The 115,343-nt window shown below is 60.6% G+C and carries 97 protein-coding genes, 1 tRNA gene and 1 pseudogene (1 of these 99 running past the window's edge); 73 read left to right on the top strand and 26 right to left on the bottom strand.

Annotated features, from left to right (window positions below; all coding sequences use genetic code 11):
• From GVK95_RS20520 to cysG, 13 genes are all read left to right on the top strand, one after another.
• Positions 1-824, top strand: partial view of an ABC transporter permease gene (locus GVK95_RS20520; protein ID WP_159952552.1) — the 3' portion only. It extends 169 nt beyond the left edge of the window; the window shows 824 of its 993 coding nt (coding positions 170-993); its start codon lies off the left edge, out of view; the stop codon is at positions 822-824.
• The gene (locus tag GVK95_RS20515) at positions 821-1,834 is read left to right on the top strand and encodes an ABC transporter permease (protein ID WP_159952551.1); all 1,014 of its coding nucleotides are present in this window, start codon (positions 821-823) and stop codon (positions 1,832-1,834) included. The genes GVK95_RS20520 and GVK95_RS20515 overlap by 4 nt, the downstream gene beginning before the upstream one ends.
• Entirely contained in the window at positions 1,834-2,157 is a 324-nt protein-coding gene (rhaM, locus tag GVK95_RS20510; protein WP_159952550.1) for an L-rhamnose mutarotase, read from the top strand. The genes GVK95_RS20515 and rhaM overlap by 1 nt, the downstream gene beginning before the upstream one ends.
• Entirely contained in the window at positions 2,154-3,554 is a 1,401-nt protein-coding gene (locus tag GVK95_RS20505; RefSeq protein WP_159952549.1) for an FGGY-family carbohydrate kinase, read from the top strand. Before rhaM ends, GVK95_RS20505 begins: the two co-directional genes overlap by 4 nt.
• A gap of 80 nt (positions 3,555-3,634) precedes the next feature.
• Positions 3,635-4,222, top strand: a complete 588-nt coding sequence (locus GVK95_RS20500) for an ANTAR domain-containing response regulator (protein WP_159952548.1) — start codon at positions 3,635-3,637, stop codon at positions 4,220-4,222.
• Between the two features lie 42 nt (positions 4,223-4,264).
• The gene (locus GVK95_RS20495) at positions 4,265-5,539 is read left to right on the top strand and encodes a CmpA/NrtA family ABC transporter substrate-binding protein (protein ID WP_159952547.1); all 1,275 of its coding nucleotides are present in this window, start codon (positions 4,265-4,267) and stop codon (positions 5,537-5,539) included.
• 351 nt (positions 5,540-5,890) lie between these two features.
• Positions 5,891-7,189: a CmpA/NrtA family ABC transporter substrate-binding protein gene (locus GVK95_RS20490; RefSeq protein WP_159952546.1), complete on the top strand. Its 1,299-nt coding sequence runs from the start codon at positions 5,891-5,893 to the stop codon at positions 7,187-7,189.
• 78 nt (positions 7,190-7,267) lie between these two features.
• Positions 7,268-8,179, top strand: coding sequence for a nitrate ABC transporter permease (gene ntrB / locus GVK95_RS20485; protein ID WP_159952545.1), 912 nt, complete (start codon positions 7,268-7,270; stop codon positions 8,177-8,179).
• A gap of 13 nt (positions 8,180-8,192) precedes the next feature.
• Positions 8,193-8,990, top strand: coding sequence for an ABC transporter ATP-binding protein (locus GVK95_RS20480; protein WP_159952544.1), 798 nt, complete (start codon positions 8,193-8,195; stop codon positions 8,988-8,990).
• Positions 8,991-8,995: 5 nt separating this feature from the next.
• A complete protein-coding gene (gene nirB / locus GVK95_RS20475; protein WP_159952543.1) occupies positions 8,996-11,443 on the top strand; it encodes a nitrite reductase large subunit NirB in 2,448 nt (815 codons plus the stop codon).
• Between the two features lie 4 nt (positions 11,444-11,447).
• The gene (gene nirD, locus GVK95_RS20470; protein WP_159952542.1) at positions 11,448-11,783 is read left to right on the top strand and encodes a nitrite reductase small subunit NirD; all 336 of its coding nucleotides are present in this window, start codon (positions 11,448-11,450) and stop codon (positions 11,781-11,783) included.
• A 59-nt stretch (positions 11,784-11,842) separates the two neighbouring features.
• Complete coding sequence (locus GVK95_RS20465; RefSeq protein ID WP_159952541.1) at positions 11,843-14,500, top strand: nitrate reductase; 2,658 nt, start codon at positions 11,843-11,845, stop codon at positions 14,498-14,500.
• The gene (cysG, locus tag GVK95_RS20460) at positions 14,472-15,974 is read left to right on the top strand and encodes a siroheme synthase CysG (RefSeq protein ID WP_159952540.1); all 1,503 of its coding nucleotides are present in this window, start codon (positions 14,472-14,474) and stop codon (positions 15,972-15,974) included. Before GVK95_RS20465 ends, cysG begins: the two co-directional genes overlap by 29 nt.
• Here cysG and GVK95_RS20455 read toward each other — a convergent pair.
• Positions 15,971-16,651, bottom strand: a complete 681-nt coding sequence (locus GVK95_RS20455; protein ID WP_159952539.1) for a GntR family transcriptional regulator — start codon at positions 16,649-16,651, stop codon at positions 15,971-15,973. The genes cysG and GVK95_RS20455 overlap by 4 nt on opposite strands.
• Before the next feature lie 273 nt (positions 16,652-16,924).
• Between GVK95_RS20455 and GVK95_RS20450 the strand changes: the two genes are divergently transcribed.
• The 9 genes from GVK95_RS20450 to GVK95_RS20410 all read left to right on the top strand — a co-directional run bounded on the left by GVK95_RS20450 (position 16,925) and on the right by GVK95_RS20410 (position 25,510).
• Entirely contained in the window at positions 16,925-18,049 is a 1,125-nt protein-coding gene (locus GVK95_RS20450; protein ID WP_159952538.1) for a BMP family ABC transporter substrate-binding protein, read from the top strand.
• Between the two features lie 19 nt (positions 18,050-18,068).
• Positions 18,069-19,217 (top strand): ABC transporter permease, encoded by a 1,149-nt coding sequence (locus GVK95_RS20445; RefSeq protein ID WP_159952537.1) that lies wholly within the window; start codon positions 18,069-18,071, stop codon positions 19,215-19,217.
• A complete protein-coding gene (locus GVK95_RS20440; protein WP_159952536.1) occupies positions 19,217-20,143 on the top strand; it encodes an ABC transporter permease in 927 nt (308 codons plus the stop codon). Before GVK95_RS20445 ends, GVK95_RS20440 begins: the two co-directional genes overlap by 1 nt.
• A gap of 22 nt (positions 20,144-20,165) precedes the next feature.
• Positions 20,166-21,182, top strand: coding sequence for a formamidase (locus GVK95_RS20435; protein WP_159952535.1), 1,017 nt, complete (start codon positions 20,166-20,168; stop codon positions 21,180-21,182).
• A gap of 10 nt (positions 21,183-21,192) precedes the next feature.
• Entirely contained in the window at positions 21,193-21,894 is a 702-nt protein-coding gene (locus GVK95_RS20430; protein WP_159952534.1) for an isochorismatase family cysteine hydrolase, read from the top strand.
• On the top strand, positions 21,894-22,949 hold the full coding sequence (locus tag GVK95_RS20425) for a ring-opening amidohydrolase (protein ID WP_159952533.1): 1,056 nt from the start codon (positions 21,894-21,896) through the stop codon (positions 22,947-22,949). The genes GVK95_RS20430 and GVK95_RS20425 overlap by 1 nt, the downstream gene beginning before the upstream one ends.
• A 68-nt stretch (positions 22,950-23,017) precedes the next feature.
• Positions 23,018-24,502 carry an ABC transporter ATP-binding protein gene (locus tag GVK95_RS20420; RefSeq protein ID WP_244618843.1) on the top strand — a complete coding sequence of 495 codons (1,485 nt, stop codon included), beginning with the start codon at positions 23,018-23,020 and terminating at the stop codon, positions 24,500-24,502.
• Positions 24,502-25,170 carry an isochorismatase family cysteine hydrolase gene (locus GVK95_RS20415; protein ID WP_159952531.1) on the top strand — a complete coding sequence of 223 codons (669 nt, stop codon included), beginning with the start codon at positions 24,502-24,504 and terminating at the stop codon, positions 25,168-25,170. The genes GVK95_RS20420 and GVK95_RS20415 overlap by 1 nt, the downstream gene beginning before the upstream one ends.
• Positions 25,163-25,510 carry a cupin domain-containing protein gene (locus tag GVK95_RS20410; RefSeq protein WP_159952530.1) on the top strand — a complete coding sequence of 116 codons (348 nt, stop codon included), beginning with the start codon at positions 25,163-25,165 and terminating at the stop codon, positions 25,508-25,510. Before GVK95_RS20415 ends, GVK95_RS20410 begins: the two co-directional genes overlap by 8 nt.
• On the opposite strand, the gene GVK95_RS20405 is transcribed toward GVK95_RS20410, so the two are convergent.
• The 3 genes from GVK95_RS20405 to GVK95_RS20395 form a co-directional block, all read right to left on the bottom strand.
• The gene (locus GVK95_RS20405; protein WP_159952529.1) at positions 25,511-26,734 is read right to left on the bottom strand and encodes a Xaa-Pro peptidase family protein; all 1,224 of its coding nucleotides are present in this window, start codon (positions 26,732-26,734) and stop codon (positions 25,511-25,513) included. It abuts the gene before it with no gap.
• A gap of 115 nt (positions 26,735-26,849) precedes the next feature.
• The gene (locus tag GVK95_RS20400; protein WP_159952528.1) at positions 26,850-27,509 is read right to left on the bottom strand and encodes a peroxiredoxin; all 660 of its coding nucleotides are present in this window, start codon (positions 27,507-27,509) and stop codon (positions 26,850-26,852) included.
• Between the two features lie 793 nt (positions 27,510-28,302).
• Positions 28,303-29,292 (bottom strand): GlxA family transcriptional regulator, encoded by a 990-nt coding sequence (locus GVK95_RS20395; protein WP_159952527.1) that lies wholly within the window; start codon positions 29,290-29,292, stop codon positions 28,303-28,305.
• A gap of 104 nt (positions 29,293-29,396) precedes the next feature.
• Between GVK95_RS20395 and GVK95_RS20390 the strand changes: the two genes are divergently transcribed.
• The 9 genes from GVK95_RS20390 to GVK95_RS20350 all read left to right on the top strand — a co-directional run bounded on the left by GVK95_RS20390 (position 29,397) and on the right by GVK95_RS20350 (position 41,055).
• A complete protein-coding gene (locus tag GVK95_RS20390) occupies positions 29,397-30,299 on the top strand; it encodes a 3-keto-5-aminohexanoate cleavage protein (RefSeq protein WP_159952526.1) in 903 nt (300 codons plus the stop codon).
• Between the two features lie 7 nt (positions 30,300-30,306).
• Positions 30,307-31,794: a carnitine 3-dehydrogenase gene (locus tag GVK95_RS20385; RefSeq protein ID WP_159952525.1), complete on the top strand. Its 1,488-nt coding sequence runs from the start codon at positions 30,307-30,309 to the stop codon at positions 31,792-31,794.
• Positions 31,791-32,951 (top strand): acyl-CoA dehydrogenase family protein, encoded by a 1,161-nt coding sequence (locus GVK95_RS20380; protein WP_159952524.1) that lies wholly within the window; start codon positions 31,791-31,793, stop codon positions 32,949-32,951. The genes GVK95_RS20385 and GVK95_RS20380 overlap by 4 nt, the downstream gene beginning before the upstream one ends.
• A gap of 3 nt (positions 32,952-32,954) precedes the next feature.
• A complete protein-coding gene (locus tag GVK95_RS20375; protein ID WP_159952523.1) occupies positions 32,955-35,012 on the top strand; it encodes an acetate--CoA ligase family protein in 2,058 nt (685 codons plus the stop codon).
• Positions 35,013-35,018: 6 nt separating this feature from the next.
• Positions 35,019-35,801, top strand: coding sequence for a carnitinyl-CoA dehydratase (locus tag GVK95_RS20370; protein ID WP_159952522.1), 783 nt, complete (start codon positions 35,019-35,021; stop codon positions 35,799-35,801).
• Between the two features lie 122 nt (positions 35,802-35,923).
• The gene (locus tag GVK95_RS20365) at positions 35,924-37,501 is read left to right on the top strand and encodes an ABC transporter substrate-binding protein (protein WP_159952521.1); all 1,578 of its coding nucleotides are present in this window, start codon (positions 35,924-35,926) and stop codon (positions 37,499-37,501) included.
• On the top strand, positions 37,486-38,607 hold the full coding sequence (locus GVK95_RS20360) for an ABC transporter permease (RefSeq protein ID WP_159952612.1): 1,122 nt from the start codon (positions 37,486-37,488) through the stop codon (positions 38,605-38,607). The genes GVK95_RS20365 and GVK95_RS20360 overlap by 16 nt, the downstream gene beginning before the upstream one ends.
• A complete protein-coding gene (locus GVK95_RS20355) occupies positions 38,604-39,431 on the top strand; it encodes an ABC transporter permease (RefSeq protein WP_159952520.1) in 828 nt (275 codons plus the stop codon). The genes GVK95_RS20360 and GVK95_RS20355 overlap by 4 nt, the downstream gene beginning before the upstream one ends.
• Positions 39,424-41,055, top strand: coding sequence for an ABC transporter ATP-binding protein (locus GVK95_RS20350; protein WP_159952519.1), 1,632 nt, complete (start codon positions 39,424-39,426; stop codon positions 41,053-41,055). The genes GVK95_RS20355 and GVK95_RS20350 overlap by 8 nt, the downstream gene beginning before the upstream one ends.
• Positions 41,056-41,059: 4 nt before the next feature.
• Here GVK95_RS20350 and GVK95_RS20345 read toward each other — a convergent pair whose 3' ends face one another.
• Positions 41,060-41,854, bottom strand: coding sequence for a helix-turn-helix transcriptional regulator (locus GVK95_RS20345; protein WP_159952518.1), 795 nt, complete (start codon positions 41,852-41,854; stop codon positions 41,060-41,062).
• A 127-nt stretch (positions 41,855-41,981) separates the two neighbouring features.
• On the opposite strand from GVK95_RS20345, the gene GVK95_RS20340 reads away from it, so the two are divergent.
• Together GVK95_RS20340 and GVK95_RS20335 are read left to right on the top strand one after the other, a co-directional pair.
• Positions 41,982-43,568, top strand: coding sequence for an ABC transporter substrate-binding protein (locus GVK95_RS20340; RefSeq protein ID WP_159952517.1), 1,587 nt, complete (start codon positions 41,982-41,984; stop codon positions 43,566-43,568).
• Between the two features lie 24 nt (positions 43,569-43,592).
• Positions 43,593-45,596 (top strand): CocE/NonD family hydrolase, encoded by a 2,004-nt coding sequence (locus tag GVK95_RS20335; RefSeq protein ID WP_159952516.1) that lies wholly within the window; start codon positions 43,593-43,595, stop codon positions 45,594-45,596.
• On the opposite strand, the gene GVK95_RS20330 is transcribed toward GVK95_RS20335, so the two are convergent.
• Both GVK95_RS20330 and GVK95_RS20325 read right to left on the bottom strand, forming a co-directional pair.
• The gene (locus GVK95_RS20330; protein ID WP_159952515.1) at positions 45,589-45,999 is read right to left on the bottom strand and encodes an ACT domain-containing protein; all 411 of its coding nucleotides are present in this window, start codon (positions 45,997-45,999) and stop codon (positions 45,589-45,591) included. The two genes, GVK95_RS20335 and GVK95_RS20330, sit on opposite strands and share 8 nt — an antisense overlap.
• Complete coding sequence (locus GVK95_RS20325) at positions 45,996-46,928, bottom strand: alpha/beta hydrolase (protein WP_159952514.1); 933 nt, start codon at positions 46,926-46,928, stop codon at positions 45,996-45,998. Before GVK95_RS20325 ends, GVK95_RS20330 begins: the two co-directional genes overlap by 4 nt.
• 172 nt (positions 46,929-47,100) lie before the next feature.
• Between GVK95_RS20325 and GVK95_RS20320 the strand changes: the two genes are divergently transcribed.
• Positions 47,101-47,502, top strand: coding sequence for a cupin domain-containing protein (locus GVK95_RS20320; RefSeq protein ID WP_159952513.1), 402 nt, complete (start codon positions 47,101-47,103; stop codon positions 47,500-47,502).
• Between the two features lie 43 nt (positions 47,503-47,545).
• Here the strand turns inward: GVK95_RS20320 and recQ are convergent, their stop codons facing one another.
• Positions 47,546-49,405 (bottom strand): DNA helicase RecQ, encoded by a 1,860-nt coding sequence (gene recQ / locus GVK95_RS20315; RefSeq protein ID WP_159952512.1) that lies wholly within the window; start codon positions 49,403-49,405, stop codon positions 47,546-47,548.
• A 289-nt stretch (positions 49,406-49,694) separates the two neighbouring features.
• On the opposite strand from recQ, the gene GVK95_RS20310 reads away from it, so the two are divergent.
• Positions 49,695-50,255 (top strand): hypothetical protein, encoded by a 561-nt coding sequence (locus tag GVK95_RS20310; protein ID WP_159952511.1) that lies wholly within the window; start codon positions 49,695-49,697, stop codon positions 50,253-50,255.
• Between the two features lie 29 nt (positions 50,256-50,284).
• Here the strand turns inward: GVK95_RS20310 and GVK95_RS20305 are convergent, their stop codons facing one another.
• On the bottom strand, positions 50,285-51,247 hold the full coding sequence (locus GVK95_RS20305; RefSeq protein WP_159952510.1) for a glycosyltransferase: 963 nt from the start codon (positions 51,245-51,247) through the stop codon (positions 50,285-50,287).
• Between the two features lie 204 nt (positions 51,248-51,451).
• Here GVK95_RS20305 and GVK95_RS20300 point away from each other — a divergent pair, with 204 nt between their 5' ends.
• The 9 genes from GVK95_RS20300 (at position 51,452) to GVK95_RS20260 (ending at position 64,382) form a co-directional block, all read left to right on the top strand.
• Positions 51,452-53,353: an ABC transporter ATP-binding protein gene (locus tag GVK95_RS20300; RefSeq protein ID WP_200844346.1), complete on the top strand. Its 1,902-nt coding sequence runs from the start codon at positions 51,452-51,454 to the stop codon at positions 53,351-53,353.
• Positions 53,350-55,251 carry an ABC transporter substrate-binding protein gene (locus GVK95_RS20295; protein ID WP_159952508.1) on the top strand — a complete coding sequence of 634 codons (1,902 nt, stop codon included), beginning with the start codon at positions 53,350-53,352 and terminating at the stop codon, positions 55,249-55,251. The genes GVK95_RS20300 and GVK95_RS20295 overlap by 4 nt, the downstream gene beginning before the upstream one ends.
• Positions 55,252-55,253: 2 nt before the next feature.
• Positions 55,254-56,252 carry an ABC transporter permease gene (locus tag GVK95_RS20290; RefSeq protein WP_159952507.1) on the top strand — a complete coding sequence of 333 codons (999 nt, stop codon included), beginning with the start codon at positions 55,254-55,256 and terminating at the stop codon, positions 56,250-56,252.
• A complete protein-coding gene (locus GVK95_RS20285; RefSeq protein ID WP_159952506.1) occupies positions 56,249-57,424 on the top strand; it encodes an ABC transporter permease in 1,176 nt (391 codons plus the stop codon). The genes GVK95_RS20290 and GVK95_RS20285 overlap by 4 nt, the downstream gene beginning before the upstream one ends.
• 71 nt (positions 57,425-57,495) lie before the next feature.
• Positions 57,496-58,707, top strand: coding sequence for a glycosyltransferase family protein (locus GVK95_RS20280; protein WP_159952505.1), 1,212 nt, complete (start codon positions 57,496-57,498; stop codon positions 58,705-58,707).
• 2 nt (positions 58,708-58,709) lie between these two features.
• Positions 58,710-59,960, top strand: coding sequence for a glycosyltransferase family 4 protein (locus GVK95_RS20275; RefSeq protein ID WP_159952504.1), 1,251 nt, complete (start codon positions 58,710-58,712; stop codon positions 59,958-59,960).
• Complete coding sequence (locus GVK95_RS20270) at positions 59,957-61,135, top strand: glycosyltransferase (protein WP_159952503.1); 1,179 nt, start codon at positions 59,957-59,959, stop codon at positions 61,133-61,135. Before GVK95_RS20275 ends, GVK95_RS20270 begins: the two co-directional genes overlap by 4 nt.
• Before the next feature lie 64 nt (positions 61,136-61,199).
• Positions 61,200-63,914, top strand: a complete 2,715-nt coding sequence (locus tag GVK95_RS20265) for an ABC transporter transmembrane domain-containing protein (protein ID WP_159952502.1) — start codon at positions 61,200-61,202, stop codon at positions 63,912-63,914.
• A 48-nt stretch (positions 63,915-63,962) separates the two neighbouring features.
• The gene (locus GVK95_RS20260; protein ID WP_007607443.1) at positions 63,963-64,382 is read left to right on the top strand and encodes a cyclic nucleotide-binding domain-containing protein; all 420 of its coding nucleotides are present in this window, start codon (positions 63,963-63,965) and stop codon (positions 64,380-64,382) included.
• 37 nt (positions 64,383-64,419) lie between these two features.
• On the opposite strand, the gene GVK95_RS20255 is transcribed toward GVK95_RS20260, so the two are convergent.
• Together GVK95_RS20255 and GVK95_RS20250 are read right to left on the bottom strand one after the other, a co-directional pair.
• Positions 64,420-65,163 (bottom strand): polysaccharide deacetylase family protein, encoded by a 744-nt coding sequence (locus GVK95_RS20255; RefSeq protein WP_159952501.1) that lies wholly within the window; start codon positions 65,161-65,163, stop codon positions 64,420-64,422.
• Positions 65,160-66,257 carry a glycosyltransferase family 4 protein gene (locus GVK95_RS20250; RefSeq protein WP_159952500.1) on the bottom strand — a complete coding sequence of 366 codons (1,098 nt, stop codon included), beginning with the start codon at positions 66,255-66,257 and terminating at the stop codon, positions 65,160-65,162. The genes GVK95_RS20255 and GVK95_RS20250 overlap by 4 nt, the downstream gene beginning before the upstream one ends.
• Positions 66,258-66,436: 179 nt before the next feature.
• On the opposite strand from GVK95_RS20250, the gene GVK95_RS20245 reads away from it, so the two are divergent.
• The 9 genes from GVK95_RS20245 to GVK95_RS20205 all read left to right on the top strand — a co-directional run bounded on the left by GVK95_RS20245 (position 66,437) and on the right by GVK95_RS20205 (position 79,034).
• Positions 66,437-67,780 carry a nucleotide sugar dehydrogenase gene (locus tag GVK95_RS20245; protein ID WP_159952499.1) on the top strand — a complete coding sequence of 448 codons (1,344 nt, stop codon included), beginning with the start codon at positions 66,437-66,439 and terminating at the stop codon, positions 67,778-67,780.
• Between the two features lie 36 nt (positions 67,781-67,816).
• Positions 67,817-68,302: a class I SAM-dependent methyltransferase gene (locus GVK95_RS20240; RefSeq protein WP_159952498.1), complete on the top strand. Its 486-nt coding sequence runs from the start codon at positions 67,817-67,819 to the stop codon at positions 68,300-68,302.
• Between the two features lie 6 nt (positions 68,303-68,308).
• Complete coding sequence (locus GVK95_RS20235) at positions 68,309-70,069, top strand: metallophosphoesterase (protein WP_159952497.1); 1,761 nt, start codon at positions 68,309-68,311, stop codon at positions 70,067-70,069.
• Between the two features lie 201 nt (positions 70,070-70,270).
• Positions 70,271-71,101 carry an MBL fold metallo-hydrolase gene (locus GVK95_RS20230; protein ID WP_159952496.1) on the top strand — a complete coding sequence of 277 codons (831 nt, stop codon included), beginning with the start codon at positions 70,271-70,273 and terminating at the stop codon, positions 71,099-71,101.
• A gap of 180 nt (positions 71,102-71,281) precedes the next feature.
• Complete coding sequence (locus tag GVK95_RS20225) at positions 71,282-72,964, top strand: adenylate/guanylate cyclase domain-containing protein (protein WP_159952495.1); 1,683 nt, start codon at positions 71,282-71,284, stop codon at positions 72,962-72,964.
• A 63-nt stretch (positions 72,965-73,027) separates the two neighbouring features.
• Positions 73,028-74,230 carry a DUF3095 domain-containing protein gene (locus GVK95_RS20220; RefSeq protein ID WP_159952494.1) on the top strand — a complete coding sequence of 401 codons (1,203 nt, stop codon included), beginning with the start codon at positions 73,028-73,030 and terminating at the stop codon, positions 74,228-74,230.
• Positions 74,231-74,260: 30 nt separating this feature from the next.
• Entirely contained in the window at positions 74,261-75,607 is a 1,347-nt protein-coding gene (locus GVK95_RS20215; protein WP_159952493.1) for an adenylate/guanylate cyclase domain-containing protein, read from the top strand.
• A 208-nt stretch (positions 75,608-75,815) separates the two neighbouring features.
• Positions 75,816-78,530, top strand: coding sequence for an ABC transporter transmembrane domain-containing protein (locus GVK95_RS20210; protein WP_159952492.1), 2,715 nt, complete (start codon positions 75,816-75,818; stop codon positions 78,528-78,530).
• Positions 78,531-78,566: 36 nt separating this feature from the next.
• Positions 78,567-79,034 (top strand): cyclic nucleotide-binding domain-containing protein, encoded by a 468-nt coding sequence (locus GVK95_RS20205; RefSeq protein WP_007607684.1) that lies wholly within the window; start codon positions 78,567-78,569, stop codon positions 79,032-79,034.
• On the opposite strand, the gene GVK95_RS20200 is transcribed toward GVK95_RS20205, so the two are convergent.
• From GVK95_RS20200 to GVK95_RS20170, 7 genes are all read right to left on the bottom strand, one after another.
• Positions 79,024-79,716, bottom strand: a complete 693-nt coding sequence (locus tag GVK95_RS20200) for an alpha/beta fold hydrolase (protein ID WP_244618841.1) — start codon at positions 79,714-79,716, stop codon at positions 79,024-79,026. The two genes, GVK95_RS20205 and GVK95_RS20200, sit on opposite strands and share 11 nt — an antisense overlap.
• A 26-nt stretch (positions 79,717-79,742) precedes the next feature.
• The gene (locus GVK95_RS20195; RefSeq protein ID WP_159952491.1) at positions 79,743-80,849 is read right to left on the bottom strand and encodes an AI-2E family transporter; all 1,107 of its coding nucleotides are present in this window, start codon (positions 80,847-80,849) and stop codon (positions 79,743-79,745) included.
• Positions 80,850-80,984: 135 nt separating this feature from the next.
• Complete coding sequence (locus tag GVK95_RS20190; RefSeq protein WP_159952490.1) at positions 80,985-82,037, bottom strand: patatin-like phospholipase family protein; 1,053 nt, start codon at positions 82,035-82,037, stop codon at positions 80,985-80,987.
• A gap of 51 nt (positions 82,038-82,088) precedes the next feature.
• Positions 82,089-83,768, bottom strand: a complete 1,680-nt coding sequence (locus tag GVK95_RS20185) for an alpha/beta-hydrolase family protein (RefSeq protein ID WP_159952610.1) — start codon at positions 83,766-83,768, stop codon at positions 82,089-82,091.
• A 42-nt stretch (positions 83,769-83,810) separates the two neighbouring features.
• A complete protein-coding gene (locus GVK95_RS20180; RefSeq protein WP_159952489.1) occupies positions 83,811-84,398 on the bottom strand; it encodes an HdeD family acid-resistance protein in 588 nt (195 codons plus the stop codon).
• Between the two features lie 28 nt (positions 84,399-84,426).
• Positions 84,427-85,146, bottom strand: coding sequence for an META domain-containing protein (locus tag GVK95_RS20175; protein WP_159952488.1), 720 nt, complete (start codon positions 85,144-85,146; stop codon positions 84,427-84,429).
• A 79-nt stretch (positions 85,147-85,225) separates the two neighbouring features.
• Positions 85,226-86,824 carry an amidohydrolase gene (locus tag GVK95_RS20170; RefSeq protein ID WP_159952487.1) on the bottom strand — a complete coding sequence of 533 codons (1,599 nt, stop codon included), beginning with the start codon at positions 86,822-86,824 and terminating at the stop codon, positions 85,226-85,228.
• A gap of 903 nt (positions 86,825-87,727) precedes the next feature.
• Here GVK95_RS20170 and GVK95_RS20165 point away from each other — a divergent pair.
• The 3 genes from GVK95_RS20165 (at position 87,728) to gltS (ending at position 90,921) form a co-directional block, all read left to right on the top strand.
• On the top strand, positions 87,728-88,225 hold the full coding sequence (locus GVK95_RS20165; protein ID WP_159952486.1) for a DUF1269 domain-containing protein: 498 nt from the start codon (positions 87,728-87,730) through the stop codon (positions 88,223-88,225).
• A gap of 550 nt (positions 88,226-88,775) precedes the next feature.
• The gene (locus tag GVK95_RS20160) at positions 88,776-89,591 is read left to right on the top strand and encodes an AraC family transcriptional regulator (protein ID WP_348532456.1); all 816 of its coding nucleotides are present in this window, start codon (positions 88,776-88,778) and stop codon (positions 89,589-89,591) included.
• Between the two features lie 124 nt (positions 89,592-89,715).
• On the top strand, positions 89,716-90,921 hold the full coding sequence (gltS, locus tag GVK95_RS20155) for a sodium/glutamate symporter (RefSeq protein WP_159952484.1): 1,206 nt from the start codon (positions 89,716-89,718) through the stop codon (positions 90,919-90,921).
• 31 nt (positions 90,922-90,952) lie between these two features.
• Here the strand turns inward: gltS and GVK95_RS20150 are convergent, their stop codons facing one another.
• A complete protein-coding gene (locus GVK95_RS20150; RefSeq protein ID WP_159952483.1) occupies positions 90,953-91,249 on the bottom strand; it encodes a hypothetical protein in 297 nt (98 codons plus the stop codon).
• Positions 91,250-91,638: 389 nt separating this feature from the next.
• Between GVK95_RS20150 and GVK95_RS20145 the strand changes: the two genes are divergently transcribed.
• The 7 genes from GVK95_RS20145 to GVK95_RS20115 all read left to right on the top strand — a co-directional run bounded on the left by GVK95_RS20145 (position 91,639) and on the right by GVK95_RS20115 (position 99,513).
• On the top strand, positions 91,639-92,775 hold the full coding sequence (locus GVK95_RS20145; protein WP_159952482.1) for a transporter substrate-binding protein: 1,137 nt from the start codon (positions 91,639-91,641) through the stop codon (positions 92,773-92,775).
• The gene (locus tag GVK95_RS20140; protein WP_159952609.1) at positions 92,775-93,368 is read left to right on the top strand and encodes an ANTAR domain-containing protein; all 594 of its coding nucleotides are present in this window, start codon (positions 92,775-92,777) and stop codon (positions 93,366-93,368) included. Before GVK95_RS20145 ends, GVK95_RS20140 begins: the two co-directional genes overlap by 1 nt.
• Positions 93,356-94,204, top strand: coding sequence for an ABC transporter permease (locus tag GVK95_RS20135; protein ID WP_007607644.1), 849 nt, complete (start codon positions 93,356-93,358; stop codon positions 94,202-94,204). Before GVK95_RS20140 ends, GVK95_RS20135 begins: the two co-directional genes overlap by 13 nt.
• Positions 94,204-95,124, top strand: coding sequence for an ABC transporter permease (locus GVK95_RS20130; protein ID WP_159952481.1), 921 nt, complete (start codon positions 94,204-94,206; stop codon positions 95,122-95,124). The genes GVK95_RS20135 and GVK95_RS20130 overlap by 1 nt, the downstream gene beginning before the upstream one ends.
• A 26-nt stretch (positions 95,125-95,150) precedes the next feature.
• Positions 95,151-96,758, top strand: a complete 1,608-nt coding sequence (locus GVK95_RS20125) for an ABC transporter substrate-binding protein (RefSeq protein WP_159952480.1) — start codon at positions 95,151-95,153, stop codon at positions 96,756-96,758.
• A 104-nt stretch (positions 96,759-96,862) separates the two neighbouring features.
• Positions 96,863-97,807 (top strand): acetamidase/formamidase family protein, encoded by a 945-nt coding sequence (locus GVK95_RS20120; protein WP_007607640.1) that lies wholly within the window; start codon positions 96,863-96,865, stop codon positions 97,805-97,807.
• 17 nt (positions 97,808-97,824) lie between these two features.
• Positions 97,825-99,513 carry an ABC transporter ATP-binding protein gene (locus GVK95_RS20115; protein WP_159952608.1) on the top strand — a complete coding sequence of 563 codons (1,689 nt, stop codon included), beginning with the start codon at positions 97,825-97,827 and terminating at the stop codon, positions 99,511-99,513.
• 192 nt (positions 99,514-99,705) lie between these two features.
• Here GVK95_RS20115 and GVK95_RS20110 read toward each other — a convergent pair whose 3' ends face one another.
• The 4 genes from GVK95_RS20110 to GVK95_RS20095 are packed head-to-tail and all read right to left on the bottom strand — an operon-like array spanning position 99,706 to position 103,149.
• Positions 99,706-100,764 (bottom strand): 4-oxalomesaconate tautomerase, encoded by a 1,059-nt coding sequence (locus GVK95_RS20110; protein ID WP_159952479.1) that lies wholly within the window; start codon positions 100,762-100,764, stop codon positions 99,706-99,708.
• Positions 100,757-101,428, bottom strand: a complete 672-nt coding sequence (locus GVK95_RS20105) for a 4-carboxy-4-hydroxy-2-oxoadipate aldolase/oxaloacetate decarboxylase (RefSeq protein WP_159952478.1) — start codon at positions 101,426-101,428, stop codon at positions 100,757-100,759. Before GVK95_RS20105 ends, GVK95_RS20110 begins: the two co-directional genes overlap by 8 nt.
• Before the next feature lie 3 nt (positions 101,429-101,431).
• A complete protein-coding gene (locus tag GVK95_RS20100) occupies positions 101,432-102,394 on the bottom strand; it encodes a VOC family protein (RefSeq protein WP_159952477.1) in 963 nt (320 codons plus the stop codon).
• Positions 102,395-102,414: 20 nt separating this feature from the next.
• The gene (locus GVK95_RS20095; RefSeq protein WP_159952476.1) at positions 102,415-103,149 is read right to left on the bottom strand and encodes a PIG-L deacetylase family protein; all 735 of its coding nucleotides are present in this window, start codon (positions 103,147-103,149) and stop codon (positions 102,415-102,417) included.
• A 165-nt stretch (positions 103,150-103,314) separates the two neighbouring features.
• On the opposite strand from GVK95_RS20095, the gene GVK95_RS20090 reads away from it, so the two are divergent.
• From GVK95_RS20090 to GVK95_RS20045, 10 genes and pseudogenes are all read left to right on the top strand, one after another.
• Positions 103,315-104,223 (top strand): DUF1932 domain-containing protein, encoded by a 909-nt coding sequence (locus GVK95_RS20090; RefSeq protein WP_159952475.1) that lies wholly within the window; start codon positions 103,315-103,317, stop codon positions 104,221-104,223.
• Positions 104,220-105,404 (top strand): LysR family transcriptional regulator, encoded by a 1,185-nt coding sequence (locus GVK95_RS20085; protein WP_159952474.1) that lies wholly within the window; start codon positions 104,220-104,222, stop codon positions 105,402-105,404. Before GVK95_RS20090 ends, GVK95_RS20085 begins: the two co-directional genes overlap by 4 nt.
• A gap of 117 nt (positions 105,405-105,521) precedes the next feature.
• Complete coding sequence (locus tag GVK95_RS20080) at positions 105,522-106,517, top strand: sugar ABC transporter substrate-binding protein (RefSeq protein ID WP_159952473.1); 996 nt, start codon at positions 105,522-105,524, stop codon at positions 106,515-106,517.
• Positions 106,517-108,031: a sugar ABC transporter ATP-binding protein gene (locus GVK95_RS20075; protein ID WP_159952472.1), complete on the top strand. Its 1,515-nt coding sequence runs from the start codon at positions 106,517-106,519 to the stop codon at positions 108,029-108,031. Before GVK95_RS20080 ends, GVK95_RS20075 begins: the two co-directional genes overlap by 1 nt.
• A complete protein-coding gene (locus tag GVK95_RS20070; protein WP_159952471.1) occupies positions 108,028-109,023 on the top strand; it encodes an ABC transporter permease in 996 nt (331 codons plus the stop codon). The genes GVK95_RS20075 and GVK95_RS20070 overlap by 4 nt, the downstream gene beginning before the upstream one ends.
• A gap of 10 nt (positions 109,024-109,033) precedes the next feature.
• Positions 109,034-109,942, top strand: coding sequence for an alpha/beta hydrolase (locus GVK95_RS20065; protein ID WP_159952470.1), 909 nt, complete (start codon positions 109,034-109,036; stop codon positions 109,940-109,942).
• Positions 109,943-110,144: 202 nt separating this feature from the next.
• Positions 110,145-111,125, top strand: a complete 981-nt coding sequence (locus GVK95_RS20060) for a TRAP transporter substrate-binding protein (protein WP_159952469.1) — start codon at positions 110,145-110,147, stop codon at positions 111,123-111,125.
• Between the two features lie 6 nt (positions 111,126-111,131).
• Positions 111,132-111,635, top strand: a complete 504-nt coding sequence (locus GVK95_RS20055) for a TRAP transporter small permease (RefSeq protein ID WP_159952468.1) — start codon at positions 111,132-111,134, stop codon at positions 111,633-111,635.
• Positions 111,632-112,936 carry a TRAP transporter large permease gene (locus GVK95_RS20050; protein WP_159952467.1) on the top strand — a complete coding sequence of 435 codons (1,305 nt, stop codon included), beginning with the start codon at positions 111,632-111,634 and terminating at the stop codon, positions 112,934-112,936. The genes GVK95_RS20055 and GVK95_RS20050 overlap by 4 nt, the downstream gene beginning before the upstream one ends.
• Positions 112,937-113,029: 93 nt before the next feature.
• Positions 113,030-113,386: pseudogene (locus tag GVK95_RS20045) on the top strand (transposase); the annotation flags it as partial.
• 104 nt (positions 113,387-113,490) lie between these two features.
• Here GVK95_RS20045 and GVK95_RS20040 read toward each other — a convergent pair.
• The 3 genes from GVK95_RS20040 to GVK95_RS20030 all read right to left on the bottom strand — a co-directional run bounded on the left by GVK95_RS20040 (position 113,491) and on the right by GVK95_RS20030 (position 115,293).
• Positions 113,491-114,590 (bottom strand): IS3 family transposase gene (locus GVK95_RS20040; RefSeq protein WP_159952466.1). Its coding sequence is split into 2 segments (ribosomal slippage): positions 113,491-114,338 and positions 114,338-114,590, totalling 1,101 coding nucleotides; the frame shifts between segments, so codons are not numbered across the junction.
• A 61-nt stretch (positions 114,591-114,651) separates the two neighbouring features.
• Complete coding sequence (locus GVK95_RS20035; protein WP_159952465.1) at positions 114,652-115,137, bottom strand: hypothetical protein; 486 nt, start codon at positions 115,135-115,137, stop codon at positions 114,652-114,654.
• A gap of 79 nt (positions 115,138-115,216) precedes the next feature.
• Positions 115,217-115,293, bottom strand: a tRNA-Met gene (locus GVK95_RS20030).
• Between the last annotated feature and the right edge of the window lie 50 nt (positions 115,294-115,343).

The raw sequence follows: 115,343 nt of genomic DNA, 5'->3' as shown, positions 1-115,343 counted from the left end.
TCCTGACCAAATCGATCGATCTGTCGGTGGCTGCCAACCTTGCCTTTACCGGCATGGCCGTTGCCATGCTCGATTCGACCTATCCCGGCCTGCCGCTCGCGCTGCTCATTGTTGTCGCGATCGGCATCGGCGCCATGCTGGGCGCCATCAACGGCTTCCTCGTCTGGGCCCTGCAGATCCCGCCGATCGTTGTCACCCTCGGTACGCTCACCATCTATCGCGGCATGACCTTCGTCCTGTCCGGTGGTGCCTGGGTCAACGCGCACCAGATGCAGCCGGACTTCCTCGGGTTTCCGCGCACGGTGGTTCTCGGTCTGCCGATCCTGTCCTGGATCGCGATCGCGATCGTCATCCTCGTCTCGTTCATCCTGACCCGCACCAGTTTTGGACGCTCCACCTATGCGGCCGGCGGCAATCCGGTTGCCGCCATCTATGCCGGCATCGATGTCGGTCGCGCCCGCTTCCTTGCCTTCGTTCTCTCCGGCGCGCTCGCCGGCCTCTCGGGCTATCTCTGGGTCTCGCGTTACGCCGTCGCCTATGTCGATATCGCCGGCGGCTTCGAACTGGATAGCGTCGCGGCCAATGTCATCGGCGGTATATCGATCGCCGGCGGCATCGGCACTGTCATCGGCACGGTTCTCGGCGCGCTGTTTCTCGGCGTCATCAAGAACGCGCTTCCGGTCATCGGCATCTCGCCTTTTGCCCAGATGGCCATTTCCGGCATCGTCATCGTGCTGGCCGTCGTCTTCAACGCCCGCGCCGAACGCAAGAAGGGTCGTATCATCCTGCGCGACCGTGCAGCCAAAACCGAGGTGACGGCATGAGCCCGACACATATCGAACAGCGCGAAAAACGCGTCATTCCCGATCGTCTCGGAACGCCCCTCCGCCGCATGCTGGCGAGTTGGGAAGTGCTGCTCTTCGGCGTGGCCGTGCTGATCTTCATCGCCAATTCGCTGGCCTCGCCCTACTTCCTCGATGCCTGGAACCTGTCGGACGCAACTTTCAACTTCACCGAGAAGGCAATGATCGCCTTTGCCATGGCCCTGCTGATCATTGCCGGTGAAATCGACCTCTCGGTCGCCGCCATCATCGCTTTGGCCTCAACCGCAATGGGCTACGCCGTGCAGATGGGCGTCGGAACGCCGGGGCTCGTCGCCATCGGCATCACCACGGGTCTGGCTTGCGGCGCCTTCAACGGCTTTCTCGTCGCGGTACTCCGCCTGCCATCGATCGTCGTCACCATCGGCACGATGAGCCTGTTCCGCGGCATTTCCTACATCGTGCTCGGCGACCAGGCCTTCGGCAAATATCCGGCTGATTTTGCCTATTTCGGCCAGGGTTACGTCTTCTGGGTCTTCTCCTTCGAATTCGTCCTTTTCCTTGCCATGGCGCTGGCCTTCGGCATTCTGCTGCACAAGACCAATTTCGGCCGTCAGGTCTATGTCATCGGCAACAATCCGCTGGCCGCGCGCTTCTCCGGCATCCCGGTGGAACGGGTGAAGTTCATCCTCTTCCTGCTGACCGGCCTGATGAGCGGCATCGCGGCCGTCTGCCTCACTTCGCGTCTCGGCTCCACTCGCCCCTCGATCGCTCAAGGGTGGGAACTGGAAGTGGTGACCATGGTCGTGCTCGGCGGCGTCTCCATTCTCGGCGGTGCCGGCACCGTCGTCGGCGTCGTCATCGCCGCCTTCGTCATGGGCCTCGTCACCTTCGGCCTCGGCCTGCTCAACGTCCCCGGCATCGTCATGTCGATCTTCATCGGCCTGCTGCTGATCATCACCATCGCCCTGCCGATCGTCGCCCGCCGGATCAAGCATGCGAGGAAAGCCTGATGGCCGAACTTGAGAAACACGCCTTCAAGATGCAGCTGAACCCTGGCATGGAAGCCGAATACAGGAAGCGCCATGACGAGATCTGGCCCGAACTCGTCGATCTCCTGCATGACGCGGGCGTCAGCGACTATTCGATCCATCTCGATCCAGAGACCAATGTACTTTTCGGCGTGCTGACCCGTCCGAAGAACCATGGAATGGCATCGCTGCCGGATCATCCGGTGATGAAGCGCTGGTGGGCACACATGGCCGACATCATGGCCTCCAATCCCGACAACTCGCCCATCGCCAAGGATCTGGTCACGGTATTTCATCTGCCATGACGAAGCCTTCCGCCCTGCCGAAATACAGACATGTCGCCGTCATCGATATCGGCAAGACCAATGCGAAGCTGGTTGTCGTCGATGCGGAGACAGGCAAGGAGATTGCTGTCCGCAAGACCGCCAACACAGTGCTTGCAGGCCCGCCTTATCCGCATTTCGACATTGAAGCGCTCTGGCAATTCATCCTTGAGACCTTGGCGGACTTCGCCAGGGCGCCGGGTTTTGATGCGCTCTCGATCACCACACACGGCGCCAGTGCCGCCTTGCTGGATGAAAATGGCGACCTTGCCCTGCAGGTGCTCGACTACGAACATCTCTACCCGCAGGACATCCAGTCCGCCTACGACGCCCTTCGACCGGTTTTCGCCGAGACCTATTCGCCGAAACTTGCCGGCGGACTGAATGTCGGGGCCCAGTTGCACTATCAGCAGACGGCATTTCCCGACGCTTTTGGCCGCGTCGCGACCATCCTCACCTACCCGCAATACTGGGCCTACCGGCTGACCGGCATCGCCGCCAACGAAGGAACATCGCTCGGCTGCCACACCGATCTCTGGCAACCCTTCACGGCCAGCTATTCCAGCCTCGTCGATCGCCTCGGCATCCGGCAGCAGCTTGCGCCGGTCCGGTCAGCCTTCGACGCATTAGGCAATATCCAGCCGGAGTTGGCCGGACTCCTGGGCCTGACAACACCTGTGCCGGTCCATTGCGGCATCCACGATTCCAACGCCTCGCTCCTGCCTCACCTGCTCGGTTTCGGCTCGCCCTGCTCTGTTATTTCAACCGGCACATGGGTCATCAGCTTCGGCGTCGGAGCCAAGCCGGACCACCTCGACCCGAACCGCGACAACCTCGTCAATGTCGACGCCTATGGAAGTCCGGTTCCGACGGCGCGCTTCATGGGTGGACGCGAATGGGACATGCTGACAAGGGATCTGCCGCAAGCGGCGCCGGGCAAAATGGCAAATGCCCTGAATTCGGTGCTCGACAAGCACATCATGCTGCTCCCGAGCGTCGTTGAAAAGACCGGGCCGTATCCGGACAGCAAGGCAGAATGGATCCTCGAGCCGACAGATCCAGCCGAGCGTCGCGTCGTCGCAAGCCTCTACGAAGCGCTTATGACGGTCACCTGTCTGGAACTGATCGGTGCCGACGGTCCGCTCATCGTCGAGGGACCCTTTGCGTCAAACGACCTCTATCTGGAAGCATTGCACAGCCTGACGGGCCGTCCGGTCTTCGCTTCAGAAGCCACCACCGGTACCGCCATTGGCGCCGCCCTTTTGACCGGCCTTCAGCTCAAGGTGCCCATGCATCCCGTTACCGGCACGATCGAAAAGCTGAAGACCTATGCTGCAATCTGGCGAGAGCGAGCCGACGGCGGACGCACCTCCGTCTAAATTTTACCCATCCGGATTTTTGCATTTCTTTTGTGCAGCGCAGCTTGTCAAACATGCTGCACTGCGCCATCAATGCGTCCATGAGCAATACCGACCTCACCATTCTTGTGATCGATGAGAACGCCGTGCGGGCGGCGATCATCGATGAAGGATTGCGCGAAGCGGGCCACACACATGTCACGGTCGTCCATGAGGTCAACGGCATTGCCCGCATTGTCGAGACACTGGCGCCCGACGTCATCATCATCGATATCGAGAACCCCAACCGCGACATGATGGAGCATCTGTTCCAACTGACCCGCACAGTTGCGCGTCCGATTGCGATGTTCGTCGACCGGTCCGACACCGCCTCGATCGAGGCCGCCGTCGATGCCGGCGTTTCCGCCTATATCGTCGACGGCCTGAAAAAGGAGCGCGTCAAACCCATCCTCGACATGGCCGTCAGCCGCTTCAACGCCTTCAGCCGCCTGCAGCGCGAACTGGCCCAGGCGCGCAGTGCGCTGGAAGAGCGGAAGATCATCGAACGCGCCAAGGGCATATTGATGAAAATGCGCGGTTTGAGCGAAGAAGAAGCCTTCGCCCTGCTGCGGCAGACCGCGATGAACGAAAAGAAGAAACTCGCCGACATTGCCCAGAGCGTGGTTACCGCAGCAGGACTGCTGCTGTGACGGATCGCCCAAGAGGACGCCGGAGGAATCGGAGTGCATGACATGACGAGCAGGCGAAACGATAGCGGTGGACTGGCCGCGCCGGGCCTCGGCCCCGGCAGGCAGCAACGCGTTCTGCGCGCCGGCTTCATCCCGCTGATGGACGCCTCGGTGCTGGTCGCCGCTGCCGAATGTGGTTTCGCCGAGCGCGAAGGGCTGACCCTCGATCTTGTCCGTGACGTTTCCTGGGCCAATGTCCGTGATCGTCTCGCCTTTCGCCAGTTCGACATTGCCCATATGCTTTCGCCCATGCCCGTCGCCTCGATGCTCGGCCTCGGCTCCAATCCCTCGCCGACCATCACCCCCTTCTCCCTCGGTCGCGGCGGCAATGCGATCACACTGTCGCTAAGACTTTTCGAGCGCATGCAGTCCCTGACCGGCATCGGCGAGGATGCATCCGCGCTCGACAATGCGAAGGCGCTGGCTTCCGTACTCGCCGACATGCGTGCCCGTGGCGAACAACCGCCAACCTTGGGTATGACCTACCCGTTTTCGTCGCACAACTACGAGTTCCGCTACTGGCTGGCCGCTGGCGGCATAGACCCCGACCGGGATGTGAAACTCGTTGTCGTGCCGCCGTCACTGACGTCCGATGCACTGGCCGCCGGCGCCATTGACGGTTTCTGTGTCGGCGCGCCGTGGAACATGGTTGCCTCCGAGCGCGGCGTCGGCCGGATCGTGGCGGCAAAACAAGACATATGGCCGTCGGCGCCTGAAAAGGTGGTCGGCATGCGCCCCGATTGGGCCGCAAGCAACAGCGACACCGTCTCGCGCCTGATCGTTGCCCTCGATGCCGCAGCCCAGTGGTGTGATGCGCCCGAAAACCACGATCACCTTGCGGAAATGCTGGCAGACGCGCGCTACATCGCGACCGAAGTCAGCATCATTCGCCGCGTCCTGGCTGGCGAATTCAGCCTCGATGCCAAAGGCAATCGTCGGCTGCTGCCGGATTATTTCGTCTTCCACCGCCAGAATGCAAACTATCCCCGCCCGAGCCAGGCGCTGTGGATCTACAGCCAGATGATCCGCTGGGGACAGGTCGGATTCAGCGAGGATGGGGCACAGCAAGCCGCCGGCGCTTTCCGGCCGGAGATCTACCGCGAAGCACTCGGCAATGCCTCAGCACCTGCCGATGCCGATATCCGCATCGAAGGCGCGCTCGAAGGCGATCGTTTCATGGACTCGATGATTTTCGACCCTGCGGATATCAGGACCTATGTCGAGGCTTTTCCGGTCGCAAGCCAGCCGACGCAATCCGCCGCCCCGCATGATTTTTAATATTGCACTGCCCAATACAGCGGCGTTGAATTTTGTGCAATGCGAGCATTCGCACAAGTTTTGCGCATTCACACATCCATGATCGCATTGTTCCCTACCGGAACGAAAACGTTTTTTCGCAATACGAATCAATAGCTAAGGCAGACCAGCACAAAACTGGCACGCCTTTTGCTTCCATAAATACAATCCGGTCAACGGCGACCGGACATACAAGAGCGCAAACTGCGCTCACCAGAGACATCGAAGTCGCTTGGTCTTGCATTCCGGGAATCCTCCTTTCCCGCGGACGCAAAAACCGGGCGGCTTTTTTTGTTTTTCCGGATCTCCGTCACCACCAGAGGGACACGCACAATGACGAAGACTACAGGAATGGGCATCAGCCGTCGTAATATCCTCAAGACCACCGCTGCGGCCGCTTTGGTCAGCGCGGTGCGCTCCGCATTCCCATCCGGCGCCTTTGCCGCCAGCAGCGGCCCGGAAGTCACGGGACTGAAACTAGGCTATATCGCGCTCACCGATGCCGCACCGTTGATCATCGCCCAGGAAAAGGGCTTCTTCGGAAAACACGGCATGGCCGATGTCGAAGTGCTCAAACAGGCCTCCTGGGGCGCGACGCGCGACAATCTGGTGCTTGGCGGCCAGGCAAACGGCATTGACGGCGCGCATATCCTGACCCCGATGCCCTACCTCATCTCCACCGGCAAGGTGACCCAGAACAACGTTCCTGTGCCGATGTCGATCATCGCCCGCCTCAACCTCGACAGTCAGGGCATCTCGGTCGCACAGGAATATGCCGCAACCGGCGTACAGCTCGACGCTTCCAAGCTGAAGGAAGCCTTCGCCGCCAAGAAGGCAGCTGGCAACGAGATCAAGGTCGCGATGACCTTCCCGGGGGGCACGCATGATCTCTGGATCCGTTATTGGCTGGCCGCGGGGGGCATCGATCCGGACAAGGACGTCTCCACCATCGTCGTACCGCCTCCGCAAATGGTGGCCAATATGAAGGTCGGCAATATGGACGCCTTCTGTGTCGGCGAGCCGTGGAACGAACAGCTGGTCAATCAGGGCATCGGCTTTACTGCCTGTACCACCGGCGAGCTGTGGAAGGGTCATCCGGAAAAGGCGCTCGGCCTGCGCACCGATTGGATCGAAAAGAACCCGAATGCCGCCAAGGCACTAATGATGGCTGTGATGGAAGCCCAGATGTGGGCCGACAGCATGGACAACAAGGAAGAGATGTCGGCGATCCTCGGCAAGCGCCAATGGTTCAACGTGCCGCCGAAGGATGTCGCCGGCCGCCTCAAGGGCACAATCAACTACGGAAACGGCCGCCTCCTTGAGAACACCGGGCTCGAGATGAAGTTCTGGAAGGACCATGCATCCTACCCGTTCAAGAGCCACGACGCCTGGTTCCTCACCGAGAACGTCCGCTGGGGCAAGTTCGCACAAGACACCGACATCAAGGCGCTGGTCGACAAGGTCAACCGCGAGGACATCTGGCGCGAAGCCGCCAAGGATCTGGGAGTAGCCGCCGCAGACATCCCGGCTTCGACCTCGCGCGGTGTCGAAACCTTCTTCGACGGCAAGGTCTTCGATCCGGAAAACCCACAAGCCTATCTCGACAGCCTGTCGATCAAGGCCGGGGCGTAACGCATCGGCCCGTCACCCGGCAACGGATGAGGGGCCGAGCTTGACCACAACGAACACCACTCGAAAGAGGATCACACCATGACCGCAACAGCCCGCAAGGCAGACCAGACGGCGACAACGAGAACGCCGGCACAGGCGACATCGGACAAAAGCGCGACAGTCTTCATGATGGCGCAGCGCCCGGCCCGCAAGCTCAATATTCAGCGCGCCCTCACTGCCGTCTGTCGCAACGTATTGCCGCCGCTCGTGGTGCTGATCGTGCTTCTGGCCATCTGGCAGATTGCCTGCTCGCATCCGGGCGCCACCCTGCCGCCGCCATCGCAGGTCTGGATCGATAGCTATGACCTGATTGCCTATCCGTTCTTTGACTATGGCTCGCAGGATATCGGACTTGCCTGGCGCGTGCTGATCTCGCTGCAGCGCGTGGCAATCGGCTTTGGCCTTGCCGCCATCGTTGGCGTCTTCCTCGGTGCCGTCGTCGGCCAGTCGGTCTGGGCCATGCGCGGTCTTGATCCGATCTTCCAGATCCTGCGCACGGTGCCGCCGCTTGCCTGGCTACCACTCTCGCTCGCGGCCTTCCAGAATTCCAATCCCTCGGCCATCTTCGTGATCTTCATCACCTCGATCTGGCCTGTGATCATCAACACCGCCGTCGGTGTGCGCAACATTCCGGACGACTATCGCAACATCGCCCGTGTGCTGCGCCTCAACCCGCTGGAATTCTTCGTCCGCATCATGGTGCCGGCCGCAGCACCTTACATCTTCACCGGTCTCCGCATCGGCATCGGCCTGTCCTGGCTGGCGATCGTTGCCGCGGAAATGCTGACCGGCGGCGTCGGCATTGGCTTCTTCATCTGGGATGCATGGAACTCCTCGCGTCTCTCCGACATCATCGTGGCGCTCGCCTATATCGGCGTGACCGGCTTCATCCTCGACAAGCTCGTAGCGCTTCTCGGCAACGTCATCACCCGCGGCACCGCGAAGAACTGAGGAGACGATACCCATGAACGCCTATCTCAAGATCGACCATATCGACAAGAACTTCGAACGCGGCGGCACGAAGACGGAAGTCCTCAAGGACGTAAGCCTGACCATCGACAAGGGCGAGTTCGTCTCGATCATCGGCCATTCCGGTTGCGGCAAGTCCACCCTGCTCAACCTGATCGCCGGCCTCACCCGCGTGTCCTCAGGTGCTGTCCTCCTCGAAAACGTCGAGGTCAATGCACCAGGCCCGGAACGGGCCGTGGTTTTCCAGAACCACTCGCTCCTGCCATGGCTGACCGTCTACGAAAACGTCAATCTCGCCGTGTCCAAGGTCTTTGCCGGCCGCAAGACGAGAGCGGAAAAGCACGAATGGGTGATGCGCAATCTGGATCTCGTCCAGATGGGCCATGCCAAGGACAAGCGCCCGGCGGAAATCTCCGGCGGCATGAAGCAGCGTGTCGGCATTGCCCGGGCGCTGGCCATGGAACCCAAGATCCTCCTGCTCGACGAGCCCTTCGGCGCGCTTGACGCCCTCACCCGCGCCCATCTGCAGGATGCGGTGATGGAGATCCATTCCCGCCTCGGCAACACGATGATCATGATCACCCATGACGTCGACGAGGCCGTGCTCTTGTCCGACCGCATCGTCATGATGACCAATGGCCCGGCCGCCCGCATCGGCGAAGTGCTGGACGTCCCGATCCCGCGTCCACGCGACCGCATCGCGCTGGCTGCCGACCGAACCTACCTCAAATCCCGCGAAGCCGTGTTGAAGTTCCTCTACGAACGTCACCGCTTCGTCGAAGCTGCGGAGTAACCGACATGACGCAAAAACTCGTTATCATCGGCAATGGCATGGCGCCCGGTCGCATGCTCGAAGAACTGTTCGAAAGGGCGCCCGGCCTTTACGACGTGACGATCTTCAACGCCGAGCCACGCGTCAACTACGACCGCATCATGCTCTCGCCGGTCCTCTCCGGCGAAAAGGCCTACGAAGACATCGTCATCCACAATGACGACTGGTATGCCGCCAATGGCGTGACCCTGCACAAGGGCGCCAAGGTCACAGAGGTCGATCGCCATGCCAAGACAGTGACCTCGGCCAACGGCATCACCGCTTCCTATGACAAGCTCGTCATCGCCACCGGTTCGCTGCCCTTCATCATTCCCGTTCCCGGCCATCAGTTGGCGGGCGTTCTGCCGTATCGCGATCTCGACGACGTCGACAAGATGCTCGAGATCTCCAAAGGCAAAGGCCGCGCCATCGTCATCGGTGCAGGCCTGCTCGGCCTCGAGGCGGCTTACGGCCTCAAGCGCCAGGGCATGGATGTCACCGTCATCCACCTGATGCCGACCATCATGGAGCGCCAGCTCGACCCGGCCGCCGCCTACTTGCTTGAAAAGGCACTGACCGAATGCGGTATCGACATCATCACCAAGGCCAATACCAAGCAGATCCTCGGAACCGACAAGGTCGAGGGCATCGAGCTGGAAGACGGTCGTGTGATCACGGGCGACATGGTGATCATGGCCGTCGGCATCCGCCCGGCCTCCGGCCTCGCCAAGGAAGCCGGCATTGCCGTCAACCGCGGCATTGTCGTCGATGACGGCATGATGACCTCCGACCCGAACGTCTTTTCGCTCGGCGAATGCGCCGAGCATCGCGGCACCTGCTACGGCCTCGTCGCTCCGCTCTATGAGGCCGCCCGCGTTCTGGCCGATCGCCTCACCGGCGGGACCAGCGAATATTACGGCTCCGTCGTCAACACGAAACTCAAGGTCACCGGCATCAACCTGTTCTCCGCCGGCGACTTCGCCGAAGCCCCGGACCGCGAAGAAATCGTGCTGCGCGATGCCTCGGCCGGCGTCTACAAGCGCCTGGTGCTGAAGGACAACAAGATCCTCGGCGCCGTACTCTACGGCGAAACTGCGGATGGTTCCTGGTTCTTCGACCTGATGAAGCGCGGCACCGATATCTCGCAGATGCGTGAAACCCTGATATTCGGCCAGTCCTACCAGGGGGGTACCCCGCTGGACCCTATGGCGGCCGTTGCAGCCTTGCCGGATGATGCAGAAATCTGCGGCTGCAACGGCGTCTGCAAGGGCAAGATCACATCGACGATCTCGTCCAAGGGCCTGACCTCGCTCGATGACGTGCGCGCCCACACCAAGGCATCCGCCTCCTGCGGCTCCTGCACCGGCCTTGTCGAACAGTTGATGACGCTGACGCTGGGCGACAGCTACAATCCGGCCGCCGTCACGCCGATGTGCACCTGCACCGAACTCGGCCATGACGACGTCCGCCGCCTGATCAAGGCCAAAGGCCTGAAGACCATTCCGGCTGTCATGCAGGAACTGGAATGGAAGACCTCCTGCGGCTGCGCCAAGTGCCGCCCGGCGCTCAACTACTACCTCGTCTGCGACTGGCCGGATGAATATGCCGACGACTACCAGTCGCGTTACATCAATGAACGCGTGCATGCCAACATCCAGAAGGACGGCACCTATTCGGTCGTGCCGCGCATGTGGGGCGGCGTCACCAATGCAGCCGAACTGCGCGCCATCGCCGATGTCGTCGACAAGTTCGAGATCCCGCTGGTCAAGGTCACCGGCGGCCAGCGCATCGACCTTCTCGGCATCGAGAAAGAAGACCTGCCCGCCGTCTGGTCCGATCTCGGCAAGGCCGGCTTCGTCTCCGGCCAGGCCTATGCCAAGGGTCTTCGTACCGTGAAGACCTGCGTCGGCTCCGACTGGTGCCGCTTCGGCACGCAGGATTCGACCGGTCTCGGCATCCGCATCGAGAAATTCATGTGGGGGTCCTGGACGCCGGCCAAGCTCAAGCTTGCCGTCTCGGGCTGTCCGCGCAACTGCGCCGAAGCCACCTGCAAGGATATCGGCGTGATCTGCGTCGACAGCGGCTTCGAGATCCATTTCGCCGGCGCCGCCGGCCTGGACATCAAGGGCACCGAAGTGCTCGGCCTGGTAAAGACAGAGGACGAAGCTCTCGAATATATCGTGGCGCTGACCCAGATGTACCGCGAGCAGGCCCGCTATCTCGAGCGCATCTACAAATGGGCAAAGCGCATCGGGCTGGACGAGATCCGTAAGCAGATCATGACCGACGCGGAAAAGCGCAAGGCCTACTACGAGCGCTTCGTCTTTTCCCAGTCCTTCGCTCAGGTGGACCCCTGGTCGGAGCGCGTCTCCGGCAAGGACAAGCACGAGTTCAAGCCGATGGCGACCATCGGCTACAGCCAGGCAGCGGAGTGAGATCATGGATCAGAACTGGATCGACATCGGCCATATCGACGATATCCCGCTGCGCGGCGCACGCTGCGTGAAGACCCCGCAAGGCAAAGTCGCCGTCTTCCGCACCGCTGAAAACGAGGTCTTCGCCATCGAGGACCATTGCCCGCACAAGGGCGGCCCGCTCAGCCAGGGCATCGTCCACGGCAAGGCGGTCACCTGCCCCTTGCACAACTGGGTGATCTCGCTGGAAAGCGGCCGGGCGCAGGGCGCCGACGAAGGTGCGGTGCGCACCATTCCGTTGCGCAACATCGACGGCCAACTGTCGATGTCGCTCGAACGGGCGCTGATCGCCGCCGAGTAATCGTCCTACCGCGCGGGCACCCCAAATGGGGTGCCGGCAACCACGAGCGGAGACAACGCATGTCCACTGAAGTCAAGACCACCTGTCCCTATTGCGGCGTCGGCTGTGGCGTCATCGCCAGCGTCGATGGCGCCGGCAAGGTCAGCGTCAGGGGCGACCCGGACCATCCGGCCAATTTCGGCCGCCTCTGCTCCAAGGGCTCGGCCCTTGCCGAGACGCTCGATCTCGACGGCCGTGCACTCTATCCCGAAATCAAAGGTCACAGAACCAGCTGGAACACGGCTCTCGAAATGGTGGCCCAGACGTTCCAACAGACCGCCACAGAGCATGGCCCGGACTCGGTCGCCTTCTACGTGTCCGGACAGTTGCTGACCGAGGACTATTATGTCGCCAACAAGCTGATGAAGGGCTTTATCGGCTCCGCCAACATCGACACCAATTCCCGCCTCTGCATGGCCTCCTCGGTTGCCGGCCATCGCCGCGCATTCGGCGCAGACACGGTGCCTGGCATCTATGAAGACCTGGAACTGGCCGATCTCGTTGTGCTGGTCGGCTCCAACATGGGCTGGTGCCATCCGGTCCTCTATCAACGGCTAGCGGCAGCAAAGGCGGTTCGCCCCGGGCTGAAAGTCGTCGTCATCGACCCGCGCCGCACAGCGACCTCGGATATCGCCGATCTACACCTTTCGGTTCGCCCGGATGGAGACGTCGCCCTGTTCAACGGGTTGCTCGCCCACCTCGTCCAGCACAACGCAATCGACCAGAGCTATATCGCAGCCCATACCCATGGCTTCGCTGAGGCTTTTGCCGAAGCGGACATGTCGATGGCCGACCTGATCGAGGCAACCGGCCTGCCGGCCATGCAGATCCGACAGTTCTTCCATCTCTTCCTGACAACGGAAAAAACCGTCACCTGCTACAGCCAGGGCGTCAACCAGTCCTCCGTCGGCTCCGACAAGGTCAATGCGATCATCAACTGTCATCTGGCAACAGGCCGCATCGGCCGTCCCGGCATGGGACCCTTCTCGCTCACCGGCCAGCCGAATGCCATGGGCGGCCGCGAGGTCGGCGGTCTCGCCAATATGCTCGCTGCGCATATGGCGATTGAAAATCCGGACCATCGCGAAAAGGTCCAGCGCTTCTGGCAATCGCCGGTGATCTCCGACAAGGCAGGCCTCAAAGCTGTCGATATGTTCGAAGCCGTCGCCGATGGTCGCATCAAGGCACTGTGGATCATGTCCACCAATCCGGTTGTCTCCATGCCGGATGCCGATCGCGTCAAGGCGGCCATCGAGGCCTGCCCCTTCGTCGTCGTCTCGGATATCCTGAAGGACACCGACACGGCCCGTCTCGCGGACGTTCTTTTACCGGCCACCGGATGGGGAGAAAAATCCGGTACGGTGACCAATTCCGAGCGCCGCATCTCGCGTCAGCGCCCTTTTGTCACTGCACCCGGCGAAGCACGACCAGACTGGTGGCAGCTTGCCGAAGTCGGTAGGCGCATGGGCTTCGACAAGGCATTCGACTACACCTCGCCGGGCGAAATCTTTGCCGAACATGCAGCCTTGTCGGCCTTCGAGAATGATGACGAACGTGACTTCGACATTGGTGCCTACGCCGCTATCGACGAAGACGACTATGACAGCTTACGCCCCTTCCAGTGGCCACAGCAATTAGGCAAGCCATCCGGCGAAACCCGCTTCTTTGCTGATGGCCATTTCTATCATGCGGACCGCCGCGCCCGCTTCATTGCAACGCCGGCAAACCCGCCGGCGCGCACCAGCCTCGATTTCCCGCTGATCCTCAACACCGGCCGCGTGCGCGACCATTGGCACACAATGACGCGCACCGGAAAAAGCGCCCGGCTTTCGGCTCACATTGCCGAGCCCTTTGCCGAAATCCATCCGACGGACGCCGCGCAATACCGGATCGCCGATGCTGATCTCGTCGAGTTTTCCGCAGAAAACGGTGCCCGCGTCATCGTCCGTGCGCTGCTGACCGAACGCCAGAGCCGCGGCTCCGTCTTCGTTCCGATGCACTGGACGGGGGAAAACTCTTCGCTTGGTCGTATCGATGCGCTGGTCCCATCGATCACCGATCCGGTGTCCGGCCAACCCGCCTTGAAGCATGTCCCGGTCGCGATGAAGCGCTATGCCGCAAAGGCCTATGGTTTTGCGGTCAGCGTAGCGAAACCGGCAAACCTGGACGCCGCCTACTGGGTCATTGCCAAGGCCGATGGCGGCTGGCGCACCGAGCTTGGCTTCGAACAGGACAATATCGACTGGGAAGCCTGGGCACGACATGCATTCGCCATTCCGGCCGATGTCGAGGTAACCGGTTATGCCGATGCCCGCAGCTGCGATACCCGCCTCGCCTTCTTTGCCGGCCAGCACTTCCTCGGCGCCCTGTTCGTCGCCGCCAGCCCCGTGGCGGTATCGCGCAACTGGCTGGTCGGCCAACTGCGTGAGCAGCAGGCCGAAACCGCCAAGCGTTACGCGCTGATCGCCGGTCGGCCAAGCGCAGATCGCCCCGATCCCGGCGCCATAGTCTGCTCGTGCTTCTCGGTTGGCGTCAACCAGATTACCGGCGCCGTTCGCCAGGGCTGCTCAACCGTCGAGGCGGTGGGCACAACATTGTCTGCCGGAACCAATTGCGGCTCATGCCGCTCCGAAATCAGGAGGATCATCGATGCTTGCCACATCCTCGCAGCGGAATGAGCGCCGGCGACCCGAGCGGGTCGCACCTCTTGCAAAGCTTCCAGTCTTCTGGTCGCTGGAAGGCAAAACGGTGATTGTTGCCGGCGGCACCGATGGCGCCGCGTGGAAGGCCGAGCTTCTCGCCGCCTGCGGAGCACGGGTTCATGTCTATTGCCCAGAGGACGAGCTTTCCGATGTCTTTCTCGAACTGCTCGCGACAGCCAATGACGATGGCCGCTATGTCCTTCATCACCGCCATTGGCATACCGATATCTTCGAACACGCGGCCCTTGCCCTCGCCGATTGTGAAACCGACGAAGAGGCCGAAGCCTTCCACACGGCCGCCCGCGTGGCCGGCGTTCCGGTCAATGTCATCGACAAGCCTGCCTTCTGCCAGTTCCAGTTCGGATCGATCGTCAATCGCTCGCCGGTGATCGTATCGATTTCAACCGATGGCGCGGCCCCCATTCTGGCGCAGGCCATCCGCCGCCGCATCGAAACGCTTCTGCCGCAGGCCCTGAAGGGCTGGGCTGAACTTGCGCGCGACATCCGCGACCGGGTCAACGAACATCTCTCACCCGGACCGCAGCGTCGCACCTTCTGGGAACGCTTTGTCGACCGGACATTTGCCAGCAACCAATCGCCGGAGGAGGGCGTCGAGCGGGCGCTTCTGACAGAGGCCGAAAGCCTGTCGGAAGCGTCCGCCACCGGTCGCGTGACCCTGGTCGGCGCAGGCCCCGGCGATGCCGAACTGCTGACGCTGAAGGCGGTACGCGCATTGCAATCGGCTGACGTCATCCTCTTCGACGATCTTGTCTCATCAGAGGTCCTGGAACTGGCCCGGCGCGAGGCCAAGCGCATGCTGGTCGGCAAGCGCGGCGGTCGCGAAAGCTGCAAGCAGGACGACATCAACGCCATGATGGTGAACTTCGCCAAGGCCGGCAAACGCGTGGTCCGGCTGAAATCCGGAGACCCGATGATCTTCGGCCGCGCCGGCGAGGAGATCGCCCGCCTGGAGGCCGAAGGCATTCCGGTCGATGTCGTGCCGGGCATTACCGCTGCCAGCGCCATGGCATCAGCACTCGGCATCTCGCTCACCCACCGCGACCATGCGCAATCGGTCCGTTTCGTCACCGGCCATTCGCGCCATGGCGACCTGCCGGCCAACACGAATTGGGCAACCCTTGCCGACCCAACCGTGACCACCATTTTCTACATGGGCGGCCGGACGGCGGAAAAGATCCGCAAGGCGCTGGCGTCGAATGGCATGCCCCTGTCGACCCCTGCCGTGATCGTGACCTCCGTCACCCGCCCGAACGAGCGCCGCTGGTCGGGCACGCTCGGTGGACTCGCCGAGGCCGTTGCAATCATCGGCGTCGATGAACCGATCCTCATCGGCATCGGCAATGCCTTTGCCGCACGGGCAAAGGCAGCGGTAGAAATGCCGGTCCCGCTCTCGGAGCGTCGTGGGACGCGGGTGGCGCAGAGCGCCTAGGCAAGAACGCCCGGCCGGGCAAAGGTTGCGCTGGCCTCGCTGACGATAGAGACGTGATCATAGGCCGATTTGCCGGCGGCAAGCGTATCGCCACGCAGGATCGCGGTGACGATCTCGTCATGCTCGCGCCAGGACTTGGCAAGGCGCCCTTCAAGACGGAACTGCGCGCGACGAAACGGCGAAAGCCGCGCCCGTGTCTGGGTCACCAGTTCCAGGATATGGTCATTATGCGCGCCGCGATAAAGCTGGGTGTGAAACTCGATATTGTAGGCGGCATAGTCCTCGTCGGCCGAGGCGCGGACGATCCGGCTGGAGGCCTGGTGCATGTCTTCCAGATGCTTGCGCTCGGCAACGGTCATGCGCTCGGCGGACAGCCTTGCGCATATGCCCTCAAGCTCGGCCATCGCCTCGAACATCGAGTTGAGTGAGCTGCCACTGACATTGGTGACCACGGCCCGCTTGTTTGGCTGTCGGTCGACAAGACCCATGGCGCAGAGTTCCCGCAAGGCTTCGCGCACGGGCGTGCGCGACACCTCGAAGCGTGCCGCAAGCGACCCTTCGTCCATCTTCTCGCCGGGCTCAAGGCTGCCGGTAATGATCAGGTCCGCGATCGCCCGCACCATCTGTTCGACGGTCGTACCGGCACGGATGACGGCTTTTTTCTCAGGCTTGTCCACGGGCGATCCCACTTTGTTACTGCATACACATGCCAAAGCACCACGCTCAAGTCAAACCGGCACGACGCGGCGAGGACACTCCCGCACCATTCGCCGAAATGGTTGCCTATTTCCTAACCACGCCACCGCGTAAACTGCATACAGTTTGATCTTGTGGCTATAGGCCGAACGTTGACCCTCGTTTTATCAAGAGCTTACGCCTCTGGCACGCCGATTGCATACACTTTATTGCAGAATTCAAGAATGGCAAAAGCCAGATAAAGGGGAACTTCGATGACCAAGCTTATGTCCGTTACCCGCAGAACATTCCTGAAAACCTCCGCCGCTGGCGTCGCTGGAGCTGCCCTTGCTCCCAACGCCTTCTTCTCACCCGCCATGGCGCAGGCCGCTCTCACCGTCGGCTTCATCTATGTCGGACCGAAAGATGACTATGGCTACAACCAGGCCCATGCCGAAGGTGCGGCAGTACTGAAAAGCATGGCCGGCGTCACCGTCGTCGAGGAAGAAAACGTGCCGGAAACCGTCGATGTCCAGAAGACGATGGAATCGATGATCAACCTTGATGGCGCGACCCTCGTCTTCCCGACTTCCTTCGGCTACTTCGACCCCCATATGCTGGCCATGGCCGAGAAATATCCCGACGTCCAGTTCCGCCATTGCGGCGGCCTGTGGCAGGAGGGCAAGAACCCGATGAACACCGGCTCCTATTTCGGCTACATCGGCCAGGGCCAGTATCTCAACGGCATCACTGCTGGCTACGCTTCGAAAAGCAAGAAGATCGGCTTCGTCGCCGCCAAGCCGATCCCGCAGGTGGTGCAGAACATCAACTCCTTCCTGCTCGGCGCCCGCTCGGTCGATCCGTCCATCACCTGCCAGGTGATCTTTACCGGAGAATGGTCGCTGGCAGTCAAGGAAGCCGAAGCTACCAACGCCTTGATCGACCAGGGTGCCGACGTCATCACCTGCCATGTCGACAGCCCGAAGGTCGTGGTCGAGACTGCCGCCGGTCGCGGCGCCTTCGTCTGCGGCTACCATGCCAACCAGAGCCCGCTGGCGCCGGAGAAATACCTGACCGGTGCCGAATGGGCCTGGGGCAACGTCTACACCGATTTCGTCAAGAAGGCCCAGGCCGGCGAAAAGCTCGGAAACTTCGTTCGCGGTGGCCTGAAAGACGGCTTCGTCAAGATGAGCCCACTCGGCCCTGCCGTTTCGGCCGAAGCGCGGACCAAGTTCGAGGCAACGCAGGCGGAAATGATGAAGGGCGGCTTCTCCGTCTTCAGAAGCGGCCTGAAGGACAACAAGGGCACAGTCGTCGTCACCGCCGACCTTGCGGAAGATGCGATCGAACTGGAAAGCATGAGCTATCTGGTCGAGGGCGTTATCGGCTCGACATCCTGAAGCGCGCGGGAGCGGCGGCATGACCTTGGAAATAAACAGTCAGAGCCTCGTTCCACCCCCGGTGCGGGCCGGAGATTTCCGGCCTGCCATCGAATGGGCGGCGAGACGCGCAGAACCCCTCGCCATCGCACTGTTTGCGGTGGCCGTCGGACTTGCGATCTTCTCGGTCTTCATTGCCGTCATCGGCAAGTCGCCGCTTCAGCTCTTTCAGCTGATGTATGCCGGCGGCTTCGGCAGCTGGTTCTCGATCCAGAATGCCCTGAGCCGTGCAGCGCCGCTGCTGCTGACCGCGCTCTGCGTCGCCTTGCCCGCCCGCCTCGGCCTGACCGTGATTGGGGCCGAAGGCGCCGTCGTTCTCGGCGGGGTCGCTGCCGCAGCGATTGCCCTGCCGATCGTCGGCCTCGTGCCACCCCTGATGCTGTGGATCACCATGGGCATTGCCGCCATGATCATCGGCGGCATTTGGATCGGCCTGTCCGGCTTCCTGCGCCACTATCGCGGAGTCAACGAAACCATCGCCTCGCTTCTTCTGGCCTATATCGCCATCGCCCTGATGAACCAGTTGATCGAGGGACCGTTGCGCGACCCCGCCAGCCTCAACAAGCCTTCGACCACGCCGCTTTCTGCGGAATACATGCTCGGCCAGATCCCCGGCATGGATGTGCATTGGGGCTTCGCCGTCGGCGTCGTCGCCTGCATCATTTCCTACGTTGTCATCGAATGGACGACGAACGGCTTTGCCGCCCGCATTGCCGGCGGCAACATGCGCGCCGCCCAGATCCAGGGCCTGCCCGTCGGCCGCCTGATCGTCGGCTTCACATTTCTCGCCGGCGCCTTTGCCGGCCTCGCCGGCATGCTCGAGGTCGCCGCCGTTCAGGGCAGCGCCAATGCCTCGCTGGCTGCCGGCTACGGCTATACCGGCATCCTCGTCGCTTTCCTCGCCCGCCACAATCCGCTCGCCATCATTCCGGTCGCCATCCTGCTCGGCGGCATCGACGCCTCCGGCGGCCTGATCCAACGCCGCATGGCGCTTCCCGATGCGACCGTGCTCGTGCTCCAGGGTACGCTGTTCATCGCCGTCCTCTTTTCCGAAACCCTCTACGGCCGCTTCAAGATCTTCAATCCCGATCTGTGGAAACAGCCTGAAACCAGCAAGGGAGCAGCCTGATGGACGGAACCGATATTGGCCTCTGGGGCATTCCCCTTGCCATCATTGCCGGCGCCATCCGCGTCTCGACGCCATTCATCTTCGTCAGCCTCGGCGAAATGATCACCGAGCGCTCCGGCCGCATCAATCTCGGTTTGGAAGGCACGCTCGTCTTCGGCGCGATGGCCGCCTATGGCACAGCGGTCATGACAGGCTCTCCCTGGCTCGGCGTTCTGGCCGCCATGCTGGCTGGCTCGCTTTTCGGTCTGTTGCATGGTTTCATCTGCAAATTCCCCAAGGTCAACGACATCGCCATCGGCATTGCCATGATGCAGTTCGGCCTCGGCCTTGCTTTCTTCCTCGGCAAGCCCTTCATCCAGCCCTCGGCACCGAAGCTGCCCTCTATTCCCTTCGGCGGCTGGTCAAGCTATCCTCAGGTCCAGGCTGCCCTCAACATCAATGTCCTGTTCATCCTCGGCATAGCCCTTGCGTTCGCCTTGTCCTGGGCTCTGCGCAACACACGGCTTGGCCTGATCCTGCGCGTTGTCGGCGACAGTTCCGACGCTGCCCGCGCCATGGGCCTCAACCCCGACACCATCCGTCTTCTGGCAACGGCCGCCGGCGGTGCACTCGCGGCGGTCGGCGGCGCCTATCTTTCGCTCTTCTATCCCGGCTCCTGGAACGAAGGCATCTCCTCCGGCCAGGGCCTGATGGCCGTGGCACTGGTGATCTTTGCTCGCTGGAACCCAATCGGCTGCCTGCTCGCGTCGCTGCTTTTCGGCGGTGCCGGCGCGCTCGGTCCGGCCCTGCAATCGGTCGGCGTCACGGAAGGCTACTACCTTTTCTATGCGGCGCCTTACGTGCTGACCCTCATCATCATGATCGCGACATCCTCGCCCACCCGCTCGCTCGCGGGCGCGCCAGGGGCCCTGTCGCTGACCAAGTAACTCGACCACAAGGAAGATTTCCATGAACGGATTGGGTGGACTGAACAAATCCGAACACGGCGTCGGCATCGGCCTCGTTCAACTACAGTTGCCCAGCACAGTGACGACGGCCGACCTCGCACGTCAAACGCAGGTCATCGTCGATCTCGTCGGCAAGGCAAGGCGCAACCAGCCAGGCATGGATCTTGTCGTGTTCCCGGAATATGCCCTGCACGGCCTGTCGATGGATATCAATCCGGAGATCATGTGCACGCTCGACGGCCCGGAAGTCGCAGCCTTCAAGGCCGCGTGCAAGACCAACAGGATCTGGGGCTGTTTCTCGATCATGGAGCTCAACCCCGGCGGCATGCCTTACAATTCCGGCATCATCATCGACGACCAGGGCGAACTGAAACTCTACTATCGCAAGATGCATCCCTGGGTTCCTGTCGAACCGTGGGAGCCCGGCGATATTGGGATTCCCGTCATCGAGGGCCCGAAAGGGGCAAAGCTGGCCCTGATCATCTGCCACGACGGCATGTTCCCGGAAATGGCCCGCGAATGCGCCTACAAGGGCGCCGAAATCATGATCCGCACGGCAGGCTACACCGCACCGATCCGCGACAGCTGGAAATTCACCAATCAGTCGAACGCCTTCTGCAACCTGATGGTCACCGCCAATGTCTGCATGTGCGGCTCGGATGGCACATTCGACAGCATGGGCGAAGGCATGATCTGCAATTTCGACGGCACGATCATCGCCCATGGCACCAGCGGCCGGGTCAACGAGATCATCACCGCGGAAGTCCGCCCCGATCTGGTGCGCGAGGCCCGCCTTGGCTGGGGCGTCGAAAACAACATCTACCAGTTCGGCCACCGCGGCTATGTCGCGGTCGCCGGCGGCGCGCAGGACGCGCCCTACACCTACATGCACGATCTGATCGCCGGAAAATACCGCCTGCCCTGGGAAGACCAGATCAAGGTGACCGACGGCACGTCCTCCGGCTTCGACAAGCCCAACCGCCGCTATGGCGAAAATTTCAAACTGGCCGGCGAATAGGAGACACGTGATGGACGCGATGATCGAAACAATGACCAGCTACATCAAGGGCGATCCATACGACTGGCCCTATAACGGCAAGCTGCGGCCGGACAACACGGCGCTGATCATCATCGACATGCAGACCGATTTCTGCGGCAAGGGCGGTTATGTCGACCACATGGGCTACGACCTGTCGCTGGTACAGGCACCGATCGAGCCGATCAAGACGGTTCTGACCGCCATGCGCGCCAAGGGTTATCACATCATCCACACCCGCGAAGGCCATCGCCCTGACCTCGCCGACCTTCCGGCCAACAAGCGCTGGCGCTCGCAGCGCATTGGCGCAGGCATCGGCGACGCCGGCCCCTGCGGCCGCATTCTCGTGCGCGGCGAACCCGGTTGGGACATCATCGAGGAACTCTATCCGCTCGAAGGCGAGACGATCATCGACAAGCCGGGCAAGGGCTCGTTCTGCGCCACCGACCTCGAATTGATCCTCAACCAGAAGCGCATCGAAAACATCATCCTGACCGGCATCACCACCGATGTCTGTGTCTCGACCACCATGCGCGAGGCCAATGACCGCGGCTTCGAATGCCTGCTGCTGGAAGACTGCTGCGGCGCCACCGACTACGGCAACCATCTGGCGGCGATCAAGATGGTCAAGATGCAGGGCGGCGTATTCGGCTCGGTGTCCAATTCCGCAAAGCTGGTCGAGGCCCTACCCTGATGGCCTCCTGGCATGCGCAGGTCTACCGCGTTTCAGCCGACGGCCCAGACGATGTCTCGGGCGTCGAAGCGTTGTTTTCCAACGGCCTTGCGCCGGCAGACGTTGTCGCCATTCTCGGCAAGACCGAAGGCAATGGTTGCGTCAATGATTTCAGCCGCGGCTATGCCACACAGTCCTTCGAAAAGCTGTTTGCCAGACATGGCGTCGAAGGCGTGTCGATCATCATGTCCGGCGGCACCGAAGGCGCTCTTTCTCCACACTGGACGGTGTTTGCCCGCGAAAGATCGGATGCACCGGGCGCAGGCGCGCTGGCAATCGGTGTATCGAGAACGCCCGACCTTGCCCCTGCCCAGCTCGGCCGCAAGGGCCAGGTGACGATGGTCGCTGAAGGCGTCCGCCAGGCGATGAAGGATGCCGGCATAACGAGCCCCGGGGACGTACACTTCGTCCAGATCAAATGCCCGCTGCTGACTGCAAAAAGGGTGGCGGATGCACAGGCATCCGGTGAAACGACGGTGACCCGCGACACCTTGAAGTCGATGGGCTTTTCCCGAGGCGCATCCGCGCTCGGCGTAGCCGTCGCTCTGGGGGAAATCGCCGAAGATGCGTTCACCGACGCCGATATCGGCAACAGCTTTCACCTCTATTCCGGCTGCGCCTCAACCTCCGCCGGCGTTGAACTGTCCGATCACGAGATCATTGTGCTAGGCATGAGCAACGCATGGTCAGGTCCGCTCGCCATTGATCATACTGTGATGCAGGATGCGATTGACACCACATCCGTGCGTGCCGCGCGCGAGCGCCTGCCGCAAGGGGCTCTGCTGAAGGCGGTGCTGGCCAAGGCAGAGCCGGATCCGAGCGGATCCGTTCGCGGACGCCGCCACACGATGCTGGACGATTCCGACATCTCCGCCACCCGCCATGCCCGCGCCTTTGTCGGCGGCGTTCTCGCCGGCATCTTCGGCATGACCGATCTTTACGTCTCGGGTGGTGCCGAACATCAGGGCCCGCCCGGTGGCGGACCTGTCGCCATCATCGTTGAAAAGGAGCAGTGACCGTGAGCATTATCGGTGAGATCCTTCGTACGAAAGACATTCCCGCCGTCGGCATCGAAACCGTCGACATGACCATGCGCTTCGGCGCATTCACCGCGCTCGACCATGTTTCGATCAAGGTCGAACCTGGTTCCTTCCATGCGCTGCTCGGCGAAAATGGCGCCGGCAAGTCGACGCTGGTCAAATGCATCATGGGCTTCTACCGCCAGACATCCGGCCAGTTGATGGTCGACGACCGGGAAGTGTCCGTCGCCTCGCCGCGCGATGCTGCCGCCTTCGGCCTCGGCATGGTCTACCAGCACTTCACCCTGGTACCCTCGCTGACCGGTGCGGAAAACCTTGTGATCAGCCGCGCTAAAGTCCCGGCCGTGATCAACTGGGCGCAGGAAAAGAAGGCCCTCGCCGCCTTCATGCAGACCATGCCCTTCGAGATTCCGCTGCACCGCCCGGTCGCCGAACTTGCGGCCGGCGAAAAGCAGAAGCTCGAAATTATCAAGCAACTTTATCTCGGTCGCCGCTTTCTCGTGCTCGACGAGCCGACCTCGGTCCTGACGCCTGCCGAAGCCGACGACATGCTCGGTCTTGTCCGCGGCCTGACAGCAAGCGGCGAACTGACCGTGCTGATGATCAGCCACAAGTTCCATGAAGTGACGAAATTTGCCGATGCCGTCTCGGTTCTGCGCAAGGGCAAGCTGACCGGTGGTGGCAAGACCTCCGAGCTTTCCACCCGGGACATGGCTGCGATGATGATCGGCGACGTCAAGCTCGCCGAACTCGACACGCGCCTGCCCGTCAACGGGAGTGCAACACAGATTCTTGCCCTCACCAGCGTCAAGGCACCAGACCGCAGTGGTCTGAAAACCATCGAGATCGACAAGCTGGTCGTGCATTCCGGCGAAATCGTCGGCATCGCCGGCATATCCGGCAACGGCCAGAAGGAACTGTCCGAAATCCTTGCCGGCCAGCGTCCGACCGATACGGGCGATGTAGCGGTCAAGGGCAAGCCATATGGAGCGACACGGGCAGAAACCCGCGCCAACAATGTTCGCTTTATACCGGAAGAGCCATTGCAGAATGCCTGCGCACCGAAAATGAGCGTTTCCGAAAACCTGTCCTTTCGCACATTCGACCTGAAAACCGACGGCCGCGAAACCCGCTGGCTTGACGGCCGCGCCATGCGCCGCCTCGCCGGCAGGCTGATCGGCGATTTCAAGGTCAAGACGGCCTCGCCTGCCTCGCCCATAGCTTCGCTGTCCGGCGGCAATGTCCAGCGCGCCGTGCTCGCCCGCGAGCTGACCGGCGACGTCGATCTGCTGGTCGTCTCCAATCCCTGTTTCGGTCTCGATTTCTCGGCAGTCGCCGAAATCCGCTCGCGTATTATGAAAGCCCGCAATGGCGGTACGGCCGTACTGCTGATCTCCGAAGATCTTGACGAACTGATGGAGATGTCCGACCGCATTATCGTCATGTCCGACGGCAAACTGGTTTATGAAACCCCGGCGCGCGAAGCTGACATTTCCGTCATCGGCGCTCACATGGCGGGGCATCACTGATGACAGATGTCAAAGCCCTGCCCTTCTCCTTCCCGCTCAGGCGCGACAGTGTCGCCCTGATCGTCATCGACATGCAGCGCGATTTCGCCGAGCCCGGCGGCTTCGGCGAAACCCTCGGAAACGACGTCAGCCATGTCTCGGTCATCGTGCCGGACGTCAAGCGCCTGATCGACGGCTTTCGCCATGCCGGCCTTCCGGTGATCCACACTCAGGAATGCCATCGACCGGATCTGTCGGACCTTCCACCCGCAAAGCGCAATCGTGGCAATCCGAGCTTGCGGATTGGAGACCAGGGGCCAATGGGCCGGATCCTGATCGCCGGCGAACCCGGCACTGCGATCCTTCCGGAACTTGAGCCTATCGAAGGCGAACTGGTGATCGAGAAGCCTGGCAAAGGTGCCTTCTATGCCACGTCGCTCGGTAAAGACCTGCAGGAACGCGGCATCACGCAACTCGTCTTTGCGGGGGTGACCACAGAGGTCTGCGTCCAGACCACCATGCGCGAAGCCAATGATCGCGGCTATGAATGCCTGATCGTCGAAGAGGCGACGGCCAGTTATTTCCCGCATTTCAAACAGGCCGCCCTCGACATGATCCGCGCGCAGGGCGGCATCGTCGGCTGGACGGCCCATCTCGATGATCTCCTGAAGGGACTGATGCATGCCTGAAACCACCCGGGAAGGCCTGATCAATGGCGGCTGGAAAAACCTCGATTTCGACCCGTTCCGCGACGGCGTCACCATTCATTGGATCAATCCGTTCGTCGACGATCAGCCAGGCGTGGCGCTGCTGAAATACGAAGCGGGCGCCGGCGTTCCACGCCACCGGCACGAGGGACTGGAAACCATCCTCGTCCTGCAGGGAACCCAGTCGGACGAGGCGGGTGACTATGGTCCCGGCTGCTTTGTCGTCAACGCCAAGGGCAGCGAACATTCGGTCTGGAGCGATACCGGCTGTGTTGTGCTGATCCAGTGGGACCGGCCGGTCAACATCCTCGGCGAGACCTGATCAGACACTGACCAGAGACCGTGTGAGGCTGTTCATGCATGCAACACCTGACTCCGTCACCAGAAACTGGTCCTCGATCATCAGCGCGCCAAGGCCCTGGGCGTAGAATGGTGCCTCCAGCGCCACGACCATGTTCGGCTCGATGAACTCAGCACTGTTGTGCGAGAAAAATGGCCACTCCTCGATCCCGACACCACCGCCGACCGAATGACCAAAATGGCCGCGGTAATATTCGCTGAAACCATCGTTGCGCATCGAGCCGAGCATCGCCGCGTGAACCGCACCGAAACTGTTGCCGGGTCGTACCTGCTCGAGCCCGACGGAAAAGGCATTTTCGAGCGCCTTGTAGATATCGAGCGCAAGGGGCACCGGCGATCCAAGACAGAACGTCCGGGCACCATCCGACGAATAGCCGTCGACCAGCGTGCCGACATCCGCCTTGACCAGTGCTCCCGGAACAACGATCGCGCCAGCATCACCGAGATCTGGCCCGACCGAGATATAATCCCAATGCCCGCTCAACGCATATCCATTGCCATTGGCCTCAGACCGGGCGCCCTGAAGCCACGCCGTCGACAGGGTCGACAGCGACACATCGGGTGCAATCTCCTCGCGCATGCGGATCAACCCCGCTTCGGCTGCCCGGCTCGCCCGCTGCAGCCGGATGATCTCGGCTGGCGTCTTGATCGACCGCAGCCGACGCAATGCGGGCGAGCCGTCGAGCCATGTCACATCCGGCAGCAATGCCTTGAGCTTGAGGAAATCGGCCGCCGGCATGAATTCCAGATCGACACCGATCCGGCCCCTGGCAAGACCCCGCTCGCGCAACAGGTCGTCGAGCAGACGGAAACAGGCATCCTGATCGAATGTCTCAGGCCGAGGTCCGGTATTCCAGGCTTTCCGATAGGCGGCATTGACACCCGCGACATCGTTTTCGTCCTGAAGTCCAACGCTGTCGATCCAGATGCGATGCGTCCGAATATCGGCGTCCGGCAAGGCTTTCCGGACCGCCCCGGCGGCATGATCGCTGACGACAACTGCAAGCGGCGAGCCGGCATCCGCAGGCACAATGGCAATCGCCGATCCCGCCCGCCCCCACATGGTTGCAACCCCGGCCGGAGCACCGATTGCATAGCGAAACGTTTCAGGCTGGAACAGCACCAGTGCATCGAAGTGTTCGGCACCAAGTATTCTCTGGGCGCGCACGCGGTCTAGATCGCTCACATTTCCATCCTGTCGTCCGTCGGTCTGTAGCGATCCTGCGAGGATCGCTGAAACGCAAAATCGCCCGAATGCCGGGCGATTTCACACATTGTCTTCGCCTTACATAGCCAAGACTTTAAGCCTGCGGCTGCTTGGTCTTGCGCAGGTAGGGCAGGACCGTATCGAATGAGCCGAAGCGGGTGATGGCATCTTCGTTGGAAACGGCAGCCGTGATGATCACGTCGTCACCCTGCTTCCAGTTGGCCGGCGTGGCCACCTGGTGTTTGGCCGTGAGCTGGATCGAATCGATCGTGCGCAGGATTTCGTCGAAGTTGCGGCCGGTGGTCATCGGATAGGTCAGGATCAGCTTGATCTTCTTGTCCGGGCCGATGACATAGACAGAACGAACCGTCGCATTGTCGGCAGGCGTGCGGCCTTCCGAGCTGTCACCGGCATCGTCGGGCAGCATGTCGTAAAGCTTGGCAACCTTGAGGTCATTGTCACCGATCAGCGGGTAGTCGACGTCGAAACCGGTCGCCGTCTTGATGTCCTGCTTCCATTTCACATGGCTGTCGACCGGATCGACCGAGATACCGATGACCTTGACATTGCGCTTGCGGAATTCGCCGTCGAGTCCGGCCATCGCTCCCAGCTCGGTCGTGCAGACCGGGGTGAAATTCTTCGGATGCGAAAATAGAACCGCCCAGCTATCACCGATCCAGTCATGGAAGCTGATCGCTCCCTGGGTCGTGTCGGCCGTAAAGTCAGGCGCAGCCTGGTTGATACGCAGTGTCATGTCCAGCTCCAGTCAAAATCTGTTGATCTGTATCGTCCAGGGTTGAATGCTGCAAACCTGCAAGACGCGTGGTGACTTGGCCCGTAGTGACTTTTGGCCAGCGTCATAGTCCGCGTCTCCTTTGCCCGCGCGCTCGGAAGCCGCACCCGGCGGAAAGTTCAGCATCAGACCCGATCGTGAAAAAGGCCTCCGAAGGAGACCTTTGAACAACTAAGCAGTCTTGGTTGTCTTTTACAAGACGAAGAGCAGGCCCGCGATAAAGCCGATCGAGAGAAACGCAACCACCAGGGCGCATTTATCGGACCAGACTCGTGCGCCGCGGCGCGCGGTCTTCTGATGTTCATTTTGGCAAGTTGCAAACGCCATCATCAACTCCGGTCTAGAGAATGGGGAACATGCCCCAGAAGAATATCTCATGACGCCGGCAATCGGCGTCATCGGTGTCATCATCATGAGCCGCAACAAAAGGTCTTTTTCTCTCCGGAACCCGCGGCGCTCTGTCGCTTTGCGGTACCAGCCTCCGTGCAAGACCGAAAAGATCAAAGGAAAGCATTTCCACACTGTGGGGCATTGCCGATCCCTCCAACTGTCGCGTTCATCATGAACTCACGGTCACAGTTTCGTCACATTTGGGTCGCGTGTCAATAATCACTACCAAATTGGTATTCTAACTTTCGTCCCATAGGCAGAATGCATAACTCGCCTTGGGAGTTCCCGGGAAATGAGTGCGCAAACGCAGCTGACAACCGCGACATATCGGCCGGCATCTCCAAGCCTTTGATCGGGACACCGATCAGACGTGTTCGGCCTCCGATGAACGTCGGCGCAACCGGCGCCGCGTATCAGAAGGACTTTCCGAAAAACTCGCCCTGTAGCTGCGCGAAAAGGCTGACGCCGAATTGAAGCCGGTCTCGGCCGCGATCTCGGCAAACGATGCCTTCGTCTCGATCACCTTCCTGCGCGCCGCATTCAACCGGAGCGCCAGATAGTGCAGATGCGGCGCTGCCCCGACATCATCCTGGAACAGTGCCTGCAGATGCCGGGCGCTGATACCGACTCGTCGCGCCAGCCGGACAAGGGTCAGCGGCTGCTCGACATGCTCTTCCATCAACCGCACCGCATGCGCCACCCGCGGATCCCGCATCCGCAATCCCACGGTCGATGGCGTGTGCTGTCCCTCCCCCTGGAAGCCACCCTGCTCGTAGCTGAACAGTCGGCTGACCTCGAGCGCCAGTGTATAGCCCTGGCGCCGGCGGATGATCTCCAGCATCAGGTCCATGGTCGGCAGCGAACCGCCTGTCGTGATCCGCTTGCCGTCGATGACGAAACGATCCTTGACGGCGCGCACCTGCGGATAAGCCAGCGCAAATTCCTCGAAATCCTCCCAATGCGCGGTCGCTGAAACATTGTCGAGCAGGCTTGCCTCGGCCATCAGCCACGTTCCGGATTCGATCCCCGCGATGATCGAGCGATAACGTGCGCTCTGCGACAATGTCCGCTTCAGGGCCGGCGTAGCTGCATCGCGCCAGTTATAACTCGCCAGTACGAAGAGCGGCGCGGTCTCGGCACTTTGTTGGAACATACCATCAGCCGGCATCGGCACATGGCTGGTCGTCATCGCGGCCTGGCCGTCGGGCGTGAACACCCGCCAGCGATAGAGCTCGCTTCCTGAGATACGGTTGGCACCCCGCAACGGTTCGATCACCGATGCGATCAGGATCAGGTTCGTGTCCGGCAGAACCAGAAGATCGATATCCAGACGGTCAAGGGAAGGGACAAGCAAAACGGCCTCCAGCGCTTCCGATAAAGTATCAAAAGCTTCCGATTGTGCAAAGCATCCGTTGAATTCTTGTTGCGTAATGCCCTCAATAACGAGGGAGAACAACAATGCCTCTTGCGATGAACCGCGATGTATTCATCACCTGTGCCGTGACCGGCGCTGGCGACACGGTCTCGAGATCGAGCCATGTGCCGATCACCCCCAAGCAGATCGCCGATAGCGCCATTGATGCCGCAAAGGCCGGCGCGGCAGTCGTGCATTGCCACGTGCGCGATCCGGAAACCGGCGCCGCCAGCCGCCGCAACGTTCTCTACAGGGAAGTGACCGACCGCATCCGCTCCGCCGATGTCGATGTCGTGCTCAACCTGACTGCCGGCATGGGCGGCGATCTGGTCTTCGGCAATGTCGAGGCGCCCTTCCCGCTGAATGAAAAGGCTACCGATATGGCCGGCGCCACCGAGCGCGTCAGCCACGTCGCCGAATGCCTGCCGGAGATCTGCACCCTCGATTGCGGCACGATGAACTTTTCGCTCGGCGATTACGTCATGACCAACACGCCGTCGATGCTGCGCGAGATGGCGCGCCAGATGACGGCGCTCGGCGTGCGCCCGGAAATCGAAGCCTTCGACACCGGCCATCTGTGGTTTGCCAAGCAGCTTGTCGAGGAAGGCCTGATCGAGGATCCGGTGCTGATCCAGCTGTGCATGGGCATCCCGTGGGGGGCGCCCGACGACCTCAACACCTTCATGGCCATGGTCAACAACGTGCCGGCCAGCTGGACCTTCTCGGCATTTTCGATCGGCCGCAATGCGCTTGCCTACCCAGCAGCCGCCGTGCTCGCCGGCGGCAATGTCCGCGTCGGCCTCGAAGACAATCTCTATGCCGGCAAGGGCATGCTCGCGACCAATGCGCAGCTCGTCGAAAAAGCCGTGACTGTCATCGAAGGCGTGGGCGCCCGCATCATCGGGCCGGCCGAAGTCCGCGAAAAACTGAAACTGACAAAACGCTGAGGTCGAAATGAGCAAGATCAACAAGGCAGCCTGTATCGGTGGCGGCGTCATCGGCGGCGGATGGATCGCCCGGTTTCTGCTCGCCGGCATCGATGTCGCCGTCTTCGACCCGCATCCGGAAGCAAAGCGCATCGTTGCCGAAGTGCTGGCCAATGCCGAACGCGCCTATGCCATGCTCACCGGCGCACCGATGCCGGCGCGTGGCACGCTCACCTTCTGCGAAACGCTGGAAGAGGCCGTCATCGGAGCCGACTGGATCCAGGAAAGCGTGCCCGAACGCCTCGACCTGAAGCGCGGCGTCCTGACCAGGATCGATGCCGCCGCAAAGCCCGATGCCCTGATCGGTTCGTCCACCTCCGGCCTGCTGCCGACCGACCTGCAGCGCGACATGAAACATCCAGAGCGGCTGTTCGTCGCCCACCCGTACAATCCCGTCTATCTCCTGCCGCTGGTCGAGATCGTCGGCGGCGAGAAGACATCGAAAGACACAATCAAAGCCGCCATGGACCGGCTTGCGCCCATCGGCATGAAGGGCGTGCACATCGCCCGCGAAATCGAGGCTTTCGTCGGCGACCGGCTGCTGGAAGCGCTGTGGCGCGAAGCGCTGTGGCTGATCAAGGACGACATCTGCACCGTCGAGGTGCTGGACGATGTCATCCGCTATTCGTTTGGCCTGCGCTGGGCGCAGATGGGCCTGTTCCAGACCTATCGCATCGCCGGTGGCGAAGCCGGCATGCGCCATTTCCTCGCCCAGTTCGGCCCCTGCCTGCAATGGCCATGGACCAAGTTTACCGACGTCGTCGATCTCGACGATGCCCTGGTTGAAAAAATCGGCCAGCAGTCGGACGAGCAGGCGAACGGCCAGTCGATCCGCGAATTGGAGCGCATCCGCGACGAAAACCTGGTCGGCATCCTGCAATCACTCAAAGGTGGCAATGGCGGCGAAGGCTGGGGCGCCGGCAAGCTGCTCAAGGATTTCGAACAGAGCCTCTGGGCGAAAGGCGGCGCCAAGACCGAACCGGATTTTGCAAAACCGCTCCGCCTCGTCGATACCAAGGTGAGCCCGGCCTGGGTCGACTACAACGGCCACATGACCGAGCATCGCTACCTGCAGGTCTTCGGCGACACGACCGACGCCCTGTTGCGGCTGATCGGCGCCGATCTTGCCTATGTCGAAGCCGGTCACAGCTACTACACGGTCGAGACCCATATCCGCCATATCGGCGAAGCGAAACTGGGACAGGCGATCCATGCGACGTGCCAGATCCTGTCCACCGACGACAAGCGGCTGCATGTCTTCCACACCATCCACGACACGGCGAGCGGAGACACCATTGCCACGGCCGAGCAGATGCTGCTGCATGTGAATTCGGCAGCGGGCAAGACCGTACCGGCACCGGCCGAAATTCTGGACCGACTGCAGCCGATCGCGGCAGCCCATGCCAACCTTCCTGCTCCCGATGGGACCGGCCGTCATGTGGGGCAGAGAAAATGAACTTCGGTCTGACCCAGGAACAGGAAATGGTCGTCCAGACCGTGCGTGATTTCGTCGAAAGCGAAATCTACCCGCACGAGGACCTCGTCGAACGCACGGGCGAGGTCCCGCCTGACCTCGGAGCCGATATCAAACGCAAATGCCTCGAACTCGGTTTTTATGGCTGCAACTTCCCCGAGGAACTCGGCGGCGCGGGCCTCGATCCGCTGACCTTCACGCTGGTCGAGCGTGAACTCGGCCGGGGCTCCATGGGCCTGACCGTCTTTTTCGGCCGCCCTTCCGGCATCCTGATGGCCTGCGAGGGCGAGCAGCGGGAGCGATATTTGCTCCCCGCCATTCGCGGCGAAAAAGTTGATGCCCTCGCCATGACCGAGCCTGATGCCGGCTCGGACGTACGGGGCATGAAATGTTCGGCCCGCCGTGACGGCAGTGATTTCATTGTCAACGGCACCAAACATTTCATCTCCCATGCCGATCTCGCCGATTTCGTCATCCTCTTTGCCGCAACCGGCGAGGAGCAAACAGCGAAAGGTCCGAAGAAAAAGATCACCGCCTTCCTCGTCGATCGCGGCACACCGGGTTTCGAGATCCGCAAGGGCTACAGTTCGCTCTCCCATCGCGGCTACCACAACAGTATCCTGACCTTTACCGACTGCCGCCTTCCCGCGACCCAGGTCCTGGGGGAAGTCGACCACGGCTTCGACATTGCCAACGAATGGCTGTCGGGTACGCGGCTGACGGTGGCAGCGACCTGCGTCGGCCGTGCGCGCCGCGTCTTCGATTTGGCCCTGCCCTACGCTGCCGAGCGCAAGCAGTTCGGCAAACCGATCGGCGCCAATCAGGGCGTCTCGTTCAAGCTCGCCGACATGATCACCGAGATCGACGCGGCAGACCTTCTCACCCTGTCGGCCGCATGGCGGGTCGGCGAAGGCCTCGACGCCAATCGTGAAGTCGCATCGGCCAAGCTCTATGCCTCGGAAATGCTGGCAAGGGTCACCGACGAAGCCATCCAGATATTTGGCGGCATGGGGCTCATGGACGACCTGCCGATCGGCCGCTTCTGGCGCGACGCCCGCGTCGAGCGCATCTGGGACGGGACATCGGAAATCCAGCGCCACATCATCAGTCGCGATCTCCTCAGACCGTTCGGAGCGTAATGCATGGCCAAACGCTCGCTCGACCGCCTGATCCGCCCGCAATCCATCGCCGTTTTCGGCGGTCGCGAGGCAAGGCGTGTCATCGAGCAATGCGACCGCATGGGATTTCCGGGTGAAATCTGGCCAGTGCATCCCAGTCTCGACATCGTTCTCGGCAGGCGCTGCTATCGCTCGGTCGACGACCTGCCGGCCACACCGGACGCTGCCTTTGTCGGCGTCAACAGGATGCTCACCGTCGAGATCATCCGCAAGCTTGCGGCAGTCGGGGCCGGCGGTGCGGTCTGTTATGCCTCGGGCTTCAGCGAAGCCGCTGGTGAATTTGCCGACGGCATCGCACTGCAGGCGGCGCTGGTCGAAGCGGCCGGCGCGATGCCGATCGTCGGACCGAACTGTTATGGCCTGATCAACGGCCTGGACGGCGCCCTGCTCTGGCCCGACCAGCACGGCATCATCCGCGTCGAAAAGGGCGTGGCGATCCTGACGCAGTCCTCCAACATCGCCATCAATCTGTCGATGCAGCGTCGCGGCCTTCCGATCGCCTATCTGATGACTGCCGGCAACCAGGCACAGACCGGCATCTGCGACCTGGCCATGGCGACACTCGAGGATCCGCGCGTTACCGCCGTCGGCCTGCATGTCGAAGGTTTCGACAGTCTCGCCTCATTGCAGGCTCTGGCTGATCGCGCCCGTGTATTGAAAAAGCCCGTCGTGGTGCTGAAGGTCGGAAAATCCGAACAGGCCCGAATGGCGACCGTTTCTCATACGGCTTCCTTGGCGGGCGGCGACGCTGTCGCGACGGCCGTCTTTGCCCGTCTCGGCATCGGTCGCGTGTCGACATTACCTGAACTGATCGAGACGCTGAAACTCCTGCATGTCGCAGGTCCGCTTTCCAGCAACAGAATATCGTCGATGAGCTGTTCCGGCGGTGAGGCTTCGCTTGTCGCCGACGCCGCCTGCAACAAAGCAGTAGAATTCTCGCCGCTCGAGGTCGGGCAATTGCCGGAGCTGCGCCAGAGCCTCGGCGATATGGTCACGCTCTCCAATCCACTCGACTACCACACATTTGTCTGGGGCGATTTCGACCGCCAGCGCCGGGCTTTTTCAGCGATGTTTCGCGGCAACTACGCCCTGAACCTGCTGGTGCTCGACCTGCCGCGCGCCGACCGTTGCGATGACACAGACTGGATCACGACGATCGACGCGGTGACAGCCGCGGCATCCGAAACAGGCGCAAGAGCCGGCATCATCGCCACCCTTCCGGAAAACATGCCGGAACACATTGCGCTTCGATTGATGGCGAACGACATCGTTGCATTTTGCGGGGTCGACGAGACCATAGCGGCAGCCGCGGTCGCAAGCGGCATCGGGGCGGCATGGCAAAAGCCGGCAGCAGCCCCGATGCTCGATGTCCGGCCGATTGCCGGTGACCTGGCAACCTTGAGCGAATTCGAAGCCAAGACGGAGCTTGCCAAATTCGGCGTAAATGTCCCCCAAGGTCTTGTGGCCGACAGCCCGCGACAGGCAGCAATCCACGCCACCCAGCTCGGTTTTCCGGTCGCGATCAAAGGTCTCGGCATCGATCACAAGAGCGAAGCGGGCGCCGTCATTCTCAACCTTTGCGATCATAAGCAGGTTGACCAGGCCGCCAACAGCATGGCCTCGATCACCTCCCGTTTTCTCATCGAGACAATGGTTGAACGGCCAGTCGCCGAGCTGATCGTCGGCGCCATCCGCGACCCCCTGGCCGGAATGGTCCTCACCCTTGGCGCAGGCGGAATTTTGGTTGAATTGCTTCAGGATTCAGCGATTGTCACGCTTCCGACGACAGAAGAGGCCATTCTGGAAGCGTTATCGTCCCTGAAGATCAAAAAACTCATCGACGGCTATCGCAACACAACCGCCGGCGATCTCGGCGCCACCGTGAAAACCGTCGCAGCAATAGCAGATTATGTCGTAAAGAACGCCGCAAGCTTGGAAGAACTCGACCTTAATCCATTGATGATCCTCAAGAATGGGCATGGTGCCGTTGCGGCAGATGCCCTCGTTCGGCGAAGGAGGTAGCATAGGTTGAACAGTCCGATCCGCACCCGGCGCGACGGTGGCATCTTCGAGGTCGTCATCGACCGTCCAAAGGCCAATGCCATTGACCTTGCGACCAGCCGCGAGATGGGCCTGATTTTCCGAAATTTCCGCGACGACCCGGATCTGCGCGTCGCGATCCTCACCGGAACCGGCGAGAAATTCTTCTGCGCCGGCTGGGACCTGAAAGCGGCAGCGGACGGCGATGCAGTCGACGGCGATTACGGCATTGGCGGCTTCGGCGGGTTGCAGGAACTGCGTCACCTGAACAAGCCGGTCATCTGCGCCGTCAACGGTATCTGCTGCGGCGGCGGACTGGAAATCGCGCTATCGGCCGACCTGATCATTGCCGCCGATCATGCAACGTTTGCCTTGCCGGAGATCCGCTCCGGCACGGTGGCCGACGCAGCCTCGATCAAACTGCCAAAGCGCATTCCCTATCATATAGCCATGGACATGCTGCTGACCGGCCGCTGGCTCGATTGCGCGGAAGCCCACCGCTGGGGCTTTGTCAATGAAATCGTCGCCGCAGACCAACTCATGGACCGCGCCTGGCAACTGGCGCGCCTGCTCGAAAGCGGCCCGCCGCTGGTCTATGCCGCCATCAAGGAAATCGTCCGCGAGGCAGAGGGCGAACCGTTCCAGACTGTGATGAACAAAGTCACCAAAAGACAGCTGGCAACGGTCGACGCGCTTTACGCGAGCGAGGATCAGAAGGAAGGTGCAAGGGCCTTCGCCGAAAAGCGAGACCCGATCTGGAAGGGAAAGTGAAAAGTGCGGCTGCAACCGTGCCATTTTCCCGCATGAAAAGACCAAGCATGGCCGGAAGAGGAAACCGACTCTGCTGAAGATCGAAGAGTTCTGTCAACTTACAATAACGAAGGAACAGGGGAATGACTGACTATTTGAACCACCTCGCCAAGGGCGGCCTTAGCCGCCGCGAATTCATGGGTCGCGCGCTTGCCGCCGGCGTCTCTCTGACCGTTGCAAGCCAATTGTTTGCCGACAGCGCCCAGGCGCAGGAGCCGAAGCGCGGCGGCCACCTGAAGCTAGGCCTTGAGGGCGGTTCGGCCACCGACAGCAACGACCCGGCCAAGTTCCTGTCGCAGGTGATGTTCTGCATCGGCCGCTGCTGGGGCGACATGCTGGTCGAATCCGAGCCGCTGACCGGCCAGCCGGTCCCGGCGCTCGCCGAAAGCTGGGAGCCTTCTGCCGACGCATCGACCTGGACCTTCAAGATCCGCAAGGGCGTCAAGTTCCACGACGGCAAGGATCTGACGATCGAAGACGTCGTGAAGACCCTGCAGCGCCACACCGACGAAAAGTCGGAGTCCGGCGCCCTTGGCGTGATGAAATCGATCAAGGAAATCAAGGCGGACGGCGGCAATCTCGTGCTGACCCTGACAGAAGGCAATGCCGACCTGCCATTGCTGCTGACCGACTATCACCTCGTCATCCAGCCGAATGGCGGCTATGACGATCCAAGCTCGGCAAACGGCACCGGTCCCTACAAGATGACCAGCTTCGAGCCCGGCGTGCGTGCCACGTTCGAGCGCAACAAGGAAGACTGGCGCACCGACCGCGGCTTCGTCGACACGATCGAGATCATCGGCATCAACGACGCCACGGCCCGTATCGCAGCCCTTTCGTCCGGCCAGGTGCATTACATCAACCGCGTCGATCCGAAGACCGTATCGCTGCTCAAGCGCGCGCCGACCGTTGAAATCCTTTCGACGTCGGGCCGCGGCCACTACGTGTTCATCATGCATGCCAATACCGCGCCGTTCGACAACAACGACCTGCGCATGGCATTGAAATACTCGATGGACCGCGAAACCATGGTCGAGAAGATCCTCGGCGGCTATGGCAAGGTCGGCAACGACTTCCCGATCAACGAGACCTATGCGCTCTTCCCCGAGGGCATCGAACAGCGCGCCTATGATCCGGACAAGGCCGCCTTCCACTACAAGAAATCCGGCCACAGCGGACCGGTCCTGCTGCGCACGTCTGACGTCGCCTTCCCGGGCGCTGTCGATGCCGCCGTACTCTACCAGGAAAGCGCCAAGAAGGCCGGCATCGAGATCGAGGTCAAGCGCGAGCCGGGCGACGGTTACTGGTCCAACGTCTGGAACGTCCAGCCCTTCTCGACCTCCTACTGGGGCGGCCGTCCGACACAGGACCAGATGTATTCCACCGCCTATCTCTCGACCGCCGACTGGAACGACACTCGCTTCCTGCGTCCCGACTTCGACAAGATCCTGCTCGAAGCCCGCTCCGAACTCGACGAGGCCAAGCGCAAGGAAATGTACCGCGACATGGCGATGATGGTCCGCGACGAAGGCGGCCTGATCCTGCCGATGTTCAATGACTTCGTGAACGCCGCCTCCAAGCAGGTGAAGGGCTACGTGCACGACATCGGCAACGACATGTCGAATGGCTATGTTGCCACCCGCGTCTGGCTCGACGCCTGATGACGGGCACTGGACCTTCCAAAGGTCCGGCCACGCCGAATGATGCGCCCGGGGCTGAAGAGCCCCGGGTCGCAATCATTGCGGGTGGACCGGCACTCCTGACGGGGAGCGGAGCAAAAGGCGCCACCGCCGGTGGCATTCGGCTCCTGCGCAGCCCCCTCGCATCGCTGATATTTCAACGCCTCGCCCTCAGCGTGGCGTTGCTGTTTGCCGTCTCCATATTGATCTTCGGCGGCGTCGAGGCGCTTCCCGGCGATTTCGCCACGACCTATCTCGGCCAGTCGGCAACACCACAGGCGGTCGACAACATCCGCAAGGATCTCGGCCTCGACAAGCCGCTGACCGAACGCTACCTCACCTGGCTCGGCGGCGCCGTTCAGGGTGATTTCGGCACGTCCTGGGCCAGCCGCAATTCGGTCAGCGAACAGATCGGCAAGCGGCTCGGAAACTCCCTTTTCCTCGCCTTCTTTGCCGCGATCGTCTCCGTGCCTCTCGCCATCGGGCTGGGCATGCTTGCCGTGCAGTACCGCAACCGCCTGCCCGACCGCATCATCAATATCGTCTCGTTGGCGGCGATCTCGCTGCCGGAATTCTTCATCGGCTATCTGCTGATCCTGTTTTTCGCCGTCAATCTCGGCATCGCGACATTCCCCTCGACCGTCTATGACAGCATGGGGTTCCTGGAGCGACTAAAGGCCATCGCCCTGCCCGTCACGACCCTGGTACTCGTCGTGCTTGCCCACATGATGCGCATGACCCGAGCCGCCATACTCAGCGTCATGTCCTCGGCCTATGTCGAGACCGCAGAGCTCAAGGGCCTGTCGAGCCTGCGCATCATCGCCCGCCACGCGGCTCCCAACGCCATCGCCCCCGTCATCACCGTCGTAGCACTCAACCTCGCCTACCTGGTTGTCGGCGTCGTCGTGGTCGAGGTGGTCTTCGTCTATCCCGGCATGGGCCAGTATATGGTCGACGCCGTGACCGTCCGCGACATGCCGGTGGTCCAGGCCTGCGGCCTGATCTTCGCCGCCTTCTACATCCTGCTCAACATGGCAGCCGATATCCTCGCCATACTGGCCAACCCACGGCTGAGGCATCCACGATGAGATTACGCTCCATCCCCCTCAGTGCCTGGGTCGGTATCCTTGGCATCGCCATCGCCATCCTCGCGGCGATCTTCGCCGATTTCATCGCGCCCTACGGCGAACGCGAAATCGTCGGCGACATCTGGCTGCCGATGGGAGGCGACTTCCTGCTTGGCACAGACAATCTCGGTCGCGATCTCCTGTCGCGCCTGATCTTCGGCGCCCGCACCACGATCAGCGTCGCGCTGGCGGCCAGCATCCTGTGTTTCTCGCTCGGCATGATCCTGAGTTTTACCGCAGCCGTCACCGGCGGCGTGGTCGATCAACTGCTGTCGCGTCTCAACGACCTGATGATGTCGGTGCCCGCCCTGATCCTGGCACTCGTTATCCTCGCCGTTCTGCCGCAGAACATCTTCATCCTGATCACCGTCATGGCGGTGATCGACTCGACCCGCGTCTACCGCCTCGGTCGTGCCGTGGCCCTCGATGTGGCGGTGATGGAGTTCGTCGAAGCCGCCAAGCTACGCGGCGAGGGCAAGATCTGGATCATCTTCCGCGAGATCCTGCCCAACACGCTATCGCCGCTTCTCGCAGAATTCGGCCTGCGCTTTGCCTTCTCGATCCTCTTCCTCTCCACCCTCTCGTTCCTCGGCCTCGGCATCCAGCCGCCGGCCGCAGACTGGGGCGGCATGGTCAAGGACAACAAGGACGGCATCATCTTCGGCATATCGGCCGCCCTCGTTCCCGGCGGGGCGATCGCTGCCCTGGCGGTCTGTGTCAATCTGGTCGTCGACTGGCTGCTCAAGCGCACGTCCAGCCTGAAAGGAGGACGCGGCGATGCATAATCTTCTGTCCGTCAAGAACCTGAAGATCGAGGCCACCAGCTATCCGCCAGGCGCGCCTCCCAAGCGGGTCACGCTGGTCGACAATGTCTCCTTCGACCTCGCCAAGGGCAAGGTGCTCGGCCTGATCGGCGAATCCGGCGCCGGCAAGTCGACCATCGGCCTCTCGGCACTCGCCTATGGCCGCGGCGGTGCGGAAATCACCGGCGGCCAGGTCCTGCTCGACGGAACCGACATCCTGCCGCTCGGCAAGAACGGCATCCGTCGGATCCGCGGCGCCCGCGTCTGTTATGTCGCGCAGTCTGCGGCTGCCGCCTTCAACCCGGCACACAAGCTCGGCAATCAGGTCATCGAGGCCACCGTCATGCACGGCCTGATGAGCCGCGAGGAAGCCCAAAAGCGTGCCCTCTACCTGTTTCAGGTACTCGGTCTGCCCAATCCCGAAACCTTCGGCGACCGCTTCCCGCATCAGGTCTCGGGCGGCCAGTTGCAGCGCGCCATGACCGCCATGGCGCTTTGCTCCAACCCGGAACTGATCGTCTTCGACGAACCGACGACGGCACTCGACGTTACCACCCAGATCGACGTGCTGGCCGCCATCAAGCACGCGATCGAGGAAACCAACACCGCCGCCCTCTACATCACCCACGATCTTGCGGTGGTCGCGCAAATCTCCGATGACATCATGGTCCTGCGCCATGGCAAGACGGTGGAATATGGCCCGGTTCAGCAGATCATCGAGGCCCCGCGCGAGGACTACACGCGCGCGCTGGTCAATGTCCGCCAGACGGCGCGCGACGAGGCGCCCGACCAGACGGACACTCTGCTCAAGGTCGAACATGTCAGCGCCCAGTATTCCAACGGCTTCAAGGTGCTGCATGATGTCTCGCTGCATCTGCCGAAAGGCCAGACGCTGGCCATCGTCGGCGAATCCGGTTCGGGCAAATCGACCCTTGCCCGCGTGATCACCGGCCTCCTGCCGCACACCGAAGGCTGCGTCACCTTCGATGGCAAGCAGATGCCCCCGGCATTGAAGAAACGCTCCCGCGAGGATCTGCGCCGCATCCAGCTGATCTATCAGATGGCGGATACGGCGATGAACCCGCGCCAGACCGTGCGCGACATCATCGGTCGGCCGCTGACCTTCTACTATGGCCTGCGCGGTGCCGCGAAGACTGCAAGGGTGAAGGAACTGCTCGACCAGATCGAAATGGGTTCGGGTTTCGTCGATCGTTATCCGGCCGAACTGTCTGGTGGCCAGAAGCAGCGCGTGGCGATCGCCAGAGCCCTTGCCGCCAAACCTGACCTCATCCTCTGCGACGAGCCGACATCAGCCCTCGATCCGCTGGTTGCCGAAGGCATCCTCAAGCTGCTGCTGCGGCTGCAGGAAGAGGAGCAGCTCTCCTATGTCTTCATCACCCATGACATCGGCATCGTCCGTGCCATCGCCGATTCCGTCGCTGTCATGCATCGCGGCAATCTGGTCCGCTTCGGCCCGAAATCGAAGGTGCTCGCGCCGCCTTTCGACGACTATACCGATCTGCTGCTGAAATCGGTTCCGGAGATGGAAATCGGCTGGCTGGAAAAGGTACTCGCCACCCGCAAGATGGCCAGCGCCGACAACTGAAGTCTCAATAGCCACCGGGCACCGTCAGCACCTCGGCTGACGGCGTCTGGAGAAAGTCGCGCACGGTGGCCGGAAGCTGCCGTGCGCCGAATGACAGCACGCCGCATCGCGACAGCATTTGCCGCTTGTCCGGATCCTGGCCGATATGCCGCCAGATCACCCGCGAAGCATAGGGCAGGTTTTCCTTGCGCCATGAAACCCCCATCGTCGTGCCACGCAGATAGACGCGCTGGTGCACGTCGAACGGCATCAGGATCGTCTGCGACATCATCGGCTGGCGGGTGATGCTGCGTTCCGTGATGAAGATGCGGTTTCGCCAGAAAGCGGCCAGGCCGACATATTTCGAATATTGCCGGATTTCGTTGTCGACATCGCGAATGCGCTCGATCGATTTGACATGCACTGATCCGTTTTCTTCCTGCAGCCGCGCACAGGAACAGACCACCAGCCCGGGCCAGGACAGAGACAGATGATAGGTCTGGAAATAGCCGAGGTGCCGGCGCAGCGCAGAGATATCTCCCGGCAATCCGTCGAGCAGATGGCCGCCATCGGCAAGCCGCCGGTCCGGCCGCTGCATGCGGGCGCGAAAGGCATCCGCCGAAAGATCAAAATCCTGCGCGGTCAGTCCGAAAAAGCCGGCAATACGCGCCAGATTATGTGCCGACGGCCGGGCTTCACCGGAAATGTAACGGTTGAACTGCTGCCTGTTCAGCCCGATGTCGCGGCAGATTTCCGAGATCGACCGCCGTGTCGCGCAGGCCAGCCGGAGATTTTCGATAAATACGTCACGGCCGGCCATGCATCAGTTCCTTTGCCTCGGTGATGGTAGCGTAAACTAGCGTCATAAAGCGTCAAGTCGCGAAATTGTAACGCCCGTGCGTACAGCTAGGCTCCCGGTCAACAAACCACAAAAAGGGGCAACCAAAATGCGTGACTTTACCAGGAATTCCGGCCTGCTCGACGCAGGCATCAACCGCCGCGGTTTCCTCGGTGGTACGACCGCACTCGGTCTCGCGGCAGGCCTTGGCGGCAATCTGCTTTTGCCGACCGGCGCCAGGGCGCAGGAACCCAAGCGTGGCGGTCATCTGAAGATGGGCCTCAAGGGTGGTGCTGCCACCGACACGCTCGATCCCGCCACATACAGCGCTTCCGTTCTCTTCGTCGTCGGCCATCTCTGGGGCGACACGCTGGTCGAATCCGATCCGAAGACCGGCGCAGCCCTGCCCTCGATCGCATCCTCCTGGGAACCCTCGGCCGATGCCTCGGTCTGGACCTTCAAGATCCGCAACGACATCGCCTTCCATGACGGCAGCAAGATGACGGTTGCCGACGTCATCGCGACGCTGAAACGCCATTCCGACGCCAATTCGAAATCCGGCGCACTCGGTCTGATGTCCTCGATCAAGACCATCGAGGACAAGGGTGGCGATCTGGTGCTGACCCTGACGGAAGGCAATGCCGACCTGCCGCTGATGCTGACCGACTATCACCTGATCATTCAGCCGGGTGGTGGCGTCGACAATCCGACGGCTGCGATCGGCACCGGTCCCTACAAGCTGAAGAGCTTCGATGCCGGTGTGCGCGCCACATTCGAGAAGAACGCTGAAGACTGGCGCTCGGATCGCGGTTATGTCGACAGCGTTGAAATCATCGTCATGAACGATGCGACCGCCCGTATCGCAGCCCTGTCGTCCGGCCAGGTACATTTCATCAACAATATCGACCCGAAGACCGTGCCGCTGCTCAAGCGCGCGCCGAAGGTCGAGATCATCCGCAATGCCGGCAAGGGTTTCTATTCCTTCCTGATGCATTGCGACACCGCACCGTTCGACAACAACGACCTGCGGCTAGCGCTGAAATATTCGATCGACCGCCAGGAAATCCTCGACCGCGTACTCGGCGGCTACGGCACAATCGGCAACGACTATCCGGTCAACAGCGCCTATGCGCTGGCGCCGGAAGGCATCGAACAGCGCGCTTACGACCCCGACAAGGCCGCCTTCCACTTCAAGAAGTCCGGCCATGATCGCCCGATCCTGCTCAGGACATCGGATGCCGCATTTGCCGGCGCCGTCGATGCAGCCGTGCTCTATCAGGAAAGCGCCAAGAAGGCCGGGATCGACATCCAGGTCCAGCGCGAGCCGGAAGACGGCTACTGGACAAATGTCTGGAACGTCCAGCCGTTCTGCGCCTCATACTGGGGCGGCCGCCCGACGCAGGACTCGCGCTATTCGACATCCTACCTGTCGACAGCCGAATGGAACGACACGCATTTCAAGCGCGAGGATTTCGACAAGATGCTGCTGCAGGCACGTTCGGAACTGGACGACACCAAGCGCCGTGAAATGTATCACACCATGGCCGTGATGGTGCGTGACGAAGGCGGCCTCATCCTGCCGGTGTTCAACGACTACATCATGGCCGCATCGACATCGCTGAAGGGCTTCGTCGAGGATATCGGCAACGACATGTCGAACGGCTATATCGGCAGCCGTGTCTGGTTCGACGCTTAAGACTTAGGGAACGGGGTTAAAAACATGTCCATACGCAGCTTTACCGTCATCGAGAACGAATGGATCGTCCTTGCCGACGGAACCCGGCTCGCCGCCCGCATCTGGATGCCGGGTGGTGCGAATGCCGACCCCGTTCCCGCCGTCTTCGAATTCCTGCCCTATCGCAAGCGCGACGGCACCAGCCCGCGCGACGAATCCACCTATCCGGTCTTTGCCGCCGCCGGCATTGCCGGTGTCCGCGTCGACATCCGCGGCTCGGGTGAATCCGATGGCGTGATCGACGGCGAATATACCGAACTGGAACTTGCCAATGCCTGCGAACTGATCGGCTGGATCGCAGAACAACCGTGGTCCAACGGCTCCGTCGGCATGATGGGCATCTCCTGGGGCGGCTTCAACTGCCTGCAGGTCGCAGCTCTTCGCCCGCCGGCGCTGAAAGCCGTGATCTCCATCGCATCCACCACCGACCGCTACAACGATGACATCCACTACAAGAACGGCACGCATCTCTCGGCCCAGCTCTCCTGGGCCGCGACCATGCTCGCCTATCAGTCACGTTCACCGGACCCCGAAATCGTCGGCGACCGCTGGCGCGAAATGTGGATGGAGCGACTGGAAAACGAGCCTTTCTTCATGGAGGAATGGCTCGCCCATCAGCGTCGCGACGCCTTCTGGAAACACGGTTCGATCGGTGAGGATTTCTCCGCCGTCGAAGTGCCGTCGCTGGTGATCGCGGGCTGGGCCGATGGCTATCGCAACACGCCGCTGCTCGCGGTCGAGGGCATGAGCGACCGGTCAAAGGCGCTGATCGGTCCCTGGGTGCATAAATATCCACATTTTGCCTGGCCCAAGCCCCGCGCCGATTTTCATGGCGAGGCGATCGCCTTCTGGAACCACTGGCTGCGTGGCGAGGAAAACGGCATCGAAAAGCTGCCGCAGGCACGCGCCTACATTCTCGAAGGACCGAAGCCCGCGCCGCGCCGCAATGTCGATCCCGGCTTCTGGGTCTCCAAGGAGACCTGGCAGCAACCGGAGATGCAGAGCTTTTATGTCAAGGCTTTCGGCACGCTCGCCGAAGGTCTGCCGATCCCGCATGCGCCGGCCCATGACGTCTATCTGAAATCGCCGCTCGATACCGGCACGGCCGCCGGTGAATGGTTCACCCTGAAGCCCGACGCCGAGCTTGCCGGCGACCAGCGTGTCGACGACGCCGGCTCGCTGACCTTCCAGACCGCACCGCTGTCGGCCGCGCATGATTTCCTCGGTCGGCCGGAACTTACCATAACGCTGAGCAGCGACGCACCCGTCGCCAACCTGATCGCCCGTATTGTCGATATCCATCCGGATGGCTCGGCGACGCGCGTCTCCTTCGGAGTGCTCAACCTCACCCACCGCAACGGCAATGGCGATCCGCAGCCGATGCAACCCGGAAAACCAACGCAGATCCGCATGCTACTCGACGCCTGCGGCTACCGTTTCAAGCCCGGCCATCGCATCCGCCTGTCGCTGTCGACCTCCTACTGGCCGATGATCCTTCCATCTCCGACCGATGCCGGCCTAACCCTCGACATCGCCTCGCTCGGCCTTGCAATGCCGAAGCTTGGCGCACATGACACGTTCGAAATGAAGCAACCGGATAATCCCGATCCACTGCCAACCTATATCGAGCACGCGCCGGGCAAGACCGACCGCAAGGTCGTCCGCGACATGTCAGCCAACCGCACAGACTATATCATCTATGAGGATACCGGCCTGTTTGAACATCCCGGCACCGGCCTGTCGACACGGCAGCTGCGCGACGAGACCTGGTCGATCTCGCCCGGTGATCCACTGTCGATGACCGGCACCTCCGTCTGGACCTGCGACATGCAGAGACCCGGCTGGTCGGTGCGCACGGTATCGACCTCTCGCATCGCCTGTACCGAGACCGAATGGCTGATCAGTGCGTCGGTCGTCGCTTATGAGGGAGAGACCCAGGTGTTTGAAAAGACCTTTCCGCAAAAGGCAATCGCCCGCGACCTCATGTAGCCGATGCCGACAGCGCCCGGATCGCGTCGATGGCGCGATCCGCATCCGCCGTCGGAACGAAGATATGGTCGTGGTAATAGGCCGCGACCACATTGGCGCTGATGCCTTCCTTCGTCAGCGCCGTTGCCATCGCCGCCGTCATCCCGACCGCCTCCAGCGACGAATGCACAGTGATGGTGATGCAGCGAAGAGGCGCACTGGCAGCAAGACCGGCCGTTTCGGCTGCCTCCCTCGGCAAGATCAGCGTCAGTCCTTCCGCCTCGAAGAACAGGCCGATCGGCTGCAGCGCAAGAGCATCGGCGAGCATGTCCGCCGGCACCGTCGCATAGACGAATTGGCCCTCGACCAGCATCGGCTCCAGGCTTGCCAGAAGGACGGCAAGATCGCTGATCCCGCGGCTCATCCGGCAATACCAGCCATGCGGACAATCGCGTCGCAAAGAACATCAAAGCCACGGCGCGCGCCCTCGCTCATGTGCCGGGCGCGTAGCCAGGCATGCACCATCTGCGGCTCATCGCGGACTATCGCCTCCACGCCGGCCTGTCTCAATCTCTCGGCATAGTGCCAGCCGTCGTCCCGCAGCGGATCAAAATGCGCCACCGTGATATAGGCTGGCGGCAGGTTGGCCAGCGAATGCGACAGAAGTGGATAAGCAACCTCATCATCCGCCGGCGCCTGAAGCACGGCGCGGTAGTAGGCCACATCCGCCGTTGTCAGTCCCGGTGCCTCGGCCATTTCCGCGTAGGATCCCGAAACCAGATCGCCGCCAAGCGCCGGATAGACCAGCGCCTGACCGACAATGCCGGACAGTCCTGCGTCTCGCGCCCGGATCGCCAACCCTGCGGCAAGATTGCCGCCGGCGCTGTCACCGATCAGAACGACTTGCTGCCCATCGGCCAACAGATGCGTCAGCACTGCAAAACAGTCATCCGTCTGCGCCGGCCAGACATGCTCCGGTGCAAGGCGATAATCCACGGACACCAGTTCGGCCCCGACATGTTCGGCAATCTCGGCGCAGATCGCATGATGGCTCTCAAGCGAGCCGACAACAAAGCCACCGCCGTGAATATAATAGAGCAGCGTTGGCGTGTGTATTTCGGACGGCGTGTATCGCCGGATCGCGACCGCCCCGATCCGGCCGTCTTCCGTCACCATGCCCTGCGGCAGAGGACGGTCGAAACGGGCACACAGAGCATCATACCAGCCGCGCTGCTGGGCGATCGAAGCCTCGACCGCATCCGGCGGATAGAACCCGTCGCAGACTTCCAGGAACTCCAGGATCGCCGCCTCGCTTGGGCGTGGCTGATGAAATGGCTTTTGATGAAGATCCATGAATGCGGCCTATCCTGGCAAACGGTCTTGAAATATCCGTATGATGCTAGGCGCTTTTGTCGCCGAAGCAACTCGCATCCGCTACATTCGGCAATTGATGCTGCGCATTGCCGCCGCTGGCTCTATAGTGCCGTAATACATGTGCCGGATGGCGACGACAGGAGATAGCGACATGAAAATTACCAAGGCAGGCTCTATCGCCTCGACGAAAGGCCCGGCCGAATATTTCACCGGGACAGTGCGCATCGACGCACGCTTCCAGACCGATGAACCCGCACGCGTCGGCACAGCCACGGTCACTTTCGAACCGGGCGCACGCACGGCATGGCATACCCATCCGCTCGGCCAGACGTTGATCGTGGTCTCGGGCATCGGCCTTGTCCAGCGGCAGGGCGACCCGGTCGAAGAAATCCGCCCCGGCGACATCGTCTGGTTTGCTCCCGGAGAAAGACACTGGCATGGCGCTTCACCCCATGTCGCGATGACGCATATCGCCATTCATGAAGCGCTGGATGGAAAATCGGTGGACTGGCTGGAGCATGTCACGGATGCCGAATACCAGCCGGCAGGTTGACACCAAGGCAAACCGATCAGGCTTTCGCCGTTTATCGGCGGAGTTACCGGGAATGGGCGAGGATCACCTCGAGGAACGCCTCGCCGTAGCGCTCCAGCTTTGATTGTCCGACGCCGGAGATATCGAGCATCTCCTCCTCATCGGATGGTCTCTCGGTGGCAAAGGCAACCAGTGTCGTATCGGGAAACACGACATAGGGCGGAACGCCGAGATCCTTGGCGATCTCCATGCGTCTTGCCCTGAGCGCCTGGAAGAGCTCCATATCCGCACCTTCCAGCCCTGCCTTGGCATTGGCCGAACTGACCGAAGACGACCGCGAGGCCTTGCCGGTCGTCGGGCGGTCCTTGCGGAAATGCACCTCGCGCTCGCGCTTGAAGACCGACCGCGCCTCCGGTTCGAGTTTGAGGGCGCCAAAGGCTGAATGATCGACGCTGACGAGGCCGGCGGCCAGAAGTTGCCGATACACCGATTGCCAGGTCTTCGACGCAAGCTCCTTGCCCGCCCCGAAAACCGGCATGTCGATGTGGCCGAAGCGGCTGGTCTTGTCGTTCTCGTTGCCGAGCAGAACGTCGATCAGATGGCCTGTACCGAAGCGCTCGCCGGTCCGGTAGACCGCCGCCAGCGCCTTGATCGCAGCCTCAGTCCCATCCCAGGTCTCGACTGGTTTCAGGCAGGTATCGCAATTGCCGCACTGGCCGCCATGCGCCTCGCCGAAATGCTTGAGGATCGCCTGGCGCCGGCACCCCGCCGTCTCGCAAATGGCGAGCAGCGCATTAAGCTTCGCCCGCTCGACCCGCTTGATATCATTGCCCGACGACCCCTCGTCGATCATCCGCCCACGCTGGATCACGTCGGCCATGCCATAGGCCATCCACACATCCGAAGGCAGTCCGTCGCGGCCAGCACGACCGGTTTCCTGGTAATAGGCCTCGACCGAACCCGGCAGGTCGAGATGCGCGACATAGCGCACATTCGGCTTGTCGATGCCCATACCGAAGGCGACAGTCGCCACCAGGCAAAGATCTTCCTCCTTCAGGAAGGCATCCTGGTTGGCGTCGCGCACAGCCCGCTCCATGCCCGCGTGATAGCCGAGCGCGTTGATCCCTTGCGTGTTCAGCCATTCAGCCGTGTCCTCGACCTTGGCGCGCGACAGGCAATAGACGATCCCGCTCGAGCCCTTGTGACGCGAGAGAAACCGCAATAGCTGCTGGCGTGGCTGATCGCGCTCAACGATTTCATAGGCAATGTTCGGCCGGTCGAACGAGGTAGTGAAAACTTCCGCCGAATGAAGCTGAAGCTTGTCGATGATGTCTTCGCGGGTATGCGGATCGGCGGTTGCCGTCAGCGCCATGCGCGGCACGCCGGGATACTCCTCTACCAGCCGTCCGAGCTCCCGATATTCCGGCCGGAAATCATGGCCCCACTGCGACACGCAATGCGCTTCGTCGATGGCAAACAGCGAAATCTTCGCGTTGCCGATCGTTTCCTTGAAGGCGGGCGTCACGATACGCTCTGGCGTGACATAGAGAAGATCGAGTTCGCCTCGGGCGATCGCTCGGCGCACCTCGATGAACTCTTCGCGCGACAGTGACGAATTCAGTGCTGCGGCGCGCACGCCCAACTGCTTCAGGGCCTCGACCTGATCGCGCATCAGCGCAATCAGCGGCGAGACGACGACGCCGACACCGCCCCGGCAGAGGGCAGGAATCTGGAAACACAACGACTTGCCGGCACCAGTTGGAAACAGCACGACGGCATCGCCACCGGATACCACCCGGTCGATCACCGCAGCCTGCTTGCCCCGAAAGGCAGGGTAGCCATAGACCCGTTTCAGAACGGAAACAGGGCTGTCCATTCCCTCGTTTTCGAACAGGGCAACGGTATGGCTTTCATTGTGCGGCATGGAATCGCTTTCTCGGCTGGGCAGCGACCCTGCCACAGATTGCATCACGTTTCGAGCGTCAAAGCTTCAGAGAGAGTGAGTCCGAATCAACATACCAAATACCAAATACCAAATACCAAATACCAAATACCAAAAAAGCAAATATTAAACACAATATCGATAGAAATCAGTACCGCCCAATTACAAAACACACAGAGAAAATTTAAACTCCAAACAACAAATTTATTTTATATTGACAATCGACATTAATATTAATTATATTAAAACAAAACAGCAATTGGTGAATAAAATGATAAAGCTTATCATGACATTATATGCTGAGATACTCACGCCAGCAGTGGCTGGAAGCGTGATATGGACATCATGCGAAATACTATACTCAATAAAATCAAATGAACCATCAATAATATTCCCATCAATAATAACTATTTTATTTCTATCTTCGTATATAGTTGTAGATCATTTATTGATAAAATCAGATAAATATTACACTACAAATCCGCTAGGAGTAATATTTGAAGGGATTCATTTGTTCTTTGTAGCGTTAATTGCGTTATCTATAAAAGAAAACATGGAAAATACCAAGGTGATTTTAACCGCATACCTGTGCATTATTATGATCGGTAATTTACTTGGCGTATGGGAAGTTAAAAACAACAATAGATTTTGGAATTTTTCATTGGTTTTTGCAGATATTATTGGGATTACCTTATTGCTCTATGGATGCAATATTGGAATTCGAGAACATTGGAATATTCCCGCCGGTCTCGTTACCTCACTTGCTGTTTGGCTGATTTGGGCCAAGCCACGAACTATGCACGAAATGATACACGGTATGCTAAGCAAATAGATTTGCTCGAAGCTATTTGCGCGCAACCATCACCAGGATTTCCACGCCAGAAGCAGGCCGCCATCGCTGGCCTCTGCCGCCTTGCAAGCGACCTCGACGTCCTCGAACGCAGCACCTCTCTTCAGGTTGGCTGCGACAAAACTGGAATCCGCCAAGGCAATCGAGCCCCCACGACCGATCAGGGTGAAAATCAACGGCCCGGTGGACCACCAGGCCGGCGCACCGGGCATGGTTTCGACAACCGATGACAGCACAGCGTTCAATCGTATAAGGGCTGGATGATGCGGCGGCGTTGCGATGAAGGAATTTGCCAGCAACACGCTGCCTCGTCCGGTATTGCGCGGGATATCTTCCGGCATCGCGGTCAATCCGGTCATCGGCAGCAGGTCGTGGAAGCTGATATCGGACCGCGCCGGATACCAGTCGCAATCCAGATAGATGCCCCCCTCCTGCTCCAGCAGCACGTAGCGTGCAACATCCACCGCTCCGGGATAATCGCCGTCTCGCAGCATCGCCTGATAGGCCGGATTGTCGGCAATCCCGGCCGCCTCGAGGTCTTCTTCCCGCCAGAGACAATAGCCGTAGCCATGTTTGGCCGCGTGCGTTTCCCAGGCAGCCGTCGACGGAGGAAGCGCGTTCGAACCGATCCAGATCTGGTGGATGACCGGAGGAATTGCCTGCCGGTTGGCCTCGGCGAGCTCGCGACGCTCTGCCGTGCTGAAATGCGCATGAGCCGCCAGAAGCTCGGGGTCCGGCACCAGATGAAATTGATAGCCGATGCGCTTGATCGCGTCGCCCTCGGCCTTGGCAAGCTTCAGCATCGCCGAATGCAGGCGCCGCGGCAAGCCAAGCGACGTCTTCGGTCCCATAGCCGCATGATCCGGGTCTGATGCCAGTGTATTGAGCAGGTCCCGCGCCGCGTCGAACGCCCCCGCATCGCGAAGGGTAGCGGCCTTTTCCAGGACACCGTTCAGTCTTTGCTTGGCTGGCATGTTGCAATCCTCAAGATATCGGCCGTGATCGATGCGCGGTACCTTGGGCACCTATCCTGTGCACATTGCCTGCTGGGACAAAAGCGGCACACAAGAAAGGCATGGACAGAAACGAAGCACACGCTAATCTCTTCATCAAGCAACATTATAAGCCGAATGCAGAAGCATCCAAGGGGCGAGAAGGCAAATATGAGTCCAAGCGAAATGCGCCCGTCAAAGGACCTGTTGCGAATTGAAAACCTGCACGTCTCGTTTTCGATCATGGGCGCAAGCATCACCGCCGTCAGAAATGCGAACCTGCGCGTTCTGCCGGGCAAGGTGACCGCACTGGTCGGGGAATCCGGATCCGGAAAATCCGTCATCAGCCAGACAGTCATGGGGCTTCAGGCGCCGACGGCAACGGTTTCCGGCCGGATCCTGTTCGACGATCCACTGTCGGATGGCGGCCAGATCGATATCCTTCCCCTTCCCCACGATGGCCCCAAGATCCGCTCGATCCGCGGTGGCCGCATGGGAATGATCTTCCAGGAGCCGATGACCTCGTTCTCGCCATTGCACACCATTGGCAACCAGATCGGCGAGGCGCTTCACATCCATAGCGGCCTCAAGGGCGCGGAGGTGCGCGAGCGCTGCGAGCACATGCTGTCGCGGGTGGGCTTCAGCGATCCGCGCAAGGTCTTCGACATGTATTCATTCGAACTGTCCGGCGGCATGCGGCAGCGGGCGATGATCGCGATGGCGCTGATCTGCGGGCCGGCCCTGTTGATCGCCGACGAACCGACGACAGCACTCGATGTGACGATCCAGGCTCAGATCCTGAAACTGCTGCGCGATCTCCAGGCCGAAATGGACATGGCCATCCTGCTGGTGACCCACGATCTCGGCGTCGTCGCCAATATCGCCGACGAAGTTGTCGTCATCTATCAGGGCGAGATCATGGAAGCCGGTCCCGTCGACACCATCTTCCGCCGACCGGAACATCCCTATTTGAAGGGCCTGATGGCAGCCATTCCGCATTTTGGCATGACGCGCGGCGACCGCCTGAAGCCCTTGCGCGAAATCAAGGTCAACCAGGAAAACCTGCTCGGCAAGAAATTCCAGGCCCGCTCCGGCCCCGACATCATTCTCAGGGTCGACAATCTCAGCAAGACATTCGAGACCCGCAAGGAAAACTGGAAACTGCCCGGCTTTGCCCGTGAAAAGGCCAAGACCAAGCCCGCGGTCGATGGCGTCGGCTTTGACATAAGGCGCGGTGAATGTCTGGGTCTGGTCGGCGAAAGCGGCTGCGGGAAAACCACAGTCAGCAAGATGCTGATGCGCGCCGTAGAGGCTGATTCCGGATCTGTCATCTTCGACGATGGCGACGGTCCGATCGATGTGTTGAACGCCAAGGGCTCGGAACTGCGGGCGCTGCGCACCAAGATCCAGATGGTCTTTCAGGACCCGCTGTCCTCGCTGTCGCCGCGCATGACCATCGGTGACATTCTCAGCGAACCGCTCGACATTCACGGACATGGCGACGTCGCGAAGCGCAAGATGGCGGTCAAGGCCCTGATCAAGGCAATCGGGCTCGACGAAGCCTCTCTGAACCGCTACCCGCACAGCTTCTCCGGCGGCCAGCGACAAAGAATAGGCATTGCGCGTGCGCTGGCGCTGGCTCCAAGTCTCGTCATTTGCGACGAACCGGTTTCCGCTCTCGATGTCTCCGTCCAGGCGCAGATCCTCAACCTGCTGAAAGACTTGCAGAAGGACCTCGGACTGACATACCTGTTCATTTCCCACAATCTGGCCGTTGTCGACTATATGGCCGACCGGGTGGCCGTCATGTGGGCCGGCCGCATCGTCGAAATCGCACCTAGGGAAGTGATCATGACCGCACCTGTCCACCCCTATACGAAAGCATTGCTGGATGCCGTCGCCTTCCCTGATCTGGACCGCCCGCTGAACTTCGCCACGGCTGGCCAGACCAGTTCCGTGTCGCGCGGCAATTGGGCAAAAGCATTCTGCGATAGCGACGAAGAGGATGTCATGGCACCGGCGGATCTTGGCGGTGGTCATTTCGTTCTCGCCCGCAAGAATGTCGACATTCGGGAACTGGCTCTGTGATCACGCGCCGAACCGCTCTCGGTATGCTGGCTTCCGCGGTTCTGCCCGGCGTTGCCCGCGCGGCCTACAGTCAGTCGGAGTATCTGACCGCCGCCGTCGAGGCCGGGCGATTGCCGGCCGTTGCCGATCGCCTGCCGAAACAGCCGCGCATGGTCGATCTGCATTCCATGGGACGCGTGCCTGGCCTGCACGGTGGCGCCGCCCGCATGTTGATCGGCGGCCAGCGCGACGTTCGGCTGATGCCGATCAATGGCTATTCCCGTCTGGTCGGATACGACGAACATCTACAACTGCAGGCCGATATTCTTCAATCCTTCACTGTCGAAGAAGAACGCATTTTCGAATTCCGCCTGCGCGAAGGCCACAAGTGGTCGAATGGCGATCCATTTACCGCCGAAGACTTCCGCTATTGCTGGGAAGACGTCATCCTCAATCGGGACATCCACAAAGGCGGCCCACCGGTTGATCTGCTGGTCGACGGCAAGCCGCCGCGTTTCGAGGTCATCGATCCGCTGACCATCCGCTACACATGGGACAGTCCGATACCGGACTTCCTGCCGAAACTGGCCTCTCCCATTCCGGTCGCGCTGGCGCTTCCTTCCGCCTATCTCCGGCAGTTCCACGCCAAATACCAGGACCCAAAGGCTCTCGACGATCTGGTTCGACACCACCGGGTTGACGACTGGCGGCTGTTGCACATCAAGATGTCGCGTCAGCAACGCCCCGAGAACCCGGATCTTCCCACCCTGGAACCATGGCATCCGACAATTGCGCCACCGGCCGAGCAGTTCATTTTCGAGCGCAATCCCTATTTCCACCGCGTCGATGAAGATGGCCGCCAATTGCCGTATCTCGACCGGCTCATCCTGAATGTCAGCTCGCCTGACATCATCGCTGCGAAAACGGCAACGGGCGAAAGCGAACTTCAATTCGTCGGCCTGGATTTCTCCGACTACACGCTTCTGAAGGAAGCGGAAAAGATCTATCCGCTGAAAGTGTCGCTGTGGAAGCGAACGCAGGGGTCCATGGTCTCGCTTCTACCAAACCTGAACTGTGTCGATGATGGCTGGAGGCAGGTGTTTCGCGACGTACGCGTACGCCGGGCAATGTCTCTGGCGATTGATCGCAACGAGCTCAACAAGGCGATTTTCTATGGGTTGGCCCAGCCAAGCGCCGATACGATCCTGCCGGAAAGCCCGCTTTTCAAGCCCGAATATGCCGCCGCATGGTCGTCTCACGACCCGGAGAAGGCCAACAAACTGCTCGACGACGCCGGGCTCAATCGCCGCGACGCTGCCGGAACCCGGCTTTTGCCGGATGGGCGACCCGCCAATATCATCATCGAAAGCGCCGGCGAAAGCACGCTGGAAACCGATGTGCTGGAACTCATCACCGACCATTTCCACAAGGTCGGCCTGTCGCTTTTCATTCGTACATCCCAACGCGACATCTTCCGCAGCCGCGCGATTGGCGGTCAGATCATGATGTCCGTATGGCAGGGCCTCGACAACGGCGTCCCGACCTCGGAAATGTCGCCCAGCGGTCTGGCGCCGAGTTCCGACGACCAGTTGCAATGGCCGCTCTGGGGCATGTACTTTGCCTCGGCCGAGACAAAGGGCAAGGCGCCCGACATGCCCGAGGTACAATATCTGGTCGACAGGCTGCGGGCCTGGCGCCAGACGACGACGGCCGAGGAGAGAACACGAATCTGGGGTGAAATGCTGTCCCAGTATACGCAGCAGGTTTTCAGCATCGGCACCGTCAACGGTGGCCTGCAACCAGTTGCAAGGTCGAGACGGCTGCGCAACATTCCCGACAAGGCGCTGTTCGGCTTCGATCCGACCAGTTATCTCGGTGTCTACATGCCGGACACCTTTTGGTACGATAGAGACGTGTGATCATGCTGCGATATATCCTATGGCGCATCGCTGTGATGGTCCCGACACTGGTCCTGATTTCCATGCTGGTTTTCACGATCATTGAACTGCCGCCCGGCGACTATTTCGAAAGTTATGTTTCCGAGCTTCGCGCCATGGGTGAAGCCGCCGACATGGCCGAGATCGAGGAGTTGCGCGCCCGCTACGGCTTCGACCGCCCTCCCGTTCTGCGCTATATCCATTGGGTTGGCGGAATGCTGGTCGGCGACTTCGGCTATTCCTTCGAATACCGCCTGCCTGTCTCGGATGTTGTCGGAGACCGGCTGTGGCTGACGGTGCTGGTGTCGTTCGTGACGATCATCTTCACCTGGCTTCTGGCCTTCCCGATCGGCATCTATTCGGCCACACATCAGTATAGCTGGGGCGATTACGGCCTGACGTTTCTCGGTCTGATCGGCATTGCCGTGCCGAATTTCATGCTCGCTCTGGTGATGATGTATTTCGCCAATATCTGGTTCGGCGTTTCGATCGGCCACCTGATGGACCGCGAATATCTCAATGCGGCGATGAGCTGGGAAAAATTCCGCTCGATCCTGTCGCATATCTGGATACCGGTGATCATCATCGGCACGGCAGGCACGGCCGGCATGGTCCGCCGACTTCGTGCCAATCTTCTCGATGAACTGCACAAGCAATATGTCGTGACCGCAAGGGCAAAGGGCCTGCACCCGTTGCGGGTCCTGCTGAAATATCCCCTGCGCATGGCGCTCAATTTCTTCATTTCCGACATCGGATCGATCCTTCCGGCAATCATTTCCGGCGCTGAAGTCACCGCGATCGTCCTGTCGCTCGAAACGACAGGCCCGATGCTGATCAAGGCGTTGCAGAGCCAGGACATGTATCTCGCCGGTTCGTTCCTGATGTTCCTGGCCTTCCTGACCGTAATCGGCGTGCTGGTGTCTGACATCGCGCTGGCGATACTCGATCCGCGCATTCGTCTGGGTGGAGGGAGCCAGAAATGAACACACCCCTTCCCGAACCAGGCGCACCGATGGGACACTATGTCTCGAGCGCCGCATTCGATCCCTACGCCGCAGAACGCAAGGTCGAGGAACTCAAGCACATCGCCCAGGCATCACAGTTCCAGCTGATGTGGTGGCAGTTCCGCCGCCACAAAATGGCGCTGTTTTCCGGGATTTTTCTCATCCTGGTCTATGTGAGCATTCTGTTCAGCGAGTTCCTGGCGCCTTACAACCTGCACACCAAGAATATCGATTTCATCCACACCCCGCCGCAGACAGTCCGCTTCATGCATCAGGGCAATTTTGTCGGACCTTTCGTCTATGGCCAGCGCATGACGCTCGACATGGACACGCTGAAGAGGGTCTATATCGACAATACCGACGATGTTCAGCAGCTGCGCTTTTTCTGCCGCGGCGATGGCTACCGGTTCTGGAATCTGGTGGACGCAAACCTGCATCTGGTCTGCCCGGCCGACGGAGGCCAGCTCTTCCTCCTTGGCACCGACCGTCTCGGTCACGACATGCTGTCGCGCATCATCTATGGCGCGCGCATATCGCTGACGATCGGCATTCTGGGCGTGATGATGAGTTTTGTCCTCGGCATCGTCATTGGCGGACTTGCCGGCTATCACGGCGGCATTTTCGACCTTCTGGTCCAGCGTGTCATCGAGGTCCTGCAGTCGATCCCGAGCATCCCGCTATGGATGGCGCTGGCAGCGATCATCCCGGTGACCTGGAGCCCCATCCTCGTCTATATCGGCATCACCGTGATTCTCGGCATGCTGGACTGGACCGGACTTGCACGCGCGGTTCGCTCGAAGCTGCTGTCGCTTCGCGAGGAAGACTATGTACTGGCAGCGCAGGTGATGGGCGCCGGCAGCGCCCGCATCATCCGCCGCCATCTTGTTCCCGGCTTCATGTCGCACCTGATCGCCAGCGCGACCCTGACCATTCCCGGAATGATCCTTGGCGAGACCGCCTTGAGCTTCCTCGGCATCGGCCTGCGCCCGCCGATCACCAGCTGGGGCATCCTCCTGACCGAGGCACGCAGCGTCAACATTATTGCACTTTATCCCTGGCTATTGTTCCCAGTGGTGCCTGTCATCCTGGTTATTTTGGCTTTCAATTTTCTTGGTGACGGTCTACGCGATGCGGCCGACCCCTATAAGTGAAACGGAATTTCGATGCGCAGGAATCCTCCCAGCACTCTTGCGGCTTCCAGTGGAGCCGAGGGACTTCGTTCATGACGCGCAGTTTTGAGCAAGGCCGCATCCTGATGTACAGCCATGACACGTTTGGTCTCGGGCACCTTCGCCGGTGCCGGACCATTGCCCATGCGCTGGTCGAGGAATATCGCGGCCTCAACGTGCTGATCATTTCCGGTGCAACGATTGCCGGTGCCTTCGATTATCGCGCCCGCGTCGATTTCGTCAAAATCCCGAGCGTCATCAAGCTGCGCAACGGCGAATACACATCGCTTGAGCGTCATATCGATCTCGAAGACACGTTGAACATGCGGCGTTCGATCATTCGTCACACCGCCGAGACGTTCAAACCCGATATCTTCATCATCGACAAGGAGCCCATGGGTCTGGGCGGCGAGGTCGAGGAAACCCTGGCCTATCTGAAGGGACGCGGAACCAGGCTGATCCTCGGCCTGCGCGAAGTGATGGACGCGCCGCATCTGCTGGAGGCGGAGTGGAAGCGCAAGGATGTCATGCAGAAGATCGAACGCTTCTATGACGACATCTGGGTCTATGGCCCGCCGGATTTCTACGATCCCCTCGTCGGTCTCGACGTGCCGGCACCGGTGCGTGACAAGATGAATTTCGTCGGCTTCCTGCAGAGAAGCGCACCGCATCAGGATCGCTCGCTGCATCAGCCGGATGGCGACTACATCCTTGTCACCACCGGCGGCGGCGGTGACGGCGCTGATCTGGTCGAAGACGTCATCCAGGCCTATCAGCAGGACCCGACCCTGACCCACAAGGCGCTGATCGTGCTCGGCCCCTATATGCCGGCCGAGCAGCGCATCATGTTTGCGAAGAAGGGTGCTGCCATTCCGCATATCGAGGTGATCGAATTCGACACCCGTATGGAAGAGCTGATCGCCAGCTCCAAGGCGGTCGTGGCGATGGGTGGCTACAACACCTATTGCGAAATTCTCTCCTTCGACAAGCCAGCGCTGATCATCCCGCGCGTGATGCCGCGCGAAGAGCAGTTGATCCGCGCAACCCGCGCGGCCGAACTTGGCCTGATCGATATGCTCAGGCCGGAAGAATCCCGGGATCCGAAGCGCTTGGCAGCCGCGCTGCAGGCGCTTCCAAGCCGCCAGCCGCCGTCAAGCAACAGCGCCGTTCTGCGCCTTGAGGGCCTGAACAATATCACCCGCATGGTCGGCAGCGAGCTGACCCGGCGCGAATTGATCCCAGCCATTGCAGAAGAGGCCCAATAGGTTTGCCGCATTCCCGTAAAATCGTCGTGCTGCTGAAGGGATATCCGCGTCTGTCGGAAACCTTCATCGCCCAGGAATTGCTGGGTCTCGAAAAGGCCGGTCTTGAGCTGGTCCTCGTCGCGTTGCGCCGCCCCACCGACAAGAAGCGGCACGCCGTTCACGATGAAATACAGGCACCGGTCCACTACCTGCCCGAATATCTGCATCAGGAACCCATCCGGGTGCTGCGTGCCTTGTTTGCGAGCCGCAAGCGGCCGGGCTTCCGCAAGGCATTTGCCCAGTTCCGCTCGGATCTGCGGCGTGACTTCACCCGCAATCGCTTCCGTCGTTTCGGGCAGGCGGCAGTGCTGGTCAACGAATGGCCTAAGGACGCAGGCTGGCTGCACGCCCATTTCATCCACACGCCGGCATCGGTCGCCGCCTATGCCAGCCAGATCACCGGGATTCCCTGGACCGTGTCCGCCCATGCCAAGGATATCTGGACATCAAGGGACTGGGAACTCTCCGCCAAGCTGGCAAGTGCCCGATGGGCCGTGACCTGCACACGCACCGGCTACGAGCATCTGCAGCAGCTCGGCCCCGAAGACGTCAGCCACATTCATCTGAGCTATCACGGGCTCGACCTGAACCGCTTTCCCCATTTCGACGGCCTTCGCCCGCCACGCGATGGCGCCAGCAGCGACGATCCGGTCACGATCATCAGCGTCGGACGAGCGGTCGAGAAAAAGGGCTATGATGTTCTGCTGAAGGCATTTGCCCTCCTGCCGTCGGACCTGCACTGGCGCTTCGTCCATGCCGGCGACGGTGGCGAGCGTCCCAAGCTGAAGAAACTGGCCCATGAACTGGGCATCGACGACAAGATCACCTGGCTGGGCGCCGTCGATCAGAAGGATGTACTCCAGGCCTATCGCACGGCCGATATCTTCGCGCTGGCCTGCAGGATCACCAGCGATGGCGACCGTGACGGGCTTCCCAATGTTCTGGTCGAGGCGGCAAGCCAGCGTCTGACCTGCGTTGCCTCCGACATTTCCGGCATACCCGAATTGTTCAAGGACGACGAGAACGGCCTGCTGGTGCCTTCGGAAGATCCGCAGGCTCTGGCCAACGCGCTGGAACGGGCAATCCGCGATCCTGAGCTTCGCGACCGGCTCGGACAGGCGGCCGAGAAAAAGGTGCGCGGCAGTTTCGATTATCACTCCAGCGTCGGCCAGTTGAAGGCGCTGTTCGAAAGCGAATGGCAGGCGCCGAAATGACGCAGGCCGCCGCGATGGGATCGCAACCCCGCGTCCTGTTCTACGTTCAGCACCTGCTGGGCATTGGCCATCTGGCTAGGGCAAGCCACATCGTCCAGGCACTTGCCGAAAATAATTTCGACGTGACGCTGGTGACCGGAGGTATGCCGGTTGCTGGTTTTCCTGCAGCCGGCGTGAACCACGTCGCCCTGCCGCCGATCGCTGTCGGCGATGGTGGATTTTCGCAACTGGTCGATGCCGATGGACATCTGGTGGACGATGCCTTCAAGGCACGCCGGCGCGATCTCCTGCTCGCGACCTATCGCGAAAAACGGCCCGATATCGTCATGCTCGAAGCCTTTCCCTTCGGCCGCCGCCAGGTACGTTTCGAGCTTCTGCCGCTGATCGAAGCCATAGAGGCGACACGACCGCGTCCGCTTTTGCTGGCATCGCTGCGTGACATCCTCCAGGAACGCGCGAAACCCGGCCGGGATGAAGAAACCGTCGATCTGATCCGCCGCCACTTCGACGGCGTGCTGGTGCATGGTGATCCTGATTTCATCAGGCTCGAAGATACATTCCCGCTGGCGCATTCGATCACCGATCGGATCACCTACACCGGTCTGGTCACCGGACGCCCGGCCGCACCGCCCTCGGAACGATTTGACATCGTCGTGTCGGCGGGCGGAGGTGCCGTGGGTGCAGGCCTTATCCAGGCCGCTCTGGATGCATCGACTGAACTGACCGATCTTGGACGCTGGTGCATCATCGCCGGCCCAAACCTCCCCCAGCCGGATTTCGAACGGCTTGCCGCCCAGGCGCCGGACCATGTGCAACTGGTCCGCTTCCGCACCGATTTTCGCAGCCTGCTGACCACGGCAAGGCTATCCATCTCCCAGGCAGGCTACAACACAGTCTGCGATCTCCAGCAGGCGGGATGCCGATCGGTGCTGGTACCATTCGCATCCGGCGGCGAAACCGAACAGACCGCGCGCGCCGAGAGACTGGAGCGTATGGGCCTCGCCATCGTCTTGGCCGAACACTCGCTCTCCGGCAACACTATGGTCTCCGCGATCAATCGGGCGCTTGATCTGGGCCTACTGCCGGATGTGCCTGTTTTGCAACTCGACGGGGCAAATCGAACGGCTGAGTTACTGAGAGACCTTCTAAACAAGCGACCGGCTTCCCAGCTATGATGCTAAAGACCCCTCAGCCTGTCCCTGGATAGCTGCAGCCTGAAAAAACGCATAGAAGTTTTCCATGGAACCAAACCTCGCCAGATATATCTGGAACCACACCAGCCGCCAGCAACTCTGGATCCTGTTGTTTGTCGCCCTGTCGATGATCCCCTATTATCTCGCCTTCGACCTGCCCAAGCAGATCGTCAATGGCCCGATACAGGGAGATGGTTTCACCAAGGCTGGCGATACGCAGCTGTTCATGCACCTGACCCTGGACATTCCGTTCTGGGGCAATGTCGAGCTTTTCCCCGGCCTGCCGCTGGAACGCCTGCCGTCCTTGATGGCGCTGAGCCTGACCTTCCTGATGCTCGTCATCATCAATGGCCTGTTCAAATTCTATATCAACACCTACAAGGGCCGGCTCGGCGAACGCCTGCTTCGGCGCATACGCTTTGAGCTGATCGACCGGATTCTCCGGTTTCCGCCCAACTATTTCAAGCGCATCAAGGCCGGCGAAATTGCCAGCATGGTGAAGGATGAGGTCGAGCCGCTCGGCGGCTTTACCGCAGATGCCTTTGTGCAGCCGGCCCTGCTCGGTGGTCAGGCACTGACGGCCCTGGTCTTCATCTTCATGCAGCATTTCTGGCTCGGCTTTGTCGCATTCGCCATGGCCATCGTGCAGGTCGGCATCATTCCGCGCATGCGCCGTCGCCTGATCGAACTTGGCCGCGAGCGACAGATCAGCGCAAGACAGCTGGCAGGCCGCGTCACCGAGATCGTCGATGGCATCGGCACGGTGCACGCTTTCGACACGTCCAACTACGAGCGTGCCGATATCGCATCGCGGCTCGGCTACATCTTCCGCATCCGCTACGACATCTACCAGTGGAAGTTCATGGTGAAATTCCTGAACAACTTCCTCGCCCAGGTGACACCTTTCCTTTTCTACGTCATTGGCGGTTACCTGACGATTGTCGGCAAGCTCGACGTCGGCCAGCTGGTCGCCGTCATCAATGCCTACAAGGAACTGCCCGGCCCGCTGAAGGAACTGATCGACTGGGATCTCGCCCGCCAGGACGTGCAGGTCAAATACGAACAGGTCGTCGAGCAGTTCGAGGCCGACCAGTTGCTCGATGCCGAGATTCAGGCTCTCGAACCGTCAAGCATCGGCACGATGAACCATCCGCTCAGCACCAACAATCTGATGGTGGAAGACGACAACGGTGCGCGAATTCTGGAGCATGTATCGATCAAGATATCGCCCGGCGAAACGGTCGCGATCATCGGCACGGCCGCAAGCGGCGCCGATGCCCTGGCCGAGGCTCTGGGTCGCATCACGCGGCCGACGGGCGGCAAGGTCAGCGCTGGCGAGGACGACATCTTCATGCTGCCGGAAGCGATCACTGGTCGCAGGATCTCCTATGCGGCACCCGACGCCTACCTGTTCTTCGGCTCGCTGAAGGACAATCTTCTCTATGGGCTCAAGCACGCCCCCACCGCCACCGTCTCCTATAAGGGTGCGGCCGCCGACAAGCGCAGATGGGACATTCTCGAAGCAAAACGATCCGGCAATGCCGATTTCGACTTGAACAGCAACTGGATTGACATCGGTGCTACCCGTGCACAGGACATGGACGGGCTTTTCGAGGCAATGCGAGAAGTTCTGGAGGTTGTAGACCTTTCGGAAGACGTCCTTCAACTCGCCCTGCATTCGACCATCGATGTCGATAGCGACCCGACGCTCGCAGCCCATATCGTCCAGCTTCGCCGCAGGCTGCGCGAGGAACTGGACCGCCGCAACCTCAACAGTCTTGTCATTCCCTTCGAGGAGGACCGGTACAACACCGAGGCGATGGTCGGTGAAAATCTGTTCTTCGGTATGATGAGCTCTGACTCTGCCATCCAGGCAATCGCCAAGACCGCCTATTTCCGCAACATGATGGAGGAAAGCGGCCTCGGCGAAGCACTGTTCAGGATGGGCATGGCGATTGCGGAAAACACGGTCGAGCTGTTCAAGGACCTGCCGCTGGATCACCCGTTCTTCGAACGCCTGACCTACATGACACCGGAGGAAATTCCGGCCTACCAGCAGCGTTTGCAACGGCTGACCGGCCAGTCAATGCGCAGTGTCGGAGACGAAGACCGCATCGCGCTTATTCGCCTGAGCTTCTTCTACGTCGAGCCTCGACACCGTTTCGGCCTGCTCGACGAAGCCTTGATGAGCAAGATCATCGAGGTCCGGCATCGGTTCCATGATCACCTGCCGAACGCCCTGCGTGGATACATCGAGCGCTATGACCCGAGTGCCTATCTGTCGTCCGGGAATCTGATCGAGAATATCATCTTCGGCAAGATCAATCATCGGTTCAGCGATGCTGCCAAGCAGCTCCGCGAAATCGGCTCCTCGCTGATGCGGGCTCAGCCCGGCCTGTATCAGGCTCTGCTGGCACTGGGGCTGGAATACAATATCGGGGCTGCCGGACGGCGGCTCTCCCATTCGCAGCGCCTCAAGCTGAGTTTTGCCCGGGCCCTGATCCGCAAGTCGGACTACTATATCTTCAATCGACCGCTTTCAGGGCTCGATCACCATCTTCAAGACAGGATCGTCGAAGCGTCCCTTGCCTTTCTGGCAAAGGATGGTGATACTCCTGCGGTGGTCTGGGTACTTTCGAACACGCCCCTTGCAAAGCACTTTGAGAGGGTTATTGCTTTTAACGACAGAACTGTGGCGGAAGATGGGTCTTACGAGACAATTGTCGAAAACGGTTCGGTCTATAAGCAATTGATAGCATAGTTGGTGGTAGGACAGTCGGAACGCAATTTTTCGAGGCAGGTGAATGTGATGATCCTGAATGACGAAGTGCAGATGTTACGCGGTGTACCTCTCTTTTCCGGCATGGATGCTGGAAAACTGAAGCTGCTTGCGTTTGCCTCTGACCGGGTCATCTACGGAACCGGCCAGGAATTGTTCCACCAGGGCGATGCCGGCGATGCTGCCTACGTCATCCTGTCGGGCGCCGTGGACATCATCATGGACAGTCCCGCTGGCGAAACCAAGATTGCCGAAGTCGGCTGCCGTTCCGTGGTCGGCGAAATCGCCATCCTGTGCGATCGTCCGCGCAACTCGACGGTCAAGGCAGCCACCCCGGTCGAAGCCCTTCGGATCAGCAAGGACTACTTCCTCAAGATCCTGGCCAGCTGCCCGCGCACGATGGCCGAAACCATGCGCATCCTGGGCGAGCGCATGGCGACCACCCACTGATCTGCCACTTGCTGGACAGCCCATCCCCGATCCGGCTCTAGGCTTTATCGGCAAGAAGATCGCGTGCCGATCGCCATCTGCAGCCCGCATGGTCTGACGTGGCCGCAAAAAGCATCTCCAGCAAATCCCAGGCCGCCGCATCGTGCACGAGATGATGGGTCAGCAACCCGACCGGACCCTTGTGGGTTCGCGACATCGCCACCAGATCTGCGATCACGGCACCCAGCGGGCGCGCGCCGCGCGTGCCACGCCAGTCCATGATATCCACATGGGTATTCAGCATCGTCAGCGGACCTGATTTTTCAGGCCCGTAAACGGACAGCGCCTCGAGGCCGAGACCACCGAGTTTATCGATGATCTCGCTGTCGATCCTGTTCCAGGGCGGCACAAGCATAGGCAGGAACCGGGTCTGGTAAAGAGATGCAAGGTGCTCGCGCGCCCGCGCAAGTTCGTCGAGCACCGTTGCAAGCGGTCGATGCAACCCCAGCTCACGGCTTTTCTCACCCGCACCCGCATGATTGACATGAGCCCAACCATGCACCGCCACCTCGACCGCCATCTCCAGAGCCAGACGTTGCTGTAGCTCGGCGCCGGTAAAGGCGGGGATGACCGCAAGCAGCACTGGCACGCGGTGACGGTTCGTCAGCTGAAGCAGGCAGTCCAGTGGCGCGCTTGGCTCGACTGCATCATCGTCCCGAAGCCATAGATGCAGCGGGTCGCCAAGATCGGCACGACGATCAAGCTCCTCGATCAACGGATCGATTTCTGTCTGCCCAATCATGACTGACCTCCCAAATAGTGTTGAAGGATGGCATCGAGCGCCTTGCTCGCGGCATCAAGCGAGTGATCACGCACGACGCGGGCACGCGCATTCCCGGCCATTCGGCGCCTTTCCTCTTCATTCCCCAGCAAGCTTGCTATGGCCGCAGCATACGCATCTATGTCGCCCGGCTCCGTCAGAATGCCCGTCGCGCCGTTATCAACAACTTCAGGCACACCCGCCGTCGCCCAGGCGACCACCGGCACACCGGCCGCCTGCGCTTCCAGATAGGCAAGCCCGTAGGCTTCGCCGCATCCCGGCCAGACATACAGTGCGCTGCCCGCGAGAATGCGAGCAATCTCGACAGGCTCTTGTTGGCCGAGCCATTCAATCCGGCCTTCCGGCAAGCCGGAAAACAAAGCCCTGACATCGTCGCGCATTGGACCGTCGCCGACGACCGACAGCCTCCATGGCTGATCGCGGATCCGGTCGAGCGCCTGGGCAAGGGCCTTGTAGCTGGCCAGCTTGTCGCCCGACCGCATCATCGCCACAGTCACCAGACGAAGCGGATCAGGTCGGGGAGAAGTCCCGAGAAATGCATCGGCATCGATGAAGGGCTTGAGGCTCGCGACCACCGCCTCTGGTGCAGCCGCAACGAGCCCGGCGCGATCGCGTTCGGTCAGGGAGATGTTCACCGCAGCGAGGCGGATGCAATCGAGCACGCGGGCCTGCAGATCGCTCCACACACCGATATTCCGGCGATGGGAATAGGATGCCTCGACGGTGACATGGGGAAGCCTGAACTCCGCACACAGGTCAGGGCCAAGAAGGTCCGGCGACTTGTAGTAAGGATGATAGCAGAACCACAGATCCGGTACGCCCCGTTGACGCCACTGCTCACGAAGACGTGCGGCCTCTGCTCCGGCATTTTTCAGCAGCGCGTCGCGCCCGTCTCGATCGCCATGGTCGGCGATGAAGGCCCGCAGATCCGAGACGACTTCCACGCTGTGACCGCAAAGCTTCAGACAGGCGATCAACTGGCGCGCCATCAGACGATCACCCGAAGGAACCGGGTGATCCGGCGATTTCAGTGGAGAATAGAAGGCGATTTTCATGACGTCCGCCCAGCCACCGAAGGGCTTCCCACCGCGGACTTGACACATCGGCGGTGCGCAAAAAACAGCTGGCGACACAGCAAGTTCGCGTCATACGCGCGCGCCTCAACCAGACTTGACATGCAGGCTAAACTCTCCCATCTGGACGTGCCGATCTTGTATAAGTGCACGGAGTACCGATGCCAACACCTTTGCATTCCTACGAGATGCTGCTGCAGCACATCCAGTCACGCAGCGCGCGGGTAGGCGTCATCGGACTGGGTTACGTCGGCCTCCCGCTCGCGATCACGGCCTCCAGGGCCGGCTTCCCGGTCACCGGCTTCGACATCGATCCAACGAAGATCATCTCGATCGAGGCAGGCCGCAGTTACATCGAGGCCGTTCCCGACGATATCCTCGGCGAGGAGTGCAAGGCGGGCCGGTTTGCGGCGACATCCGACTTCTCCCAGCTGGGCAGTTGCGACGTCATTGCAATTTGCGTCCCAACGCCCCTGACCCATCACCGCGACCCGGACATGTCCTATGTCCGAAAGACATGCGAAGAGATCGCCCGCACCCTGCGCCCCGGCCAGCTGATTGTGCTGGAATCGACCACCTATCCCGGCACGACGGACGGACTGGTCAGGCAGACGCTCGAGGCCGGCGGCTTGAAATCCGGGCAGGACTTCTTCCTCGGGTTTTCGCCGGAGCGCGAAGATCCGGGCAATCGACATTTCCAGACATCGACCATCCCGAAAGTCGTCGCCGGCGATGGCGAGCACGCCACCTCGCTGGTAAAGAGCTTCTACGGCGCTGTGGTCAAGACGGTCGTGCCCGTATCATCGACTGCCACCGCAGAAGCCGTGAAGCTGACGGAAAATGTCTTTCGCGCCGTCAACATCGCCTTGGTCAACGAACTCAAGATCATCTACGACGCCATGGGCATCGACGTGTGGGAAGTCATCGACGCGGCAAGCACCAAGCCGTTTGGCTACATGCCCTTCTATCCCGGCCCGGGCCTTGGCGGCCATTGCATCCCGATCGACCCCTTCTACCTGACATGGGTCTCGCGCAAATACGAACTCCCGACCCGTTTCATCGAGCTTGCCGGCGAAATCAACTCTGCCATGCCGCGCCACATCGTCGAGAAGCTGGCGGAAGCGCTGGATATCCGACTTGGCAAGGCACTGAGCCGGTCGAAAATTCTGGTTGTCGGCCTCGCCTACAAGAAGAATGTGCCCGACATTCGCGAGAGCCCTTCGCTGAAGCTGATGACGCTGATCGAGGAGCGCAAGGGCACGGTTTGTTACCACGATCCGCATGTCGCTGAAATTCCATCGACGCGCGAATACAGCATGCTCATGGGGCGCGCTTCGGTCGAGTGGGACGAAGAACGCATCCGGAGCTTCGACGCGGTGTTGATCGCAACCGATCATGACAGCATCGACTACGCCGCACTCGCCAAGTGGAGCCCATTGATCATCGACACCCGAAATGTATTTTCACGGTTGAAGATCTATGGCGACAATATCGTCAAGGCATAAGGTGCCGGTCGGTACCGACAATGATAGGCCAATTTCATGAGCCGTTTGGACAGTTTCATTCGCCGGATGTCGGCACAGCGCGATATCATCGATCACGTCCGCGATAACGTTCCCCTCTTGCCGACAGGGACCATCCTCGAGATCGGCCTTGGCAACGGCCGGACGTTCGACCATCTGCGCGACCGCTTTCCCGGACGGCGGATCATCGCGTTCGATCGCGCGCTCGGCGCCCATTCATCCTCCACGCCGGAACCTGAAAACCTGGTAATCGGCGAAATCGGTGAAACCGCAAGAGCCTTTGCTGGACAGGGTGCGGCCCTCGTTCATGCAGACATCGGCACCGGCTATCCCGACAAGGATGCCATCACCCTCACCTGGCTACCCGACATCGTCAGCGCTGTCCTTGCGCCGGATGGCGTTGCGATCAGCGGCCTGCCGCTGGAGCATCCGTCCCTGGCACCCTTGCCAATTCCATCGACCGTCGATCCCGACCGCTATTTCCTCTATCGCAGGACGGCCTGACCGGTCGTGCCGAGGCTCGGCCCTGAAATACCGGCAGTCGCGATCATTGCCGATGCTCATTTTCACGATATCGAAGGCAATTATGACGTCGATGGCGTCACGGTCGGCGGCAGGAGACTGACGGTTCGCAGTTGGGCCGACACCGCCCGCTCGACCAGGGTCTTCAACGAAAGCTTTGCCGCTCTGCCAGCCGCACTGGAGGATGTTTGCTCAAGGGGCATTCGCCACGTCGTCCTCCTCGGTGACTATACCGATGACGGGCAGAGGATTACCACCGAAAGCGTTGCTCGCCTGCTGCGGCACTGGCGCGACCGGCACAACGTGTCGTTCTACGCGATCCCTGGAAACCACGATGTCTTTGGCCCCCTCGGCAAGCACCAGAGCACGCGGTATCTCAACGCGTCTGGTGGCACGACCCTTGTCAGCAGCGATGCCGAGATCGCGGCACTGGATCCCGGTCAGCCGGTCGTCACACCCAGGATGTACTGCGACGGCATGCCGGCCGGCTTGCTGCCGATGGCCGAATTCGGCCTCACCCGAAACGCCGCCTATCGTCACTGGGAGACGCCATTCGGCATATCGGATGACTTTGAGCTGCGCCAGCATGACCTCCATTCCGCCGATGGCTTGACCACCCACCGGCTTGTCGATGCCTCCTATCTGGTCGAGCCGGTGGAGGGTCTGTGGCTGTTGATGCTCGATGCCAATGTCTTCGAGCCGCGCAATGGCAATCGCGACATCGCCCGCAAGAAAGCCTTCCTCGACAGTTCCAACGCCGGCTGGAACGCCCTGCTGCGCGTCAAGCCGCACCTGATCGACTGGATTGCCGATGTGTTCGCGCGTGCTGACAAGCTTGGCAAGCGCCTGCTGGCGTTTTCCCATTATCCTGTACTCGATCCGTTTGAGGATACGTCCAACAGCGAGGAAGCGCTGTTCGGCATGACCGACATTGCAAGGAGAACGCCGGTTAAGGCTGTTGCCGAAACGCTTGTCCGGGCCGGCCTCAAACTGCATTTCAGCGGCCATCTCCACGTAGCGGCTCGGTCCGATTGGGCAATCGGCTCGCAGGGCCTGACAAACATCGCGGTCCCGTCGCTTGTCGCATTTCCAGCCGGCTACACGATTGTCCGCGCAGACAGAGATACGCCCGAGATCGAGACCATATCCCTGGCCTCGTTGCCCCTTGATCCCGACCTGCTCGATCTCTACCGGGCCGAAACCAGCAAACCCGGCGCGACACCGGAACCGGCACTGGAAGCGCGGAACTACGGAGAATTTCTCAACCGGCACATGCACGCGCTGGTCGTCAGTCGCTATCTACCCAACGACTGGCCAGAGGAGCTGCGCGAGCTTGCCCTTCATGCATCGCTGGCTGACCTCTGCCGCTTGTTGCTTGGCAAGCCGCTGCAAATTGAGCCGCCGCGCGAGGCCCAGAATGCGACGACTGACAACGAGAGCAGGTACACAATCCTTGACGATTGGGCGAAAGCGCATGATCTGGACCCCGCCAGCCTGAACGCCTCGCCTCTCCTGCAACTCGTCGTGGACTGGTACCGGCTTCGCCAGGGCAGCGACCAAGCACTCACCTGGGTCCCCGCCGAAAGGCTGCGGGTCTACCGGGTTTTGGCGTGGGAATTCGGTGACCTCAGCCTTTCCGAACACAAGAACCTTCAGGATTTCCTCGCCATATTCCTCGGCGTCCTCGGTCGGTCGATAGAGCGAGCGACACGTATCGCCCCAATGCCACGGTCTACGGATCAGCGCTGACAAGCGCCGCATCCTGTCAGCAGTCGACCTGGCAGACGAGCGCAAAGGCGACAAGGAAAGCCCGCTTCTTGGCCAACCCGCACTTGCGGTTTTGATCCCACAGATGAATGGCCACTTGCAATCGCGCGAAAAAGGCGTTTGGCTATGGACTGTGGTATTGTGACATTCGCTGTGTGAAGCGCGGCGCAATTGTTTAAATGAATGAAAGAGAACGTGTTTTCGATCAAATTCTGGGGCACCAGGGGCAGTATTCCCGTATCCGGGCCTCAATTCCAGCGCTATGGTGGCAACACCCCCTGCATAGAGGTGCGGTGCGGCGACCATCGCCTATTGTTTGACGCCGGTTCCGGCATCCGCGAAGTCGGGATGGAAATGCTGGAACAGAACCTGAAACAGTCCCATCTGTTCTTCAGTCACTGTCATTATGACCACATCATCGGCCTGCCTTTCTTCAAGCCGATCTACAATCCCGCGGCCAGCGTCAATATCTGGTCCGGACATCTCGCCGGTCAGATGACGACCCGCGAGATGGTCAGTCGCTTCATCAGCCCGCCATGGACACCGATCGACACGACTATCTGCAAGGCAAATCTGATTTTTCACGATTTTCACGCCGGCGATGTCCTGACCCCGTTCTCCGGGATCGAGATCCGGACATTCCTGCTCGATCATCCAGGTGGCGCGATCGGCTACAGGGTCGAGTGGGAAGGGAAATCTCTGGCGCTGGTCTTTGACATTGAACACCAGGCCGGCATCCTTGATCCGACCGCATTGGAGCTCATGCAGGATGCCGATATAGCCGTCTATGACGCCGCCTATACGGAAAACGAAATGCTGAAATACAAGGGCTTTGGACATTCGACCTGGGAACAGGGTGTAAAGCTCGCCATGCAGGCATCCACCCGCAAGCTGGTGCTGTTCCATCATGCACCTTCGCGAACCGACGACGAATTGGACAGGCTGGAGAAACTGGCGCAGGAGCGTTTTGCCGAAACCGTTGCCGCGTGGGACGGAATGGTGCTTGAACTCTGAATTGCCACGTTCCGGTGATTTGACCAGACGGGTTGGTTTACCTCTCTCGGAGCAACGGCAGTCCTGGTCAACTCGGGCATCTGCCGTGCACCTGAAAATGGATCGACGACAACCGGCTTATTCTTCATCATCACGCCTTCGGTCAAAAGGCTCACGGCAACAGAAACCCAAGGCGGCAGCGTGAAAAAAGTCATAGTCTCCGAACGGACGCTGCGCGATGTGCGGCTGGCATCCGGACTGGTGATCTTCATTTTCATCGCATTGCATATGCTCAACCATGCGGTCGGCCTGATCTCGGTTGAAACGGCTGATCACTTCCGCCGACCGTTCCTCGCCCTTTGGCGCAATCCGATTGCCACCGTGCTTCTCTACGGTTCGTTGCTGATCCATTTCCTGCTGGTTTTGCGGGCGATTTATATCCGCCGCAATTTCGTCATGCCGAAATCCGAAGCGGCGCAGATCCTGCTCGGTCTGATGATCCCCCTCCTACTGATCCCGCACATCGTCGGAACACGGGTTGCCAACGAACTGTTCGACTACCGCGACACCTATGCCGCCGTCGTCACCCAGCTTTGGATCAGTTCGCCGGTCAATGGCGTGCAACAATCAGCCGTGCTGGTCATCGCCTGGCTGCATGGATGCATCGGCCTGCATTTCTGGCTGCGGTATCGCACGTGGTATGGCTGGGCATCCCCCTGGCTCCTGGTTCTTGCGATCATGCTTCCCGTCCTGGCGCTGCTCGGCTTTTCCGAAATGGGTCGGACAATTCAATCCCCCTTGGGAATAGGGCGCGGCTATCCCGGCGGCTACTACGACCCGACAGCACCGTCTGCCTCGACTATGGTACAGCTGGCCGCAGTCCGGATGTGGGCTTATGCCACATTCGCCTTTTCGCTCGTGGCGCTCCTGCTGTTTCGCCTGTACCGAAAGCTGCGTGAGCGCGTCCACCGTATCGCCGTGCGCTATCCCGACGGGCAGGTGGTCCATGTGCCACGCGGCTTTTCCATTCTCGAAGCCAGCAGGCTGGGCGGCGTGCCGCATTACGCGGCCTGTGGCGGCAAAGGCCAGTGCTCGACCTGCCGCGTCCAGGTCGTCAGCGCCGAAGGCAATCTGCCCGCAATCGGCACGCTGGAGCAGAGAACCCTCATCCGCATCAAACCGGAACCCGGCGTGCGCCTTGCCTGCCAGTTGCGCCCGACAGGTAACCTGACGGTTGCCCCGCTTCTCGTTGCCATGCCCGATACGATGGTCCCGGCAAACAGCCAGGAGATCAGCCCCGGCAGGGAGCGGGACATCGCAGTCCTGTTCTGTGATCTGCGCAATTTTACCACCCTGACCGAAAGCCGCCTGCCATTCGATATCGTCTTCCTCCTCAATCGCTATTTCGCCGTGGTCGGTCATGCGGTGGAAGAAACGGGCGGACAGCTGGACAAGTTCATCGGTGACGGAGCCATGGCCTTGTTCGGCATCAACACCACACCGGAGGAAGGCTGTCGCCAGGCGCTGGAAGCGGCCCACCTGATCATTGCCGGCATCGAGGAATTGAATGTCGAACTGGCGAATGACTTTTCCACCCAGTTGCAGATCGCCATCGGCATCCACAGCGGTCACGCAGTGGTCGGAACCCTTGGCTACGGCCGGACAAAGAACATGACCGCCATCGGCGACACCGTGAATGTCGCAAGCCGGCTTGAAGCGGTGGCAAAGCAGTTCAATGTGCCGCTGGTTGTTTCGGAGCCTGTGGCGCGGCTTTCGGGCGTGGACCTGACCGGCATGGAGACGCATGAGGTTTCTTTGCGCGGTCGTGAGCTCCCGCTGAACGTGTTCATTCCGCTTGCCCAGGCGCATGCGGCATCGGCATAGGCCGCACATCCACCGGCAAAAACCGGTAATGCGGCACGGCGGACGGTATGGTAAGGTGCAGCAATGAACGCAGGTCCAGACGACAGGTTTTACCAATCCGTCCCGCTGTTTGCCCGCTTTGAAGGCGTGGTGGACCGGCAGAACTACAAGCCGCTGCCGGATGATTGGTGTCTCGCGATTGCCGACATCGTCGGATCGACGCATGCGATTCTCGAAGGTCGCTACAAGGCGGTCAACATGGCCGGCGCCAGCGTCATCTCTGCGGTGCTGAATGCGCTTGGTGAACACGAACTGCCGTTCATCTTCGGCGGCGACGGCGCCATGGTTGCCATTCCCGCCGGAGGTGTGGAGACAGCCGCCCGGGCGCTGGCAAGTCTTCGCAACTGGGTCGCCTCCGACCTCCAGCTGGACATGCGTGTCGCTCTGGTCCCCGTTTCTGATATCAGGGCTCAGGGTCTGGATGTCCGCGTCGCTCGTTTTGCGGCAAGCTCCCATATTGCCTACGCGATGTTCACAGGCGGCGGCGCAAGCTGGGCGGAGCAGGAGATGAAGGCCGGAAGGTACAGGGTCGACGTCTCCGATGCCGAACCCAGGCCGGATCTGACCGGCCTGTCCTGCCGCTGGGACCCTATCCAGGCGCACAATGGCGAAATCGTTTCGATCATCGCCAAGCCGAGGTCGGCAGAAACGATGGATGCCTTCCGTAAACTGGTCGGCGACATTATCGCCGTCACCGCAGAACAGAACCGGGAGGCGCATCCGATACCGGCTTCGGGGCCTGAACTTGCCTTTTCGGCAGAAGGCATACGAAGCGAGGTAAGTGCCACGGCGCCACCGTCAAGGCGCCTCCGCCAAAGGCTCTCCATTATGTTGCAAATCGTCTTGACGGTGGTCCTGCACAAACTGAACCTGCCCTTGGGCAGCTTCGATGCACGGCGCTACAAGGCCGATGTCGCCGCCAACTCGGATTTCCGCAAATTCGACGACGGACTGATGATGACCGTCGATGTCGATTCTGGTCATAGAGACCGCCTCGTGCAGCGATTGGAGGCTGCGGAACGCGATGGCGTCTGCGAATTCGGCCTGCATCGCCAGGACAAGGCGCTTCTCACCTGTTTTGTTGCAACTGCGCTGTCGCGAGACCATATGCACTTTATCGACGGTGCCAGTGGCGGATATGCGCTTGCAGCCAGTCAGTTGTCGGAAAAACGGGCACAGGCCAGAAAAGCGGAGGGGCTGGCGCAGCCGACTGAGCAGAACATTTGATCAAGCACATGCCGTAAAACAGGGCACCACATGAGCCACAATCCCCAACTCGTTTCAAATATCTTCATGGACAAGGTCGCCGACTGGCTGACCAAGTCGGCGCTCGCCGGCAACACTCTCGAGGAGATCATCAGCGGTTTCTGCGATCGCATTGCCGCCACAGGCATTCCCATCCACCGCATTCACCTCTCTTTCGCCATGCTCCATCCGCTCTACGATGCGCTGGGCTTCACCTGGCGACCCTCGACGGGCCTGATCGTCGAGCGTTATGTCCATGACATCGAAAAGCCCGAGGTCTTCCTGCAAAGCCCTTACTACAAGTTGCTGACCAGCAATCTCGAGTTCATGCGCCGGCGCGTTCCGGCGGAAGGCCCGGTGGAGTTTCCGATCTTCGAGGATCTGCGCAAGGAAAATATCAACGACTATATCGCCTTCGTCCAACCGCTCGGCAACCAATCGTCGCAGGGCATGATCGGCTCCTGGTCCACGGCAAGCGAACAGGGCTTCAGCGAGGACGTCATCGCCGCGTTGATGCGCATACAGGACCATCTGGCTGTTGCTGCCAAGGTCGCGGTTCTCGACAAGCTCGCCAACAACCTGCTGACCACCTATCTTGGCGAAGGCGCCGGCAAGCGCGTGCTCAACGGACAGATCCGCCGCGGTGACGGCGAAACCGTCCGCGCAGCCTTGGTCATGGGCGACATACGTCAATCAACCCAGATCGCCGATACCGAAGGCCGCCAGGCCTATATCGACACGCTGAACGAATTCTTCGATGCCGCCGCCCAGCCGTTCAATCGCAATGGCGGCGAAATCGTCAGCTTCGTCGGAGATGGCTTTCTTGCGGTCTACCCCTGCGGGAGACACAAGGATACGTCTGAAGTTGCATGCCGGCTTGCTTTCGAAGCCGTCCGGCAGGCACAGGCCCGCATGACCGAACTGAACCGCCAGAGACGCACCAACAATCAGAAAGCGATCGGCTATGGCCTCGGCCTGCATATTGGCAATGTCATGTTCGGCAATGTCGGCCTTCGCGATCGGTTGACCTTCTCCGCCTTCGGTTCGTCCGTCAATGAAGTCGAGCGCCTGCAGGCCTTCACCAAGAAATACAACTCCCAGGTCATCGCCAGTGATGCCTTCGCTTCGTATTGCGGCGGCGACTGGACGATACTCGGCGATGAGGAACTGCGCGGCGTCGGCCACAAGGTCACGCTCAAGCGGCCGGAATTGCAGCAGGAGCCACTACTGGTCGATGCCCTGGCCCGCGACCTGTCCAGGCCCGCGCTGTCGGAGGCCGAAAGGGTCATCTTGCTTCATCGGGATGCCAGCAAGACGGCAGAGAAGAAGCACAATTTCCTGGACAGGTGGATCCAGTAGCCGAACGCCAGATATGTCGCCGGCCCCTTCACGTCGGCGACATATCAAACACTTCAGCGAATTGTGCGGGGACGACGCGTCGATAACGCTTGTCGTGTCCCGTATTACAGATACGTTCGTTTTCGAACTGCATAGCGACCAGCGGTGAGGCTGTTTCTCTTCATGCGGTTGGGCCTGTACCGACCTCCGATACATTGCGCGGTGGAAAATGGAAAAAAGCCTGACGCGTTACATTTGGGCGAACACCTATGCCCAGCAGGTCTGGATCCTGCTGATCGTGTTCCTGTCCATGATCCCTTATTTCCTTGCCTTCGACCTGCCCAAGCAGATCGTCAACGGTCCCATTCAGGGAGAGGGGTTTGAAAACCCCACAGCCACCCAGCCGTTTATGGAGCTGTCTTTCGACATGCCGCTCATCGGACATGTCGATCTGTTCGGTGGGTTCAGCCTCGATCGTTTCCAGACCCTGATGGGTCTGAGCCTTGTCTTCCTCAGCCTTGTCGTATTGAACGGCTTGTTCAAATTCTACATCAATACCTACAAGGGCAGGCTTGGCGAACGCATGCTCCGTCGTATCCGTTTCGAACTATTCGATCGGGCTCTGCGCTTTCCACCTCTGCATTTCAAGCGAGTAAAATCCCCCGAAATTGCCACGATGATCAAGGATGAAGTGGAGCCGCTGGGCGGCTTTATCGGCGACGCATTCGTCCAGCCGGCACTCCTCGGCGGGCAGGCCATAACCGCTCTGATCTTCATTCTGGTGCAGAACATCTGGCTCGGTCTGATTGCAACGGCGATGGTCGGTGTCCAGGCCGCGATCATCCCGCGCATGCGCAAACGCCTGCTGGAACTGGGCCGCGAGCGGCAACTGACCGCCCGCGAGCTTTCCGGCCGTGTTGCCGAAGTCATCGACGGGATTTTCACGATCCGCGCCAATGACACCTCGAACCTCGAACGCGCAGATATTGCCGCGCGGCTGGCACGGATCTTCTCGATCCGCTACGACCTCTATCAATGGAAGTTCCTGGTCAAGTTCATCAACAACATCCTCGCCCAGCTGACGCCCTTCCTGTTCTATGTCGTCGGCGGAACTCTTGCCCTTCAGGGCAGTCTCGACATCGGCCAGCTGATTGCCGTCATCGCCGCCTACAAGGATCTCCCCGGACCGATCAAGGAACTGATTGACTGGGATCAGGCGCGCCAGGACGTGCAGATCAAGTATCAGCAGGTCGTCGAGCAATTCGATATCGAGCCGCTGGTCAGCCCTGCCGTGCAGGCGCTCGTCAAGACCCGTTCGCCGCGGCTCTCGGAAGCTCTGGTCGTCACCAACCTTGTCCTCTGCGACGACAGCGGCGCACGCCGGCTTGATCGCATCTCGCTGGAGATTCAGCCCAACGAGACGGTCGCGGTCATCGATCACAACGGCAATGCTGGAGAGGCACTGGCGGAAGCCATCGGCCGGATCATCCTTCCTGACTCCGGTCGCATCACGATTGCAGGCCAGGAACTGCACGAAATGCCGGAAGCGGTGACCGGCCGGCAGCTCTCCTATGCCTCGTCCGACACGCATTTCTTCCAGGGTACATTGCGCGACAACCTGCTTTATGGATTGAAGCACGCCCCGCTGCGCGACATCGAGTACACCGATGCGGCGGCGCGGCAGAACCAATGGGAGCGCACCGAAGCCCAACTCGCCGGCAATCCGTATCTCGACCTCAACAGCGACTGGGTCGACTATCAATCGGCTGGGGCAAGCGGTCCGGAAGATCTTTACAAGGTCATTGGCATGGTCCTCGACACCGTGACGATCACCCAGGACATTCTCGATCTTGCCCTGCGTTCGCGGGTCGATACCAAGACACACAGGGCACTCGTTGATCGTATTGTCGAACTGCGCGCCGAAATGCGCCGCCGTCTGCAGGACGAAGATCTGGATGCAGTCGTCGTACCCTTTGAGCCGCAGTCCTACAATGGACATGCGACAGTGGTGGAGAACCTGCTCTTCGGCAGCATGAAACAGCCGATGATGTCACCCGAGCAGCTCTCGGCACACCCCTATTTTCGCCGAGTCATGATCGAAACCGGCGCTGCCGGACTGCTGTTCGAAATGGGATTGTCGATCGCCGAGACCGCGGTTGAACTGTTCAGCGACCTGCCTGAAGACCACCCCTTTTTCCAACAGCTCACCTTCATGACCGCAGCAGATATCCCGGTCTACGAAAGCCTGGTGCAGAAGTTGCAGGGGAAAACCTTGGAGGAGGCTTCGCCCGCCGACCGAAGCAGCATCATCCGGATGAGTTTCTCTTATATCGAGCCTCGCCACCGCTTCGGCCTTCTGACCGACGAGCGCATGGCGCTACTTGTCCGGGCGCGCGAGACGTTTCATGCCAATATCCCGAAGGATCTGGCCGGTGTTGTCGAACGTTACGATATCGAAAACTTCACCGCCTCAGCCAGCCTGATGGACAACATCCTGTTCGGCCGCATAGCGCTCGAACAGGATGATACTTCGAAACGCATTCGCGCCATCAGCCATGAGATATTCGACAATCTTGGCCTCAGGAATGATATTCTGTCGATCGGCCTTGATTTCGAAGTCGGATCCCAGGGCCGTCGCCTGACCGTTGCACAACGCCAGAAGCTCAACATGGCGCGTGTGCTGTTGAAGCGCTCCGACTATTTCATCTTCAATAAGCCGCTTTCGGCTTTGGATCGGCGCGCCCAGGACCGCATCATCACCAATGTCATGCAGATGTCACAGGACGATGAAACAAGCCCCTCGATCATATGGGTCCTGTCCAATCCTGATGCCGCCCAGTTCTTCGAACGAGTTCTGGTCTTCGAGGGGGCGGCAAGCCTTGACAGCGGAAATTTCGCGGAACTTTCCGAGAAAAATAGTATTTTCAAAGAGCTGCTATCGTAATAACGTCTCTTTGAGCGCTAGGGGAGTGCTATGGCAATGTTATTGAAGGACGAAGTCGAAATGCTGCGGCGCGTGCCGATCTTTTCGCGCATCGCACCGACAAAACTGAAACTTCTGGCTTTTGCATCGGATCGCATCAGCTGTCGCGAAGGACAGAATCTGTTTCATCAGGGCGATGCCGGCGATGCGGCCTATGTCATTCTGTCGGGAACGGCCGAAGTCGTCGTTGATACCCCGACGGGCGAACTCAAGCTGGCAGACGTGGAGAACAACGCCATTGTCGGCGAGATTGCCATTCTGTGCGAGGTTTCGCGCACCGCGACCGTTCGCGCCACCAGCCGCCTTGAAGTGCTGAGGATCAGCAAGGACAATTTTCTCTGCCTGGTGCATGATTTTCCCGAAATTGCCATCGAGATCATGCGCGTCCTTGCCGAACGCCTCAATCACACCACTGCCGAGCTTACGGTTGCCCTGACCCAGAAGACGCCGGTGGTCAGCGGCTGAATTTGCCGTTCTTCAGGAAATGACTGACCTGATCGATGACCGTGGCATCGCTCATCATGAATGTATGCGTCACCGGCAGGACCAGATGATCGGTCATGCCGTCGATCATGGTGCTTGCGACCGAGACCTTGCCGTCATTCGGACCACCGATGAGCGCGCTATAGAACGGGTTGAGCGAGACAGTGCCGGCGATGATGCCGAGCTCGAAATCGGGAAGCGGCAGGACATTTGGGGTTGAGGTGGGTGCGGTCCCAAGCTCCATCCCCGCCGGGCCATTGATCCACCGGAACGGCGGTAGGTCGCCGAACACATCGACGATCTCCGAACCATGATTGGGCGGCGCCAGCATCACCACCCGGCCAAGCCTTGAAGGACGATGTCGTGCAAGCCAGGCACGCACGAGAATGCCGCCCATCGAATGGGTGACGAAATGCACCCGCTGCTGCGGCCAGCAGTCAGCAACGGATTGGGTGACATGAGACATCAACCCCTGGATCGAGGATTGCGTCGATGGATAGCCGTTGTTGATGACCTGGTAGCCCTGCTCCTCCAGCGCATCCTCAAGCCCTTGCATGGAGCGCTCGGTGCGGGCAAGCCCGTGCAGCAGGACGACGCACTCAGCCATGGCGGATGAACTGATTGCACAAAGGCCGAACACGGCCAGCAGCAGTCTGCCCATCATTCAACCTCCCGCCACAATCCCGCCCCTCACGAAAGCCGGCTTTCGCCAACGACCCCGCTGCGCGACAGCAGGATGGCAATCGGCCTGGTGCCGCTGAACTCGGAAAGCACAATGACCAGCACGGCGGTGATCGGGATGGAAACAATCGCCCCGGCAATACCCCACAGGCTGGTCCACACGGTTAGGCTGATCAGGATGGCATAGGGGCTGAGGTCGAGCGAATTGCCCATGATCTGCGGTTCCAGCACATTGCCGATCATGAACTGCACCACGCTGAGCGACAAGGCGAGCAGCAGCACCTGGTCCGGTTGCCCGAACTGACCCACCGCAATCACCGTCGGCACGAAGACACCGATAGCCGAGCCCAGATAGGGAATGTAGTTGACCAGCGCGATGATGATGGCCCAGAGCACGGCGAATTCCAGGCCGAAAAACACCATGACGGCATAGCTGACTAGGCCCAGCACGACATTGATCAACGACTTGACCGCGAGATAGCGACCGACGCGATAGTTTATGTCGCTGATCACCGCCCGCAGGCGGACGATCCGGTCGGGGTCGGACGACAGCCGCCCAAGCTTGGCATCGAAACTGCCTTGTTCCAGGAGCATGAAGACGACATTGAGCAGGACGAAGACCAGTCCGCCCAGCAGCGATGCCGATGATACGACGCCGCTGCGCAATGTGGCCTGGAGATTGATCTGGCCGAACAGGTCGTTGCGCAGGGTCTCCCAGGTAACATCCCCCTGGAAGCCGACGAAACCAGCAAGCGCCTGTGCCATCTCGAGAAACTTCACCTGATATTCCGGCGCCTTGGCGGCAAAGACGACCAGGTTGGCAGCCAGCAGCGTGACCAGCTGGATCAGCCCGTAGCCGATGACCAGTGCCGCAAGCGTATAGCGCAGACCGGTCGGCAAGCGCCTCCCGATCACCGGGATTGCCCCGGTCAGCCCGGCGATCGCCGAAACCACATAGGCGATCATCAGCGCAAGCACCATCGGCACCAGGACCTCCGCGCCGATATACAGGAACCAGCCGACCATCAGCGCAAGGGCCACCCCGAGGACCAGATTGACCAGCGAGACGGATGACATCGTCGGGCCTGCGGGATCGGATCGGCGAAGCTCGGTCATGCGGACATACTTTCCTGGTGGCGATGGAGTTGATCAATCGTGAGCGAAGCGGAGGCGGAGGCGGAACCGGACATGACCGTATCGGTAGCAATCGGCGGTCCACCGCGGGACGAACGATTGGGGAAGACACCCATGTCAGACATCCTCCACCAACTGGTCTATGTCAAAGGTCGAGCGCACGCCGACATCATCGAGATGAGCCTGACCGAAGGCGATGGCCGCCCGGCGTCCCTCTTCGAACAGCATCTGCAGGAAATCCCATTCGGCATTGAGCTTGGACGAATGGCCGAGCGTGACCATGATATCGGACGTGATGCGATGCAGCCGCATCTCTTTCCACTGACGTGCCTCGCCATGGCCGGGATCGACAACGCGGCGCAGCAGCGCGATCATCCGCAATTCCTTCAGCAGTTGCGCGTTGAAGGAAATCTCGTTCAGCCGGCTGGCGATCTCGCGCGCGGTTTTTGGCGTTTCCAGACGCTCGACGGGATTGATCTGGACGATCAGCGTATCGTGGCTGTCACATTCCCGCACCAGCGGCGTCATCGTCGGATTGCCGGCATAGCCGCCGTCCCAGTAAGGCACCCCATCGATCTCGATGGCCTGAAACATCGACGGCAGGCAGGCCGATGCCAGCAGCACGTCGACGGTGATCTCGTGTTTACGAAACACCCGCCCCTGTCCGGTATGCACATTGGTAGCCGTGATGAACAGCTTGATCGGCCCGTCGGCGAGATCGGGGAAATGGATGATCTCGGCCAACAGGTCGCGTAGCGGATTTCCGGCAATGCCGCCGAGGGAGTAGGGCGAGACCATGCGTGCCATGATATCCATCGCGAGAAAGGCTGGCGAATTGTCCAGGCTCCAGTCACCGGTGATGCGTTCCAGCGGCCCCCTTTTCAACGGGCTGTAACGGGCCGCTTCCGAGGTCTTGCGCCAGAAGGCGGTCAGCATGTCACGTGCGGTCTGCCGCCCTCCTCGCGCCATGCCGGCTGCCAGAACCGCGGCGTTCATGGCGCCTGCCGAAGTTCCCGAGATCCCGTCGATCTCGATCGCGTCCTCTTCCAGAATGCGGTCGAGCACACCCCAGGTGAAAGCCCCATGCGAGCCGCCGCCCTGGAGCGCCAGATCGATGGGAGGAATGCTTGCTCTTCCCGTCCGCACATCCGTTCCTGCCTTTGCCGCCATGTTCGACACCCTTTTCCAGCGTTTCGTCGCAATGTTCGGACCCGTTGCAGATCAGGGCTGCAGCGCCGCAACCTTCTGCTTCAGCAGTTCCAAACCCTCGTCCGTCCAGCCCGGCTGATCGGTTAGCGACGCCCAGGCGTCGACATAGTGATCGAAGGCATAGACATGGCCGAAGCCTTTCGGCGGTAACACGGCGAGCATGATGTCGAAGCCGAGCTGCAGGAAGGTCACCACCGGGATCCACACCATGTCCGGCGACACATCCGGGCCAAGCGGCTTATTCATCCATTCCGGCCGCCGCCACAGCGCGCGCGGATCGAAGAACGCCACGGCATCGCTGGCATATTGCAGGAAGATCACCCGGTATGGACCCCAGGGCGCCGGTGCCTCCCGCAACGTGTTGCGCTGTGAGGTGAAGCGGATCACCGAGCCATCGCGAAAGGTCGGCAGCCAGCTTGGCGTGCCGGGATTGCGCGCCGCAGTGACCGATACCCAGGTGCGGGTGTTGAAAGGAGGACCGGCCCACAATGCCCCCTGATACGGATCACCGATGACCTGGTGCAGATCGTGGCTGAGGTCCGAGTTCAAGGCGCCAAGGCTCAAGCCGTGCAGATAGAGCTTTGGTCGCTGATCGCGTGGAAGCGTCCGCCAATGACCGTAGATGGCGGCAAAGACCGCCCGCGAGGTCTCCACCCCGTAACTCGGATCGGCCAAGAGGGCGATCCAGCTGGCCAGATAGGAATACTGCACCGATACCGACGCCACGTCGCCATGCAGGATATATTCCAGCGCCGACTGGCTTTCGGGATCGACCCAGCCCGTGCCCGTCGGCGTGACGATGACCAGGTTCGTCCGCTCGAAGGCCTTGATCCGGATCAGTTCCTGCAAGGCAAGCTCCGCCCTGGCCTCGGGCGTATCGGCGGAATTGAGCCCGACATAGACACGGAGCGGCTCCAGTGCCGCAGCACCGGACATCTGTTCGATCATCGCTTTGTCCGGGCTGGCTGCAACCAGTCGTCGCCCGGCCCGGCCAAGGCTCGCCCAGTCAACCAGCGAGCCCGGGCCACCGGTCTTCAATGCATCGACCGGTTGCACGCTGTCGTCTTCGAAGCGACCGTCAAGCTCGCTATAGATGCCGTCGAGGAAACGCATCGCACCACCGACCAGAACACCGTTACCGATCGTCCAGAACAGCATTGCCGTCACCGCCAGTGCGACAACGGCGGCCGGCGGCCCGGGAATATGGCGTGCCAGCCGATTGGACAGGCGCTGGGCAATAATGCCGAACAGCCGGAAGACCATGACCAGCACGGCAAACACCGCGAGCGCCACGGCAGCGATCGTCCATGGCCCGGCGCTGTCGATCGGCTCCATATCCATCAGCGCCCGCAGCCGGTTCTGCCATCCGGCCGCCCACCAGAGCATGGCAACCACAATCGCCAGGCTGACCAGTGCAGCCAGCAGAAGGCCGCGCCGCCGCGCTCGCCCCTGCACGGACGGCAGACGCAGCGAAAGCCAGAGCCAGCGCAAAAGGACACCCAGCCCATAGCCGGCAGCAAGGCAGAAGCCGCTCAGTGCCCCCTGGATCAGCGGCGCACGCGGCACGAGGCTCGGCGTCAAGGAGGCGGCAAAGAACAGCGCGCCGATGACCAACCCGACACCCGAAAGCGCTTGGAGAAATGCCCAGACCGGGCGTCCGGCGGGACTGGATAAACTGTTGGATGTAATCATCAAGCGTGTATTCCCCCTAATCGAAACGTCCTGGCCGTCGCGTCAGGCCGGCCCGGAGGACATCTTGCCGACCTTCCATGCCATCACCCCGACCGACAGCCCGATGCTGATCAGATTTGCACCGAGCATCACCCCGATCAGCCAGAAACCGGTAACGGGCATGGCCGCAAACAGCGCCAGCGCCAGGACCACCGACAGAACCCCGCTGGCGAAGATCCACATCCAGTTCGGCAATGGCCGGATGGTGAAGGCAAAGACAATCTTGGAAATGCCCTCCATCATGAAAAAGACGATGAGAAGCAGCGACAGCAGCAGGATGCCCTGGCCGATATTGCGCAGCAACAGCACCCCGATCATGATCCCGAGGATCACCGACACCAGTTGCAGCCAGAAATTTGGCGCATGGCGGGCACTGATCAGGCCGATGGCCTGGATCAGCCCGCTGACGATCAGCAGCCAGCCGAAGGTGAAAACCGCGGCAGCCGAGGAAACGACCGGAAACAGCACGGCAAAAATGCCCGCAACAACCAGCAGCGCGGCTTCGACCAGATGAAACGCCGAGTGCCGACGCACGGCATCCCGCGCAGCTTCACGATAAACCTGGGCTGCGGCATCAAGACCAATGGGCATGACGATCACTTTCTCTCTGTTGAAACGGCTACTTCGAGCGGGTTGCCATGATCGACGGACTGTCGGACGAGATCAGAACAAGCCCGCCATCGGCGTCGATATCGAACCGATCGATCTTTTCCATCGCCGACAGGAACGAGGCCTCGATCTGGCTTTTATGCTCCTCGCAGGCCATCATCGAGCCGGCCATGCCGCGCTGAAAGCTGAAGCCCTCGCCGGTCAGGGTGAAGCCGCCGAAATAGCGGTTGCAGCCGGACGAGCCGAAGACGCTGGTCTTTGTCGCATCGAATTCGAGACTGACATAGACATCCTCCGGCACCGCCGCGTCGCCGATCCTGGTGACGCGCCAGGCCGGGCCAGCCAGCAGTGACACAGGCTCGCCGCCGCAACCGTTGAACGTCTTTGCGCCTGTCGTCACCGTAACCGTCAGCGGGCTCGGCATTCCCGTCATCGTGTCGCGGCAGACCACCGGCGTGATACCGACCGCAAGATCGATGGTATCTGCCGCATAATGCCAGGTCTCACCTTTGGCGGTCGGTTCGGGCAGCGCTCCCTCCACAGTCGTGCCGTCATCGACAGTCCGGAACGAAATCCGCCCGCCATCGAGCGTCGCGATCCAGCCCGGCTCGTTGCCGCGCGCCGTCAAGGGCAGCTCCGGCTTGGCAGCACCATCGCTCGCAGCAAGAACCGAGGATGATGCGCCGAGAAGTATCGCGCAGATCGAGATCAGTTTAAGTTTCCATCGCATGGATCATCCCTCCTCGTTTTAAGGGTCGCCGCCGCCAAAAGTGGCATGCGCAAATTTTCGCTCGGCCCGGCACGACATCCTATTCATAGCTGTAAGGCTGCAGATAGGCGCCATCGACAAGCTCGCCGGTCCCGTCGCGCAGCAAGAGATGCGCCGGAATACCGTCGGGTCGTTTGCGCTCCGGCGGCAGCGGCGAAACATAGGTCCGGCCTTTCAGCCGCCGGTCAAAATCCGTCCGCACGGCGGCGAGGAGCTCCGGGTCGACCAGCAGGTCGTAACCGACGCCCGCCATCACCCGGGCCGAAGCAAGAGCCGCCTTGTCGCCGATCGACATGCCGCCACAGGCCGTCAGCGGCCACATATGCAGGCCGACCCCGAGCGGCATGCAGGCCCAGGCAAACAGCGCGGTCGGCGTAACGAAACTGACATCACCGACATCGGTGGCGCCACCGGTGGTGGTTTCCGGGATCATCGGCGCGATCGCCGGACTGAGACCGAGTTCGGCAAGCCCCATCTCCTTCTGGCAACCGCGCGCAAAAGCCTGTTCATCCACCGTCCAGTCCACGCCGATGGCATTCATGTGGCGCAACGCCTGACCGGCCAGGGTCTCGTTGGGAATAAGGTCATGCATGCCGAAAAACAGGTCGAACTCCGCCTGTGTCTGGGTTGCAAGCGCCGCACCATCGGCAATTTCGCGCAGCCAACTGGTGATCGCAGTCACCCGCTCCCGGTCGCTGTCGCGGATCATGATCAGGATCTCACCGACCTCCGGCACGACATTCGCCGCGACCCCGCTTTGGGTATAGATGTAGTGGACCCGCGACGTCGGCTCGATATGTTCGCGCATGAACTGCACGCCGACGGCAAACATCTCTGCGCCTTTCAGGCCACTGCGCCCTTCCCAGGGTGCCACGCCAGCATGCGCGGTGCGCCCGGTGAAACGCACACGCGCCATGTTGACGGCGGCGGTGCGCAGGAGGCCTGTCGCCGTGATCGGCGCCGGATGCCAGGCAAGCGCCGCATCCAGATCGTTGAAAAACCCGTCGCGCACCATGAACACCTTGGCACCCTGCGTCTCTTCGGCCGCGCATCCATAGACACGCAGCGTGCCGGCGGTTCCATTCTCCTGCATCATCCTCTTCAGGGCGAAGGCAGCGCCGGTGCAACCGGCTCCGAGCATGTTGTGGCCGCAGCCATGCCCGACGTCGATGCCTGTCGGACCCGGCGTCTGGCGCGGTTCGGCGGCATTGCCCAGGCCTGGCAGGGCATCATATTCCGGCAGGAAGCCGATCTTCGGGCCACCGCTTCCCTGCGTCCACTCGGCAATGAACGCCGTCGGGATGTTCGACGTGCCGCGGCTGACGATCGTAAAGCCGGCCGCCTCCAGCTCGCGCATGTGGATCTTCGAGGAAATGTCTTCCTCAAGAGATAACTCCGCATTTTCCCAGACCTCGCGGGAAATCCGCAAGATCGCATCGCGCACCGCTTCCACAGCCATCGCCGCAGGTTCGACGGAGCCCGGCGGCGGCAGATCTGCTGGGCTTGTGGCGGCCATTGCCATTTTCGCATCGACAGCAGCCATCAGGCCAGTAGCGATCGCGGCACCTCCACTGACGGCAAACGAGGTCTTCAGGAAATCGCGGCGCGCCATATCGGCAAAGGATTTGGATTCAGACATGGGTTTCTCCTTCAAGGCGACCAAATCGCTGCTTGTCAAAACCACGACATCCCCGACGACGGGCCGGCAGGACGGCAACAGCGCGTCTGCGAGATCGGCAAAAACCATAAATCGGCCGCCGTGACACACTGGCCTTGAGCCAAGGGTGATCAGCAACTGGCCATCGGTCAATCGCCAGACACCTAGCTGCCTCGTCCCCAGAAGTTCCAGGCGTCGCAGGAATGCACACGTCCGCTCGATGCGCAGATTGTCCAGAACCACCAGCAGACCGGGAGGCCAACTGCGATATCTTCCCGCCAGACAGACAGGGCAATGTGACCATAAACAACAACAAACGCTTGATCATGGTGGCCGCTCGATTGCGATCTGGACCAATTTAAGAGCAGCAAAGCCCATAACAAACAACAGGTTCGGCACAATCAGGTCAGTTTTCGCAAAAAAACGGACGTGATGCAAAAAATTGGGACGCATCGCCATGAGCCACTGTCGAAGAGCCCAGAAAAATGACTGAAAAGATCGACGGACCTGACGGAGATCTTCCGCGCAGAACACCCCGAACGAATACAGACTTCCAGCATATTCGGGACGTGATGCCGAATCTCCGGACTCCAGGCTGATCACTTTCGTTCTCAAACAATCCTATAGTTGCAAGGGGTACAATCGCGCTGTGGTTGTTTTAGAGGATCGGTTTGCGCCAGAGGGGGCTTCGATGGCAGTGACACTGGCACGAAAGATGTGGGGGGTTGTCCTGGCTGAAAATGCGGCCGGACACGCCGTCGAAAAAGGCGTCTCTGCCCTCGCGGGATCATTCGACCGACGCCAGTGACCATCACATGATTTCACCGCTTCTCCACAGCGCCATCGATGACTGATCCATTTCCGGTACAGCAACAGGAGTTTCGCATGTCTACATTGATCGCGATCGTTTATCCGAACGAAAAACAGGCCGAAGACGTCCGTTCCAAGCTCCTCAGCTTGCAACGGGAATACATCATCACACTCGGGGATGCCGTGATTGCGACGAAGACAGACGCCGGCAAGATCAAGCTGAACCAGTTGATCAACACCACCGCCGCCGGCGCTGCATCAGGCAGCTTCTGGGGCTTGCTCATCGGTGTGATCTTCCTCAACCCACTGCTCGGCGTTGCCGTCGGCACAGCATCCGGCGCTGTCAGCGGTGCGCTGACCGATGTGGGAATCAATGACCCCTTCATGAAGGAACTCGCGGCCAACCTGACCCCGGGCCATGCCGCTCTTTTTGTTCTCGTCAAGGAGATGACCGAAGACAAGGTGCTGAAGGAAATCGCGCCATTTGGCGGCGTGGTGCTCAAGTCGTCGCTGGACGAAAGCAAGGAACAGGTCCTGCGCGACGCACTGGCAGCAGCCGAAAAGCCGGTCTGATCACCCGCTGGAAAGCCAGGAAGGAAAGAGCCCACAGAACGTGGTGGACTCTCTTCCCTCCTGTGCATCCGGGCGTGTCGGCAAAGTCGATATGCGGTCACCGCTTATGTAAGTCGTGACTTTTATTGGATGAAATCAATGACACGTCGTTTTCAACATTATCAAATGCGAAAAAGCAGCTATTATTTTTTAGTAGTGCATAACTTTCTCATAAGTTGTAAATGAAACTATAAATATTGATCGCTTGGGTATTTGTATGACAGTTTTCGAGCGGCATACCAGGTCTGAAACAGCCCATTTATTCCCCCCGGTTGTGGCGGCGAAAAGCGTCCCGGCGGCATCGCTTATGCCCTATTCATTTTCCACCGAGCACATAGACAGTGCCGACAGCTTTTCCGCATGGCGCCATAGCTATGAGCCAATGGTGGACCTCAGGCAGAAACCCGCAACGTGCGGAAGTTCATTTTCGGGCAAGCAGGTGCTTTGGGATCTCGGCGAGATTGCCTTGGCGGAAATCAGGACAGAAAGCCTCGATTTTATCAGTTGGCCCATGCAGATGAAAAACAGCGGGCTTGATCACTGGTGCCTGACCCTGTTTCTCGACGGAACATGCCGCACGGATGCCGGCGACGAGCAGTATGTATCGTCGTCGAGGCTTCTGCAGGTCCACCCCCTTGGCAGCCGTTTCAGTGGTTCGCTGACGGATTGCCACTTCATCATGCTGTGGATTCCCCGCAGTTTCTGCGGTGACAGCGCGCATGTCCTCGACAGCGTCGCCTTCCAGTCGATTTGCGGACCCATGGGCCAGATGCTGTCATCCTACATCACCTGCCTCGTCGCGCAGATGCCCTATGTGACGACGACCGAGGCGAGCGCGCTTGCCCATGCGACTAGAGATATGGTGATCGCCTGTGCTGCACCGTCCGCCGACAGGATCAATGCATCGAAGGACCAGTTCGCAGCGACGCTCATCGAGCGGGCGCGCAAATTCATCCAGCAGAACCTCTACAATTCGGCCCTCGGCCCCGATCTGCTCATGCGTGAAATGGCCATGTCGCGCACCAAGCTCTACAATCTCTTCGAACCGGTGGGCGGCATTCATCGCTACATCAAGCGGCAACGGCTCTGTGAGGCGCACAAGCGCCTGGTCGATGCGCAAAATCCCTGCCGTATTCAGGATATTGCCGAACGCCTTGGCTTCAGCGACGGCGCCGACTTCAGCCGGGCCTTCAAGCGAGAATTCAGCTACACGCCCAGTGACGCGAGACACCATTTCATTCAAACGAGCTATCAAGACACGCAGAGCCTGGAAAACCTCGCACCCCCGGACAAGCTTCCCTTCATCCTGCGACGGCTGCAGTTCTAGGCATCCAGCCCGACCGTTCGCCAGATCACCTGCCCATTTTCCTTGCGATTTTGCCGGCCCAGTCGCCCGGCGCCGAGAGACAGACAGAAAGCAACACTGAAAAGACGTCCAGGAGATCCACGCCGTGACCACCATCCAAGTGCCTGGCCTTTTGACCGTGACGATCGCCATCCTGGTATTTTTCATCGGTAGCATGCTGAACCGGTCGATCACCGTCCTTGGTCGCTTCAACATTCCCGAAGCGGTCAGCGGCGGCCTGCTGGCGGCGCTGTGCACGCTGGCGCTGTATAGCATGGTTTCGACCGAGATCGTTTTCGATCTCGCGGCACGCGACATGCTGCTGCTCTATTTCTTCACCGGCATCGGCCTCAATGCCCGTTTCGCCGATCTGGTCCGCGGCGGTCGGCCACTGCTTATTCTGCTTGCCCTGACACTGACATTCCTGCTCATTCAGAACGGTATAGCCCTTGCGGGCGCCGCTCTGTTCGGCCTTCCCGATGGTCTGGCCATCTTCCTCGGCTCGGCCTCACTGATCGGCGGCCATGGCACGACCATTGCCTGGGCGCCGCTGGTGCAGGAACGCTTCGGCGTCACCAACGCGCTGGAGATCGGCATAGCCAGCGCCACCCTTGGCCTCGTGATCGCCAGCCTGATCGGTGGCCCGCTGGCGCATCACCTGATCCAGCGGCATAACCTGAAAGGTCCGGAAGAGAAAGAGTTGACTGTCGGCGTGCCTGCCGATGCGGGCGAGCGCCATGCCGACGAGGTCAGCTACCGCAGCCTGCTGCAGACCCTCTTCGTCATGAACCTCGCCATTCTCGCGGGTTATACCTTGCATGAACTGGTCGATGACATCGGCATCAAGCTGCCGCTGTTTGTCATGTGCCTGCTGTGCGCCATTGCCATGACCAACCTGGTCCCGCTCGCCGCTCCGCGCCTGCCATGGCCATCGGGATCCCGCGCCCTGTCGCTGATCTCGGATCTGTCGCTCAGCATTTTCCTCGCCATGTCGTTGATGAGCATGCAGCTATGGGCGCTGGGAGGGCTGGGAATTGCCCTGGTTGCCATCCTGTTTCTGCAAACCGCAGCAACCGTTATATATATCCTCCTGGCCGTCTTCCCGGCCATGGGCAGAAACTATGATGCGGCGGTGATTTCGGCCGGCTTTGGCGGGGTCACGCTCGGCGCCACGCCAACGGCCATTGCCAACATGGCGGCCATCACCAAATCGCATGGTGCCGCGCCGATGGCCTTCATCATCGTGCCGCTGGTCTCGGCCTTCTTCATCGACCTCGCCAATGCGGCCGTGATCGGCTTCCTGCTCAGATAGAGGCCTGGAATACGGAAGCCGATTTTAACACCTACCGTCCCGAGCGGCGCATGTCGACGACACGGCCATTGTGGCGATTGAGTGCGATCTCGAAGCGCCTGCCGTCGCGTGTGGCACGATAGACAAAGAAACGACCACGGCAGTCGACTGTGCGGATATCGCGAAAGCCGTTACTACGAAGCCGGTTGCGCCCTTCCTGGCATGTGATCGATCGCCCGTTGCTGACATTCGAGCCGACGGAGATATTGATATTGACCCGCGCTTCAGCCGGAGTGGCTGCCGGGAACGCCAGCATGAGGCAGAGAAAAAGTCCGAGCAAGCCACGCATATCAATCCTCCAGAATAGCAAAATTTAGGAATGTAAGGATCATATGTGCCCCCGCGTGCGGATCAAGTGCTGAAACGCACTTCGCGTGTGTCGATTGCAGCGATGGCAGGCAAGTCGCGCAAATTGCCACGATCCGGAAAAGCCCGAGAGTTTCCACACGCGACGGAAACAACCTGTCTGCTGCTCTTCGAGAAAGCATGGAAACATCCGTCGCGTCGCCAGCGGATCCGCTTGACAAAGACTATTTGACCGTATTTTAATCACGCTCAAGTTCTGGGCAAATATTGCCGAACTGATCAAATGACCTCGTCCGTCGCAGGGCAACAGCGCCCCACAACGCCCCGGTTTCCGGGAACCGCGTTGTGGGATTTTTTGTGTTTGGATTTCTGATGCAAGAGACCGTGAAGATCGGCATCCTCTATTCGACCACCGGGCCTTATGGCTCGATGGGTCGCGATGCCCGCGATGGCGCCGATTTTGCCTATCACGATTATCGCGCCGCCGGCGGCACCAGGGTCGAACTGGCATTCTTCGATCCCCATGCCGATCTCGCTGCCTATGTCGAAGGCGCGCGCCACCTGATCCGCGATGAAGGTTGCCGCCACATCGTCGGCACAATCACTTCGGCCGCACGCAAGGAGGTCATACCCCTCGTCGAAAAGCACGACGGCCTGCTGTGGTACATGTGCCCCTATGAAGGCTTCGAGGCCAACGAAAACGTTCTCTATATCGGCGGCTGTCCCAACCAGCATCTGATCCCGCTATTCGAACACCTGATCCCGCGACACGGCGCACGCCCCTATCTGGTCGGTGCCAACTATGTCTGGGGCTGGGAGATGAACCGGCTGGCCCGCGAACTGATCAACAATGTCGGCGGCTCGGTTCTCGGCGAGCGTTATCTGCCGCTGGAAGAGACGGATGTCGAGCGCATCATCGCCGATATCGCAGAAAAGCGTCCAAGCTTCGTTCTCAACAATCTGATCGGTCCCTCCAGCTACGCTTTCCTCAAGGCCATGAAAAAGCTCGGTGAGCGCGATCCGGCCTTCCTGCCCGGGAATTGTCCGGTCGCGAGCTGCGACCTGCAGGAATGCGAATTGACGGACATCGACAATGGTGCCGGTATCGGCCAGCTCTGCGCTGCCTCCTATTTCGACAGCCTCGACACCGCCGAGAACCTCGCCTTCAAGGCCAGATTGCAGACCTGGAGACCTGGCGAACGCAAGGTCTCAAGCGTCTTTGCCAGTGCCTATACGGCCGTGAGCCTCTGCATCGCAGCGATCGAGGCTGCCGGATCGGAAGAGCCGGCAAAGGTCCGCGACAGGATTGTCTCAAAAAGTTGGCCGACGCTATTCGGGGAGATGCGCATCGATCGCGACACCAATCACGCAGCCCTGCCCTTCCTGCTCGGCCAGATCAATCCTGATGACGGCTTCGATGTCATCGTGACCCGCCCGGCTCTGCCGGCGGATCCCTATCTCACCGGCGCAACCATGACCCTCAAGCCGAAGCTGCGGGTGGTGTCATGATCACGCGGACCCCGAATTTCACCGGATGGCGAGCGACAATCCTCACCGAGGAGGATGGCAACACGGAGCGGCTGCGCCGACAGCTGGGCCTTTTGGGCATCGAAGTCCATTGCCAGTGGAGCCCGATCTCGGCAAGCGTCATGCCGGAACTCATCCTTGTCGATGCCGACCGTGGCTGGGACGAACTCCTGCCTTGGGACACCGGCACGCCGACCCGCCCGGTCGTCGCCCTGCTCGGCTCGGAAGCGCCGGGCCGGATCGCCTGGGCCATCCGCCAGGGCGCGGGCGCGATCATCGCCAAGCCGGTCACGGCATCCGCGATCTACCCGGCCTTGGTGCTTGCCGTCTCGATCCACGAAGCACGCCTCTCCGCTGAACGGCAGATTGCCCATCTGGAGGAACGCCTGAAGCTGCGCCCGGTCGTCTATGCCGCCATCACCCGGCTGACCGGCGAGAGGCAGATCGACGAGGACGCCGCCTATTCCGTCCTCAGGGATTGCGCCATGCGCCGCCGTCTGCCGATCGAACAGATCGCGGCCTTCTTCCTGGCCGGTTCGGAACCATTGCGCGAGGTCGGCAAATGCGGGCGCTGAAGGAACTCGCCCGTCAACCCTCCGCCCTCTTCGGGCTCGCCATAATTCTCGGCGTCCTGATCCTGGCACTCGCCGCACCGCTGATCGCACCATTCGATCCCGATAACCAGATGTTCGATGGCCTGACACTGGAAGGCGCGCCTATGCCGCCTGGCGGGCAGTTCCTGCTCGGCACCGACACCCTCGGCCGCGATCTCTTCTCCCGCCTGCTCTATGGCGCGCGGACCTCGCTGATCATCGGCCTTGTCGCCAATGGTGTCGCGGTCACCATCGGCCTTTTTGTCGGCATCACCGCCGGCTACATGCGTGGTTGGGTCGGAACGCTTTTGATGCGCTGCACCGACCTGATGATGGCCTTCCCGGCCCTGTTGCTTGCGATCGTGCTGGCCGCCATCCTCAAGCCCAGCCTGTGGATCGTCGCCATGGTGATCGCGCTGGTCAACTGGGTCCAGGTGGCGCGCATCGTCTATACCGAGACCCGCGGCCTGGTCGAGCGCGACTTCATCATGGCAGAGCGCGCGCTGGGCGCCGGCCACGGACGCATCGTGTTCCGCCATATCCTGCCACATCTGATCCCCACCGCCATTGTCTGGGGCACGCTCGGCATCGCAACCACCGTCCTGCTCGAGGCAACACTCTCCTTCCTCGGCGTCGGCGTCCAGCCGCCGCAACCTTCCTGGGGCAATATCATCTTCGAGAGCCAGAGCTATTTCCAGGCAGCCCCCTGGCTGGTCTTCTTCCCCGGCGCCCTCATCCTTGTGACCGCTCTCGCCTTCAACCTCGTTGGTGACGCCCTGCGCGACATTCTCGATCCGACACAACGCGGGAGGGGCTGATGCTGGGCGTCCTGACAAAACGGCTGCTGCAATCGGCGCTCATCCTGCTCGGCGTCGCCGCGATCACCTTCGTGCTTCTCTATGCCCTGCCGGCAGACCCCGCCCGGATGATTGCCGGACGCAGCGCCACCGCCCAGACGGTGGCCAGTATCCGGCACGAACTCGGACTGGACCAACCGCTCCTGACACAGTTCCTGCATTATCTCGGTGGTTTGCTGCAAGGGGATCTCGGCCGCTCCTACGCCCAGAAAACGCAGGTCGTCACCCTGATCATCGCGCGCCTGCCGGCGACCCTTGTCCTGATGGCAGCCGGAATTTTTGTCGAAGTCGTGCTCGGCCTGACACTCGGCATCACAGCCGCACTCAATCGCGGCGGCTGGACCGACAGGCTGGTCATGGCCTCGGCCTTTATCGGCGTCTCGGCACCGCAATTCGTCGTCGCCCTGCTCTTACTCTATCTGTTCGCCGCAACGCTCGGCTGGTTCCCGATGAGCGGCTATGGCAGCTTTGCCCATGTGGTGTTGCCGGCCATGACGCTCGGTATTCTCGGTGCCGGCTGGTATGCCCGCATGGCACGCTCGGCGATGATCGACGTGCTCAATCAGGACTATATCCGCACCGCCCGGGCCAAGGGGCTTTCCGCCCGCCGCATCGTGCTGCGCCATGCGCTTCCCAATGCCATCCTGCCGATCATCGCCATGATAGGCATCGATATCGGCCAGTTCATGGGCGGCGTCGTGGTGGTGGAAGCCGTCTACGGCTGGCCCGGGATCGGCCAGCTCGCCTGGCAGGCCATCCAGCAGGTCGACATCCCGATCATCATGGGGGTCACGCTGACTTCGGCCCTCGCCATCATCATCGGCAATCTCGTCGCAGACATCATCGCACCGATGATCGACCCACGCATCCGTTCACACTGAAACACAACAAAAAGGGGAACAGAGAAATGTTCAAACGCTGGTTACTCGCATCAACGACAGCAGCCGTGCTGGCCATCCTCCCGATCGCGGCACAGGCCCAGACGAATGGCGGCGATATCGTCGTCACCTACAAGGACGACATCACCACACTCGATCCGGCCATCGGTTATGACTGGGTCAACTGGTCGATGATCAAGAGCCTCTTCTCCCGTCTGATGGATTACGAACCCGGCACGGCCAATCTGGTCCCGTCGCTGGCCGAAAGCTTCACCGTATCGCCCGACGGCCTGACCTATGAATTCAAACTGCGCAAGGGCGTCAAGTTTTCCAACGGTCGCGAGGTCGTTGCCTCCGACGTCAAATACTCGATCGAGCGCGCCATCAATCCGAAGACCCAGGGGCCTGGTGCCGGCTTCTTCGGCGCCATCAATGGCTTTGCCGAACTGACGGGCGGCACAGCCGAAACCCTGTCGGGCATCGAGACGCCTGACGACGGCACCGTCGTCTTCAAGCTGTCGCGCCCGGATGCCACCTTCCTGCATGTGCTGGCGATCAACTTCGCCTCCGTCGTGCCGAAGGAAGCCGTCGATGCCGCCGCCGGTGATTTCGGCAAGAAGCCTGTCGGCTCCGGCACCCTGATCCTGAAGGACTGGACGATTGGCCAGAAGCTGAGCTTCGAGCGCAACCCGGACTATTACATCAAGGGCGTCCCGTATATCGATTCCGTCACCGTCGAAGTTGGTCAGGAGCCACTGGTGGCGTTGCTGCGCCTGCAGAAGGGCGAAGTCGATATTGCCGGCGATGGCATCCCGCCGGCCAAGTTCCTCGAGATCAAGAATTCGCCGGAAGGCGCCCAGATGATCGTCGACGGCGAACAGCTGCACACCGGCTATGTCACGCTCAACACCAAGGTAAAGCCGTTTGACGACGTGAAAGTGCGCGAGGCGGTCAACATGGCGATCAACAAGGAGCGCATCACCCGCATCCTGAACGGTCGCGCCACGCCTGCCAACCAGCCGCTTCCGCCGCTGATGCCGGGCTACGACAAGGCGTTTACCGGCTACGGCTATGACGTCGACAAGGCCAAGGCATTGCTCGCCGAAGCCGGCTATGCCGATGGTTTCGAGACCGTGCTCTTTTCGACCAACACCGATCCGCAGCCGCGCATCGCCCAGGCAATCCAGCAGGATCTCGCCGCGGTCGGCATCAAGGCCGAAGTCCGCGCCCTGGCACAGGGCAATGTCATTGCCGCCGGCGGCACCGAAGGCGAAGCACCGATGATCTGGTCCGGTGGCATGGCGTGGATTGCCGACTTCCCGGATCCGTCCAACTTCTACGGTCCGATCCTCGGTTGCGGCGGCGCGGTCCAGGGCGGCTGGAACTGGTCCTGGTATTGCAACGAGGCACTCGACAAGCGCGCGATCGAGGCCGATTCCATGTCGGACCCGGCCAAGGTTGCAGAACGTCAGGCAGCCTGGGGCAAGATCTTCACCGACATCATGGCGGACGCCCCCTGGGTGCCGGTCATCAATGAGCGCCGTGTGGTTGCCAAGTCGGCGCGCATGGGCGGTCCGGACAATATCTATATCGATCCGACCCGCGTCATCAACTACGACGCGATCTTCGTGAAGTAACACATAAAGCCGGATTACCCCGAAACCGGCCCCCCTCCTCGTCAATGGAGAGGGGCCGGCTACGGACCGAATACGAACTGAAAACCGCTGAACGGAGACCTGCCATGTGCGTCGCCTGCACCCATACCATCCACCGCGCTCAGCACAATTTCGGCTGGAACAGGGATTTCCCGCCGGCGCTTTCGGCGAAGCCCGGTGAAACAATCCTGTTTGAGTGCCTCGATTCCTCCGGCGGTCAGATCGGCCGCGACGCGACACTCGAGACGCTGGCCAATCTCGACTTCGGCAGGATCAATCCGGTCTCCGGCCCGGTCTATGTCGAGGGCGCAGAACCTGGCGACGCACTCAAGGTGACCATCCGCAAGTTTCACCCCTCCGGCCATGGCTGGACCGCCAACATTCCAGGCTTCGGCCTGCTGGCCGATCAGTTCAAGGACCCGGCTTTGCATGTCTGGTCCTATGACACGGTGAGCATGGCGCCATCCGCCTTCGGCCCCGGCGGTCGGGTCCCGTTGAAACCCTTCACCGGCACGATCGGGGTCGCACCCGCCGAAACCGGCCTGCATTCCGTCGTCCCGCCCCGCCGCGTCGGCGGCAACATGGACATCCGTGACCTGACAGCCGGCGTCACGCTCTATCTGCCCATCGAAGTCGAAGGCGCCCTGTTCTCGGTCGGCGACACCCATGCCGCCCAGGGAGACGGCGAAGTCTGCGGCACAGCGATCGAAAGCCAGATGAATGTCGAATTGACGCTCGATCTGGTGAAAGGCGCCAATCTCAAGTCACCACGCTTCACCACCACCGAACCTGTCACCCGCCATCTCGATGGCGCCGGCTATGAAGTCACCACCGGTATCGGACCCGATCTGATGACCGGCGCACGCGAAGCCGTCATGCGCATGGTCGACCTGCTGTCTTCCGACCACGGGCTGAACCCGGTGGATGCCTATATGCTCTGCTCCGTCTGCGGTGATCTCAGGATCAGCGAGATCGTCGACATGCCGAATTGGGTCGTATCCTTCTACTTCCCGCGGATCGTATTCGCGTGAACGAGCATATCCTGCCCGTGCCTGAATCTGTGCCTGAGTCTGCGCCGGTCCTGTCCGTCCGTGATCTGACCGTCGACGCTCGCACGCCGGACGGCCTGAAGCGTATTCTCGATCATGTCAACTTCGACCTTGGCCCCGGCGAGACGCTTTGCCTCGCTGGCGAATCCGGCTCGGGAAAGTCAGTGACATCGCTGTCGATCATGGGACTGCTGCCGAAAGCATCGCTGAAAGTGGCGTCCGGGGCGATCGAACTGGAAGGCCGCAGCATCCTCGGCATCTCCCATCGGGCGCTTCGCCGGATCCGCGGCGGCGAGATCGCGATGATCTTCCAGGAGCCGATGACCTCGCTCAATCCGGTCATGACGATCGGCGAACAGTTGGTCGAGACGATCCGCGAGCATCAGGCCGATCGGGGCGGCGGCGCCGAAGCGACGGCGAAAGCCATGCTCGATGCCGTGCAGATCAGCAATGCCGCCGCACGAATGAAGCAATATCCCCATGAACTGTCGGGCGGCATGCGCCAGCGCGTGATGATCGCCATGGCGCTGTCCTGCCGGCCAAAGGTCCTGATTGCCGACGAACCGACCACAGCACTCGACGTCACCGTCCAGGCACAGATCCTGACGCTGATGCGCGAACTTCGTCGCGAGTTCAACACCTCGATCCTGATGATCACTCACGACATGGGCGTGGTCGCCGAAATGGCCGACCGCGTGGCGATCATGCAGCATGGCCGTCTCATCGAACAGGGCAACGTCTTTGACATCTTCGGCAAGCCGGCTGAACTCTACACGCGGCAATTGCTCGCAGCTGTGCCAAGGCTTGGCGCCCATGCCGGCACGACTGCTCCGCCGCGCGTGTCGCAGCCACCGGTACCGGTATCGACCCCGACCCCTACACCGACCACCGTATTGGAGGTCAGGGATCTGAGTGTCACCTACGCTGCAAAAGCTGCCTGGTTCGGCACGGCAAAGCCAGTCACGCCAAGCGTCGATACGGTCTCCTTCTCGATCAAGGCCGGCCAGACCCTGGGACTCGTGGGCGAAAGCGGCTCGGGCAAATCGACAACCGGCAAGGCGGTGCTCAACCTGATCCCGTTTGCCGGCAGCGTGAAGATCGACGGCAACGAGATCCGGCATCTGTCTCCGCGCGCCATGCGCCCGATTCGCCGCTCGGCCCAGATGATTTTCCAGGATCCCTATGCGTCGCTCGATCCGCGCATGAGCGTCGGTGCGGCGATCATCGAGCCGTTGGTAATCCACCAGGTCGGCAATGCATCCGAGCGCAAGGACAGGCTTGCCATGCTACTGAGACGCGTCGGGCTGACGCCGGACGCAGCGTCCCGCTATCCACACGAGTTTTCCGGCGGCCAGCGTCAGCGCATCTGCATCGCCAGGGCGCTTGCACTCGAACCCAGGCTGATCGTCGCCGACGAAAGCGTCGCCGCGCTCGATGTTTCGGTGCGCGCCAGGGTTCTGGACCTGATGCTGGAACTGCAGGAACAGATGGGTCTGGCCTACCTGTTCATCTCGCATGACATGGCGGTGATCGAGAAGATGTCGCATGATGTCGCCGTGATGAAAGGCGGCCGGATCATCGAAATCGGCAAACGCCAGCAGATTTTCGAGGATCCCAGCGAAGACTACACCCGCCTACTGATGGCCGCCGTCCCGGTTGCGGACCCCCTGCACTATCGACGCGGCTAGCCCGCAAGCCGCTCACAGCGGGACCAAAACGGCAAAAACCCCTGCGGGATGTCCGCAGGGGTTTTGTTATATTGCCTTGCATTTGCATGAACTGGTTGCGGGGGCCTGATGGCACGGAGACTTGCACAAAACTCGCTACAACAGCGCCGAAACCAGGATTTTGCGGGATAACCACATTTATGGAACTTAGCTCTAATTAGATGAATAGACATAGCCGTCAAAGAGCTTCCGCGCCGTTCGGATAGTACCGGCGCCCTTGATATTGCCAGCTTCGTCAAGTCGCAGGAAGACTTCCATGCTTCCAGTAGGATGTTCGATCTCATAACGGCCGTCCGATGGCGCAACGACCAGTTTTGCAGCAGGACTGCCCGTCAACCGGGTCGCCGTCGCCACAGTTATGGCGGCGAGCACCCCGACGGAAGCATGCACCCGATGCGGGATCAGGCTTCGCGTGGAGATCGCCCCCCCCGCGACTGGAGCAGACACCAGCGTCATCTTGGGTACAGATGCTTTCGTGACGTCTCCGAGGTTCATCATAGGTCCAGCCTGCAGGCGAATGGCCTCGATGCGTGCCTTGAGTTCAAGGTTGCCCTCGAGCTCGTCACGCGTCTCCCGACCTGTCAGGCCGAAATCGGCGGCACGCATGATGACGCACGGCATGCCGTTGTCGATTAGCGTCGCCTCGATCCCGTCAATCATGTCAACCGCGTTGCCGGTCGGAAGAAGCGCACCGCACATTGACCCGGCTATATCGGCGAAATGCAAGGGAACGGCTGCATGGGTACCAGGCACCCCCGCAATCGATGTTTTCCCTGCGTAGTTCACTCGGCCATCCGGCGTCTCGACTTTGGCAACAGCGACCTCGCCGGAATTGAGCATATGGATGCGGACATCTGTGACATCGCCGGAAGCCTTCACCAACCCGCGCTCGATTGCAGCGGGTCCGACACCCGCGAGAATGTTGCCACAGCCCTGCACGTCGCTGACCAGCGGTTGGTCGACGAAGACCTGCAAGAAAAGATAATCGACATCGGCATCGGGCCTGATCGAGGGAGAGAGGATCGCGACTTTCGATGTTAGCGGATCAGCGCCGCCGATGCCGTCGATCTGACGGGGGTCGGGCGACCCCATGATGGACAGCAGCAGGGCATCACGTTCCGCCGGATCGGCCGGCAGGTGCCTGGCGAGAAAATAGGCGCCCTTGGAGGTGCCGCCTCGCATCCACAGACAGGGAATGCCTTCCTCAGACATATCTGAGCCCCTTGGCGGCGAGCGAGTCGCGCATACCGTAAATATCGAGCCCAAGTTCACCGGAGGCGAGCCGCTTTCGCTTGGCTTCCTCGTTGGCAAGCCGTTTTTCGGCAGCTGCCAACACGGCTTGCGCCTCCTTGCATCGGACGACGCAAACGCCGTCGTCGTCTGCAACGATCACATCTCCAGCCTCGACAAGCGCGCCTGCGCAGACCACAGGGATATTGACCGATCCAAGCGTTTCCTTGACCGTGCCCTGCGCGGATATTGCCTTTGACCAGACGGGAAAGCCCATGTGGGTCAGGTCGCGGATGTCGCGCACGCCGGCATCGATGATCAGGCCGCGGCAGCCGCGGGCCATGGCCGAGGTTGCGAGAAGATCACCGAAATAGCCGTTGTCGCAGGGCGATGTCGGCGCCAGCACCAGAATGTCGCCCTCGCGCAGCTGCTCGATTGCCACATGCACCATCCAGTTGTCGCCGGGGGCCGCCGAGATCGTCACAGCCGAACCGGCGATCTGCGCACCGGCATAGATTGGCCGGATGGTGCTCGAAAGCATGCCCTTGCGTCCCTGCGCCTCATGCACGGTCGCGACACCCGCCTTGGCGAGCCCGTCGATGATTGCCTGATCGGCGCGCTTGATGTTCTGCACCACCACAGCCATGGCTCAGTGCTCCTTGCTTTCGATCGGCGGTGTGCCGTGGGTGTGGAAGGTTTCGATGGTTTTCAAGCCCCAGGCTTGGCCTCTCTTGCGCTCGGTTTCGGTCCAGACGACCGGCTGCCAGTCGGGCGCGAGGATCAACCGCGCGCCGGAATTGGCAAGCTCCACCCGGTTTCCCGCCGGCTCCCAGACGTAGAGGAAGAAGGTGCCCTGGATCGCGTGCTTGTGCGGCCCGGTCTCGATATGCACGCCGTTTTCCAGAAATATATCGGCAGCCCGCAGAATGTCTTCGCGCGTATCCGTCGCGTAGGTGACGTGGTGCAGGCGCGCGTGTCCGCTGCCATGTTCTTCCGTGCAGGCGAGATCGTAAGTCTTGTTGTTGACAGTAAACCAGCAGCCACCGACCCGGCCGTTGTCGAGTTGGATCATCTCCGTCACGCGGGAACCGAGGCAGGTTTCCATGAACAGACGAAATTCAGAGACGTCGCTGGCCAGCAGGTTAAGGTGGTCGATACGGCGGGGATGGCAGCCGCGGCCATGGAAGCGCTGCGCAAGGTTCTTTAGCTTCGGTCGCTCCTCCTCGGGCGGCGTATAGCGCACTGTGTCCCAGTAGATTTCGAAGACGTGGCCGAAGGGATCTTCGAACCGGAAGGCGCGGCCATGGCCGAGATCGCCCTCCACCCAGCCGATCACCTTGTATTTGCTCGCCTCAATCGCTGCTACGCGGCGGTTCAGGGCCGCTTCGGAGGACGCGCGATAGGCGACGTGACCGATGCCGGTCGTGTGATGACGTGTCAGCTTCAGCGTGTGGAATTCGTAATCATCCCAGGCCCGCAGATAGGCCGAGGTCTCATCCTGTCCGGCAAGGGTCAGACCGTAGACGTTGACGAAGAAGCTCAGGCTCTCTTCGAACTTGTCGGTATACATCTCGACATGGGCGAGATGGGCGATGTCAAAACAGGGTTCCAAGGTTCTCTCCCAGAGACGGTTCAGAGTTCGTCGAGCGTACGCGGAAACACGGACTGGAAGCCTTCCGCATAGAGCGCTGCCCGACCGCCCGACTGTCCGCCGGAATTACGCTGGAAGTGGTTGGCACGGTTCTGTGCCACCCGTGTATAGAACTCCCACAGATGCTCCTGGCCTTCCATGCATTCGATGGCGGCCCGCTTCTTTTCCCATACCTCTGTGATATCGAGGAAGACATCGGGCTTCCAGCCCATCTGTTCGGTCTGGTGCGGCTCGAACAGATAGAGCTGTGGCGCGCCGAGCACCTTCTGGCCAGGATTGTGGCCCCAGGCCTGGGCAATCATGCGCGCTTCGAGCACCACTTGGGTCGTGTACATATGGTCGGTATTATAAGGATCATATTGGGAATGACTGAGCATGAAGGACGGCTGCACCTCGCGGATCACCTCGACCAAACGGTTCTTGTCCTCATCTGTGAGCTTCAGCGGATAGTCGCCAAGATCGAAGCATAAGAGCTTGTGCACGCCCAGCGCCTCGGCCGCCTTTTCCGCCTCGGCACGCCGCGCGGCCTTGACCTTGTCCAGTGTCATGCCCGGCTGCTTCCAGAGCTTGGCCGATTCACCCCGTTCACCAAAGGAGAGGCAGACGACCGTTACTTCGTAGCCGAGCTTGGCATGCAGCGCGATCGCGCCGCCGCAACGCCAGACGAAATCAGCGGCATGGGCGCTGATGACCAGCGCGGTCTTCTTTTTGGACATCATAGGCTCCACTTATTTTTCACCCCGTATGTCGCTCCGAACGCAGCCTTTGCCAATTTCCTTTCAATGTCACGTCTATAAGTTTTGGCTATATTCGATAGCGAGGCGCAGCACCTTGATCTAGAACGAAGCCCGTCGCGTAGAATGCTCTCAGGATAGCGGACGATGAATCACATCAAGATCGGCATACTCGGATTCGGTGAGGCAGCGCGGGCATTCGCATCCGGATGGACGCGACCCGATGGCGCAGTTCTTGCTGCCTATGACCTGAAGCTTGCCGATCCGGATGCATCGGCGCAGATCCTCGATGCCTGTTCTGAACTTGAGGTCAACGCCGTCGGCAGTTCCAGCGATGCACTGTCTGGAGCGATCGCCATCTTCAGTCTGGTGACGGCGGATCAGGCCTTGGTGGCAGCGAAAGAAGCCGCCACGCAGATCAAAGCTGGGGCGCTCTATTTCGACTGTAATTCCTGTTCTCCATCAACAAAGGTTGCAGCAGCGCAAGCGATCGAGATGGCGGGCGGGCGTTATGTCGATGTAGCCGTCATGTCGCCCGTGCATCCGGCACGCGCACTTACGCCGCTGTTGGTCTCCGGCCCTCACAGCGAAGCGGCAATCGAAGCGCTTGAACATCTCGGGATGAAACCAAAGCCTGCGGGCGAAACAGTCGGTCAGGCATCATCGATCAAAATGCTGCGTTCGGTCATCATCAAGGGCCTGGAGGCCCTGACGGCGGAATCGATGCTGGCCGCCCGCCGCGCCGGCGTGGAGGAGGCCGTGCTAGCCTCGCTGCAAGCCTCGGATCCCGGCATCGACTGGGCCAAGCGCAGTGCCTATAATCTCGAACGGATGATGGTGCATGGAGCACGCCGCGCCGCAGAGATGCGCGAAGTGGCCGCCACGGTGCGCGACCTTGGCCTGGCAGACAGAATGTCGTCCGCCATTGCCGAGTGGCAGGACGAGATCGCCGCATTGTCTGTCCCTGTCGATGGCACCGATCTTGCTAGCCGGTCTGACAGCATTCTCTTGCGAATGGACGAGGAAAAGGCAAAGGGAGCTGCGGCGTTTCGATGAGGTACAATCTGCGCCACCTGCGCGTTTTCCTGGCCGTGGTGGAAACGGGCTCCGTCACCCGCGCGGCAGAAATCTGCTGCGTGTCCCAACCGGCGGTAACGCAAGCCATATCCAAGATCGAAAAGATGCTTGGCTATCCCCTGTTTACCCGCTCGACGCATGGCCTGTTCGTCAACGATGAGGGCAAGTTGCTGGCAGTTCGTGCGCGGCGTGCCTTCGCCTATCTCGATCCGGCGCTGACCGAACTTGCCTCGCGACTGAAGGTTACCGCCACGTCGGCGCAGCTGGAGGCACTGGTTGCGGTTCGCGAACTGGAAAATTTCACGCTTGCCGCCCGCCAGTTGGGCGTGGCGCAGCCCACCGTGCACCGAGCCGTGAGCCAGCTTGAGAGGGAAGCGGCACGCCCCCTGTTTGAACGTACTTCTTACGGCATGGTGGCCACGCGTCTGGCGCAAAACCTGGCGCAGGCGACCCGTCTCGCCTTTGCCGAATTGCAGCAAGCGGAGGCGGATCTTGCCGAAGCCCGCGCCGAAGAGGCCGGCGTCATCGTCGTGGGAGCAATGCCGCTGTCGCGGTCGTCCATCCTACCCTCGGTAATCGCAAGCTTCCGCGAAAAGCGGCCCAAGCTGCCGATCAAGATTGTCGAGGGTGTCTATGCCGAACTGCTCGGCGGCCTGAGGCGTGGCGAACTTGATTTTCTGATCGGAGCGATGCGCAATCCGCTGCCGATCGATGATGTGGAACAGGAAACGCTGTTCAAGGACACGGTTGTGATCGTGGCCGGCAAGAACCATCCGCTGGTAGGAAAATCCCCGGTCAGCATTGACGACCTTGCATCCTACCCTTGGGTAGTGGCCACATCAGGCACACCGATCCGGACGCATTTCGAGGCCCTTTTTCAGGGACATCTGCCTAGGCCGACAAGCGTGATCGAGTCCAGCTCGCTGATCCTGATGCGCGAACTGCTCGACCGCAGCGACCATCTCGGCTTCATTTCCGGCGGCCAGGCATCTGCCGAAATCGAGCGCGGTCTTATGGCCTCGCTACCATTCGATCTGGCTCATACCTCACGCCCTATCGGCCTAACCACCCGCAAAGGCTGGCTGCCGACTGCTGCACAAGCGGCGTTTCTGGACGACGTCCGCACCGAAGCCAAGACCAAGACAAGTCATGGTTCATAGCCAAACCTTATAACCAGATCCTTACATCTAATTGGAAACCCTCCCACCCAAAAGCCAAGGTACGGCCAGTTCTGGAGGATGCACGGCATCATGGCTTGCCGTGATCGGGAGGTTTCAATGCCCAATCGTAGACAATTTATGGCAGGCGTTGCCGGCTTGACGCTGACGTCGACGCTTTCCTTGCGGCAGGCGAAAGCCGCCACCGTGGATTTCGGCTACTCGGTGCCCGATACCACCAATCCCTTCCTCGGCTGGCTGACGGGCGAGGTAAAGAAGCTCGCCGAAGCCGACGGCAGGCGCCTCGAAATCGCTGACGCGGGTATGAGCCCGGTCAAGCAAATGGAGCAGATCGAGAACTTTATCGCCATGCAGGTGAAGGTCATCGATATCATGCCGGTCGATCCCAACAATGTTCAGGAGATCATCCAGCGCGCCCAGGCGCAAGGCATCAAGGTGCTCGTCGCGGGCACCGACACCACCTACTACGATGTCATGATGAACATGGACCAGCACAATTGCGGTGAGCAGATCGCCGAAATGGCCATGGAGTGGCTGACCAAGACGTTCTCCACCAATGGCAAAGAAGACGGCCTGCCGACTGACGACGCGCGCCCGAAGGTGATCGTCATCGGCGCGACCGACACAGTCGATGCCAACAACCGCAGCCAGGGCATTCTCGACAAGATGAACGCATGGGGCAAGGCCAACCTGGTGACGTCCCCCACCGAAGCCCGTACAACCGCTTCCGGCACCTCGGTCATGGAAACGCTGTGGCTGCAGAACCCGGACACCGTCTGCGTGCTGACCTACAATGCCGACACCGCCATGGGCGTCAACGAATACATGATGGGCCAGGGCGGTCTCGACCGCGACAAGTTCGGCGTGTTTACCGGTGACTGGTCTCCGCCCGTCCAAGAAACGATCGATGCCTCGGCAACCGGCAATTCGGTGTTCCGTGGCACCATGCAGATTGTTGGTCCTACCCTTGACGGCCAACAGGTTCCGCTTGAAGTCGCAACCTACACGCTGATGAAGGATCTGTCCGAGGGCAAGACTAGCCACGGCACGTGGATCAAGGACAGCATCAAGAAGGCTTATCCGAAGAGCGCCTGATGTCCATTGAAAACACCACGGTCAGGGAAACGATCCTTTCTCTGCGCAACATCACCAAGACCTATCCGGGCGTGGTGGCGCTGCAGGATGTCAGCGTCAATTTCCATGCCGGCGAAGTCCATGCGCTTCTGGGCGAGAATGGCGCCGGTAAATCGACCCTGATCAAGAGCATTGCCGGAGCGGTAACGCCGGATTCCGGCGAGATCGTTTATGGCGACAAGAGCTTCACCGCCGTCTCACCCGCCCTCTCGCGGATACTCGGCGTCGAGGTGATCTATCAGGAATTCAACCTCGTCCCGACCTTGAGCGTGGCGGAAAATGTATTCCTCGGTTCGCATCGCGGCTGGCGGACCAATTACGCTGCGATGCGAACCAAGGCGACGGCTCTGTTCAACGAGCTGAATGTCGCCATCGACCCGGACACGCTGGTGCGCGACCTGTCCTCGTCACAGCAGCAACTGGTGGAAATCGCAAAGGCACTCGCCAAGAAGCCAAAAATACTGGTGATGGACGAGCCATCAGCGCCACTCTCGCTCGCCGAGGTCGAGAACCTGTTTCGCGTGGTGCGCAAGGTGCGCGATGCCGGCACCTGCGTCCTCTATATCTCGCATCGCATGGATGAAATCTTTGCTCTTTCCGATCGCGTTAGCGTCCTGCGCGACGGACGCCACATCGCCACAGTGGAAACAGGCAGCACAGACCGTGATGCCCTGATCCGCATGATGGTCGGGCGAACGCTCAGCGAAACCTACCCGCAGCGCCAGCCGCCGACCGACATTCCCGCGCTCGAACTCGACCACCTCAGCGGCAATGGCGACCGCGACGTGTCGGTGACGTTGCACAAGGGCGAAATACTCGGTGTTGCCGGGCTCATCGGCGCGGGCCGCACTGAACTCGCCAAGCTAATCATGGGCGCGGAGAATCGCGAATCCGGTGAAATCCGGCTGCACGGCAAGCCCGTGCATTTCTCCAGCCCGAAGGAGGCCATCGCGGCCGGCATCGGCCTTGTCCCCGAAAACCGCAAAGAAGAAGGCTGCTTCCTCAACCAGCCTGTCCGATGGAACATCTCTATCGGTGCTCTGAAGTGGCTGAAAGGAAGGCTGGGCATCGATAAATTCCGGGAAACAAGTCTCGCGGAGGAATACCGTAGCAAGCTGCGGATCAAGACACCGAGTATCGAGCAGCGCGTCGGCGCGCTCTCCGGCGGCAACCAGCAGAAGGTGGTGATCGCCAAGATCCTCGCAAGCCGGACCGATGTGATGATCTTCGACGAGCCGACGCGTGGCATCGATGTCGGCGCGCGCGGCGAAATCTACCGACTGATGACAGATCTGGCGGCGGAGGGTTACGCGATCCTGATGATCACGTCGGATATGGACGAACTTCTCGGCATGTCGGACCGCGTTCTCGTCCTTCATGAAGGCGGTGTGACCGGCATCCTCCCGCGTGCGGAATGTACGCAGGAGCGGATCATGGAACTCGCCTCGGGACTGACAGATGGGATCGCAGCATGATGATTGAACAAACCACCTCTTCCTCGCCGACGGTTTCGATCGCGCTCGGGATTTTCAAGAAATACGCAATTCTGTTCGTGCTTCTCGGCCTGATCGCGCTCTTCTCGTTTCTGTCACCCTATTTTCTGACTCTGCAGAACCTCACCAACATCTTCGTCCAGAATTCCTACGTCATCATCGCCGCCGTCGGTCTTTCCTTCGTGATGATCTCGGGCGGGATGGATCTCTCCATCGGCTACCAGATGTCGGTCGTCGGCGTCGTCACAGCCGTCTGCATGATGTGGCTGTCATTACCCGTGCCATTGGCCATTGCTGTCGGGATCGGCTGCGGTATCCTCATGGGGTTCATCAACGGTTTCGCCTCGATCATGCTCAAGGTGCATTCGCTGATCGTCACGCTCGGCACACTGACGGTTTTCCAGGGTGCCTCCTACATCGTCAGCCAGCAATCCGCGATCATCAACCTTCCGCCCTCGTTCAAGTTCATCGGACAGGGCTATATCGCCCACACTATCCCCGTCAGCGTTCTGTTGATGCTGGCGAGTGTCGCCATCGCCAGTTTCATCCTCAACATCACCTCCGCAGGACGGATGATCTATGCCATCGGCGGCAATGAAGACGCGGCCTACCTCTCCGGCATTCCGGTGACGAAGGTGAAGGTCTTCGTCTATGCGCTCTGCAGCTTCTTCGTTGCGATCGCCGCGATCGTGCTCTTTGCCCGCTCGGGATCGGCAGCATCTTCGACGGGTCCGGGAACGGAATTCACCTGCATGACCGCTGCGGTTCTCGGCGGCATCAGCTTCAAGGGTGGCGAGGGCAAGATGTGGGGTCTGGTCACTGGCGTGCTCATCCTCGGCGTGCTTGCCAACGGCATGCAGCTCGTCGGCCTCAACACCTACGCCCAATATATCGTCAAGGGCCTCGTGCTGTTGGCTGCGGTCGGTTTTGACACCTATTACAAGACAGCCAGACCCGTTCGCCGCGCCGCATAAGGACCTGATGATGCCCGATCCGAACACCCCCGAAGGCCCTAAGGGCATCTATGTGCTGCCCTTAGCCGACGTCGGCCATGTGAAAAACATCCATCGCGACATCGCTTACGCCGATGCATCGTCCTTCCAGACACTCGACCTCTACCTTCCCGAGGGCACCGCGCCGGCAAAGGGCTGGCCGCTGGTGATTTTCGTGCATGGCGGCGCCTGGATGATGTGCGACAAGCGCGACATCCAGCTGAACGCACCCTTGAAGCTGCTTGACCACGGCTTCGCCTTGGCCTCGATCAACTACCGCCTATCCTCGGAAGCCCGCTTCCCGGCGCAGATCCGCGACGTCAAGGCGGCGATCCGTTGCCTCAGAGGAAAAGCCGTCGATCTCGGAATCGATCCGGCGCTGTTCTGCATCTGGGGGGCTTCCGCTGGTGCCCACCTCGCCATGCTTGCTGGTACCAGCGCCGGCGTGCCCGTGCTGGAAGACCGAAACATGGGCTGGCCGGAGGAAAGCGCAGAGGTCCAGGCAGTCATCTCCTGGTTCGGCCCGACCGATTTCCTCAAGATGGACGACTATTTCGCGGAGACTTTAGCCGGCACCGCCGACCACAGCGACGCCGACAGCCCTGAATCGAAACTGCTCGGCGGCAAGATCACGGACATTCCGGGCACTGTGCGTGCTGCAAATCCCGAGACCTGGCTGACGCCGGACTGCCCGCCTTTCCTGTTCCAGCACGCGCCGAAGGACCCCATTGTTCCGGTGCAGCATTCCGTCCATTTCGCGCACCTGATCAATAGCGTCGCCGGCCCCGGCACGGCGCATCTGCGGTTCGTGGAGAATGCAGGGCATGCAGGCCCGGAATTCGAACGGGACGACGTCATCAATGATGTCATCGAATTTCTGACGCAGCTTGCGCGCCGCTAACCCCGCCATTCAAATCGATCCTCCTTATACCGAGAACCTGCGGCACTTGCTGCGAATCAGGCCGTTGGAGCAGGTGGCGTTGGAAGTCGCTATAGCGGTTGGTTATGAAGCTTCGACGTCTTTGAATTGGCTTTGAACCGCCTATGGCTTCAGAACCTTGAGCAATTGCAAATAGTCTTGCAGGTCAATGGGAGGAGAAGACATGCGCACTATATCAACTATCACCGGAGCTTTGTTCGGGCTGGGGCTGACGCTGAACACCGCGACGGCCGAGACGCTGAAATTCGCCAATTTCATGGCCCCGACCCACCCTTACGTAGAGAGCACCTTCGCTCCCTTCGCAAAGGCTGTGGAGGATGGGACCAAGGGCGAGATCAAGGTTCAGCTCTACAATGGCGGCGAACTGGGTGCCGGCCCCGCCGAGCAATATTCGCGCGCCGTTGATGGCGTGGCGGAATTTTCGATCAGCCTGCCGGGCTACACTGCCTCGACCTTCCCGCTGACGCTTGTCACCGAACTTCCCGGCATCATCGATGAAAAGACCGGTACCGAGGCAATCTGGAAGAACCTCGATCTGTTCCAGCCCGAATACAAGCGCGTCAAGCTGGTCGCGTTGTGGTCTAGCGCCGAAAACATCATCTACAGCGCCAAGAAGCCGATCCGCACCCTCGAAGACATCAAGGGCATGAAGGTCCGCGTTCCCTCGCGCAACACCGGCACACTCGTCGAAGCCTGGGGTGGAACACCGGTGTCGATGCCGGTAAGCGACGTCTATAATTCCCTGCAGACGGGAGTTATCGACGCTGCGATGATCGACGGCACAGCGACAAAGGCCTTCCGCCTTGGAGAGGTGGCCAACTCGATCACGCTCGGCATGAAGACGACGAACTCGCCGTTCTTCGTCGTCATGAACCGCGATGCCTGGGACGGTTTGAGCGACGAGCAGAAGGCAGTCGTCGAGGCCGCAGGCAAGCAGGCCTCGGCCAACGGGCAGCAAATGCAGCTGCGTGTCGCAGCCGCCGGCATCGAATCCTTCGCAGCTCTGCCCGGCAAGGATGTGATCCACCTTACTCCCGAACAGGCAGCCCCATTCGACACAATCTCGGACGGAGTAACACAGAAGGTCGTCAGCGACCTGGGTGAAAAAGCGGCTCAAATTGCCGAAGCCCTGAAAACAAAGTGACCTTCGATGTCTGAACTTTCAGTACCCCGTTTGGCGCGGTTGCTTGACCGCGCCACCAAGACGCTGTCCGCGCTTGCGGGCGTCAGCCTTCTCTTCATGGTGGTGGTGATCACAATAAGCGTGCTTACCCGCTACCTATTCAACAGCCCGATCACCGGATCCGACGAGATTGTTCAGATGACCGGCGTGGCCGTTATCATGCTCGCGCTACCCTATGCGACAGCGCATGGAGCCCATGTGCGAGTGGATATTTTCGACCATGTGCTGGGCCACTGGGGCCGTCTCGGCGGCGACGTGCTGTCCCGCCTCCTGTCCGGCTTCGTCTTCGCAATCCTGGCAAACCGGGCCTGGGAAAAAATGCTCGATGCTCATGAATATGGCGATACCACCAACATGCTGCAGATACCCATGTGGCCGTTCTACGCCATCCTGGTGGCCGGCATATCACTATGCCTCGTCGTCTATGCAGTGGAGCTGGTGCTCATCGTCGTCAGAGGAAGAGAACTATGACGCCGATTTCCATAGGCCTTATTGGCATTGGCTGCCTGTTTCTGCTGATGCTGCTGCGCACGCCTGTTGCCTTCGCGATGATGATCGTCGGCTTTTTCGGCATGTGGATTCTGGAAGGTTTTCGCTCCGCCAGCGGTGTTGTCGTCACGGAAAGCTATTCCACTGTCGCGTCCTATTCGCTGATCGTTGCACCGATGTTCGTGCTCCTCGGTAACGTGTCTTCCGCCGCAGGCTTCAGTTCCGGGCTTTATGATGCCGCCTATGCCTGGGTCGGACGTTTCAGGGGCGGCTTGGCCTCGGCCTCCGTTCTCGCCTGTGCGGCATTCGCCGCCGTCTGCGGCTCTTCGGTTGCCACCGCCGTGACGCTCGGAAAAGTAGCCCTGCCGGAAATGAAGCGGCTTGGCTATGCTTCGGGCCTTTCGACCGGCGCTATCGCCGCCGGCGGCACGCTCGGCTTCCTGATCCCACCTTCGACCGGCTTCGTGCTCTATGCCATCCTCACGGAACAGTCGATCGGCCGCCTGTTCATGGCCGGCGTCATACCGGGATTGATGTTGACTGCGCTGTTTATGCTGGTGGTCTGGCTGGTCTGTTTCTTCCGTCCGGAAGCCGGCCCGCGCGGGAGAGCCATGAGCCTGGCGGAAAAAATCTCCACGCTTGGCAAGTCTGCGCCATTGCTGGGCGTGATGGTGCTTTCGATCGGCGGCATCTACGTCGGCGTCTTCACGCCGGTAGAAGCCTCGGGCGTCGGTGCAGCGCTGGTAATCCTGCTTGCTTTCATAACTCGCTCGATCACGCTGAAGACCTTCTGGGCCGCCGTTCAGGACACGCTCAAGACCTCGGTGATGCTCTACATCATCGTCATCGGCGCCAATGTGCTCAATCCGTTTTTCGCCGTGACGCGGATACCCGATTTTCTCGGCACCGGGCTCCAGGGCCTTGGCCTTGGGGCATACGGCTCCCTCATCGTGATCATCCTTGCCTATGTCGTGCTTGGAATGTTCATGGATGGCTTGGCGATGCTGGTGGTCACGGTGCCTATCGTCTATCCGATCATGATGTCGTTCGGCTTCGACCCGATCTGGTTCGGTGTCATCGTGGTGATCGTCATCGAGATGGGAATGATCACGCCGCCGGTGGGAATGAATGTCTTTGTGGTTCGCGGCGTGGCAGGCGACGTGCAGCTATCGACGATCTTCCGGGGAGTGTTCCCGTTCCTGCTGGCAATGATTGTTGCGCTGATCCTGATCATCATCTTTCCTCAGATCGCGCTTTTCCTGCCGAACTCGATGTACGGGTGACAGCAGAAGTACCTGCCCATCGGCTTGGTGCACGGATCATTTAGCGATGGTGGTGTAGGCGAGCTGCAATCTCGATAACCGGTTGCCGCAGCCATGCCTTTCAAACACAATTCTTCACGCCGCCATCGTATAGGCAAGATGAAATTCAAGGTGACGAACTGGCCGGAATATGAGGCGGGGCTACGCGAACGCGGCAGCCTGACCCTGTGGCTGACGCCGGAAGCGCTTGGCTATTGGGATGCCCCACGACGCAAGACCCGCGGCGGTCAGCCGCGCTATTCCGATCTTGCGATCGAGACCGCCTTGACGCTGGGCATGGTGTTCGGTCTACGACTGCGCCAGGCCGAAGGCTTTCTGGCATCGCTGCTGCAACTGATGGGGCTGGCGCTCGCCGTCCCCGTCCATACCACGCTTAGCCGACGGGCGCAGACGTGGCGATCACCCAACAGGCGGCGCGGTCCCCAGCTTCCAGCCGACGGACCGGTGCATATTGGTTGACCTGAGACCCGACCTCCCTCCAGTTTTGGGGAGAGTCTTGGTTTTTTAATCTGGCCTCATGCGGCCTGTTTTTCCATAGCCATTTTCATTGCGAACTCGCTGGGTGTGATATTGCCCAGCGACGAGTGCGGTCTGTTTCTGTTGTAATCCTCCTTCCATGCAGTGATTGCGGCGCGGGCCTGAGCGAGTGACGAGAACAGCGTCTCGTTCAGGCACTCGTCGCGGAAGCTGCCGTTGAAGCTTTCGACGAAGCCGTTTTGCATCGGCTTGCCGGGGGCGATGTAATGCCATTCGACCTTGGTTTCCTGGCACCATTTGAGGATGGCCATGCTGGTCATCTCCGTCCCGTTGTCCGAGACAATCGTCCTCGGTTTTCCGCGTCTGGCGATGAGACTATCCAGTTCACGGGCAAGCCTTGCGCCCGACAGGGATGTATCGGCGACCAAGCACAGGCATTCGCGGGTGAAGTCGTCGACCACCGCCAGAACACGGAACCGACGACCATCGGTGAAGGCATCGCTGACGAAGTCCAAGCTCCAGCGCTCATTGGGGCGTGAGGGCAGAGCCAGAGGACGCCTTGTCCCCAAGGCTCGCTTTCTGCCGCCACGCTTGCGCACCGTCAGCTTCTCCTCCCGATAGAGACGTCGAAGCTTCTTCAGGTTCATGATCATCCCCTGCCGGTCGAGCATGACGTGGATGCGGCGATAACCGAAGCAGCGGCGTTCGGATGCCACCTTCTTCATCGCCTCCCGAATGGACGCATCGTCCGGCCGCACGCTGCGATATCGCATGCTCGACCGATCCACCGACAGAACCTCGCACGCCCGACGCTGGCTCACTCCATGCTGCGCACAGACATGAGCCACCGCATTCCGCTTCACATCGGGCGTCACCATTTTTTTGCAGCGACATCCTTCAGGATCGCGTTGTCCAGCATGGCTTCGGCCAAGAGCTTCTTCAGCTTGGCGTTCTCGTCCTCAAGCGCCTTCAGCTTGCGGGCATCTGACACATCCATGCCGCCATACTTCGCTTTGTATTTGTAGAAGGTTGCATCCGAGATGCCATGCTTGCGGCAGACATCGACTGTCTTCGCACCCGCCTCCTGCTCCTTCAAAATCCCGATGATCTGTTCTTCTGTGAACCGTGAACGCTTCATTCGTCCGTCTCCTGGTTGTGACGGACTCTACCAAATTCTGGAGGAAGTTCAGGGTCTCAGGTCACTGGAGCGCAAGCAGCAGAACATCATCCAGCAGATCACAGACCGGGCAGTCGAGGGTCGGCCTCGACTGCTGGCATTGGATGACACGCTCGACAAGCTTGAGAACGACCGGCTTTCGCTTACAGAGATGATTGCAGAGTTCGACACCTCCGAGCCCGATATGCTCGCGAAGATTGAAGACCTCCGCCGACGCCATAATCCGGAGCAGACAGCAGTCTGGATGCGCAATCTCATGACAATGGCACGTGGGAACGGAAACGAACATGCCAAGCGTGGCTTGATGCCAATCGTGCGTCAGCTCGTGCAGACCGTGGTGATCGGTAAGACACCCGGCCATCAGCCGGCATCCCTGCAGGTCCACGGACTGATCGCCGCCATCTTCGCCCAGATGGATGTCATGGACCTGATGGAACAGCAGTTCGTGGCCGCCGCGCAGAACGATTTCGTTGCCAGGATCGCTTCCGGTGAGATCGATACGGAGCATAAACGCAAAAAGCTCCTCGACCGTTATGGCGAGGAGCTTAGAAGTAAATATTTGGAATGGTCGAACTTACAAGTTTCATTGGTTGCGGGGGCAGGATTTGAACCTGCGGCCTTCAGGTTATGAGCCTGACGAGCTACCGGGCTGCTCCACCCCGCGCCAAGCGCAAACTTTGGTTTGCGCGACACGCCAACGTTTTTGCGTTGGCG

This window comes from Rhizobium sp. 18065 (genome assembly GCF_902706095.1).
Lineage (GTDB): Bacteria > Pseudomonadota > Alphaproteobacteria > Rhizobiales > Rhizobiaceae > Allorhizobium.
This window is presented reverse-complemented; position numbering and strand designations above follow the sequence as displayed.

Excerpts from the sequence above, each read along its gene's own strand:
- GVK95_RS20515 (WP_159952551.1), top strand. The coding sequence starts at position 821 with ATGAGCCCGACACATATCGAACAGCGCGAAAAACGCGTCATTCCCGAT.
- rhaM (WP_159952550.1), top strand. The coding sequence starts at position 1,834 with ATGGCCGAACTTGAGAAACACGCCTTCAAGATGCAGCTGAACCCTGGC.
- GVK95_RS20505 (WP_159952549.1), top strand. The coding sequence starts at position 2,154 with ATGACGAAGCCTTCCGCCCTGCCGAAATACAGACATGTCGCCGTCATC.
- GVK95_RS20500 (WP_159952548.1), top strand. The coding sequence starts at position 3,635 with ATGAGCAATACCGACCTCACCATTCTTGTGATCGATGAGAACGCCGTG.
- GVK95_RS20495 (WP_159952547.1), top strand. The coding sequence starts at position 4,265 with ATGACGAGCAGGCGAAACGATAGCGGTGGACTGGCCGCGCCGGGCCTC.
- GVK95_RS20490 (WP_159952546.1), top strand. The coding sequence starts at position 5,891 with ATGACGAAGACTACAGGAATGGGCATCAGCCGTCGTAATATCCTCAAG.
- ntrB (WP_159952545.1), top strand. The coding sequence starts at position 7,268 with ATGACCGCAACAGCCCGCAAGGCAGACCAGACGGCGACAACGAGAACG.
- GVK95_RS20480 (WP_159952544.1), top strand. The coding sequence starts at position 8,193 with ATGAACGCCTATCTCAAGATCGACCATATCGACAAGAACTTCGAACGC.
- nirB (WP_159952543.1), top strand. The coding sequence starts at position 8,996 with ATGACGCAAAAACTCGTTATCATCGGCAATGGCATGGCGCCCGGTCGC.
- nirD (WP_159952542.1), top strand. The coding sequence starts at position 11,448 with ATGGATCAGAACTGGATCGACATCGGCCATATCGACGATATCCCGCTG.
- GVK95_RS20465 (WP_159952541.1), top strand. The coding sequence starts at position 11,843 with ATGTCCACTGAAGTCAAGACCACCTGTCCCTATTGCGGCGTCGGCTGT.
- cysG (WP_159952540.1), top strand. The coding sequence starts at position 14,472 with ATGCTTGCCACATCCTCGCAGCGGAATGAGCGCCGGCGACCCGAGCGG.
- GVK95_RS20450 (WP_159952538.1), top strand. The coding sequence starts at position 16,925 with ATGACCAAGCTTATGTCCGTTACCCGCAGAACATTCCTGAAAACCTCC.
- GVK95_RS20445 (WP_159952537.1), top strand. The coding sequence starts at position 18,069 with ATGACCTTGGAAATAAACAGTCAGAGCCTCGTTCCACCCCCGGTGCGG.
- GVK95_RS20440 (WP_159952536.1), top strand. The coding sequence starts at position 19,217 with ATGGACGGAACCGATATTGGCCTCTGGGGCATTCCCCTTGCCATCATT.
- GVK95_RS20435 (WP_159952535.1), top strand. The coding sequence starts at position 20,166 with ATGAACGGATTGGGTGGACTGAACAAATCCGAACACGGCGTCGGCATC.
- GVK95_RS20430 (WP_159952534.1), top strand. The coding sequence starts at position 21,193 with ATGGACGCGATGATCGAAACAATGACCAGCTACATCAAGGGCGATCCA.
- GVK95_RS20425 (WP_159952533.1), top strand. The coding sequence starts at position 21,894 with ATGGCCTCCTGGCATGCGCAGGTCTACCGCGTTTCAGCCGACGGCCCA.
- GVK95_RS20420 (WP_244618843.1), top strand. The coding sequence starts at position 23,018 with ATGACCATGCGCTTCGGCGCATTCACCGCGCTCGACCATGTTTCGATC.
- GVK95_RS20415 (WP_159952531.1), top strand. The coding sequence starts at position 24,502 with ATGACAGATGTCAAAGCCCTGCCCTTCTCCTTCCCGCTCAGGCGCGAC.
- GVK95_RS20410 (WP_159952530.1), top strand. The coding sequence starts at position 25,163 with ATGCCTGAAACCACCCGGGAAGGCCTGATCAATGGCGGCTGGAAAAAC.
- GVK95_RS20400 (WP_159952528.1), bottom strand. The coding sequence starts at position 27,509 with ATGACACTGCGTATCAACCAGGCTGCGCCTGACTTTACGGCCGACACG.
- GVK95_RS20390 (WP_159952526.1), top strand. The coding sequence starts at position 29,397 with ATGCCTCTTGCGATGAACCGCGATGTATTCATCACCTGTGCCGTGACC.
- GVK95_RS20385 (WP_159952525.1), top strand. The coding sequence starts at position 30,307 with ATGAGCAAGATCAACAAGGCAGCCTGTATCGGTGGCGGCGTCATCGGC.
- GVK95_RS20380 (WP_159952524.1), top strand. The coding sequence starts at position 31,791 with ATGAACTTCGGTCTGACCCAGGAACAGGAAATGGTCGTCCAGACCGTG.
- GVK95_RS20375 (WP_159952523.1), top strand. The coding sequence starts at position 32,955 with ATGGCCAAACGCTCGCTCGACCGCCTGATCCGCCCGCAATCCATCGCC.
- GVK95_RS20365 (WP_159952521.1), top strand. The coding sequence starts at position 35,924 with ATGACTGACTATTTGAACCACCTCGCCAAGGGCGGCCTTAGCCGCCGC.
- GVK95_RS20355 (WP_159952520.1), top strand. The coding sequence starts at position 38,604 with ATGAGATTACGCTCCATCCCCCTCAGTGCCTGGGTCGGTATCCTTGGC.
- GVK95_RS20350 (WP_159952519.1), top strand. The coding sequence starts at position 39,424 with ATGCATAATCTTCTGTCCGTCAAGAACCTGAAGATCGAGGCCACCAGC.
- GVK95_RS20345 (WP_159952518.1), bottom strand. The coding sequence starts at position 41,854 with ATGGCCGGCCGTGACGTATTTATCGAAAATCTCCGGCTGGCCTGCGCG.
- GVK95_RS20340 (WP_159952517.1), top strand. The coding sequence starts at position 41,982 with ATGCGTGACTTTACCAGGAATTCCGGCCTGCTCGACGCAGGCATCAAC.
- GVK95_RS20335 (WP_159952516.1), top strand. The coding sequence starts at position 43,593 with ATGTCCATACGCAGCTTTACCGTCATCGAGAACGAATGGATCGTCCTT.
- GVK95_RS20330 (WP_159952515.1), bottom strand. The coding sequence starts at position 45,999 with ATGAGCCGCGGGATCAGCGATCTTGCCGTCCTTCTGGCAAGCCTGGAG.
- GVK95_RS20325 (WP_159952514.1), bottom strand. The coding sequence starts at position 46,928 with ATGGATCTTCATCAAAAGCCATTTCATCAGCCACGCCCAAGCGAGGCG.
- GVK95_RS20320 (WP_159952513.1), top strand. The coding sequence starts at position 47,101 with ATGAAAATTACCAAGGCAGGCTCTATCGCCTCGACGAAAGGCCCGGCC.
- recQ (WP_159952512.1), bottom strand. The coding sequence starts at position 49,405 with ATGCCGCACAATGAAAGCCATACCGTTGCCCTGTTCGAAAACGAGGGA.
- GVK95_RS20310 (WP_159952511.1), top strand. The coding sequence starts at position 49,695 with ATGATAAAGCTTATCATGACATTATATGCTGAGATACTCACGCCAGCA.
- GVK95_RS20305 (WP_159952510.1), bottom strand. The coding sequence starts at position 51,247 with ATGCCAGCCAAGCAAAGACTGAACGGTGTCCTGGAAAAGGCCGCTACC.
- GVK95_RS20300 (WP_200844346.1), top strand. The coding sequence starts at position 51,452 with ATGCGCCCGTCAAAGGACCTGTTGCGAATTGAAAACCTGCACGTCTCG.
- GVK95_RS20290 (WP_159952507.1), top strand. The coding sequence starts at position 55,254 with ATGCTGCGATATATCCTATGGCGCATCGCTGTGATGGTCCCGACACTG.
- GVK95_RS20285 (WP_159952506.1), top strand. The coding sequence starts at position 56,249 with ATGAACACACCCCTTCCCGAACCAGGCGCACCGATGGGACACTATGTC.
- GVK95_RS20280 (WP_159952505.1), top strand. The coding sequence starts at position 57,496 with ATGACGCGCAGTTTTGAGCAAGGCCGCATCCTGATGTACAGCCATGAC.
- GVK95_RS20270 (WP_159952503.1), top strand. The coding sequence starts at position 59,957 with ATGACGCAGGCCGCCGCGATGGGATCGCAACCCCGCGTCCTGTTCTAC.
- GVK95_RS20265 (WP_159952502.1), top strand. The coding sequence starts at position 61,200 with ATGGAACCAAACCTCGCCAGATATATCTGGAACCACACCAGCCGCCAG.
- GVK95_RS20260 (WP_007607443.1), top strand. The coding sequence starts at position 63,963 with ATGATCCTGAATGACGAAGTGCAGATGTTACGCGGTGTACCTCTCTTT.
- GVK95_RS20255 (WP_159952501.1), bottom strand. The coding sequence starts at position 65,163 with ATGATTGGGCAGACAGAAATCGATCCGTTGATCGAGGAGCTTGATCGT.
- GVK95_RS20250 (WP_159952500.1), bottom strand. The coding sequence starts at position 66,257 with ATGAAAATCGCCTTCTATTCTCCACTGAAATCGCCGGATCACCCGGTT.
- GVK95_RS20245 (WP_159952499.1), top strand. The coding sequence starts at position 66,437 with ATGCCAACACCTTTGCATTCCTACGAGATGCTGCTGCAGCACATCCAG.
- GVK95_RS20240 (WP_159952498.1), top strand. The coding sequence starts at position 67,817 with ATGAGCCGTTTGGACAGTTTCATTCGCCGGATGTCGGCACAGCGCGAT.
- GVK95_RS20230 (WP_159952496.1), top strand. The coding sequence starts at position 70,271 with ATGAAAGAGAACGTGTTTTCGATCAAATTCTGGGGCACCAGGGGCAGT.
- GVK95_RS20220 (WP_159952494.1), top strand. The coding sequence starts at position 73,028 with ATGAACGCAGGTCCAGACGACAGGTTTTACCAATCCGTCCCGCTGTTT.
- GVK95_RS20215 (WP_159952493.1), top strand. The coding sequence starts at position 74,261 with ATGAGCCACAATCCCCAACTCGTTTCAAATATCTTCATGGACAAGGTC.
- GVK95_RS20210 (WP_159952492.1), top strand. The coding sequence starts at position 75,816 with ATGGAAAAAAGCCTGACGCGTTACATTTGGGCGAACACCTATGCCCAG.
- GVK95_RS20205 (WP_007607684.1), top strand. The coding sequence starts at position 78,567 with ATGTTATTGAAGGACGAAGTCGAAATGCTGCGGCGCGTGCCGATCTTT.
- GVK95_RS20200 (WP_244618841.1), bottom strand. The coding sequence starts at position 79,716 with ATGATGGGCAGACTGCTGCTGGCCGTGTTCGGCCTTTGTGCAATCAGT.
- GVK95_RS20195 (WP_159952491.1), bottom strand. The coding sequence starts at position 80,849 with ATGACCGAGCTTCGCCGATCCGATCCCGCAGGCCCGACGATGTCATCC.
- GVK95_RS20190 (WP_159952490.1), bottom strand. The coding sequence starts at position 82,037 with ATGGCGGCAAAGGCAGGAACGGATGTGCGGACGGGAAGAGCAAGCATT.
- GVK95_RS20185 (WP_159952610.1), bottom strand. The coding sequence starts at position 83,768 with ATGATTACATCCAACAGTTTATCCAGTCCCGCCGGACGCCCGGTCTGG.
- GVK95_RS20180 (WP_159952489.1), bottom strand. The coding sequence starts at position 84,398 with ATGCCCATTGGTCTTGATGCCGCAGCCCAGGTTTATCGTGAAGCTGCG.
- GVK95_RS20175 (WP_159952488.1), bottom strand. The coding sequence starts at position 85,146 with ATGCGATGGAAACTTAAACTGATCTCGATCTGCGCGATACTTCTCGGC.
- GVK95_RS20170 (WP_159952487.1), bottom strand. The coding sequence starts at position 86,824 with ATGTCTGAATCCAAATCCTTTGCCGATATGGCGCGCCGCGATTTCCTG.
- GVK95_RS20165 (WP_159952486.1), top strand. The coding sequence starts at position 87,728 with ATGTCTACATTGATCGCGATCGTTTATCCGAACGAAAAACAGGCCGAA.
- GVK95_RS20160 (WP_348532456.1), top strand. The coding sequence starts at position 88,776 with ATGCAGATGAAAAACAGCGGGCTTGATCACTGGTGCCTGACCCTGTTT.
- GVK95_RS20150 (WP_159952483.1), bottom strand. The coding sequence starts at position 91,249 with ATGCGTGGCTTGCTCGGACTTTTTCTCTGCCTCATGCTGGCGTTCCCG.
- GVK95_RS20145 (WP_159952482.1), top strand. The coding sequence starts at position 91,639 with ATGCAAGAGACCGTGAAGATCGGCATCCTCTATTCGACCACCGGGCCT.
- GVK95_RS20135 (WP_007607644.1), top strand. The coding sequence starts at position 93,356 with ATGCGGGCGCTGAAGGAACTCGCCCGTCAACCCTCCGCCCTCTTCGGG.
- GVK95_RS20130 (WP_159952481.1), top strand. The coding sequence starts at position 94,204 with ATGCTGGGCGTCCTGACAAAACGGCTGCTGCAATCGGCGCTCATCCTG.
- GVK95_RS20125 (WP_159952480.1), top strand. The coding sequence starts at position 95,151 with ATGTTCAAACGCTGGTTACTCGCATCAACGACAGCAGCCGTGCTGGCC.
- GVK95_RS20120 (WP_007607640.1), top strand. The coding sequence starts at position 96,863 with ATGTGCGTCGCCTGCACCCATACCATCCACCGCGCTCAGCACAATTTC.
- GVK95_RS20110 (WP_159952479.1), bottom strand. The coding sequence starts at position 100,764 with ATGTCTGAGGAAGGCATTCCCTGTCTGTGGATGCGAGGCGGCACCTCC.
- GVK95_RS20105 (WP_159952478.1), bottom strand. The coding sequence starts at position 101,428 with ATGGCTGTGGTGGTGCAGAACATCAAGCGCGCCGATCAGGCAATCATC.
- GVK95_RS20095 (WP_159952476.1), bottom strand. The coding sequence starts at position 103,149 with ATGTCCAAAAAGAAGACCGCGCTGGTCATCAGCGCCCATGCCGCTGAT.
- GVK95_RS20090 (WP_159952475.1), top strand. The coding sequence starts at position 103,315 with ATGAATCACATCAAGATCGGCATACTCGGATTCGGTGAGGCAGCGCGG.
- GVK95_RS20085 (WP_159952474.1), top strand. The coding sequence starts at position 104,220 with ATGAGGTACAATCTGCGCCACCTGCGCGTTTTCCTGGCCGTGGTGGAA.
- GVK95_RS20080 (WP_159952473.1), top strand. The coding sequence starts at position 105,522 with ATGCCCAATCGTAGACAATTTATGGCAGGCGTTGCCGGCTTGACGCTG.
- GVK95_RS20075 (WP_159952472.1), top strand. The coding sequence starts at position 106,517 with ATGTCCATTGAAAACACCACGGTCAGGGAAACGATCCTTTCTCTGCGC.
- GVK95_RS20070 (WP_159952471.1), top strand. The coding sequence starts at position 108,028 with ATGATGATTGAACAAACCACCTCTTCCTCGCCGACGGTTTCGATCGCG.
- GVK95_RS20065 (WP_159952470.1), top strand. The coding sequence starts at position 109,034 with ATGCCCGATCCGAACACCCCCGAAGGCCCTAAGGGCATCTATGTGCTG.
- GVK95_RS20060 (WP_159952469.1), top strand. The coding sequence starts at position 110,145 with ATGCGCACTATATCAACTATCACCGGAGCTTTGTTCGGGCTGGGGCTG.
- GVK95_RS20055 (WP_159952468.1), top strand. The coding sequence starts at position 111,132 with ATGTCTGAACTTTCAGTACCCCGTTTGGCGCGGTTGCTTGACCGCGCC.
- GVK95_RS20050 (WP_159952467.1), top strand. The coding sequence starts at position 111,632 with ATGACGCCGATTTCCATAGGCCTTATTGGCATTGGCTGCCTGTTTCTG.
- GVK95_RS20035 (WP_159952465.1), bottom strand. The coding sequence starts at position 115,137 with ATGCTCCGTATCGATCTCACCGGAAGCGATCCTGGCAACGAAATCGTT.